The following is a 115,343-nucleotide window of genomic DNA, read 5'->3' as shown; positions in this document are numbered from 1 at the left end:
GGAACGCGGGGTGTGCTTGGTCAGGTCGCCGACTGTACTGTCAAGTTTCTGCAGGGTGTCGGCGAGGGAGGTCAGGGCCGACTCGATGTCGGCTGTTGCGGCTGTGTAGTTGTCCATGCAGGCTGCGTGGTCCAGCCGTGCCCACACGGCAGCTTCGGCTACCAGAGCGTCGCGCTGGGGACTGGCGACCGGGTGCTGGGATGCCTGAGAAAGCAGATTGCGGGCCTTCTGGCCAGGGGCGCTGTCATTCATGGGCAGTATCTTTTCAGCGCCCCCGCAGTTGCCGGCGCCCCGCGCCACAGACGGTCGCCCCCGAATCTCTGATCGACGGCATCGAGGTCGTGGGCGGCGGAGCGCAGGAGGTCCACGTGGTCGCCTGTGACGCGGAGTCCGCTGTCTCCGGGGGCGGCGGCAGTGGCGGTCATTGGGGAGGCGCTCGCCGATGGCCTGCACATCCAGCGCCTCGCGGCGGACGCGGAATGTCTGGCCAGAATTGGTCACGGGGCTCAGTCGGACTGCTTGTAGCGGGCATGCCCGATGTGCCACAGGTAGGAGGCCGCGACCGCTTCCAGTGCGCGAGCGTGATCCGCGAGTGGGCTCGTGCTGTTGGTGGTGAGTTCGGTGATTCGATGGCGTGCGGTGGATGCCTGGTCCTCACACATGCGGGAGGCCAGGCGGAACGCCTCTTCGAGGTCGCACTCGTGGTGTCGCATCAGCAGTGTCGGCAGGCTCAGAGGTGCCGGGCCGCCGCGCGCTGTCTCCTTCGCGTACGAGGCGAGGTCGTTGATCCATCCGGCGAGGTCGGCAACGGCCTTCTCCAGTTCCCGCACGGCTGCCGAGGCTCGCTGCTCCTCGGTGAGTTCGTACGTGAGCGCGGCTTCCGCGGTCGTCATGACGGTCCGGACGAAGACGGTGTGTGGGCGCATCGCGCAATAGTCGCTCAGGGTGACCTGGTCGGGTCTGTCGAGGTGATGGGCCTCCCAAAGGATGCCGAAGAGATTGTCCCGCAGGTGCGCGGTGAGCCTCAGGTACTGCGTGGGTGTGGCCTGCTCCCGGAACCGGTGAAGGAGGTCCCGTAGTGCGGCGGTGTAGGCGTCGGTCTCGCCCGCCGGTTCGTCGTGGCCGGCGAGGAGGTGGACATATTGGCCGATGCGGCGGACGAGGCGGGTGGTGTCACGGGCTCCTTCGGCCTCGCCGTGTGTGTCGTCGAACGCGGTGAGCCACAGGAAGAGATCGGCGCAGAGGAAGACGCCGTCCTGGTCAGCCGTCGGGAGGACGCGAGCCACCCCTTGGGCCGTGATGTTGCAGAGGGTCTTCAGCTCGCTCGGTGAGCGGACCAGGGGGAAGGTGTGGAGCCAGTCGGTGGTGTGCTGCTCGATGGCTTCGAGATGCGGGCTGGTTGCGAAGGGACCGGGAAAGGAACCTTGGAGGTCCGGCATCGGGAGGGAGGCGCTGGGCGCGGATGCCGAAGTTCGGGGGGAGTCGTTCATACCGTGCTCTCCGTGACCGCGTGCTTTCTGGGCTCGGCAATCATGTCGAGGGAGGAGGGATGCACGGTGATCTCCGGCACCGGCCGGACGGTCGTGCCGGGTACCGGCCGCAACCGCCAGCGTGACGCGATGAGTGCCGTGATGACGACGGCTTCCATCAGGGAGAACTGGTCGCCGATGCACATCCGCTTGCCGACCCCGAACGGAATGAAAGCCCCCCTGGGTGGCTGGGGGCGCTCGGGCAGCCAGCGATCGGGGTCGAAACGCAGCGGGTCGGGGTACAGGTCCGGATCTCTGTGCATCGCGTACGGACTCCACATCACGTCTGTCCCCGCAGGCAGGTCGAACTCCCCGAGCTGCACGGGTGAGGTGGTCCGTCGGGTCAGGATCCAGGCGGGGTTGTGCAGGCGCAGGGTCTCGTCGATGAGCCTGCGGGTGAACGTGAGTTGGGGTATGTGTTCGGCGGTGAGCTCGTCTCCGGCGAGCACGGTGTCGACTTCTTCGTGGAGCCTGCGCTCCAGCTCCGGGTTGCGGGCGATCTCGTGGAACAGCCATGCGAGGGTGACCGCGGTGGTCTCGGAGCCGGCGGCGAGCAGGGCGGTGATCTCCGCCGTGATCTCTTCGTCGCTCAGGTTTCCGCCTGCCCCGTCCTGGACGGTCATGAGGAGCGAGACGAGGTCGTCGTAGGCGTCCGGGTTCCCCCGGTGGTCGGCGATGATGTCCGCGATGGTCCGGTGCAGGACGGTGTTGGCGGCGCGGGCTCTGCGGTTGCCGCGGGTGGGCAGTCGCTCCAGTGCGGAGATGGGCACCATGGCGTGCATGAGAGCGGCCTTGAAGACCGTGTCGACGCTGTCGAGGATCGTCTGTGCCTGTCCGCGCTCCGGGTTCGAGGAGAAGAGCGCCGCCATGACGACCCCCTGGGCCATGAGCTGCATCTCGTTGGACACATGGAGGATTTCCTGATCGCGCCAGGCCGAGACGGAGGGTTCCGCTGTGGCCCGCATGGTCTCGATGTAATCCTTGACGTGTTCACGGTGCAGGGCCGGTTGCATCAGGCGGCGCCGCTGCAGGTGCGGTTTGCCTTCCGCGACCGGCAGGGGATCTCCGCCGAAAATCTTGAGTTTGTCGAAGAGCAGACCCTTGTTGAAGTGGTCGGACTTGCGGGTGAGCATCTCCTGGAGCAGCTCGAACGAGTTGATCACAGTGATCTTCTTCTTCGGGCCGATGACGAGTTGCACGATGGGCCCGTAGGTGCGAAGGCGTTGGACGTAGGCCAGGCGGTCCCTGAGGAGAGGCGCGGTGTGCCCGATGAGTGGTATCCGGCCGGGGGCGATCGGTGCAGTACGCAGGTCGGCAGTCATGTGCCCGTCTCTTTCACTCGCTTGTGGTTGGTGCGGTCCTTGGGCGTGATGGCGCTCCGCTCAGTTGCAACGGGTGCGCAGCATCTCCCGTGCGGCAAGCACCTCCGCCTCGATCACTGCGGTGGGCGCATACAGAGTCTTGTCGTGCCACAGGGCGGGGTGTCGGTGGCTGGGGTCCGAGGCGGCGCGCAGGTAGCTCTCGGCGAGGTCCAGGGCCCGGGTGTGCTGCGGTGTGGGGGTGGCGGCGTTCAGCAGGATTTTGACCGCGTATGCGGTCTCTTCGACGGTGCTGTCCCATACACCCCAGGAGCCGTCGGCGCGCTGAGTGTCAGCGGTCCACGCGGCAGCCGCCTGGACGGCCTTGGACGCGTCATGGCCGCCGTGCCGAGTAAGCCCGGTGACGCACCGCTCGGTGGCGTAGTAGGGGGAGGCATGCCATTTGTCGGTCCAGCGCCCATCGGGTTGCTGCCGGCCGATCAGCCAGTCGCTCAGCTTCGCCGCTCGGGGGCCGTATGTGGCCTCGGCCGTCGGGAAGCGCCGCAGGTAGCTCATGAGGGCCTGGAGGGCGTGGGCGTTCGCGGTGACCGATCCGGTGTCCTCGCCGATGTAGCAGTCGTAGTGGCTGCCGTTGTGGAACAGGTCCAGCGGTGCCGGGTCGTACGGCAGACCGACGAGCGAGGCAACCAGCACCGACATGGCGGTGTCATCGGCATCGGTCATGAGGCCGGGCGCGCCGCGCACACCTTCAGGATCGTAGATCTCCTCGGCCCACCCGCGGATGGCGGGAAGAGCGCCGGCGGGCAGGTGGGCGCGGGCGAGCGCGGCGGCGACCCAGAGCCGTTCGACCACGCGCAGGGGCGCGGCCTCGGGGAAGAGACCGTCGTAGCGCTGCGCCACTGCGGTGAGGTCGGCGACGGCCTGAGCGGTAGCGGCGGGTGACCGCGCTGCCCGTGCTGCGGTGGCGGCCGGCGAGCTGCCCAGCAGGCCTTCGATGTCGGGGACGAGGGTCGGCGGTATGTAGCTGTCCATGCCTTCGAACGTGTGGTGGAACTTGACGGGCAGGTTGTCCGCCGACTCGTACCGCTTGGCCACGGCAGCGGGTGCCGACCCGTGGAAACCGTCCGGAACCGGCAGCCGGAGGCCACCGAGACCTGGCATGCCCTCGTCGGCGGCGAGGGAGTCCAGCTTCTCGTTGATCTCGGCCACCAGGCTGGGTATGAGTATTTCCGCTGCGGCCGTGTCCGGCCACGCGCTCACCGGTGGCAGTGACCGCAGTACGTCGAGTCCCTTGTGCGCAGCGGTCGTGAGCCGGCCGGTGACCTCTGCGGATGTGGCGCCCCTTCGCAGGACCGCCAGTGCGGCCTCCACCGCGCTGAGTGTCGGCAGGAGCCGGTAGGGCAGCGGTCCCTCCCCCCAACTGCCGTCGGGTGCCTGCTGTTCCAGCAGGTACGTGATCCGCCGCGGTTCCCCGGGCAGCCATGGCGCTGCCGACAGGACGCGGGCCGTCTCGTACAGGGAGGGACCGACGCTTCCCCATCTGTCCTGGTCGATCTCGGCCACCAGGCTGGTGGCTCGTTCGGCGTAGGACGTGTCGATGGTCGTGCTGATGCTCATGGGGTGACTTCCTCCTCGGGGTGGTGATGACGGTGTCTGGCGATGCCTCATGTCTGCCTGGTTGTTGCGTCCAGGGCGAGCCGGCGCAGGGAGGCTGTGGCACTTCCCGGGAAGGGGGCGTTGTCCAGGGCGGCGAGGGCGGCCGCCCGTCGCGTGCTGATCATTTCCTCCACGGTCTGCCGGGCGCCGGTGGAGTTCAGGATCGTGCGGATCGCGGCGGCGTGTTCCTCGTCGAGGTCGCTTCGGCCGACGAGCTCGCGCAGCGTTCTCAGTTCGGTCGTGGAGGCGCGCTGGACCGCGAGCGCCATCAGGACGGTGGCCTTGCCCTCGCGCAGGTCATCCAGTATCGGTTTGCCCGTTTTGGCGGGATCACCGAAGACCCCGAGCAGGTCGTCCCGCAGCTGAAACGCTTCTCCAAGCGGTATGCCGAAGGCGGTGCAGGCATCGAGTACGGGCGGGGTGGCTCCGGCCACTGCCGCCCCTATATGCAGTGGCCGTTCTATGGTGTATTTAGCCGTTTTGTATCGAATGACGTGCAGGGCCGAATCCAGGTCGCCGGCAAGGCGGCCGGTGGACTGCAGGTCCAGGAGCTGGCCGTACATGACCTCGCTCCGCATTTCGGCCACCAGGGGCAGCACCTGTGCCAGCCGCTCCGGGCTGAGCTCCGCCGTGCGCAGGAGTTCGTCGGACCACACCAGGGCCAGGTCCCCGAGAAGGACGGCCGCGCCCAGACCGTGCGCCTGGGCCCTGCTTCCCGGGCCGCCGCTCTCGGTGTACGCGGTGGCCAGTGCGCGGTGGGCGGCCGGCCGGCCGCGGCGGATGTCGCTGTCATCCATCACGTCGTCGTGTACCAGGGCGAACACCTGGAAGAGTTCGAGGCTGGCAGCAGCGCGAACGGCAGCAGTCATGTCGCCTGTCGCTCCGGCGGCTTGCCATCCGTACAGACACAGCAGGGACCGCAGTCGTTTTCCGCCGGTCAGGAACCCGCGCAGGGCGGTGGTCAGGTAGAGGAGCTCGGCTCCTGGTGCAGCTCGTTCCTTGGTGTCCAGGAATCCGGTCAGAGCCGCACCCACCTCCTGTCGCAGGGAAGAGAGGTCGGGCAGCCCGGTGGGAAGAGTTTGCGTCACTGGCGGTTGATCCTCTTTCGTTCGAGAACCGTCGTTGCGGTTCCGTTCTTGCAGAGGACGGGGCCACGGACCCGCGTCTCGTTCCTGGGGCTGTCGCGGTGGTGCCGGCCGGCTCCCGGGCGGCACCACCGCGACACGACGTCCGACGGCAGGTGATACGGCTTCTACGCCTTGTCGCTGCCTGACGTCGGGGCCGGTGGTGTGTCCCGCTCACGGCGGGAGGGGCTCCGGCTCCAGGGAGTGGCCCCGTCGGCGTCGGGGGTCAGCGGGGTGAACCGGGCCGGGAGCGCGGTGAGTGTACGGTGCACAGCCCCGGGGCGGTACGTCAGCTGGTCGGCGGGAACGTTCAGTTCGATGTCCGGCAGGTAGGTCAGCAGCCTCTCGATGGCGGCGGTGGCGATCAACGTGGCGACGTCACGGGCGGGACACGCATGGGGCCCTGCAGCAAAGGCCAGGTGCGCCTTGTTCCCCGAGCGGTAGCCGTCCGCCGGTATGCCCGAGTGCGGGCAGGTGTTGGCGGCGGCGTAGGACACCATGACGGGCGAGCCCGCTGGAATGCGGGTGCCGTGGAAGGTCACGTCCTTCTTGGGGAAGTGGACGCTGTAGTTGGCCAGCGGCGCGTCGTGCCACAGCGCGTCATCGATGGCGTGCTGGATGGGCAGGCTCCCGGTGGTCAGGGTGCCGAAGTACCGGTCGTCACTGAGCATGCGGACGAGCGTGTTGGCGATCAGATTGCCCAGCGGCTCGTTCCCGGCACCGAGGGTGATGAGGATCTGATGGACGGCCTCCTCCTGGCTCAGCCCGTTGGGATGATCGATGAACCAGGAGGTCAGGTCGTGGCCGCGCTGCGCCGCCTTGGCCCGGTAGAGCGTTTCGAGGTAGGCGCCGAACGACTGCCCGCCCGCTGCCTGCGTCTCCGGATCGCCGTCCATCATCGCCTCCAGCGCCCACACGAGCCGCGGCCCCTCCTCGTCCGGCATACCGAACAGGGCGTTGAAGACCATCAGGGGCAGCTGCTGCGCGTACTGGCGGACGAGGTCGGCGGTCCCGGTATCAGCGAATTCCTGGAGCAGCGTGTCGGCGTAGCGGAACGTCAGGACACGCACATCGTTGGGGTCCAGGAGACTGAAGCTGTCCGTGATCACACGTCGCAGGTGTGCGTGTGCCTCGCCGTCGGCGAAGAACAGGCTCGGCCGCCACTCCACCAGGGGCCGGATCGGGCTGTCCTCCGGCACCTGCGGCAACCAGCTCCGGGTGTCCTTGGTCCACGTATCGGCGTCCTGGAGGAGATCGAGGGCGGCCCGGTAGTCGGTGACCAGGTGGACCACGAGACCGGGCGCCACCTCGGCTACGCCGACCGGCCCCTGCAACCGCAGCCGTTCATAGCTGCGCTGCGGGTTCGCGGCGTGCTCGGTCCCATGCAGGGACACAGGTGCTTCGGATGGTGTGAGTGTCACGAGGCTTCGACTCCGGCAACGGCTATGGAATGGGCAGTCAGCTGGACGAGGGCGTTGAGGCCGCCCTTCTTCTCTCGTGCGTCACAGGTGACCAGTGGGGTCTCCGGGGCAAGGTCGAGCTTCGAACGGATGAGCTCCAGGTCGTACTTGGGTGAGTCGGGGAAAACATTGACAGCGACGGCGTACGGCAAACCGCGCTCCTCGATGAGTTCCATCACCTCCCAGGAATCTTTGAGCCGCCGGGTGTCGACCAGGATGAGAGCACCGAGTGCTCCGTACGCGATGCCTTCCCACAGAGGCAGGAAGCGGCGCTGCCCGGGAGTTCCGTACAGGTACAGAACGATCTTGTCGCCCGGCAGGGTCAGCCGGCCGAAGTCGATGGCGACCGTAGTGGTGGTCTTGTCGCGCAGGACATCGTGGCTGAGGTCGTCAGTGGCGACCGCGGCGTTCGTCATGACCTCGTCGGTGTGCAGTGTCGGAATCTGCGACAGCGACCTGACCACCGTCGTCTTGCCGATACCGAGCGGGCCTGCGACGAGGATCTTGATCCTTCGGTGTTCCCCCTCAGGCAGGTAGACGGGAGGCGAGCTAGGCGGCAAGGAGAGCGTGGAGTCCACTCAGAACCTCTTCCAAGACTTGCTTCGACGGTCGGCCATCGTGTGACGCGCGCAGAGCGTCCGGAATGGGAACCGTGGCTTTTAACTGACCGTCAGTGACGAGTTGTTCGGCGAGCACCAGAGTCACGCTGACCGGGAGGCCGAGATAGCCGGCCAGTTCGACGACACTGAGAGAGCCGTCGGTGAGCAGCTCGACCACACGCCGGTGCACCGTCGTGTGGTAACTGGCGAGGGGCAGACCACTGGCACGCAGGGCCGCCAGCGAATCGAGGGTGCCCGAGAGGCCGGTGGTGGGACTGGTCCCGGTGGCCAGGTAGGCCGGAAGCAGACGTCGCTGTTCCTGGCCGCGGCTCATGACGCCCCGTCGCTGGTGCGGGCCGGAACGGACATGATCTGTTCCCCGAGTTTCATCGCCTGGCGGGCCATGGTGGCCGCGACCACCCCCATGGGCATGTCCTGATCGCCCGCTGCCGCGATCAGGGTGTTGGTTCCTTCGCCGACCGGCATGACCATGTAGATACCCTCATCGTTGTGTGAGGTGACGGTCTTGAGCGGAGTGCTTGGAGCTACTCCCAGAACACAGTTGGTGGCGGCACGGGAGGAGGAGTGCAAAGCGGCAGTCATCGCACCTATACCGTCTGCCTCGTCCTTGGTGAGGTTCTCGGATATGGCCTGGACCATCCCGTCGAGAGTCATGGTCAGGGCGTGCCGGACACCAGGAATTTCGGTGATGGGCTTCAGAACCCAGGCGGACGGGCCGGTCGCTTCGTGGGCTTCAGACAGGGTCACAGTGTTTACTCCGAATCGCTGACGGTCCGGCCGCTGGTGAGGCCACTTTGAAAATCTCCCCAGATGGCGCCGGCCTTCTCCGGGTCCAAGGGGCGAGGCGCCACGGCGGCGCCGTCATTGGTGGCTGTCGCCGAGAAACGACGGCGGCGCTGCGGCAGCTCCGCTGTGCCGCTCGGCGCGGGCGCGGGCGCGGGCGAGTCGGCAGCCGCGGGCCGCTTGTGGGCCTGGGGCGCCAGGGCGGGTTGGGGCGCCAGGACCGACGGAGGTGTGGCGTCTCCGTCCATCGAAGTCAGCAAGTTCTCGGGCACCGACACCACAGCACGCACCCCGCCATAGGGAGAGGAATTCTCAATGGAGACCCGGAGGCCGTAGTCGGCGACGAGGCGGCCGATGGCGGCGAAGCCCATAGACGGCGGATCGCCGAGCTCAAGGAGCATCACTTCACGCTGTTCACCAGAAATCAGACCTCGGCCGCGAGCGAGCGCCTCTGAAGTCATCCCCTTGCCGGCATCGTCGATCGTGATGCACACACTGCCGTTGCCGGTCTGGACCAAGCTGACGTCCACCATGAAGTCGTCACGCGAATGCTCCAGCGCGTTGGCCATCAGCTCGGCGCAGACCACAGCCACCGGCTCGGCTGCGCCCCCGACCACGCCGACGTCGGCAAGACCGGGCCGAGAAACGATGTTGATGCGTTCGAAGCCGCTCAGCCGGGATGACGCGCCACTGACGACCTCACCCACGTAGGTGTCCTTGCGGACGTGTCCCGGCCAGCCTCCGCACACAATGGCGGATCTCTGTGTGATGCGCAGGTTCTGCTCATTGAGGTGGTCGGAGTCAAGCAGGCTCTGCGTCAGACGGGGCGGCGCACTGAACTCGTGCTGAAGACCCACAATATTCGTCTGCAACCGGTAGGAAAGTGCCTGGGACTCCTGAGTCGCGCCGCGCAGGGCGGCCCGGGCAGCGGCGTCGATGCGGCGCCGTTCCTTGAGGGCGATGCCAGAAACGACTTCGAGCAGGTCATCAAGGAGCTGCGCGGCCTCGGACCCGGCGAGGTTCTTGTGCAGCAGTCCGGGGACGGGGTGATGAGAGCTGATCAGGTGCAACGCGAGCGCGGGGAGCCGCCGGGAGGCCAGGTGACGCAATTCGCCCAGAAGCTCCGCCTCGCGCGTGGTGACTTCTTGCGTGCGGGACTCTGCGGTCCGCCTGTTCTGCGCCTCGGATCGAGCGCTGACCTCGGCAGCCTGTGCACGGTAACCAGCGGCTTGCGCCTCCGCGGACAAGTCCTTGGCCCGTCGTATGTGGATGCGGCGCGAGCGCGCCAGGAGCAGCGCCCAGACTGCTAGAAGAAGGGACAAGACGCCGAGGGCAAGGGCGATTTTTGAGGCTGAGGTCACGGAGAGTGGTCCTAGGGGATCGGGGTCGAGCCTTCGAAGAACAGCGCAGCGGTTCGCTCCCCCGCAGGGGGCGAGTGCGGTCTCCGGAGGACTGGCGGACAGTAACGTGTGGCAGCTCGTGAACAGTGCGTGGACTGTTCACGCAGCGCAAAGAAGTGACACCGCAGACAGATGGCCACGTGGCCCGGACGGGCCTGGCGAATCGGCCGAGCCGGCTGAGTCTCCAACGGTGTGACCCCCCAGAGGGAACATCGGCCGTCCGGGCAGCTCACGCGCGACTCCTGGCCTTGGAAGCACTGATGTCCCATGAGGACGCCGAGCGCAGGCTACATCTACTGTTTCCCGCCATCGCACGCAGTCGACACGCGGCCTTGCCACTTCCTAACGCGTGATCAGCTTACTGGAGTTGATCTGTGCACGCAGCGTTCGTGCGCCCGTGCAATCACGAACAAGATGATCTTTACATCTCGGACTCGCCGCTCACAACAGCATGGGCAATGGAACTCTCCGGCAGCTCACCGGCGCACCATGACGCCGACCAGTGGCCCGACCCCATCCCCCTGCCCCAGGATTTACCCGTGACCGTGAAGGTTCCTCTGAAAGCGACCGCCCTCAACGCCGAGCGCATCGCCCGAATCGGACGCGAAGTCCATTCAGTCTGCTTCGAGTTCGACGCCGATGGCTTCGTGACGTCGGTGATGGCCGACCTTCCCCGGCCAGCGAGGGCCTGCACGCCCACCTTCCGGTCACCGGCCCCGACGCGCTCGACGTCCTGCTGCGCTCCCTCCCGCCGACGCCCGAGGCGGCCGGGGTGACCAACGACTTCGGCCTGCACCCCTACTCGCCCCACTCCGACTACGTCTCGCGCCACATCCGTACCGCCGAGCACCTGGACCAGGCACTCGCCACGCTTGCCGTCATGACGGGGTATTTCTCTGCCGAGCTTCCGGTGCGGCACTTTCTCGCCACATTCCCCGACGAGACGACGAAGGCCGTCGACGCGTGGGCCCGGGACGAGGACTTCCGGGTACGCCGGCTCGCGAGCGAGGCCACCCGGCCCCTGCTGCCCTGGGCCCCGCGCATCGCGTTCCCCTTCGACGCAGGCCTGCCCGTCCTCGAACAGCTCCACGACGACGCGCACCCCTACGTCCCTACCTCCGTGACCGCCTGGGCGACATCGCCGCCAGCGAGCCCGACGTTGTTCTGGACACCCTTCAGAGAAGGCCGCAGGCATCGCCCGCTGCGGCCGGTCCGTGTTGTCCGAAACCCCCTGAAGGAGTGATCCGCCCTGATCGAACGAGTTTGAGCCGCGACCGCCCAGAGCTCGCACGCCCCACCCCCGGCATGAGAACTCGCGTTCACCACATGCCCTCCGATCGGGCCGTGACGGGACCAGATCCACCGCGTTTTTAGAGCATCAGTGCCACATCGACGCCCAGACGGAGGACACGCCACCATGCACCCGACCCCCGCCCCCTTGCAGCAGCCTCCCGGGATCGAACGGCTGCCCGGCGTGATCACGCACACCGTTGACGACAATCGCACCTCAGCACGTCCGGATAAGGGGTGGGCGGCATGAGTGAGCCCACCGATGCATCAGCCAAGGTTCCGGGACCACGCACCACCTTCGCAGCGTCCCCCACCGCGCCGTCCGCCGGAGCGCCCGCACCCGCTCCCGAGCCGCAGATGCGATACGTCGACCTGACCGGCAGCCGCGAGGCAGCCGGCCGCTCGATCCGGATGCGCGACATGGCCCGACGCCTGCCGCAACTGGTGCGTCGCTCACTGGGCCTCGCCTGGCGCGTCGACCGCCGAGCAACCGTCGGCCTCCTGCTGTGCCAGACCATCACCGGCGTGATGCAGGCCCTGGGCCTGATCGCCATCGCCGGCACCCTGACCGCTCTCCTGCGCGACGGAGACGTGTACCACCGTCTCCTTCAGGCATGGCCTTCCGTCGCCCTGCTCGCCGGGGCGGCCGGCGTGCGTGCGCTCCTCGGAATCACCGTCAACTGGTTGTCCTCCCGGCTGGGCCCGCTGATGTCGCGCGAGGCCGAGCAGATGCTGCTGACCGGCTGCGCCGAGGTCGAGCTGTGCGCCTACGACGACCCCGACTTCAACCGGGACCGGGAGGCCGCCGACCGCGGCGCCCAGGTCACGGGCGACCTGATCAACGAGGGTCAGGACCTGATCGCGTCGGGCGCCGGTTTCCTCGCCGGGGCGATCGTGCTGACCGGCGTGCACTGGGTCCTTCTCCCACTCCTTGTCGCAGCCAGCCTGCCGCAGGCCCTGGCCCAGGTCAGCGCCGCGCGCGTGCGGTACCTGGCGAATCTGCGCAGCAATGGCGACAACCGAATGTTGTCGGTGCTGCGTTGGCACATCTTCACCCGCGAGGCAGCCGACCAGATCCGTGCCGGCACCATGGCCGGTTTCCTGTCCGGCCGGTACCGGCAGACCGTCGCCCGGATCAACCGCGAGGACCGGGCAGCGGCCGACAAGGGCGCCCGGATGTCCCTGATCGGCGCGGTGTGCGGAGGGCTGGGGTCGGCGGTCGTGTGGGGGGCGGTCGTGTGGCTGCTCGCAACCGGTCGGATCACCGTCGGGCATGCCGGCACGGCCGTCTTCGCCCTGCAGACGGTCGGCGTGTCGGTCCGCGGCCTGGTGGCCGTCGGCGCGCGCGCCGTACGCACGGGGCTGTACATGGACGACTGGACCGGCTTCCTGGACAAGGCAGGCGGCTTCCGTATGCGCCGGGGCCCACGCCGCCCCGAGCCGCCGAAGACGATCGAAGTCAAGACGGTCACCCACCGGTACGCCGGCAAGGACCGCGATGCGCTGTCCGACGTCTCCCTCACCCTGCGCCGTGGCGAGGTCACCGCGCTGGTGGGCTTCAACGGCTCCGGCAAGTCGACGCTGTCGAAGCTGGTCAGCGGTCTTTACCTGCCCACGGACGGACAGGTGCTGTGGGACGGCGTGCCCACCGGCGACGCCGACCCGCAGGCGCTGTGGCAGCAGGTCGCCCTCGTGCCGCAGGACTACGCGCACTGGCCGCTGACCGTGCGCGAGAACGTGACCCAGGGACAGCCCACGGCACGCGGCGACGCGGCGGTCCGCGAGGCATGCAAGGCGGCCGACGCCGACGAAGTCGTCGACAAGCTCGGCGCCGGCCTGGACACCCTCCTGGCCCGCGAGTGGCTCAACGGGGAGGAACTCAGCGGCGGCCAGTGGCAGCGCATCGCCCTGGCGAGAGCATTCTTCCGCCAGGCCGGTCTGCTGGTCCTCGACGAGCCGACAGCGAACCTGGATCCCCGCGCCGAGTACCGCATCTTCCAGCGGCTGAGGAGCCTCGCCCGGGACCGGGCGGTGCTGCTGGTGACCCACCGCATCACGAACGTCGCCATCGCCGACCGCATCGTGGTCCTCGACGAAGGCAGGATCGTCCAGGAGGGCACCTACACCCAGCTCTCCCAACAGCCAGGACTGTTTCAGCAGTTGCTGTCCTACCAGATCACGTCCGAGCCGGGCAGCGAGAAGCTGTAGGTTCCGCATTCTGATGGACACTGGCCATGTGAGATGGACAGCGATTGGGCATTTTCGCCGTTCGGTGGGCACTAGCTGCGGTGAGTAACTAACTACGGTCGCCCATATGGTCGTCCAGAGTCCAGTGCGATTCGGTAAGAAGAGTGCGCCGCCCACGGCATCGATCCGGTACGACGACACGTCGGTGCGCGAGGTCCCTTTCAGGGATCTGCGGTTGGCAGACTTCACCTGGTCGGTGCCGTGGCGGAGTTTTCGCTCCGTACACGGCCAGACGCACCACTCAGGGCGATACGTATCGGCGACGATGGCTGGGCCCGTCGTCTACGAGAGCCGGCTGGAGTTGGCCCGGCTGCTCCTGGCCGACATGGATCCTGCGGTACGTGGGATCTACGCTCAGCCGTGTCATCTGACGGCCCGGGTCGGAGATCGCCTTCGTCGCCATGTTCCGGATCTTCTGCTGGCCATGGCGTCGGGGACGGTGCGGGTGGTCAACGTCAAGCCGGCGGATCGGCTCGCCGATCCGAAGATCGTGGAGGCTCTGGCCTGGCCGGGGGAATTGATCGAGCGGCATGGCTGGGAGTACGAGATCTGGTCCGGGGCGGATCGTGTGCTCTTGGAGAACGTGCGTTTCCTGGCGGCATACCGCCGCCCCGGGGTGGTCCCCGAGGCCGAGATCGAGCGGGCTTGGCAGACGGTCCGTGACGGGGACCAACTCGCGGATGCTGAGCGCCGTCTGGCCGCCGGGCACCCCGACTACGAGGCACGACCACCACTGCTCGCTCTGGTGTGGTCAGGACGGCTGACCACCGATCTGTCCCGTCCGCTCAGCGGCGACTGGGTCCTGCGGAGGTCCGCGTGAACACTTGGACCACACCGCTTCGGACAGGCCTGCCGCTGACCTATGACGGCGAGCAGTTCACTATCGCGGAGATCGAAGGCCGCCGTATTCTCCTTCAGCGGATCTCGGCGGACGGCCGTCCCACGTGGCGGCAGATTGATCTGTCGGTGCTGATGGCCCATCCGTCCACCGAGTTCCTCGTGGAAACTCCTCCTGCACAGCCGGCGGCCGCAGCGATGCTGGGCGAGCTCAGCACCGCGGAGGACGACGCGCTCACCACCCGGTTACGGGGACAAGACCAAACCTGCGGCCCTGGTGGACGCCTATCCGGGGCTCGGCAAGAGCACGGCGGTGCGGGACTACGGCCGCAAGTTGTTCCGCAAGCAGGTCGCCCTGCGCGGAGAGACGACACCGAGCGGAGACCGCAGGATCCCGGTCATCTACATCGCGCTGAGCGGGAACACGCAGATCCGCGGTCTGAACGCGGCGATTTGCCGCTTCTACGGGCTGCCGACGTCCGGGAACGCCGACACCCTGGCCGAGCGGGCCGTGGACGCTGTGCTGTCCTTGAAGACAGCCGCGATCATCATCGACGACATCCACTTCCTCGCCGGGGCAAACTCCAACTCGGTCCGCATGGCGAACCAATTGAAGTACCTGGCGAACGTCTTCCCGGTCACCCTGATCTACGTCGGCGTCGGTGTCCAGCAGCGCGGCGTCCTGCGCGAGGGCTTCTCCGGCAAGCAGACCGAGCTCGCCCAGTTCGGACGCCGCACCACCCCGCTGACGCTGCCGCCGTTCCAGATCGAGGACGACGAGGGCCGCCGGCACTGGCAGACCCTGCTCAAGACGATCGAGCAGAAACTCGTCTTGGCGGAGAAGTACCCCGGGATGCTCGCCCGGGACCTTTCGGACTACCTCTACGCCCGCTCCACCGGGCACTTCGTCTCCCTCATGACGCTGATCAACCGCGGCTGCCTGCGCGCGATCCGCTCCGGCCGCGAACGCCTCGACCAGGAGCTGATGGACCAGGTGAAGAACGACGCCGCCGCAGAGGAAGCCCGCAAGGAACTCGAAGCCGCGGTCGAAGCTGGCCTGCTCACCACTCGCCCGACGTCCCTGGCTGAGCGCCGCAGGAAGTCGGCATGACGCGGTGGACCGACGAGCGGATCCCGCTGTGGGTTCCGCCTGTCGAGGGCGAAGCCCTCGACAGGCGGATCGAGGCATACGCCCGCCGGCTGGCCGTCAGCGGTGGAGAGTTCACCCGGTTTCTCGGGCTGCCCGGGGCGGACCCGAGGTTCATGGTCCGCAGGCTGACCGACGCAGAATGCGACACACTCGCCCGACGCACCGGGCTCACGCCCGAAGCGTTGGCCGCGATGACGCTCGACCGGTTCGACGGTGTCACCGTGGCCATCGACCCGGACAAACGCACCATGGGCAGACCTCCGGCCTGGCGGCACTACGGCTCACGCAGCCGGTTCTGTCCCGCCTGCCTGGCCGACAACCACGGGCGGTGGCCGCTGGCCTGGCGGCTGCCGTGGTCGTTCGCCTGTGTCCGCCATGAGCTGCTGCTTTGTGACTACTGCCCGGCCTGCGGGCATCATCCGCCGGTCAGCACCCGGGGACGGGGCAGACCGTCGTCTTCCGGCGTCTGCCTGCACGCGACCGAAACCGGACGTGCCATCCGCTGCGGATACCCGCTTACCGAGTCTCCCGCCCCGGCTCTGCGGCCTGACGGGGCGGTCCTGGCCGCTCAACTCGCCGTCAGCCGCGAAGTCCTGGACGCATCGGTGGCAGAGGAAGCTCGCACCCGCGGACAGGAACTCTACGTCCTCGCCCGAAGGGCGCTGCGCGGCATCCGCGAACTTCCCTCCGCTCCATCAGTGGTCACCTCGATCCTGGACGACTGCGGCGGCGCTCTGTCCGCCCTGGCCGTCCTGGCCGTCCGCGACGAGGCCAGCGACGCCCACAACACCGCCGTCGGCACCGCAGTGGCCGTGATCGCAACCGGCCCTGGTCATCCAGCCTGCGACGAGGTCTTCGCCTGGCTGATGTCCACCGACCGCCCACGGATCCCCCGAAGCAACTACGCCACCAGCAAGATTTCCGAGTGGCTGCCCGCCGGGCCCCGCGTGGTCAACCGCATGCTCTCGGCCGCTGACTCCGAGCTCACCTTCATCGCCCGCCTGCGCTACGGCACCGCCACCCCCGCCCCGTGCTGGCCCGACCGCAGTGACGAAGACGTACGCCACCGGGCATCAAAGCTGCCCGCCATGATCTGGCCGTCCTGGGCCTTCCGCCTCCTGCCCGTCAATACCGACGCCCCCGTCGCCGGGTTCCGGCGGGCATGCTCCTCTCTGATGCTGCTGCCCGGCACGGACTGGGACTACCTGCAAACGGCATCGCTCTTGAGCAATACCAGTCCCAAGAGCAACCGCCGGGCACTGGACGCGGCCGTGGCGCTCGCGGGGGCCGAAACCCTGGTTATGGTCCTGCCTGCGTTGGCCAAGGCTCTGGATAGTCATCCCGTCCCGATCGACTATGACCGCCGTCGCAGACTCTTCAGCCCCGACAGCGTCGCCTTCGATCACAACGCCTACCAGGCGCTCTGCCAGCGCCACGGCTGGCGGTCCCATGCCCCTATCCGGATCCAACGCCTGCGCTGGCAGCTGGCACGCCTGCTATTGGGGGCCGAGCCCGGCGCCGCCTCGCGCACTCCCATCGGGCACCTGACTTTCCACTACCGGCTCCATCCCGACCTCCATGAACTCCTGCATGAGCAGGCAGCCGCGAATCTGGAATCCCACGGCATCAACGAGCCTGTGTCCTGGGAGCCCCCACCAACTTGGGTCACGGATCTCAGCCTTCCGCCCGGCCCCGAGACGATCAACCGCAACCAGCTCGCGCAGCATGCCGCGAACGGACCAGAGCCTGCCGAGCTCGCCCGCCTGCTCGACCTGAACGACGCCCATCTCCTCCTTGCCGTCGAGACCCTGGGCACCACCGCACCGCAGCCCGTCCAGCAGCGGCCACCCATCCCAGGTCGACGCCTCCCGCGTCGGGGAGTCCTGGCCCCACGGAGCCTCAAACGGCTCTATCAGGAACAGCAGTTACTCCAGCAGCAGATCGCCGAGCTGGCAGGTTGCAGCGCCAGCACCGTCGGGCACGCACTCGACGAAGCAGGCGTCCCGACCCGCGGACGCCGCCCAGCCGGCTACCTCAAGAAGATCATCTCTCGCGCCTGGCTGGAGAAGGAGTACCACCACAAGGGGCGCTCTTCACCAGACATCGCGCGCGAACTCGGCGTTCGCAAAGGCGACGTGATGCGACTCGTGAGCAAATGGGGCATCCCTCGGCATCCCACCGGACACTTCACCAACCCCTTTGCATCGTTCGACACCGAGCTGTCCCCCGCGATGCACGCCGTCAGCCGGACGAAGAACTGCATCCAGCGCCTGCAGCACCTCACGGTGGCCTCCAGACACCGCACGCTTCAGAACGCCGCTGCCGAACCAGGAGTGACCTGGGGAACTCTCAACTACCAACTGAAGCGGATCGAGGAGACCGTGGGCTTCACCATCATCGCCACCGGACGGTCCCGGCCTCTCACCATCACGGAAGACGGACATCGCTCTTTTGACGAAGCCGTTCGCCTCCTCTCCCTGCTCGATGACCGCGCACCCTGACCGCTGCACAAGGCCAGAAGCAGGAGGATGCTCAATCCCGGATGACGCGATCAGTGCGCGCTGCCCTCGGACTGCGAAGGTCTGGACTGGCTCTCCCCATCTGATGCGGACAGCGGGTCAGTCCATCGCAGGCGATGAGGACACGCGAGGCACTGCGGAATTAGGGTCGAAGCCTGCGAACACCAGTCCAATGACGAAACCCGCCACCTCCTCCAGCTGGCGGACGCGATCCAGCGCCCCAAGAATCGCCGGCGTCCCGCCGACGTCACGCACCAACTCGCCGACGACACGCAGTGCCGCAGAATCGTCGCCGCACATCGCCACAGTCACGCTTGAGGGGCCACCGGCGGGAGAGTTCGTCCACTGACCAGCGGGAAAGAGGTGGAATGCCTTGACGACATGAGCTCCTGGAGCAAGTCCTGCGATCCGCCTCGCCATCGACTCGCCGTGCTCAGTGAGCAGAACGCCGACACCATGCGCGACAGCGTTCGTGGGATCGATCAACGGCACCCCCTCAAGCAAACCGTCGGACGCGCCCGCCAGTCCCAGCATGTCCTCGACGCCGTCCCAGGACACGGCGAGCAGCACCGCGTCGCGCCCGATGGCCGCCTCGCGCGGCGCGACGGCGAGGACTCCGTGGCCCAGCCGCTCAGCGAGCTTCTCCGCCTTGACCTGCGACCGCCCGCCGATCACCACCTCGTGCCCTGCGCGTGACCAGCCCTCGCCCAGGGCCGCCGCCAGTGTCCCTGTTCCCAGGATCCCGATGCGCATCGTTGCTTCCTCTCAAGTGGCAGTCAGTTGGGCAGTCACATTAAGGAAGGCGTCACGCACCGATCGGTGCGTGACGACCGGGCGATGATGGGCGACGAGATGACTGATCACGAAGGCCCCTGCTACGAGTTGGTCGCTGACTGCCGTCTGCGCGCGGCCACCGATCTCTTCGCCCACACCTGGGATCCCGTTGTGCTGGCGGCTCTTCGCACGGGCTCGCGCCGACGGCGCGAGCTGCGCGCCGTGATCGGCGGCATCAGCGACAAGGTCCTGACCGACACCTTGCATCGGTTGGTCTCCAACGGCCTGGTCGACCGCCATGCACATGCCGAAGCGCCACCTCGCGTCGAGTACAGCCTGACAAGTTTGGGGCAGAGCCTCGTCGAGGGGCCCATGATGGCGCTCGGACGCTGGGCAATCGAGCACAGTGACGAGCTTCTCGAAGCCCAGGAGAACGCGGCACGGAGAACACCGGACCCGGCGGTGGCCCCATCACAAACGCAACGAGCCTGATGAATGCCCTCTGGCAGATCTTACTGGCGTTCCCGCAGGTCAAACCAGCACGAGGCACTGCTCGACCTACTCGACAACGAGCACGTCCTGGAAACCCAGTTGCCCGATCCAAACGCCGCTGACAATGTCCCAGCCATGCCTGCGTTCTCCGCGCACGACGGGACCAAGCTCGCCTACCACGTGTTCGGGGACGGCCCTCCGGTGGTCTGCCTGCCCGGAGGACCGACGGATTCCGCATACCTCAGCGACCTCGGCGACGCCGACCGGTTCGTGGCGACCACCACAGCGTTCCTGGGACACGCCACCGCCCCGTCGTCATAGCCCCAGGCGTTGAAGTTCCCTGGGCGAAACCAGGTGACACAACGGAAAGTAACCGCCCTCGCCGACCACCAGGGACCGGATTGCTCACCATGAACCGACACGGTCAGTGTCAACAACACCCGGATTCCGGCGTTTCCGCGGGATCCAGTGCCAACGATCAAGGGGAACCTACAGAAGCGCGACACCCCCGCATGAGCGGCCCCGACGCCACCTCATCATGTCCTGCCGAAGCGGCCGTGGACCTCCCCGCCCCTCCCACGCCTTCCCGAGGTGATCACGTGCCGCTCACGCGTTCCCACATATGCGCGACCGCCGAGTGAGGTGACACTATCGGGTGGCGTCCGTGGTGTTGAAGCATGCCATGTGAGGAGGTCGCGTCTCTTTGGGCAGTCAGCTGCGCCTGAATCGCATCCCGGGTGCCATCAGCAACCAGGGCTTGATCAAGTTCCGTGGGTGTCCAGGTTGTACGTGATGCCCAGGACGGGGAGAGCTCGTTCTGGGTCGTCACGGATCGCCCGAATGGTTTTGGCGAGGTTGTCGGCCCCGAGGATGTTCGGCACGCCGATGACGAGTTTCGGAGGGCGGCCATGCGCGGGGTGCGGCCCCGGTGTGCACGGTGGCGGCGTCCTCATTGAAGGTGGCCATGCCGGGATGAGCCGAACCCTTCAGAGTCTTGCCGTCTACTTCGTCGATGCTCCCGGCGCCGGAGACGACCGCGCAGGTGCACGCCAGCAGGATCGCTGTCAGTGAATACCACCGGCCCCGCCGCGAGCGCGGGTCGGGACCGAGTCGAAGTAGGAACGCAGGTCAGCGACCTGGCCGGGACAGCGGGGTCCGGGAAGAGGTGAGGCCCCTGGTAAATGGGTCGTCGGCCAGGATCAACCTGTCCATCCGGAGCTTCACGTGCTTGTCTACCCATCAGGGACTGACCTGTCCAGCTCGGCCATCGCTCTCCGCCAGTTGGGCGGACGATTTACCGGCACGCGTAACCCGGCTGACACAGTGAGTGGTGCAACGCTCGTTCAGAGTGCTTGACGGATTGCATTTGCCAAGTCGGCTGCCGTTGTGGGAGCGATACGGGGCTTGTCAATGAGAGCGGTGTCGACGACTGCGGCGAGTCGGCGCGGCAGCGTGGACAGTCGGTCGCGTACGGGTATCGGCGACTCGTGCAGGACAACGTCGACCGGATCGGCGTCGGCGGGGAAGTCGCGCGGCGGCGAACCGGTGAGCATCCAGTACAGGCTGGCCGCCGTGGCCCACAGATCGACTTCGGGCCGTGCGTACTTGAAGTCGACGACCTGGCCGCGCGGCATGAAAGCCAGGGTGCCGCCCATAGCGCCGGTGAGGGTGTGGCCGGACAGGCCAGCGCTGTCGAACGCCTTGGACAGGCCGAAGTCGGCGATTTTGACGGTCGCGTGGTTCCTGGAGCCGGTGAGCAGGAGGTTCTGCGGTTTGATGTCACGGTGCACCAGTCCCCGGTGCACCGCTGAGGTCCCGTCAGCAAGCCGTACGGGCACCTCCGCGGTATGCGCGTAGTGCAGTCCGCGGAGCGCCTGGAGGGTCACGCCCACCGCTTGGTCGACGCTCAGCCTGCCGCCGGCTTGGGCTGCGAGGTCGGCGACGCTGCCCAGACGGCAGTACTCGCAGGTGAAGTAGAAGGTGTTGCCGTGCGCGCCGCCGCCGTGGAAGGCGACGACGTTGGGGTGGCGCAGGGCGCGCGTACAGGCGAACTCCCGCAGGAAGCCGTCACGGGCGGCGGGGTCGACGGCGCCGTAAGCCAGCAGGGTCTTGAGGGCGAGGAGTTCCCCGGTCTGCTCGTCCCGGGCGAGGTGGACGACGCCCTGTCCGCCGCGGCCGAGTTCCTGGAGGAGGCGGTAGCCGCGGATGCCGGCGACGCCGGGTTCTCCGGCCTCGGCCGCGGCCATGAGTGCATGCACGGCGTCGACGGGGTCTCGTGCCTCGGCGAACGCGGTCTCAGGTTCCGCCGCCTGGACGGAGACCCGCAGCACCGCGCCGCCGACGCCGATCTCGTCACCGTCGGCCAGGTCCCGCCCGGCCGGACCGGGCGCCACTCGCTCGCCGTTGACGTACGTGCCGTTGCGGCTGCCGAGGTCCCGTACCCGCACCTGCGGGGGGTTGACGTCGAGCATGCAGTGGTGCCGGGAGGCCCCCTTCTCCGTTCCGGCCAGCCGGATACCGCATTCGCGAGCCCGGCCGACCAGGCACGTCGTGCGGTCGCCGAAGACGTACGCAGTGGCCGCCGGCGCACCGTGCAGGGTCAGGGTGACGGAGGACGGCATGTCACCACTCGTAGTCCCAGTCGAGTTCCAGGCAGCGCACGTAGTCGAGTTCGGCCACCAGCAGCCGACGGGCGTCGGCGCTGAGGGCGAGGCCGAAGACCTGGCCCCGGTGTCCTTCAAGGACGCGCAGCCGCAGCCCCTGGTCCAGGTCCCACAGGTGCACGTCCTCGTCCGCGAGGCCGCAAACGGCGAACCGACCGTCCAAGGTGAGGACGACGGTGTTGATCAGGCCCGGGTCGGGGATCTCGCGGAGCACGCGGCCCGTCGCCGGGTCGAGGACGACCAGCGTCCCGTACCCGGCGATCACCGCACGCCGGCCGTCCGCGGAGACCTGAAGCGTCGCGATGTTGTACGGGCCCTCCACCGAGTAGATCCTGCGACCGCTCGCGGCGTCGTAGGCGTGCACGCCGAACTGGCCGTACTCCAGAAGGCTTCGGCCGTCCGGAGCGAAGCGCAGGTTCGCCCCGCCCGGGCGCCCGATGTGCCGCCACAGACGCCGGCCCGACGCCAGGTCCCAGCCGCAGAGCTCGTCCAGGTCCGAGCGCCGCCGTCGGTCCTCCTCGGCGCCGGTGAAGGCGTTCGACGCCCCGTACCGACGGTCGGGGCTGATCGCGACGGCGCCCACCGGCCCCTGGTGGCCTCGGAAGCCGGAGGACGGCTCCGCGTACCGTTGCTGCCGCTGCACGTCGTCGACGTCCCAGAGGCACAGCGTTCCGCTGTCCTCGCCGGTCAGCAGCCAGGCGCGGTCATGGGTCAGGGCCACGGCCCGGATGTCGTCACGCTCCAACAGGACGGTCCGGTCGTCCCTCAGATCGAGCAGGGCCGCCTCTGACCGGCCCGGGACGACCGCTGCGGCGCCGTCGCCCGTCATCAACGGAGCCGCGGCAGCTGTGACCATCGAGGCGATCATGCGGTTGCGCCGGGCGTCGGCGGCGTCGCACAGCAGGAACCGGTCCGGGAACAGCCCGGCGAGGAACACGCTCGTGTCCCCGACGAAGGCCATCGCCGAGGGACTGCCGAGACGCCCGGTGAAGTCGAACGTCTGCCAGGCACCGAGCAATCCTGTGCGCCGCCCGTGCCGCCCGAGCGCGCTCCAGACGTGGAGCAGTTCGGGATTGCGTGCGTGGCCCGGCACGGCCCGCGCGGTGCGCAGGCAGGCGGCCGACTGCGCGTAGCGGCCTTCCTCGAAGAGCCGCTCGCCCTCACGCATCGCCGCCCGGAACCGCCCGGCGTGATCGGTCAGTTCACCGGCGGCCCGGGGCCGGGCGTACGCCCACGGCGCGCGGTAGCGCGGGACCGGCAGGGGCTGCACCCTGATCCGCCCGTCGAACACGGCCAGCACGGCACGGCTGCCGTCGCCGCTCACCGCGAGGTGGAACGTGTGCCGGGACATGCCGTCGTCGAACGTACGCAGGCAGCGGCCGGTCGCCGTCTGCACCGCCCGGAGCGGCTGACCGCCTCCGACGACGGCCAGCGAGCCGTCGGGCGTCAGCGCGAGCGCCGAGACGTCCGTCACGTCGTGGGGCACCTGCGCGGCGATCCGACCCGTCGTCACGTTCCACAGCACCATCGGCCCGTGCCACACCTGCAGGGCGTACCGTGCGCCCGGGGCCACTGCGGCCCTTCGCACGAAGCCGCCCCACGCCGAGGGCTGCTGACCGGACTGCCGCGGCTCGGTGAGAACGGCCCGGCACACACCCGCACCCGCATCCCACAGGCGGATCGTCGTCTCTCCCAGGCCGCCTGCGGTCACGGCGATGCCGCCGCCGTCACCGAGCTCCAGCGCGGTCATGCGTTCCGTCCCGCTCGGGACCGGGCCCAGAAGCCCTCCCGTGTCCAGGTGCCAGAACCACAGGTTGCCGTCCGCGTGCGCGGTGGCGCCGACCGACCCGTCAGCGCTGAGCGCGACCGAGGTGACGCCCTCGGCGACCGGGCCCGTCGGCAGGGGCAGCCGCTCGCCGCGAGCGAGGTCCCACGCCTCCGGCAGACCCTGCTCGCGGCCGACCAGGCCGATCCGCCCCTCGCTGTCCACCGCGACTGCCACGACGTGCGAGCCCCCGGACGTCAGCTCCCGCAGGCAGCGTCCGCTTCCCGCCTCCCACAGCCGTAGAACCCCCTGGTAGTCGCCGGATAGCACCAGGCCCCCGTCGGCCGTCACCGCCACGGCGCTCACGACCCCCTCGTGGCCGGCCAGGACCACCGGGCGAGCCCCCGGATCACGTGCCAACTCCGCCAGCGCTTCCGCGGTTTCGGCCGGTTCCGGTTCCCCCGGGGCCACTGGGCGGAGGAGTTCCGCGGCGCGTTCGCGGTCGTCGCGCTCCAAGTGGACCAGACCGATCAGCCGCGCGCCCAGGGCGTCGTCGCCGCCGATCTCACGGGCGGACGTCAGTTCGGCGACGAGTTCCGCATCGGTCTTCCGAGCGTCGCGCCACCGGTGCAGACCGAAGTTGAAGGTGGTGATCAGGCTGTGCGGGTCCGCCGTCATTGCCTCCCGCCACCGCTCCTCGGCCTCCTCGGTGCGCCCGAGGTCGAGCAGGGACAGCGCCTGGTTGGAGAGCCCGTCCGCCAGCAGCGCGGCCGCCTCCGGGACCGGCCGCGGGTACGGTGTGCCGAGCACGTCGCCGTACACCTCGCTCAGGACGCCGGCGACCTCGTCCAGTCGGGACGGCCGCGCCGTGACGGCGGTCATGAAGCACTGGCGCAGCAGCCCCGCGACGGCCGGAGGCAGGGGCGGCACCCGCGGATCCTCCGGGCCGCCGGCCATCAACCCGTCGAGTGCCTCGGCGGCGGCCTGGCCGTAGTCGGTCGGCCGGCGGCCGGTGAACATCTCCAGCACCGTCAGCGCCCACGACCACACGTCCGTCGCGGGCGTCAGCCGGATCTCCCGGCGCCCGGCAGCGGCGAGTGCCTGCTCCGGTGAGCAGTACGGCCGCGTCATGCCGCCGAAGGTGACACCGGACGCGGTCGTCCCGTCGGCGTCCGGCGCGCGCGCCCCGGCCAGCCCGAAGTCGGTGACCTTGGCGATTCCGTCGGGTTCGAGCATGACGTTGGCGGGCTTGACGTCCTGGTGGACCAGGCCGGTGTCGTGGGCGTGCTGGAGGCCCCACGCCGTCTGGACGGCGACGTCGAGGACGCGCGCGAGGGCAGCCCGGGATCCGCCCTCGTAGAGGCGGCCGCCGGCAACCGCCTCGGCGAGGTCGCCGCCGTCCACCCACTCGGCGAAAACCCGGGGCACACCGCCGACGGTGCGGACGTAGGCGCAGTTGACGGTGTGCGGGTGCAGGCCCAGGCCCACCCAAGTGCCCGCCTCGGCCTCGAACCGGCGCCTGCCCTCCGGCGAGGCGACCCGCTCCGGCCGGGGCGTCTTGACCGCGAGGTCCACGTTCCAGCCCAGGTGCCGGACCCGCTGGACCGTCCCCATGCCGCCGCTTCGCACATCGTCGAGCACCTCGTACAGGTCGAGAACCACCTCGCCGGGCTGCCAGACCGTGGACGCCATCGCCGCGCCGTCAGTCGGCCAGGGCCACGTACAGGGGGCTGCCGAGCAGTACCCGCATGCCGGGGCGGGCGTCGAGTTCGGGGTACGGGCTGGGGCCGGTCAGCAGGCGCCGGGCGACGAACTCCACGGTCTGCCGGGGGCCGCGCAGCAGCCGCCCCGCGGTGTGCACCCAGGCCAGGGAGGGCTGGTCGGCGGGCATCTCGACACCGTCGGCCGACAACGCCGAGGCCAGACCGGCCAGGAGCGTCGGCACCGAGGACGGCGCGAAGTCCTGGGCCTGCGGCGCGCTCGAACCGAGGACGTGGCTGCCGGCTCCGCCGAGACCGAGGATCGTCTGCTCGGTCCGGCCGCCGAAGTACACCAGCGCCCCGCCGCTCGCGCCGGGCAGTAGCCCCCACTGCATGGGCAGCCTGCCGCGGAAGTACGGTCCCGGCTCGTCCACCGATCCCGTCTGCCCGCTCTCGTCCAGGTGCCGCAGGACGCGCTCCAACTTGGCCGTCCGGTCGGGCGCAGGTGCTTCGACGCTGCGCCTGACGTTGAACAGCTTGAGACTCAGGCCGGCTTCGGTGGTGCTCCGTCGTTCGAAAGCGGGGTCGACCTGCGCGAGCAGCATGTCGACCTTGGCGTCACTGATATACAGGTAGTAGCGCACCGTCACCTTCATAGGCTATCGCGCCGCGGCCTCACGGATCCCGGTCTCGTCCATCAAGTTCCAGAAATACCCCGTCCATCAGCTCCAGCCCAAAGCTTGACTCCAAAGGGCTCGGCTCATCCCGGCACGGCCCGTCGTCACCTGCTGTCGGCCGTCAGCCACGGCACCGTCGTGACGCTCGCCCAGGCTGAGGTCCGGGACGACTCAGAACGAGCACTCCCCGTCCTGGGCATTACCTACAGCCTGGACACCCACGGCACTTGATCAAGCCCTGGTCAGCGACGGCCGTCCTTCCTTCCGCATTGCGGGACAGAAGGACGGCCGTCGGTCAGCGGGCACGTGCCCGGCTGGTGGTCACGTCGATGGTGACCATCGCGGGCACCCGGCCGCGCAGCTCGGCCAGGCGCCGCCCGGTCGGACGCACCACGATCAGCCGGCCGGTCGGGCGGAGCACTCGGTGGAACTCGGCTGGGTTGCGGGGTGCGAACACGTCCACTGCGGACGTGTTTGCAGTTCTCGTGCCGTGTCCGGAACGAGATGTCGGGGCGGTACTCCGAAGACGCTCCGGGAGCGCACTTTCCACGAGCTGACTCCCGCCTCCCGGACAGCTGCGTGAACCGAGGAGCTGCGCCGGGCCGGCGCATGGTCTGTGGCTCGTGCGAGCTACGCGCAGGTGTCCACCCTGCGGTGACGATTCCGGGCCGCCGGATCCGTAGCGTTCGAGCCCAGTCGCGGTGCTCCGTCCGCGTGTCCGGCTTCCTCGGCTTCCTGACATCGGTTCTTGCGGTGCTTGTCTATGGGTGGGTGGTGCGACGGACCGAGCGCCGCCCGGCCACGGAGGTGTCCCGGGAAGGCGCAGGGGCCGCCGTCGGCCGTGGGGTGTTGATGGGCGTCGCATTGTTCGGGGCCGTCATCGCGAACATCGCCTTCCTCGGGGACTACGAGGTCAACGGTCTGGGCTCGGTTACGGGGGCGGTGGGGCTGTTCGGCTTCATGGCCGCCGCCGCCGTGAGGGAGGAACTACTGTTCCGCGGCATCCTGTTCCGGATCATGGAGGAACGCGTCGGCACGTGGATCGCGCCGGCACTGACCGGCACACTGTTCGGCCTGTCGCACCTGCTCAACCCGCACGCCGGCTTGTGGGGCGCCATCGCCATCGCGATCGAGGCCGGCGGCATGCTCGGCACCGCGTATGCGGCCACCCGCAAGCTGTGGGTGCCGATCGGTCTGCACTTCGGCTGGAACTTCGCCGCATCCGGCATCTTCAGCACCGTGGTTTCGGGCACCAACGCCCAGCAGGGAATACTGGACTCCGCGACATCGGGCCCGCAGCTGATAACCGGTGGTGACTTCGGCCCGGAGGGAAGTCTGTTCTCGGTAGTGTTCGGCGTGGTGTTGACGGTCGTGTTCATGTGGCTGGCCCGTCGGCGTGGCCATCTGGTGCCCCGCCGTCGGCACGCCGACCGGGTCGAGGCCACCACTACACTTTCCCGGTGACCAATCTTCGGCGGGTTCCGGAGCTGTGGCGCCGGTTCGACGTCACAGTCCGCGATCTCTTCCTCGGGCTGCTGCTCCTCGCCGCGTCGCTCTTGCCGGTGTTCCACCGGCACGGGACGCAGCTCGGCGGCATGCCGGCCCACCCCTTCGACGCGCTGGCCGCCGTGACAGTCGCCCTTGAGTGTCTCCCGCTCGCCATGCGCCGGCGGTGGCCGGTCGTCTGTCTCGCCCTGGTGTCGCTCGGCTTCGCCGTCGATCAGCTCCGCGGCTATCACCTGCCCGCGGGCGCCGCGCTGCTCATCGCGTTGCTGAGCGGGGGGTCGCATCTGGAGCGGCACCGGCGCGCCACCGTGCTCCTCCTCTCCGCGGCGTACGTGCCGCTGGCGGTCACGCTCTTCCGGCTCGGTTCGGGCGAGCCGCCGGGCGAGTTCGTGACGTTCTACCTGGCGCTGGCCCTCGCCTGGGGCGCCGGGGCGTGGCTGCGCTCCACTCGTGCCGCGGAGGCGGAACGTCGCCGCCGCGTCGCCGAGGACATGCGCGTCGCCGAACGCGCCCGCATCGCCCGCGAGCTCCACGACATCGTGACCCATCACGTGACGGCGATGGTCGTGCAGGTCGAGGCGGCACGCTATCTGACCGCCTCGCCCGATCGCCTCGACCAGACCCTGACCACCGTCGCCGAGACCGGCCGACGGGCCATCACCGACCTGCGGCACCTGCTCGACCTGCTCAACCCCGACCACGGCACCGAGGCCAGGACGCCGACCGTCGGCAGACTTCTCACGCTCGTTGAGCAGTCCCGCCGGGCCGGGCAGCCGGTGGAGTTCACCGAGGAGGGCACGCCGGCGGAGCCGACCGGCAGCGCCGGCCTCGTGGCCTACCGGGTCGTACAGGAAGCCCTGACGAACGCCCTCAAGTACGCCCACGGCAGCCGCACCTCGGTCCAGGTGCAGCACGGCGAAAGGGAGATCACCGTGGAGGTCGACACGGACGGTTCCGGCTCGCAGGCCCGGATCCCCAGCGGGAGCGGGCGGGGCCTCGCCGGTCTCCGCGAGCGGGTCGACGTCCTGGGCGGCGAATTCAGCGCGGACCGGCGGCCGGGCGGCGGCTTCGTCGTGCGCGCACGCATACCCGCGGGGAGCCCGTCGTGACCGCGCCGATCCGGGTCCTGGTCTGCGACGACCAGATTCTGGTCCGCACCGGGCTGGCGACGATCATCGACGCCCAGCCCGACCTTGAAGTGGCGGGCGAGTGCGGGGACGGGCAGTCCGGGGTCGACCTCGCCGGCCGGCTGCGCCCCGATGTCGTGGTGATGGACATACGCATGCCGGTGCTCGACGGCATCGAGGCCACCCGCCTGCTGGCCGGTGCCGGGGTGCCTCATCCCGTCAAGGTGCTCGTGGTGACAACGTTCAACCTGGACGAGTACGTCTACGAGGCACTGCGTGCAGGGGCGAGCGGGTTCCTGCTCAAGGACGCACCTCCGGCCCAACTGCTCCACGGAATCAGGACCGTGGCCATGGGCGCGGCCCTGCTGGACCCCGAGGTGACACGCCAGCTCGTGGGCAGGTACGCCGCCCGGATCCGGCCCACCAAGGGCACTCCGCACGACATCCCGCTGACCCCCCGCGAACTGGAGGTCCTCCGCCTCATCGCAGCCGGCCTCTCCAACAGCGAAATCGCCGGAACCCTTGTGATAAGCCAGGAGACCGTCAAAACCTTCGTGTCACGCATCCTCACCAAACTCGGACTCCGCGACCGCGTCCAAGCAGTCGTCTACGCCTACCGCCAGGGCCTGGTGACCTGAGGCAGGAACGAAGGTTTCGACCGGGACGACTTCCACATCGACTTCGATCGGCAGCACGTCACCTGTCCCCGGGGCCAGGTCGGCAAGGGTTGGCACGGCCCCCTGCGCGACCTCCTCAACTCGGTTTAAATCAATGCCCTGTTGCGGGAGTGCGTCGACCGGCTTCAGTGAGACCGGTGCTCGCCGTCATCGGCTTGCGCCATCGTCCCGTCGGCGCGCGCTCCACCGGCGGCGGTACCGAACCGGGGCAGTAGCGCCCTGATCGCGGCTCATGCCAAGGGAGGGGTCCGCGGCGGAGTCCTGCCATCCCGCGGAGAACCCTTCGCTCCAGGGGGCCTCGCCCAGGAACGCCGCTACGGCCGGCCCGAGGGCGACCGGATACAGTGCGCGAGACGGCAGTCCGGTCAGAGAGGGAAAGCGTGACCGACACCAGCAACACCCGACCCGCTGACAGCGAAGCGCAAGCTCCGATACAGAGCCGACTGCACCGCCTGATGCGCTGCATCCCCCTGATCGCCCCCGTCCTGCTGTGGGCCGTGCCCTGCTGGGTGCTCCTGCACAGCGGGCAGCACTGGCCGCTGCCGGTCACGCTCGCCGGCACCGCTCTGTTCGCCCTCGGCCTCGTCGGCATGCCGCTCGCGATGGTGCGCGGCCACGGTCGGCGCCAGCAGGACCGGGCGGCGATCGTTGGTGACACCCTGCTGGGCACCAGTTGGGTTCTGTTCACCTGGTCCATTCTGCTCGGCGTCCCATTGCGGCTCGTCCTGACCGTGGCCGGCGTCGACGAGAGTCAGGGCCGGGCTCGAATTGTCACCTGGGCCGTCCTCGGCATGACCGCCGCACTACTCGCCTGGGGGTACGCCGAAGCCCGCCGCGTGCCCCGCGTGCGTCGACTCGACGTGCAACTCCCCCGGCTGGGTGCCGGGTTGGACGGCATTCGCGTCGTCCTCATCACCGACACCCACTACGGTCCCCTCGATCGCACGCGCTGGTCGGCACAGGTATGCGAGACGGTGAACACCCTGGAAGCCGACCTGGTCTGCCATACCGGCGACATTGCGGACGGCACGGCCGAACGCCGCCGCGCCCAGGCAGCCCCACTCGGAACCGTGCGGGCCACCCGGGCCCGTGTATACGTCACCGGCAACCACGAGTACTACAGCGAGGCCCAGGGCTGGGTCGACCTGATGGACGAACTGGGCTGGGAGCCGCTGCGCAACCGCCATCTGCTGCTCGAACGCGGAGGCGACACCCTCGTGGTCGCCGGCGTGGATGACGTCACCGCCGAGTCCTCCGGCCTGGCAGGCCACCGCGCCCACCTCGCCGGAGCGTTGAACGGCGCCGACCCCGACCTGCCCGTCCTGCTCTTGGCACACCAGCCCAAGTTCATCGACCGGGCGGCAGCCGACGGCATCGACCTCCAGCTCTCCGGCCACACCCACGGCGGCCAGATCTGGCCCTTCCACCACCTGGTCCGTATCGACCAGCCCGCCCTCGCCGGCCTCAGCCACCACGGCACCCGCACCCTCCTCTACACCAGCCGCGGCACCGGCTTCTGGGGCCCGCCGTTCCGCGTCTTCGCCCCCAGCGAGATCACCCTGCTCGTGCTCCGCTCCCCGCACCTGCCCACCTCGCCGTAGCACTGGCGGACCGACACATCCGCTTGGAGGGTTCGTCTGCACCGCCGCCGACCCGAGCAGATTCCTCACAGCGCCGCAGTCAGCAGGCAGCATCCCGTCCCGCCGAGGTAGTGGACCCCGACAATGCCCAGGGGCAGGTCCGGGCCACTGACCGTTCCCGCCAGCCGGAGGACATCGTCGCCGACACCGCGCACGTCGCCGCGGCTGGAGATCGGGGCGCCTGGCCAGACGTGGCCGGCCAGTTGCTCGGCGCACTGCAGGTCAAGGGAGGTCAGTCCGCTGAGCACGACATGCGACGGCTTCCTGCCGTTCGGCAGGCCGGTGGGGACGCCGGTGAGGTCCATCGCGACGGTGGGCTGGGAGGGGACGGCTGGGCTGACCAGCGAGCATGCCTGCAAGAGGGGGTGGCCGCCGTCCGGCGTCCCTGGCTGTAGCTTCAGGGCGCTTGCTCCCCCGCGCATGTGCGGCAGGTCGTCGCAGCGGAGCAGCCCCAGGGCCTGCGCCAGGACGCCGTGGACCAGATCGACGCCGCAGACCACGACAGAGTCGGCCCGGTCCAGCGCGATGAGGTCCTGGGCCAGCCCGAGGGCGGTCATGCTGGCCCCGGAGGAACCTATGAGGAGGAACAGCTCGCTGAAGCCAAGCCGGTCCGCCAGTGAGCGGATGGCGCTCTCCAAGGGCGGACCGGGGTCACGGGGAGACACCTCGGCGAGCAACGACTCGCCCGCGTCGGCGAGCATGGAACCCACGATCAGTGCGGTACGCCGACCGCCGACCGGGGCCAGCGTTTCGATGACCTGGCCGGCCAGCTCCGCGCACGACACGCCCTCGCTTCGGTGCGTCCGCTGGGTACAGGCGGTCATGGCAAGGGCCGGTGCGGTGTCGGCTCGTCGGCCTCCGAGCCAGAGTTCCGCTGTCGCGTGCGCCGTGGCGCCATCGGCCGTCGCGTCGGCAGCCACCAGCACCACCTGCTCGGCACGCCCGGCCGTCAGCCACACCTCAGCCAGAGTCCGAGCTCGTTCGAGGTCGGCGGGGACGCTGACGACCGGCCCCCAAGCGTGCAGCTTCTCCGCGATGCTCTTCGCCACCCGGCCCACCGGAAAGTAGGCGATCGCCCGGAAGAGATCGGTCGGCGCCCGCTCCCCGAGGCTCATCCGATGGGCGACATCGGCTGTGCGCCGGGCCACCATATGCTGGTCGCCACGCTCGGTGGCGAGGATCAGCCCGAGGCGGCCGCCCTCGGCGAGTTCCGGTGCGCCGGCACGAAGCTTGGCTGCGGCACCCCTGGCCGCGCGGGTCACGTGCAAGCCGTGACCGAACTGCCGGGCCCGCAGCACCGCTGTGGCAGCGTCGGAGGAAATCCCGTCCGGAAGCGGTCCCGGATCATCCGCACCTTCCTCGGTGAATCCATACGATGCCCGCTCGACGGCCAACAATCTCATAGCCGGGTCACACCCTTCCCCAGCCGGTAATGACACCTGCTGCGCATGCCAGTCCGCGAAGGCTGAGGGCGGGTAGATACCCCAATACACCTCACGCACCTGCGTGCCGTCCGGTGTCGGCACGCCGTACACCACGACGACGACCACCTGGTCCTTCTGCTGCAAACTCATGTTCATGCTCATCGTGGCGCGCCCAGTCGGCAGCAACGTTCCCAAGCTCTGGCGTCCGACCATGTTCCCGGACGGCGTCAGCTTGTTGTCGACTACCGACGGCGCGCCCCGATAGAACTCGCAGGCGACATTCTGGATCTCCTTGAAGCTGTTGTTGAAGACCTCGACCTTGACGTCAGCCGTGCCGTCACTGTTTCCCTGGAAAGAAATCGATCGACTGAACCTCTGCAACACCGGATCCATGGAATTTGGATACAGCGACTGCAGCATGACACTGGGTCCGTAATACCTTTCCCACAGTTTTCCGGGCATGGCAACTTGGTAACTTACCATCAGGCACCCCATCGCCTGATGGTAATAAATATAGGGTGTGATCTGGTATTCGTAGCCGATGTCTTTGACACTGCCCGATGTGACGGTGATGTTCATGGTGGTGGTGTGCGACAGCATCGTCGTCCGCACGTCCGACTCCGAGTATGTCTGTCCTTCGCTCAGGTCCAGCCCGAAATCGATCGGGATGTAGTCGAGCAGGGTGGCGCTGACGGAGAAGTGCGCGCTGTCCGTCGTGGAATTATGGACCATGAATGTCGTGCTGATGTTTTTACTGACCATCTGGGTCTGGTCGTAGTTCAGGGTGCTTCCGCTGGGCTCGTTGGTTATCGACATGCTGGTCAGGTTGAACAGCAGTTGGGACTCGTCGTAACCGTCCGGTTGCACATTGACATAGCTCAACAGGACGCCGTTCTGCGAGCGAGGTATGTAGCCCAGGCTGGGGTCGCTTGCGGGGATGATGCTTTGGACCGGCTCCGGCGTCATCGGGAATATCACCGCCATAGTGCCGTCCGGGGCGTCCTGGCTGGCCTTGCGGTAGACCGGGTAGGTCCAGACGTCGTAACTCATGGCGTACAACACGATCAGGTCGTCCACGGAAATCGTCGTGGTCGACTGCACGAGCCTGCTGGTGGAGTGGTCATCGAGCTGATCAAAGCCCTGGCCATAGGAGTTACTGACATGCTGTCCCAAGGTTTGCCCGGAAATTCCGATGGAAAGGCCGGTGTCCTGACTGAGCGTCCATACCTTGTTCGACGAGACATTGCATCCTGTGACCTTGGAGACGCTCTGGCCGAAGGTGAGGGTCGGATTACTGCTCGACACGTCACCGGCCTCGAACGGCGGCGCCTGAATGACAGCCAGCAATTGCCCCTTGCCCACCGACTGGCTGAGCGTCGGCGGACCGAGGATCACGCTCTGCCCAGTGACATCGCTCGGCAATGCGAAGAAACCGGACTGGTAGTCGGTGGTCATCACGTTCGTCAAGTGCTGTGGGAGACCGGGCGAATTGTTCAACCGTGGGAATGTCTTCCCGACCACGTCAACGGGCACCAGGCCGGCCAGAATGGAAGCCTCCCCCTTCATGAGCTGGTCGAAGGTGGCGCCACCGCCGACGACCAGCACCCCCAGCACTCCTGCGGGCGCATCGGCCGATGCCGCCGCCTGGTCCGGAGGCAGTGCCTCCCCGAACAGACCCACCGCCAAGCGCAGGTCGATTGAGGCGAGAGGTTGTGAACCGGTGTTCGCCGCCGCGTACTTGCTGAGTTGCTTCAGGCTCTGAGTGCCGTTGGCCCCCTCCTCCAGCTCGAACAGCAGCAGCGCGGCGCAGCCCTTCACGGACTGATAGGTCGCGCTGTATCCGACCACCAGTTGGTCGACGCCATTTCCGAGCAGGTCGCCGGCGGCCACCCGGAACACCGCGCCCTCGGGCGGGGCGAAGCTGAGATCAGGGGTGGCCGTCGCGACCGGAACCAGAGTCTGGTTGGTCCAGCCGAGCACAGTGACGTTCAGGGCGCCCTGCGGATCGGGACAGGTCACTACAACCTGCTGGTCCGAAGTGCCTGCCGCCAGTGAGGCCGTGGTGATGTCGACGACAGCCGAATTCTGTACCGCGCCCAGCGAAATGGTGTTGACCGATGACATCTCTGGATTCGCACCCAGCACACTCGAACCGAGATCGTTGACCGTCAACTGCCCGTTGTGCACGGTGCAGACGATCGCGTGCGCGTCAAGTTGATTGCGTGCCAGCAGCGCCCCCACCACCCGGCCCGTGACGGTGGTGGGCAGGCGCAGCGGACTGGACAGGTGCCCGGTCGAGCAATCGAGCGATTGCAGGAAGATGCTCTTTGTGTCCTGGCCGAACAGCAGGAGGTGCGGATCCTGAATCTGCTGCGGATCGAGATCCACGATGTTGCTCAGGTTGGAGACGGGCCAGGTTCGCGAGGTGGCTTTGTCGTGGTCGCTTCCGATGATCTGCACGTTGTCGTCTGTCAGCACATAGACGTTCTGTACTGCGGCGTGCATATCAGTGGCCGCTTTGACGTCCCGGATCTGATCCTGTGCCTGCAGGTCGAGCGGCTCGACCGGGCTGCCACCGTTCGCGTTGTACATCACCCGGTTATAGCGGGCGGCGGGCGCGCTCCGGGGAGTTCCGATGACCGTGACATCCAGTACCTCATACAGCGTTTGGCCGAGTTGTAGCGGGTTCTGCGGCTGCGGTTGTTGGCTCCCGGTCATAACGTCTCTCCACACAGTGGATCAGTCGAACGTGAGCGAGTACCGGCGTGTCGGTGCAGTGTGGCATCAGGTTGCGGTGGGTTCCCTCAGGCGCTGACACGACAAAGCTCTGTCAGCGCACCTCGAATCGCACATCGGCGGAGCCGAAGCCGGACAGCAGGATCGGCTTGGTCTGCCGGCCCGCCAGCTGTTCCTGGTTGAGGTGGAAGACGAGTTTCCGCTCGGCGTCCGTCTCGGTGACCTTGCTCGCCCCGATTCTGGTACCCGCCGGCACACTAGCCATCAGCTCGACGTTCAGGCCGCCGTCCGGCATGGGCGTGCAGGTACCTCGGTAGGTGATGCCGCGGCGATCCGTTCCCGTGACCTGACCATCGTTCAGGCTGAACTGACCGACTGACACATCCCCAGAGGGAGTCCGCAGATGCACCTCGACAGTCGAGCTCTCCAGATTCACAGTCATGTTCGGACACCTATCCGCTGGTTGAGCAACGCGATCAACGTTTTGCTGAAGTCAGCAGTCAGGAAAACGTTCTGTAGCGTCGAGCGCAGCGCATCCTCCTCCTTGAAAGTGGAAAAGAAGTTGCCGATCGCTACCAGCCAGGAAGGCATCCCACCCGTATCCGGGGTGACGGTGACCGTCGGAGTGCCATTGACCACGACGCTACTCAGGGTCACGGCGTCTCCCAACTCGGCGACGTAGTAGAGCGAGTTGTTGCTGATGGTCTGGACGATGGCGCCGTGGCCGCTGGCGGTTGCGGAATCCGCTTTCTTTCCCAAGTCGTAGAGCGCGCAGGGCTGGCCGTAGCTGTAGTTGCCGGAGATTCCCAGCTGGGAGAACGACAACGGCAGGTGCACCGTGGTGCCGTCCACTGCGGCTGCGGTCTGGATCTTCACACCGGACATGCTGCCGATCTTGAGAGAGGCCAGCGTAATGGTGGCGTCACCGTCACTGCCCCAGCCCACCGAGCCCTCCCCCGGACTGTTGAAAGCGCTGCAGGCGCCGAGGTCGCCGGCATCGTACGTCTCCACCGGCAAACTCTGCTGCTGCGCCAGTTCAGGCAGCGTGTCCTGCACCCATGTCGCGATATCCGCCCAGGCGTCAACCACATCCTGCGGGGTGGCCATGAATGCCATCTCCTTTCTGCGACGGAGTTCGGCTACTGCACGGTGAGAGTGAAGGGGCAGTTCACCTGGCGATCCTGTGTCTGTCCGGTGACCCGCTGCTGACCGAGCTGCACGGCCGCAGGAACCGTCACGCGGACCATTTCAGAGTCCAAGTGCTGCAGGTTCAGCACATTCACGCTGCCGATGCGCAGGTACTTGATCTGGTTGAGGTTCTGACCAGACAGGGTCAATGGCGTCTGACCCCGAACGGCTGTGCGCGGTTGCATGCCCGTGATCTGCGTCACCCCAGGCGCTGCATCTACGGTGAAAATGGTCGAGCTCTGCGCACTGACGGGAGCCGGCTGCCTTTGAACCGTCACTTCGAAGTCGCCGCTCTGCGAATTGGCCAGAATGGTGACGTCGATCGTGCCGCCGCGTGCGTCGACAGCAGTCACATTGACCGTAGGCGATCCGCTCAGCAGCACCGTAGTGTTGCTGACACTCGCGTCTGATGGCATATCCGTCAGCGACAAGGTGACCCTCGTGTCGATGGGGCCATTCGTCGGATTGAAGCCCGTGATTTGCACTGTTCTCATTCCCCTCAATCGTTCCCCTCGATCGCATGGGCCGTACTTACGTCAGCCGACCCCTGAATCCGATCGAAGCAGGTGGCAGAAGGATTGATTCGCGCCGCACCCCGCGTCGGCAGGGACCTCGGGAGCCGTATGAGGCAATCTGCATGACTGCTGCGATCAGTCGTGATCGATGCCGATCGCAGGTCGAATCACCGAGCGCGGGTCGAGTGATCTGCTGGTGCGGTACGTTGGATGACCTTTTCGGAACCAGCACCCTGGTGAAATCAATCCCGCATCTCACCCCGTAGACATCACGCCAGGTCAACTGCGCCTTTAATGCCGATGCCGTGTCATAACCCTACCTCGCCCTAATCCATCGGATGAGGCGGAACTACTCCATACGGGTGACAGGCCGGCGGAACCTGTCAAAGTGGAGGCGGCGCGCGCGGTTCATTCCGCTCAGCACTCAGGCGGATCCGAGTGACACCGCTTGCAGCCGCTTGCCGAGCCAACTCGGCCACCAGGGCTCACCCCCTCCCCTGCCCCCGCCACAACGGGACGCAGTCCACCGCCGAGGCCGTCCGCACCCAGCTCGACGCCGTCGCAATCGCAATCGCCGTCGCCGTCGCCGTCGCCGTCGCCGACATGCTCGGACGACAGTTCCCCAAGACCGCCGAACACCTCGACGCCGCCCCGTACGACCTGCTGGCCTTCGCCGCCACCGCTACCGCTACCGCTACCAGTGGACCAATCGCAACCCGGCCCCTCGCAAGGCCCCGCCCTCGGAACGGCAAAGCGACTGAGACCGCCGATCGGGGCCCCCTCCCAAGATCCGGACCATACCCGGGCCAACGTCACCCGCGTCTGCTACGAGACCGGGGGCAGTCGGATAATGCCGGGCAGCACGCGTCATGCCACGCTATGACACCTCCCGGTGATCGTCCCGGGAGAACTCATGTGCGTCATCACGGAGCTGTCCACCACGGGGACGCCTGGCCTCCGTTCACCGATCGTGGAACCGATCGGCATCCCGTGTTCCCCGTGACAGCCATGGGGTGCCCGTGTTCAGAAAGACGCTTCATGCATCACCGCAATTGGGTGGGCGAGGAAACACGGCGGGGCGCGGGTCGGCTCCCGCTATGGCCGAGTCGAGGGGAGGATCGCGCCCAGTAGCCCCGGAAACGAGGCTTCCATCTCTGCGGTGCGCAGCACGTTGAGGGCTTGCCCGCCCTCACGATGGGTGGCGATGATGCCCGCATTGCGGAGGATCTTGAAGTGGTGGCTGAGGGTGCTCTTGGCCACCGTGGTATCGAATCGGCCGCACGCGATCGCTGTGTCCGACCCACTCAACTGCCGGACGAGATCCAGGCGCACCGGGTCCGCCAGAGCATGCAGGACAGCGGTGACCTCCAGGGAAGCAGGGTCCTGCGGGTTCGACGTCATAGTTCCTCCTTGTCTTTCAGACTACCCCCCTTGTTCTATGAACGTCGAACTTGCCCTAGAGTAGTTCTATGTCTATCGAACACCGTCGCGGTGTAGTGGTGCTCGCGCTGGTCGCGGCCTTCATGGTCTTTGTCGACGGCACGATCGTGAACCTCACCCTCGCCCAACTTGCCTCGCACTTACACGCCTCCCGCTCCGAGCTGGAATGGGCTGCGAACGCCTACACCCTTTCCTTCGCTGCGGTAATGCTGGGTGCCGGCGCGATCACGGACACCCTCGGCGCAAAGCGGGCCTTCGTGGCAGGCATGCTGGTCTTCACCGCATCCTCTGCGCTCTGCGCGGCCGCCCCGTCGATGCTGGTGCTCAACATCGCCCGGCTGGTCCAAGGGGCAGGCTCCGCACTTCTTCTGCCCAGTGCGCTCGTCCTGGCCACGGCATCCGCGGCCGATGAGCAGGCGCGGCACCGGCTCGTGGGCTGGTGGGCCGCCGCAGGTGGCATCGGAATGGCCGCTGGACCGCTCCTGGGCGGGGCGCTCGTCGCACTCGCCGACTGGCGGGCCGTGTTCGCCGTCAACGTGGTCATCGGAATCCCCGCCGCGGTCTGGAGCATCCGCTCGATGCCCTCCATCGCGCGTGGCAGTCGGCGCCTCGACATCGCCGGCATGGGCGCCGCGACCGCACTGATCGGCGGGCTGGTCTTCACTCTCATCGAAGCCCCCACGCAGGGCTGGCTGAGCCCCGTGGCCATCACCGCCGCCGCACTGAGCGGCGCCGGACTCGCCGGCCTCGTCTGGGCCGAACGATCCACCCGGACACCTCTTTTGCCGCCGGGCGTCTACTCCGACCGCGGATTCGTCGCAACAGCCGCACAAGGCGCATTGTTCAACTTTGCGTTCTACGGGCTGCTGTTCGCAATGAGCCTGATGCTCCAGCAAGGCCGCGGGCTCAGCGCCCTGGTGAGCGGGCTGTTGTTTCTGCCTCTGACCGGCCTCATCTCGATCGGCAGCGTCTGCGCCGCCCCGCTCGCCCAACGCATCGGACGTCGCGCCGTCCTGGGCATCGGCCAGGCCGTCCTGACCGCCACGTTCCTCGCGGTGGCGTGGGCCAGTACCGCATCCGCGCTCTGGCCACTGGTGCTTGCGCTTCTTCCCGCCGGGTTCAGCTCGGGACTGCTCGTGCCCACCATGACCTCGCAGTCCATCGCCGCCGTCGAACCCGCCCTGCACGGGGCCGCGTCCGCAGCGTTCAACACCTCCCGCCAGATCGGTGCAGCCATCGGCATTGCCACCTTCGGCCCACTCCTCGGGGCCACGCACAACCTCAGGGAGGGGTTCATCACCTGCGTGGTCGTCGGCGCCGCCGCCACCGCGGCCTCCCTCCTGCTGACCGCGCTTACACGGCCGGCCACCCTTGCTGCGCCCACAGACAGCCTGAATGCCCAAGCGCCATGTGCAACATCGGCCCATGACACTCCCGACAACCTGCCCGAACACGCCTGACAGTCCAAGGGGAACCGTGCACAAGAACGCGCGGTTGTCGCCGGAGGGGAGAAGGCGCCTCGTGGAACGCTGCCGCACTCGTCCGATCGTGCAAGTCGCCTACGAGACGGGCCTCTCCCGCGCGCATCGAAGCAGGTCAACCGATACCGCCGCCCGGCCTGAGCCGCACCCAGCGCGTCCGGCTCGCCCAGCAGCGTGTCATTCCCCGCCCCCTGGCCGCCCACGCTGTGGGGCTGAGCGGCAACGACGACATCATTCCTGCGAACCGTTGACGACTGGTTGAACGGGCAGAACATGGGGATTCCCACTCCTGGCATGAGTCGGCCGACGCCCCGGAGGGGCATCTGGCCGCCCTTGTTGACGTCGGGAATCTGCCAGAAGGTTGCTCCTGCCCCTGCTGCAATAGCGCTCACACTTCTTTGTGACGCCCCACAACAGGACGGGATTCGTGTCCACAGCAACGACTACTTCCATCGGCCCTGCTGAACTGCCGACCAGATCCCCACTCGTCTCGTGGCTAGCCGTGATTTCGGTGATGCTGGGCATTTTCTCCATCGTCACCACCGAGATCCTGCCCATCGGATTACTGACCTCCATCGGGTCGAGTTTCACCGTCTCCGATGGAATGGCTGGTCTGATGATGACCATGCCAGGCTTCCTGGCAGCCATCTCCGCCCCTTTGGTCACGGTAGCCACAGGGCGCATCGACCGGCGTCTCATGCTGGGGGCCTTCATCCTCCTGCTGGCACTGGCGAATTTCCTGGCGGCGGCCGCCTCCAGCTACTGGCTCGTTCTGGTCTCCCGTGTGATGGTCGGCATCACCATCGGGGGGTTCTGGTCGATCGGGGCCGGACTGGCCGGCCGGCTGGTACCTCCGGAGTCGGTCGGCCGGGCCACCGCAGTAATTTTCTCCGCTGTCCCGCTCGGATCCGTACTCGGAGTACCGATGGGCACGTTCATCGGCGACATCGCAGGATGGCGAACCGCCTTCTTCGTCATGGGAGTCCTGACTCTCGCCGTCTTCGTCCTGCTCGTCGTGGTACTCCCCCCTCTGCCTGCAGCGGAGCCAACCCGGCTGCGCGTGCTCACCGGCATGCTGAAAAGCATCAACACCCGGTTCGCGCTGCTGATCACCTTTCTCGTCGTGCTCGCCCACTTCGGCGCCTACACCTACGTCACCCCGTTCCTGGAGCAGGTGACTCACGTGGGTGCCGGGGCCATCACCGTCTTCCTCCTCATCTACGGGGCAGCGGGGATCGCCGGTAACTTCCTGGGCGGATCCCTCGTGACGCGTCATCCGAGGGCCACGTTCGCGGCAGCTGCCGCGATGATCGCCGGGGCAACGCTTCTGCTCCCCGTGCTCGGCGGCAGCCGGCCGGGCGCAGTGCTCCTGCTGATTCTCTGGGGTATCGCGTACGGGGCCGTCCCGGTCTGTTCCCAGACCTGGTTCGCCAAGGCCTGTCCCGATTCTCCCGAGGCTTCCTCGGTACTCTTCACCGCTTCGTTCCAGGCCACCATCTCGATGGGGGCCCTGGCCGGAGGTGTTGTGGTCGACCAGTCCTCCCCGTCCATGGTCATGGCCCTCGCCGGTACAGCCGCCGTCCTCACGGTGGTGGCGATCGGCGTCCACTACGCACGAAGGCTCACATGGCCCGACCCGGCTCACCAGTCGTAGGGCCATAGCTCCTCACCGGGCTCCCCGCCCGGTGTCCGGCCGCGGTGCGTCGGTGCCGTGGGGTTGGGCCCCCATGAGGACGTCTGCCGGCGATGCACGCGCCGTTCAGCGTGTCGACCCCGAAAACCGCCCTCCCGGGCCACCCGCGCGGCACACAGGTGACGCACTGCCCGGGGTTCATGCCGTGCGCGGGATCCGCTGTGCACGGCCGTGGAGCCGGAGCGCCGTTACGCACTCCACGATGCCGACCACTACCAGCCACCAGCCGGCGACCAGGGTGAGCACGGCGATCGAGGTGAACGGCGAGGTGATCAGCACGATCCCCGCGATGAAGGTGACGACGCCCAGGATGGCCTGCCAGCCGCGCGCGGGCATGGTGGGGTCGTGAACGGCGGCCAGAGTATGGGTGATCCCGCGGATCAGCCAGCCGATGCCGATCCACAACGCGAGCAACAGGATCGACTCCAACCTGCCCCGGAAGCAGAACAGGCCCAGAAGGATCGACAGGGCGCCGCTGATGAAGGCCAGGACACGCAGCGACGTCGCCCTGTGCGTGCCGAAGGCGGCCGCCAGTTGGAGCGCGCCGCTGAGAATGAGGTAGATACCGAAGAGGATCCCGGCGACGAGCAGGGACGGGCCCGGCCAGGCCAGGATCACGATCCCAAGGACCATGGAGGTGATGCCGGTGATCAGGACGACCTGCCAGGCGGTGCGGGAGAGACGGTGCAGGAACCCCTCGAAGGGTGGCTCCATGTAGTCCGGGTGCGGTTTCGGCGCGTGCACGTCACCCGCGGCACGGGCGTGGCGGTCGTCGTATTCCGGTCCCCGGGGGGAGCTGCTCGATGCGTCGGTCATGATCCATGCTTGTACCGGGCACGGGCGCCCCGCGACCTTTGCCGGTCCACCCGGCTGACGATGGAGGCACAGACCGCGCCGCACGAGGCCCGGTGAACCGCGGGCCGTGCCCAACCCGGTTCCGGTCAGCCGGGAGCCCGCAGGCGGGTCGCGTCCGCTCCGCCGACCGGGCCTCGGCGGACGGCGGCCTCCAGGCCGTCGCCGCGCAGCAGCTCCATGACCAGGAATGGCGCGCCTCCCTCGGCGGTGGCGGCCCTGCCGAGGTCGTGGACGGTGACGATGTGCGGATGTTGCAGCGTGGCGGTGATCCGCGCCTCGCGCGGAAAGCGGGCGCGTGCCTCGTCGGTGGCGTTCCCGCCGCCCGCGACACCGAGATCACCTTGACGGCGACCGCACGCCCCAGGACCTCGTCGCGAGCCTCCCACACCTCCCCCATCCCGCCCTGCCCCAGCGGCCTGACGAGGCGGTACCGATCGGCCGGTATGCGATCCGTCACAGCCCCAAGTCCCCCAGATTGCACCATGGTCGGAGCAAGCTGGACGCTGCGCAGCTCCGGCGCCGGGCGGGCGTACGGTCGGGTGGGCGGCGAACCGGCGGCCGGCGGACGACCGCGTCGTGCACGGTGCGGAAAGCAGGGCGGCGCGGTGGCGGGATCCAGCGGCGGAGGGCCGGTTTCGACGGCCTCCCTGAGCTGGAGCGTCCTGCCCTGCCAGTCGTAGGCCGCCCACGCCGGAGGTTCCGGCGCGGACGCGTGGGTCAGAGGGTGGCCGTGTACGGATCCCGGTCCAGCGGGACCAGCGGGATGGTGCCGGCCCGGCTGTCGACGTGTTCCGTCTCCCCGGAGACGACGGACCGGTCGATGGCGGTGAGGACGTCCAGGACGTGGTAGCCGAGGTCTCCGGTGGCGATGTGCGGCTCACCGGTACGGATGGCCCGGGCCATGTCCCATACCCCGAGTCCGCGGCCCGCCTCCGTGCCGACGGACTCGACCGGCTCCCACGCCGCCTCGCCGCTCGCCGAGTGCCCCCGGGTGATCCGCACGTCCCCGGCGAACGTGTTGGGGTCGGGGACGACGAGGGTGCCCTCCGTACCGGTGATCTCCACGACCCCATTGCGGACCAGATGGGAGTCGAAGCTGTAGACGCTCTGGCTGGTGGCCCCGCTCTCGAATGTGGCGAGTGCCGAGACATGGGTGGGGACGGCGACGGCGAATTCCGTACCGGCGCGGTCTCCCGCCCTGATGGTGCGGACCTTGCGCCCGGTGGAGCCCACGGCGGACACCCGCGTCACGGACCCGAACAGAGTGACCAGCGTCGTCAGGTAGTAGGGGCCCATGTCGAACAGGGGGCCTGCTCCCTCGGCGAAGAGGAATTCCGGGTTCGGGTGCCAGGCGTCGGGGCCGGGGGTCTGCATGAAGGTCTGGGCCGACAGCACGGCGCCGATGTCCCCGCGGGCGATCGCCCGCCGTGCCGTCTGCACACCCGGGCCGAGGACGGTGTCGGGGGCGACGCCCACCCGCAGTCCGGCCGCCGCCGCCCGGTCGAGGAGAGTGCGTGCTTCGAGCGGGTCGACGGCAAGGGGCTTCTCCGACCACACGTGCTTGCCCGCCGCGACGGCCGCCGTGCTGACGTCGGCGTGAGCTGCGGGGATGGTCAGGTTGACGACTATCTCGACGCCGTCGTGGGCGAGGACGTCCTCCGCCGTCCCCCACGCGCCGACACCGTGCCTTCGGGCCTGGGCCTCGGCGCGGTCGAGGGCGACGTCGCCGATGATCAGTACGTCCGTGTCGGGGAACCTGCCGAGTGTGGAGAGGTACTGCTCGCTGATGTTGCCGGCGCCGATGATGCCGACACCGACCGGACCGGAGCCAAGGCTCATCAGACGATTCCCTTCTCGTTGAGGTAGGCCACGGATCCCGCCACGCCCTCGAATATGTCGCCGGCGTAGTGGTCGAACTCCACGACCGCCCACGCGGTGTCGGGGGCTACGGCCAGGGCGGCGTCCACCGGGATCTCGCCCTGCCCCGCCGGCACCTGACGGGTCAGCGCGACGTCGAACGGGGCGCCGGACGTGTGCGGGTCGTCGATGACGGCGCCGTCCTTGATGTGCAACGCCCGCACGCGGGAGCCGAGCCTGCGCAGCAGCCCGACCGCGTCCTTGCCGCCGGCCGAGGCCCAGTACACGTCCACCTCCAGCCCCACCTCGGCGTCCAGCCGCTCCACGAAGCGGTCGTAGGCGTTCACGCCGTCGATGGTGGGGGTGAACTCCTGTGAGTGGTTGTGGTAGCCGACCTGCAGGCCGTGGTCGGCGGCGACGGAGGCCGCCTCGTTCAGGAGCGACGCGGTCCTGTCGATCTCCCGTGCCTCGGCCCACCGGGCGGCGGGCACCATCGGCTCGAAGACCGTCTCCAGGCCCAGCAGCTGGGCCGCTTCGAACGTCCGCCGCAGCGTGTCCGGTGTCTGGTCGGGGGAGGCGATGGCGGCGTGCCCGGTGCGTGCGGCCAGCCCGTGCCGGGCGAGGGTGTCCGCGAGTTCCTGCGGACGGTGGACGAAGTCGAACACCTCGACGTTGCGCAGCCCGATCTCCGCGAGGCGGGCCAGGGTGCCTTCTTCGTCGGCGTGAAGCGCGTCGCGCAGGGAGTAGAGCTGGAGTGACAACCGGGATGCGGGCATGCGGTGTCCCTTTCGTATTCGACGGTGGGTCGCGGGCCGAACGGTGACCGGCCGGGCCGGCGGAACAAGGGCGGGTCCGCACAGGACGGGACGGCCGGCCGGAGCGGTGAGGTCTGGCAGGGCATGCGGTGTTCCGGGCCGGGGGCGTTTCCGCCTCCGGCCCGGGGGCGTCACGCTGTCGTGTCCGTCGCGGCGTCCAGGGCCGTGACGTCGAACAGGTGAACCCGTTCGGGGGATGACGGCGGGCACTGGAGTCCGGCGTGGGCAAGTGCCGCGCCGGTGAGGACGACGCCTTGGCAGTCGGTGCCGAACCACTCCGGCCCGGATTCCGGCGGCACGCCCTCCCCCGCTCCCACCGGCCTGATCCGGTACCGGCGGGCCGGGTCGAGGCCGCGGAAGGTGAAACGGCCCGGCCGGACCACCTCCGAGCGTCCGGTCACCGCGAGGGAGAGCAGGGCACGGCTCCGGTCGGGTGCGATCACGCCGGTCAGATGCAGGCTGTCGTCCCACGGATCCTCCCGTACGAGCCGCCCGGTGTGGAGCAGGCCGCGGTAGGCGCGGTACAGGGCGAACCAGTCCCGCAACTCGGCCTGTTCCCGCTCGTCCGCCTCCCGCAGGTCCCACTCGACGCCCATGTGCCCGAAGAGGGCGGTCGCCGCCCGGAACGACAGGTCGTGGGTGCGGGCGGTGGTGTGGGAGCGGGGCGAGGCGATGTGGGTGCCGAGGAGTTCGAGCGGGACGAGCTGCGTGGTCCAGCGGTTGATCAGCTGGCGGTCCAGGGGGTCGCTGCAGTCCGACGGCCAGACCCGCTGGGTGCGTTCGAGTACGCCCAGGTCGATGCGCGATCCGCCGGACGAGCACGACTCGATCTCCAGAGCCGGGAAGCGGCGGCGCAGTTCGTCCATGAGCCGATACGCGGCGAGGGTCTGGGCGTGGACAGCGGGTCGCCGGGAGGCCCCGTGCCCGGCGTCCACGAGGTCGCGGTTGTGATCCCACTTGACGGCCGCGATGTCGTACTCCGTGAGGATCGCGGTCATGCTGTCCAGGACATGGGCGAAGGCGCCGGGGTGGGTGAGGTCGAGCACCTGCTGGTGACGGGAGGGCGGTGGCAGCCGGCCCCCGGTGCTGAGGATCCACTCCGGGTGGGCGCGGGCCAGCTCGGAGTCGGTGCTGACCATCTCGGGTTCGAACCACAGGCCGAACTCCATGCCGAGGGAACGGACATGACCGATCAGCGGGTGCAGGCCGTCCGGCCACACCTCCGGGTCGACGGTCCAGTCCCCGAGTCCTGCGTGGTCGGAGCGGCGCCCGCGGAACCAGCCGTCGTCCAGGACGTACCGTTCGACGCCCAAGGACGCTGCCGTGTCGGCCAGTTCGGTGAGTACGCCGAGGTCGTGCGCGAAGTAGACGGCTTCCCACACGTTCAGCGTGACGGGCCGTGGGGAGGCGGGATGCGCGGGAAGGGCCCGCAGGTGCCGGTGGAACAGGGCGGCCTGCGCGTCGAGCCCGTCCCCGTAAGCCCCGTACAGCCAGGGGCTGGTGTAGCTCCCGCCGGGCGGCAGGACGATCTCACCCGGCAGGAGGACTTCGCCCCCGCCCACGACCTGGTCGCCGGTGGCGAGGCGTTCCGCGTAGTGCCGCTGGTTGCCGCTGTGGCCGACGTGTACGCCCCAGACCTCGCCGGCGGCGAAGCCGAACCCGGGCGTGCCGACGGAGAGCACCAGAGGCGCGTCGGCGCCGGTGCGTCCGCGCCGGTTCTCCCTGACCCAGGCGCCGACCCGCAGGGGCGCCCGCTGGGGGGTGCGTTCCAGGCTCCAGCGGCCCGCGAGGTCGAGGATCTCCCGTGCCTGTGCGGGCAGGGGCAACGCGAGGCTCAGGTCGTCCAGTTGGAAATCGGCGGAGCCGGTGTTGCCGAGGGTCGCGCGGGTGCGCAGCAGTCCCTCCTCGTCCAGTTCGAGTTCCAGGAGGACCGAGAGGCCGGCGGCGGCATCCGTGCCCCGGACGCGCAGGGAGCGCTCGGTCGTCTCGGGGGGTTCCGTGGTGAACAGAGGTGACCAGTCCGCGCCGGAACGGCTGCCGCTGATGCCGGGTCTGCCCAGCCACGCCTCGCTCGCCTCGGGCAGGACCGCGAGCCGCACCGGCCGGTCGGGGCCGTTCGGGGCGACGTCCCGGACGGCCCCGCGTACCAGGGCGGTAAGGGCGATGTCGTCGAGCTCGCCGAGGGGGGCGCCCCAGTGGACGATCTCCGGGAGGCGGCCGTCGCCGAGGTCGACGACGACGCTGACCGTCCGGGCGCGTAGATGAACGATCGAGGCAGCGGGTTCGGAGCGCATGGTGCCTTCCGTGCGGTCTGTCCTGGCCGGGTCGGCCGGGGTGCGGGGTCGCGGTGGGGTCATACCCCGGGAAGCCGTCCGTCCCAGGGGACGAATGTTGCGAGATCGATGGTGTTGCGGACGCCACTGGGCCAGGTCACCGTCACGACGGTTCCGGCGACGCGCACGGCGGGCGGTTCGGGCGGCGCGGCCGGGGCGGAACGGGTGAGGGTGTGCAGGCTCACCAGTAGGGTGTCCCCGGCGCGGGCGGGGGCGTGGAGGGCCGGGACGGCGGAGCAGGGGCCCAGGGCGTCGGCGTCCCGGTAGGCGAACACGCGGGCGTCGTCGTAGCCGTGGAGCCCGGTGATGCGTGCGGTGAGACCGCCGGTGTTCGTCACGGTCGCCGACGGGGCGCCCGGGTCGCGTCGTCCGGTCGGCGGCACGTCGTCGGCGACGGCCCAGCTGCCCTCCCGGACCGTCCGTCCGCCGGGCGAGCGCACGAGGTGGGCGCGTACCTCGTGTTCGCCGTCCGGCAGCGACACGGAAACGACCGCGCAGCCGGGCAGTTGCCGTCCGTCGATCTGGGGCAGGTGCACCGACCCCGCGATCGTGCCGTCGACCCGCATCGCCCTGATCACACCGCGGCGGCTGGCCCGGCCGTCCGCGTCGACGAGGGCGAGGTGGGAGTCGACGTTCTCCTCCCAGGCGGCGCCGGTGCCGGGGGCCGTGTGGGAGGAGAAGGCGAGCTTGGCGTAGTGCGGGTCGTCGGGGTCCGGGCGGGTCGGTTCGACGGGGATCTCGCAGTGGTCGCTGCCGTGGTTGGCGAGCCGGACGATGCCGTCCCGCTGCGTGGTCAGCAGCCAGCCGAGCGCGGGCATCGGGTGGGTGCCGTGCTCGGTCTCGGTGGGCTGCGGCTCCTCCACGGCCGTCCACACGGGTGCGTCCGGGGCGAGGGCGAGACCGAGGAAGCCGATCCCGGCGAGGTAGGCCGACCCGAAGCCGCTGTAGCTCTGTGCGATCGGCTCGTAGGGCCGGTACCAGCCCAGGTCGAGGGGGCGGTCGATGCCGACGCCGTGGGCGGCGAACCGGGCGAGGACCCCGGAGGCGAGGCGTCGGGTGGTACCCGGCCGGAGCGGGTTGACGCCGGAGATCTCCGCGCACCACAGGGCGGCGAGCGCGGCGGTGCGGTAGCTGAGCGACCGTCCCACGTGCAGCATCGACCCGTCGGGGGCGACGGTCCGCGCCCAGGAGCTGACGAACGCGCCGAGGCGTTCGAGGTGGCGGCTGCCCTCGGGAGTGGTGACCCGGTCCGTCATCCGGTACCAGGCCCACAGGTAGGGGTGGATGGCCCAGGCGTTGTAGTAGTCGATGGCGTGCTCGGGGCCGTCGGTGTACCAGCCCTGCTCCAGGTACCAGGACTCGACGCGGCGCACGTTGCGTTCGCCGATGCACCCGGAGGTGTCCTCCCCCACCGACCGCAGGAACGCCTCGGCCATCGCGGGGAAGAGCTGCCAGTTGTTGTGCCACACCTCCAGGCGGGCGTGGTGCCGGAGCCAGTCGGCGATGCGGTGGCGCTCGGGAGCGGTGAGCCGGTCCCAGAGGCGGTCACGGCTGATGTACAGGCCGAACGCGATGTTCGCGGCCTCGACGATGGAGTTGGTGACGCCGGTGACGGGTGCGCGACAGGTGACGCCGCGCGGCCATGCTTCGGGGCCGTCCGGCTGGGTGCCGGCGAGCAGGGCGCGGGCGTAGCGCTCGGCGAGCGGTTCGGCGGTCTTCGCGTCGGCGCCGGCGACGAGCGGGGCGGCGAGGAGGAAGGAGCGGCCGACGGTCTCCATGCTCTCGCGGCGTTCCCCGTCCGGCGTGACCCGGCCGGGCAGACGTGGGAGGGCGCCGCCGGGGCTGTCGTGGTGCCGGACGTGGTCGAGCCAGCGCAGGCCGGTGGCTTCCCAGTGGGCGCGGGTCCAGCCGGTGAGGGGCGAGCGGTCGCGGTCGTCGGGGGGCAGGACGAACGGAGGCAGTTCCTCGGTCATGTGCCGGTGCTCCGGTGCGGGCCGGCCGGCGCGTCCTGTGCGGAGATGTTGCCGGTCGTGGTGTCGATGTTCCAATGGTCGCTCCATTCCAGGCGTGCCCGGCCGCCGCCGATGTGCAGCGGCAGCCAGACGGGTGGCGAGTCGGCCAACCGGTCCGGCAGCCACCGGTCGCCCAGGTAGACGTGGCTGGTGCGCTCGGTGCCGCACACCGTCGCGATCGCGCTGATCTGCGAGTCGTGGGTCGCCGAGCCCTCGGGGGCGAACAGCCGCCAGGGTGCCCAGGGGCCGGTGAGCGCGGGGGCGGTCGTGTACCGGTTGTCGTTGGTCGCCCAGCCGGTGAGGTCGGAGCCGAACAGGTAGTAGGTGCCGTCGACGCGTACCAGGGCGGGCGATTCGTAGCCGTGCCGGCCGTGGTCCGCGAGGGTCGTCGACACGAGGGAGTCCACGCCGAGGTAGTCGTCGGTGAGCCGGTAGATGTGCAGCCCGTGGTCCCGGTCCTCGGACAGCAGGTAGCCGACGCCGTCCTCGGTGTGGACGCCGATGTCGCGGCTGAGCCGGCCGAGCGGCCGCACGCTGCCCCGGTATGCGTAGGGTCCGGCGGGACTGTCGCCGACGGCGAAGCCGACCCGGGCGTCGGCGTAGTCCGCGGAGTCGATGTGCAGGAGCATCACGTACCGGCCGGTGGCCGCGTGGTGCAGCACCTTCGGCCGCTCCACCACCCGTCCCGGGGCGAGGTCGCCCGTACCGGCGGTCAGGGAGTCGCCCTCGTAGCGCCAGGTGGCCAGGTCGGGCGACGAGTAGCAGGCGATCGCGGAGAAGGTGCCGCCGTGGCGCTTGTCCTCGCCCCAGGCCCAGAAGCGGTCGCCGACGCGCAGCATCCCGATGCCGTGCAGTTGTGCGGCCCGGCCGTGCTGGTCGTGGAAGAGCCGTCCGGGTTCGATCGCACCGGATGTCGTGTGCTTCATGCCGCCTCTGCTCGCTCGATGCGCAGTACGTGCCCGGCGCGGGTGGCCGGTTCCCGCTGGACGAGGAGGGTGCGGTGCACCCGTTCGCCCCACACCCGCCGGAGCCTGTCGTCGTCCAGGTCGATCGCCTCGGTGCGGACCTCGAAGTTCTGGGTGTGGGCCCGCAGCAGGGCGGCTCCGACCCGGAGTCCCTCCGGGTGCGGGGCGGGCGGGAGGGCCGTCATGAGGACGAGGCCCATGGTGCGCGGCGCCTCGAAGGCCCAGTCGTCGCGGAGCAGTACGCCGCCCCGCTCGCGGTCGAGTTCGACGGTCCGCTCGCAGCGCACCAGTCCGCTCTCCGGCGGATAGGCGGAGGCGAGGTCCATCCGCAGCCGGGCCACGGTGCCGTCGTCCCCGAAGGTGACACCGGTCGCCCCGAACTCCTTGCCGTGCCTCTGCTCGACGCCGTCGGGCAGAGGCACGTTGTGCCACGGGCTGCGCATCGTCCAGATCGTGTAGCGGGTCTCGGGCTGGAAGGTCTCGCGGTGGTAGACACCCACACCGACGTCGATGAGGACCGGCTCGCCGTCGAGGGAGACGATGACACCTCCGGCATCGTTGTGGTTGTGGCTCACATCGTTGTGGCCGCCCTTCGCGGCGACGAACAGGCCGGCGGCGGACGCCCGTCGCTCCCGTGCGACCGCGATCCCGGTGCCGGGCAGATACCGCGAGGCCGGCATGCCCGGTGCCGCCTCACCCGTCGACGCCCAGTCCGGGGAACGGAGTTCGGCGAGCGTCCTTCGGAACAGGGGCGCGAGCTGGCCGTCGAACCGCAGGGGGTGGAGCCGTCCCATCCACCGCGCGTGGCGCACGGCGTCCTCGTCACCGACACGGGCCGCGAACCGGGCCAGCAGATGCCAGTTGGCGTTCTCCGGCAGCGCGGGCGAGCCGTCGGAGTAGTTGACCTGCGTGTCGGGGCCGATCTGCATGTCCACCGGGAACGATGCCATCGCCGCGACCGGGGGCACCGTGAAGCCGTCGAAGGCGCCACCGGTGATCTCCTCCAGCAGGTCCAGGGCCTCGAAGAGGGTCGCGCCGGCCCACCACCAGTACGTGGCGCCCTCGTCGCAGCTCCCGTCGGCGTCGTAGCCGGCGCGGAACCGGTCGAGGATCACCAGCGCACGCTCGACGGTCCGCTCCAGCTTGTCCCGGTCCGGCTCGGTCACCGCCGCGCACACCAGCACGTTCGACACGATCCAGGGGGCCCAGTTGTTCGGTGTCGCGTCGACGCCGTGCCAGAAGTACGTCTCGGTCTCCCAGGGACCGAGGACGCGCCGCCGGATCTCGTGGTGGACACGCCCGCGGATCCCGGGGAAGAGCTCCTCCAGGCGGGCTCCCGCGAAGGCGTCCACCGAGGCGAGCAGGGCGCCGGTGTAGGCGTCGGCGAGGTCGAGCACGTCACGGCCCGGCTCCGGGAGGAAGGGGCGGTGCCCGGACTCGGGGAGCGCGTAGTGGGAGGGCAGGCACCAGGCGGACAGTTCGCACAGGCGCCAGACGGCGTCGCCGAGCGCGACGGCGTCCTCGTCCTTGTCGTCCGCCGCCAGCAGCAGCGCCGTGGAGGCGAGGTGTCCGAGGAGAGCGTGCTCGGTCCGTTCGTGGGGGCGGCGGTCGCCGTCCCGGCTGTAGGCCGCCCAGGCGCTGAGACTCGGCATGTCCTGTGCCGCCCTGTCGCGCCAGTCGGCCGCGGCGCGGGCCAGCGCCGCGCGGTCGCTCTCGCCGAGGTGCGCCCAGCCGTCGCGGTCACCCACCGGCGGTGCCGGGGACCACGCCCGGACGCGCAGCGCGGCTCGCGCGTCCGGGGTGAGCCGAGAAAGGAAGGAAGGTGCGGAGGTCACGTTCGGCTTCCCTGCTTGTCGAGCTGTTCCATGTATTCCTTCCGGGTGGTGTTCCCGACGGAGGACTTCCAGGAGGAGATCGCGGACCGTACCGCGTTCAGGTCCGCGCGCCCGAGGATGTAGCTGTTGACGGTGTCGTTGAGGGTGCTCGTCGCCGAGCCCGAACGCACCGAGGTCGGCGAGTACAGCCCCTGGACGGGGTTCTCGACCAGCATGTCCTGGGTGGCGACCTGCCAGGCGTGGGAGCGCCGGAGCTGTTCGTCGATCCGGATGGGGTTGGTCAGCACCTGGGGGCCCTCGGTGACGCGGAAGAGGCCGCTGGGCTCGACCATCGTCCGGCCCGCCTTGGTGAGTTCCACGTTGTCGCCGTCGCGGGTGAAGTGGACGCCCTCCTTGCCGTTGCGGATCTTGAAGTACTCCTGGGAACCGTAGGGAGCGGCGAGGTAGTTGAGGATGCTGAGCTGTTCCTCGATCTTCTTCCGGCTCGCCTTCTTGAAGGCGGTGTAGCCGAAGCTCGACGTGCCCTGGTAGTTGGCGCCCTTGCCGCCGTCCGCGCCGAACGGGACGACGGCGCCCAGTACCACACCCTTCGGCAGGGTCGTGTCGAGCAGCGAGGAGATGCCGTCCATGTGCATCAGGACGGTCCCGCTGGCGAGGTAGGTCTTGGCCTGTGAGTTCTCCAGGCTGGGAGTGTCCGGGTGGTAGTAGCCGGCCGCGTAGAGCTTCTTGATGTAACTGATGGTCCGGATCCACTCGTCCGTCTCGTACTTGTTGACGAGCTTGCCGCCATCGAGCTTCCAGCCGTTCGGTACGCCGAAGACGGCGCCGATGATGTCGAAACCCCACTCGACGCCGTTGGCGCCGCCCTGTCCGCAGATCGCGTACCGGTTGGCCTTGGCGTTGGTGACCTCCTTGCACAACGCGGTGAAGTCGGCCTCGTTCTTCGGCGCGGGCTCCTGCCCGGTCAGTTCCTTGATGACGTCCGGGCGGCAGACAAGGATGCTGCCGAACGGCGGGCGTGGCTCGGGAACGCCGTAGATACGGCCGTTGATGCGGGCGCTCGCCCACGAAGCCTCGGGGAGGTTGGCCAGGTTGGGGTACTTCTTGACCTCGTCCCCCGACAGGTGCTCGGACAGATCCTGGAACTTCGCCTGCAGCAGCTGCGGATATCCCTGCGGCGGCGCGAAGGTGAGGAACTGCACCAGGTCGGGCAGGTCACCGCCGGCCGTCATCGTCGCGAACTTGGACGCGTAGGAGTCCCCCGGCACGAGCTGGATGTCGAAGGTCGTGTCGACCTGCTCGCCCATGTACGACAGGTAGCTGTTGCCCGCCGGCGGCGGGGAGTAGTACGTGACGACGAACGCCGATGTCTTCCCGCCGGAACCGGCCTTCCCCGTCACCGACCGGAACAGCTCGCTCTCGGCGGGCGACCGGTAGTACACCGGTTGCACGATGCCGTTGCCCTTCAGGGCGGGGGCGGGCCCCTTGGTGATGGGGACGTAGGCGGGCAGCTTCGCGATGTCGTTGGATACCGCGGTGCCTCCGCCGGAGCCCGAACAGCCGACGAGCGCCTGGCCTGTGCCGAGGGCGGCGATTCCGAAGGCCGCGCCTCTGAGCAGGTTGCGCCGGCTCATTCCCGGCGAGGTGTAACGGTTCATCGTGCGTCTCCTTTGACGTGTACTGATGATGTGCGCGACCGGGGCGGTGCTGCCTCAGCCCTTCACGGCGCCGGTGAGGACGCCCTTGGTGAGATGGCGTTGCACAAGGGGGTAGGCCAGCAGAATCGGGACGATCGCGATCAGCACCACGGCCATCTGCACGGACTGCGCGGGCGGGGCCGCCTGGTCACCGCCGGAATCGACCAGGGCCGAGCCCTGGAGAACGTAGGTCCGCAGCACCAGTTGCAGGGGCCACTTCGTGCTGTCGTTCAGATAGATCAGGGCATTGAAGAAGGCGTTCCAGTAGCTCACCGCGTAGAACATGCCGACCACGGCGATCACCGCGCGGGACAGGGGCAGGCTGATGTTCCACAGGATGCGGAACTCCCCGGCACCGTCGATCTTTGCGCTGTCGATGAGTTCCTGTGGGATCCCCATCATGAAACCGCGGACGACGATCATGTTGAACACGCTGAAGGCGGTGGGCAGGACGAGCGCCCAGTAGCTGTCCAGCAGGCCGAGTTCCTTCACCGCCAGGTACAGCGGGATCATCCCGGGTGTGAAGAGGAACGTGACAAGGACGAACGTCAGCAGCGGTCGCTGGAAGAGGGCGCCGCGGCGGCTCAGTGCGTACGCCGCGAGTACGGTCGTCGTCAGGCTGATCGCCGTACCGACGAGAGTGACCAGCGTCGACACCACGACGGCCCGGGTGACGACGCCGCCCTCGAAGACCTGGGTGTAGGCGTCGAGCGTGAAGGAGTCGGGCCAGACGACGAATCCGCCCGCTTTCGTGATGGACTCGCTGTCGGACACGCTGGTCGAGAAGACGATCAGGAAGGGGAAGAGGACCAGGGCGAGCGCCAGCACGACCGCGACTGCTTTCAGCGCGAGTGCGACGGGCTTCGGCTTGCCCTGCCAGGCGGGGCGGACGATGGTGCTCATGACCGTGAATACACTCCTTGCTCGCCGAGGCGGTGCGCGGCCTTGTTCGCCGCGAGAATGAGGAGGAATCCGACGATCCCCTTGATCAGGCCGACCGCGATTCCCACGCTCCAGTTGCCGTCGATCACACCGTGGAAGTAGACGTAGGTGTCGAGGACTTCCGCCGCGTCGGCGCCCACGGCGTTGCGCTGGAGCAGGATCTGCTCGAATCCGACGTTGAGGGCCTCGCCGAGCCGCAGGATCAGCAGCAGCACGATGATCGGCCGGATCCCGGGCAGCGTGACGTGCCAGAAGCGCCGCCACGTTCCCGCGCCGTCGATGGCCGCCGCCTCGTACAGGGAGTCGTCGATCGCGGCGAGCGCGGCGAGGAAGATGATCGCTCCCCAGCCCGCGTCCTTCCAGACGACCTGCGTGGTGAGCAGGAGCTTGAAGGTGGAGGGGTCGGACATCACGTTGACCGTCGACAGGTCGAGCTGCCGAAGCGTCTGGTTGAGCACGCCGCCCGAGCCGAGGGACTGCTGGAAGAAGCCGACGACGATGACCCACGACAGGAAGTGCGGCAGGTACAGCACCGACTGCACCGCCGCCCTCAGCCACGGCCAGGTGAGCGAGTGGATCAGCAGGGCGAGGGCGATGGGTACCGGGAAGTACAGCACGATCTGCAGGAAGGTGATCTGCAGGGTGTTCACCGTCGCCCGCCAGAACGCCGGGTCCTCGAAGAGCACCTGGAAGTTGTGGAGGCCGACCCAGGTGCTGTCGCCGATGGATATGTACGGCTGGTAGTCCATGAACGCGATGACGTTGCCCAGCAGCGGCACGTACATGAACAGCAACAGCAACAGGACCGCGGGTGTCACCATGAGCAGCAGCGGACTGTCACGACGCAACCGCGCGACGAAGGACGCCTTCCGCGGCGTCGGCGCTTTCCCGGACGGCGCGCTCCCCATGACAGAAGCAGGTTTTTCGAGCGTCGTGCCCATGTGGCTCCTTTGCCTCTGACCGACGTGGCTCCACGCACTCTTGCTGTGGGCGGAGTTCGGAGGAGGCCGGGCTGTCCCGTACAGCGGCCGGCCAGTGCTCGTCCCGAGCGGTCTGGTCATCCTGAGTTGGCCCTACGATGACGGTCAAGTGTGAGCAATCATCCGAACATCAATCAAACATTTGGGGCGACGATGCACCTGCACCCACGGCACGAGCGCATCCTGGCGGAGCTGCGGATACACGGCAGCCTGTCGGTGACCGACTTCGCGGCACACGAGAACATCTCCGCCATGACGGTCCGTCGTGACCTGGGCGAACTCGCCGATCGTGGGCTGTTGAGGCGCGTGCACGGCGGCGCGGTCACGGTGGAGACCGACCCCACCGGGGGTATGGTCAGCCGGCCGGTCCCGCGCAGGACCGCCAACGACGGGCGTGCCCTGTTCACTCTCGGTTTGATCGTTCCCGACCCCGGCTACTACTACCCGAACATCGTCGGCGGTGTGGTGGAGCGGACGACCGCACTGGGCGGACGCGTGGTGTTGCGGGTGTCCGGGTACGACGCGGACCACGAGCGGCAGCAGATCGAGAGCCTGATCACCGGCGGTGTCGACGGTCTGCTCGTCACCACGACCGTCGCGGACGCCTACCCGACGTTCGAACGGCTGGAGGCGGCCCCGATGCCGGTCGTCGCGGTGGAGCGGGCCGTGGCCGACGCCCCCGTCGGGTACACCCTGGAGTCCGTGCGCAGCGACCACGACGCCGGTGCCGCAACGGCCGTCCGCCACCTCGCGGAACTCGGCCACCGGCGCATCGGTGTCGCCTCCTTCGACACCCCGACGTCCCGTCAGATCCTCAGCGGGCACCGGCGGGCCGTTCAGCATCTGGGGCTGGCCGACGACGCGCCGGTGGAGACCATCGACGAAACCTCCGGCGTCGCACGGCAGACCACTGCCTTCCTGGAACGCTGCCGTGCCACCGGCACCACCGCGGTGCTCGTGCACTCGGACCACTACGCGCTCGACTTCGTCGCCACGGCCATGGACCTGGGTGTCTCGATCCCCGGCGACCTCTCCGTCGTGGCCTACGACGACGAGGTCGCCCAACTCGCGGCCGTGCCGTTGACGGCGGTGGCCCCGCCGAAACACGATGTCGGCCGGTTCGCCGCGACCGCCTGTTTCGAACGCATCTCGGCGGTGGGACAGACACCCTTCGCCCAACGGCACATCACCCTCACCCCGACGCTGACCGTGCGGGATTCGTCCGCGCCGCCGCGCTGAACCCTTCCTGCCCGCATGTTCGTTTGATGAGCGATCACTCTGCAAATCTTGACATCGAACATCACGAGGGGCTGGCATGGACAACGTTGCTCACCGCCCGCCGGAGGTCTCCCGCCGACGGGCCCCGCGACTGAGGTGACGATGGCCGTGCCGACCGTTTCGGCTGCCGATCGAGCCGCTGTCGAGGCCCCGGCGTGTTCATGAGCGGCCGGAACAGACCACTCCCGAAAGGTAGGACCCCCATGACATCGGCATCGAGGCCCGCGCACGCATCCAGTCCGCGCCGCGCCGTCCCCGTGGCGTTCGCCATGCCCGAGGCGACCTTCCGGCGGGTCTTCAGTCCGGCCGACCTCGCGGCCCTGCACGAATCCGGCACGGCACGGCTCCTGGCAGACCGTCCGCTGGACCCGGACGTCCCCGCGGATCGCGAACTGCTGCACGGCGTTGAGGTGTTGCTCACCGGCTGGGGCACCACCCCGCTCGACGCCCGGCGGCTCGACGTGCTGCCCGCTCTGCGAGCCGTGGTGCACTCGGCGGGCACGGTGCGCCCGGTCGTCGACGACGAGGTGTGGGCGCGGGGCGTCGCGGTCACGTCGAGCACCGCGGCCAACGCCGTCCCGGTCGCCGAGTACACGGTAGCGATGATCGTACTCGCCGCGAAGCGGACGTTCACCGCGGCGGAGTCGCTGCGCCGCGACAACGGGCCGGTGGACCTGGAGAGGGACTGGCCCGACGTCGGCCTGCACGGCATCACGGTCGGGCTGATCGGCGCCTCCCGGGTCGGCCGCGCGGTCATCGAGCGGCTGCGGGGCTACGACGTGCGGATCGTGGTGGCGGACCCGTATCTGGACGACGCCGACGCCGCGGGACTCGGTGTGCGCCGAGTGGAGTTGGCGGAACTGGTCGCGTGCAGCGACATCGTCTCGCTGCACGCGCCGCTGCTGCCCACCACCCGCGGCCTGATCGACCGTACGCTGATCGAACGCCTGCGGCCGGGGGCCACCTTCATCAACACCGCGCGCGGCGCGATCGTCGACCAGGAGGCGCTCGCGGACCGTCTCGACAAGGGGGACATCGCCGCGGTCCTGGACGTCACCGAGCCCGAGCACCTTCCCGCCGACGCGCGTCTGCGCACGACTCCCAACACCTTCATCACGCCCCATATCGCGGGTTCCATGGGCAATGAGCTACGGCGGCTGGCCGTGAACGCGATCCGCGAGACGCTCGCGTTCACGGCCACCGGCACGTTTCTCGACCCGATCCGGCCGGAAGAGTTCGCCGTCCAGGCCTGAGCCGCCCCACGCCTGATGGGGCGGCCATGGGAACAGCCTCCGGCGCATCATCGTCCGGAGGCTGTCCATCGTTCCCGGGTCAGTGGACCGTGACGTCCCCGACGACCAGCCAGCCGCCGGCGGTGGCCTCCTGCGCGGCGAGTTCGATGCCCGGAACGTTGCCGCGCGTGGTGTCGACGATCGCCACCCCCCACCGGTAGTCGCCCTTCGCCACCCCGGCCAGGCGCGCTCGGAACGTGTGGGTCGCCACGGCGTCCTTGCGCCATGCGGACGGTTCGGAGCCGCTGTCGACGAAGACGTGCGCGGCGGTGCCGTCCGCCCTCAGCAGGGCCACGGCGGGCCGGTACTTGTGGTTCCACTGGGGCAGGTCGTTGGGCAGGTAGGCCCAGCCGAGGTTGGCCCACTCGTGGTGCAGCTTGGTGGTGGAACCGGCGGTGACGTGCGCCGGCGCCTTCACCGTCGTCGGGTAAAGGCGGTATCCGGCTTCGGCAACGACCTGTTGCACCAGGTCGAAGCGGCCCGTGAACCAGGACAGGGTCTCGCCGATCCGGAAGTCCATCGCGCTGACGTGGGCCTCCACGGAGTCGTCGAACTCACCCTGCCGGACGTCGGCGACGGTCTTGTAGCCCCGCGGGTCGTCGGTGTAGCTGTGCTGTGTCGTCACCCAGCCGCCCTCCATCAGGATCGGCCGCCGGTCACGCCACTTCTCGGCGTAGGCGCGTTCCCAGTCCCCGTAGTAGGTGGTCATGCCGAACGCGTCGTGGCGCAGCATGAATCCCCGGTCCACGGCGATGTCCAGGAGCCGCTCGCTGTCCGCGTCCGGGGCACCCCAGTCCTTCTCGGCGCCGATGAGCCGGTGGTAGTTGATGGCGAGCGGGACGCGGGAGAATCCGTCCGCGTACAGGTCCACGACCCAGCGCAGCACCGACTCGCGGTTCGCGGAGTCGATGTACTTCATGGAGTGCCCCTCACCCCACTTGCCCAGGCCGTAGCCGTCGATGAAGTCGACGGTGTCGGGGTCGTCGTACTTCTCCGCGAACGCCCGGACGAAGGCGGCGTACTTCTCCTGGAAAATCGGGTCGTCCGGGTAGGGGGACCACACGGTCTTGCTGCCCGTCTGCGTCTCGTAGCCCGCGGCACCGGCGTCCCGCACGAAGTCCGGTGTGAAGCCGTACGACTTGTCACGGCTGTCCACGACCACCCGGAACGCCAGTCGCAGCCCCCGCTCCCGGGCCGTCGCGATCGCGGCCTTCAGGTCCTCGTTCGTGTCCCAGCCGTAGACGCCCTCCGACGGCTCCAGCAGCGACCATGCGATCCGCAGGTAGAACGTCGAGGCGTAGTCCGACGCGCGGACGGTGCCGTCCACGCCGGGGACGCTGATGCCGTCGCGTGCCGTCCAGAAGTTGTCGGGGAACGAGGTGTCCCCGTAGAGCACCCATCCGTTGAGCGGATTGCGCAGAACCGTCGAGTGGTCGGCGGTGAACGTCTTCGTCAGCGCCGCCGACCTGCGCCTGGCACCGGCCGGCGTACGGGGGCTGGCGGCCGAGGCCCCGGGGAGCGCGACGGCCGAGGTTCCCACCGCCAGTCCCAACCCGAGCGCGGTCCGGCGGCTGATTTTTCCCATTGGGGCCATGTGTCGTCTCCCTTGGAGAATCGCGCGTTCGCGTCGTCGCTGGGAAGTCTCGGTGGGAAGCGATGTACGCGGCAAGGCCATATCGTCGACCGCACATCGATCGCACATGAGGACCCGGTGAAGGGGCTCGCATCGGGTGTGCCGGCGCACCGATGCCAGCGCCGAAGCTCGTGCCCTCGAAGTCCAGCCGTGGGTGGACGGGACCAGGTCGTGCAGCGCTGTCACCGCGCACCACACGTCTGCGACGACGGGTGTGTCCCTCTGGTTCTCCTGTGCGCCGGCCGGTCAGGGTGGGCCCATGACATGGACAGCGCCGCAGATCGAACGGACCACGCGGATCGGTGACCTGGCCACCGTACCTGAGCGTCAGATGCTGGAAGGCTGGCTGAATTGGCATCGGGAGACTTTGCTGGCCACGTGCGCGGGGCTGGAGCCGGCCCAACTGGTGCGGACCACCGTGGAGCCGTCGAACCTCACCTTGCTGGGCCTGGTCCGTCACATGGCGGAGGTGGAGCGGTCGTGGTTCCGGCGACGCCTCGCGGGTGAGTGCATCGGCAATCTCTTCACTGACCCGGGAGACGGTGATGAGGGCATCGAGGGAGTCCATGAGGTGTACGCGGAAAGGGACTTCGAGAGGTACCGGGCCGAGGTCGCCGCGTGCGAGGCAGTGGCAGCCGGCCATGACCTCGACGAGACGTTCACGTCCGCGCGCGGCACTGCGCTCAGCCTGCGCTGGCTCTACACGCAGATGATCCAGGAATACGCCCGCCACAACGGACACGCCGACTTCCTCCGAGAGCGCACAGACGGGAAGACGGGCGACTGAGACGGGGCACGAGCCTCCGGCGCCTGATTCGAATCAAGAACTCGTAGCAGCACTCCTGTGACACCGATTCTCATGCCGTTTGCCATCGATGGTTGCGGACGTGATCAGTCGTGGGCCGTTGCGACGAGGCGTCGCAACGTGGCGTGAGCGGGTGGGCCCCAGGTGCGCTTGCCGCCGGGACGGCCGTGAACGCCGGCATGTCCGATGAGGATGCAGGCGAGGGCACGCAGCACCGCCCAGCCGCGGGCACGACGCAAGGTCGCGGCGTCCGGGGTCGGCTGGTAGGCACCATAGAAGCGGTCGGCTGCGCCGTCCGGCAGCAGGACCCATGGGGCGGCGAGGTCGCAGGCCGGATCGCCTGCGCAGAGGTCACCGAAGTCGATCACGCCGCAGAAGGTGCCGTCCGCGGTGAGAACGTTGGCCGGATGCAGGTCGCCATGGAGCCACAGGGCCGGGCCCGCCCAGTCGGGCGCGGCGGCGGCATCTTCCCAGACCGCGCGGACGGCGTCCGGGTCGGGGATCAGCCCCAGCTCGGTGGCCTCGGCGATCATCTTGGCGAAACCCTCGGCATGGTCGACCAGCGGTCCCCCACGGTCACGACCGGCGGGCGCCGTGGTGGGAGCGGGTCGGTGAAGGGCCGTCAGGAAGGCGGCCAAGGTATCGGCCGCCTCTGCAGCGCGCGTGGCGGGGGCGCGGTCGGCGGGCTCGCCCGGCACCCAGGTGGTGACGATCCAGGGACGCGGAAACCGCTCGGAGGGCTCACCGAGGCGCTGCGGGACAGGGACCGGCAGCGGAAGGTGCGGGGCGAGAGCCGGCAGCCAGGCATGCTCCTTGCGCAGCAACGCGTCCGCGGACTGCGTCGCCCAGGGCAATCGGACGGCGAGGTCGTCGCCGAGCCGCCACAACTGGTTGTCCCAACCGCGCGCGCCGAGCGTCACCGGGCGATCGGCCAGGTCAGGGTGCTGGTCACGCAGCAGGTGCCGAACCAACTCTGCTGTGATCTCGATCTCGGTAGGGGTCATGCGGAGCAACAGTAGTCGGACGGAGATCCGCTGTTCGTGACGCCCAGCAGTCTGTGCCGCTCAACTGAGGCACCAGAAGTTCGCCACGTTGATCACCCCTTCAGCTGATCCCTGGTAGTGATCACGGTCGCGAACGATCCGTAACTTCCATCGCGGACCCGAGAGCCTTCTCAGACAAACACCCCGCGCCTGGGCCTACGCCGAACGGTGGGTGCCCAAGCGCATCCTCGTGGAGAACCACCCCTTGCCGCAGACGGTCGTGGCCTGCCGAGGTCTACGGCACCGCGCCTTGAGCGGCGCCGGTCGAGTGGGGCGAGTTTCTCCTCAGCACCGGCGAGGCCGACCCGGAAGCCCTCGCCTTCTCCGAACCATCCTTCGCGTTCGGCCTCGGCGATGCGGACGACGAGGTTGTCGCGGATGTCGGCACGTCGTGCCGGCTGGGCCGGGTCCGGTCGAAGGAATGAGCACCTGACACAAGCTTCTCCGAACCAGACCGTCGCTCCGGCTTGCAGGGGTCGCCCCGGACCGCTGCTTCGCGCCCGGCTCTTGCTGGTGTGAGTGAGGGTCTTGACCCTCACGTGGCGTCAGGCTGCATAGTCGGTGCCGTGGAGGATCACTGGACCGTGGGACGCGTGGCCGAGCTGGCCGGTGTGAGCGTCCGCACGTTGCATCACTATGACGAGATCAGGCTTGTTCAGCCGTCGGCGCGGACGGCGGCCGGGTACCGGTCCTATTCGGCAGGCGACGTGGAGCGGCTGCGGGAGGTGCTGGCCTATCGGCGGCTGGGCTTCGGGCTGCGGGAGGTCGCGGAACTGGTCGGCGACCCGTCCACCGACGCGGTCGCGCACCTGCGCCGACTGCGCGGCCTGCTGCTGGAGCGGCGTGATCGCGCCGACACCATGGTGGCGGCCATCGACAGGGAACTCGACGCACGGGCGAAGGGACTGAAGGTGACACCGGAGGAGCAACTGGAGATGCTCGGTGCACGTCTGTACGACGCGATCGGCGGCGCCTACACGGCGACACGGCGTACCGAGCCGCAGATCGCCGCGCAGATCTGGGACGCGCTCGGTGACGCGCAGACGGTGCTGAACGTCGGGGCCGGCACCGGCTCCTACGAGCCTGCTGATCGCGACGTGACCGCGGTGGAGCCATCGGCGGTCATGCGGGGGCAGCGGCCTGCCGGCTCGGCACCGTGTGTGGCCGCCGCCGCGGAGAGCCTGCCGTTCGAGGACCGCTCCTTCGACGTCGCGATGGCCGTCTCCACCGTTCATCACTGGGGAGATCCGATAGCGGGGCTGCGCGAGATGCGGCGCGTGGCCCGCCGCGTGGTGGTGCTCACGTTCGACACGGACGAGCCCGGATGGCAGGACCGGTTCTGGCTCACCCGCGACTACCTGCCCGAGTTCGCCGCCGTCCTCGCGGAATTTCCCTCGCTTGCTGGGATGGCCGACGCCATCGGCGCCCGCGCTGAGCCGGTGCCCGTCCCGTGGGACTGCGCTGACGGCCTGTTCGAGGCGTACTGGCGCCGGCCTGGAGCGTATCTGGAGGATCATGTGCGTCGTGCGATGTCGGTGTGGACGAGGGTAGGGCCGGAGGCCGAACAGCGTGCGGTACGAAGCCTCAGCGACGACCTCGGCTCCGGTCGGTGGGCCGAGCGCAACAGCGGCCTCGCCGACCTCGACGCGGCAGATCTCGGCCTCCGCCTGCTCATTGCGTGAACCGCGTCGCGGCGCCAGTGTCATGACGGCTCCTGGACGGTGGAGGCGGGGCTCGGCCGGCTCCTTGCCCTGCCCCGTTGACGGGGTGATGGGTGTTGGGTAATGGGTGAAGGGTGACGGGTGATGAGGCCGGGTGCCGCGGGTCGCTTCATCTGCTTCCGGGCCCCCGGCTCCCGGTTCGCAGGGCGGCACGCAGCAGCGCGTGCCGAAAGTGGTACGTGATCCCTTCCTCGCGAAGCACACCTGCGGCCTGAGCAGTGGTCATGAAGTCGCTGAACCGGAGTGGTAGCTGGTCGCGGACCAGGTACCAGGCGTGGGCGGCCCGGAAGACCGGCCAGGCGGTGAACAGCCCGGGGCCGGCCACGGCGGCCGCTGTGGCGACTGTGACCAGGAACGCGCTCGGAGGTGTCCGGTCCAGATTCAGTGACCACGCGGTCCATGTCACCAGCACCGCTGCGAAGGCGAGGCAGAGCGCGAACACGGCGGTGGCCCTGCTGTCCCGGCGCAGCAGCTCAAGGGGCCGGATGGCGTTCGCCGGGGCGACGTTCACATCGAGCGTGTGTACGCGGTCCAGCACGGTCCCCGCGGCGAATCCGCCGCAGAGCCCTGCGACGACCGACAGCGCCGTACCCTGGCCGAGCAGCACCCACAGGTCGGGCCAGCGCAGCGGAGCGAACAGCAGGCCCGTGAAGAGCTGAGTGGCCACCCCCGCTGCGGTCAGGACAGGCAGCAGCCGAACGACCCTGGACAGAACGATCCTGGCGTTCACGTCCGAGCGGAATCCGCCCGGTACGGCGGAGCGGTCCCGGTATTCCTCGGCCCGGGTGACCACGTAAGCCACCGTGAAGGCGGCGCCGCACGCCGTCCCCCACAGCGCGCCCGCCAGCACTGCGGTCCCCGCAGCCCGAGAGAGCGTGGAGAGGCCCGTCGCCAGCGTGGTCAGCACCAGGCCGTAGATCAGGGCGAGTTGCCACTGCGCGCGGCGGTAGAGCGTCCACCACCGGATACCACCGCCACCTTGGTGCTCCGCCAGGAAGCGCAGCAGGCGCACGGCGCGGCGGGCTGTCCAACGCCGCCCCGCCTGCGAGTCGTTGTTCAGCGGGTCGAAAACAGAGGGGATCAGCGAGGCCAGAAGGTGCCGCTCGACATCCTGGGCGGCGGGAAACCTCGCCGGGTCCGCCAGCTCCGCCGGGGTGGCGGAGCCGCTGCCGTAGATCTGAAGGCCGAGCCACTGCATGAGGGGGGTGGCGAAGACCTCCCTCGCTGAGGACGCCCTCCCGGCGCGCATCGCCTCCAGCAGGGGGAGCCAGGCCGGCCGGTTCGGTGCGCGCGAATCGTCCAGGAAATCGGCGAGGTGCCGCGGCCCCAGCGGTCCCAGGCGAACCGCCACGGATCCCCGTACGGCTCCGACCGCGGCCACCGCCTCACGGAACTGTTCCTCCCTGGAGGCCAGTGCGATCGACAGGCCCGAGCCCAGAGCCTGATTCAGTGCCCGCAGCAACGCGGCTCGCTCAGGACCGGCCACCTCGTCGAAGCCGTCCAGGAACGGCACGACGGCGCCGTCCCGCAGCAAGGCGCGCGTGAGGTCCTGCGCCTCGACTCCGCTCCCCGGGCCGACGACGTCCGGGTAGCGGTCGGCGATCCGTCCGATCAGCCACGGATACAACGGCTGGCGTACGTTCCATCCGGCCAGGGACAGCACCACCGGCACAGGGCCGTCGACGCTCTGCCCGCCGGTGGCCGAGGCCAGGAGCTGCTCGGCCAGCAGATGAAGGGCGATGCTCTTGCCGGAGCCCGCCGGACCGCAGACCACTACGCGGGCGGGTCGGCGTCCCGGCCAGAGTTGCTGCCGAAGACGGTCGACGCGGCCGGTGCCCGGCGGGCCGTAGGCGGCCGGCACACCGTTGTCGGCGAGCTCGGGCGCCGGCTCCCACGGAACGGCGATACAGGCCACTTCGACGCCGCGGTCCCGCAGGTCCTCCTGGAGGCGATCACGCTCGGCCCCCGCGAGGGCGGCGAGCCACTGCTCCCGGGAAGGAGGGGTCTGCGGCGGCTGCGGCCTGGACCGCCGCCACAACGCAAAGATCCCCGGGCACAGCAGTCCGAATGCACCGACGAAGGTGTCGACAGGGTCGGCCAAAGGCACCGTGGCCCGCAAGGTGTGGATCAGGTAACTGCCCGCCAGGAGAGCCAAGATGATCGACGCGATCAGAACAGTGGCGGATGTCCCGCGTAATCGTGCACCGTTGGCCATGGTCGGCAGTGTGCCGCATGGAGTCAGGCTCTGTCCTGGGTCGTCATCAAGGTGTGCGGCGGAGACCGCTCATCCAGATCACCGCCCCGCGCGGGTGATGCCACGGTCCTTCACATGCGTCCCTGCGCAGTGCACGGTGGGCTGACCCAGACCTGTCCGGCGAGAGTGCCGGAAGGGACACGGGACCACCTCGCCGGGCCGGGACCATGCGGTCCCGGCCCGGCGAGGTGGTCGGTGCCGCGTGCTGCCGTACTGCCGGCGGTCAGTCCCGGTTCGCAGGCTTGTGCCCGGACGCCTTGACCTTCCACGTCAGGCTCTCGGTGGCCTCGGCGAGGGCCTGGGGGTCGCGGATCGACGTGGTCCGGTCAACGGACGTCACCATGACGGTGTGTGTCCTGCCGTCCGCGGCAACGCCCAGTGCCGCGGGGACGACTGCGGAGAGGCCCTGCGCCCGCTTCACCCGGACGCCGTCGACGTACCACTGCAGCTCCGGGGCGGCCAGTCCGGTGAGCTCGGCCTGAGAGACCTTGATACGGCTGGTCCGGAGGATCGCGCTGCTCGTGCCGACCTCGCTGCTCAGCGCGTTGGCCTCGCGGTAGAAGCCGGCGATCATGGCCTCGCGTCCGGGGAGGTTGAAGTCGGTGATGTTCAGGGCCCGCATGAGGGAGTTGGAGGTCGGGCGGTAGATCCCGAAGGGGTAGTAGCTGCTGCCCTCGTACGTGCCGACGGTGCCTCCCGTGGGGTCGGTCTCGCCGAGCCAGCGGTACCACTTGCTCCGGTTGGCGGCCATCTGCTCCGCGGTGAAGGTGCTGGAGTTGATGTCGGTGGGCTCGCCGCCCGGCCAGGTGCCGTAGCTGTCGTACGTGTATTCGTCCGCCAGCAGGCCCACCGAGTGGGCGATCTCGTGGGCGGCGATCAGACTCGACTGCGCGTTGTCCGAGGAGAGGGTCGAGACGCCGTCGAACGGATAGCCTTCCGCCTCCAGGCCCGAGTAGCCGGCGCCGCCGTACTTGGTGGAGTTGGAGATGACGATGACCAGGTCCGCCTCGGGGGCCTTGGCGGCGTAGGAGGCGACCTTGTCGATGTCGGCGCAGACCAGGCGCTCGGTGTCCGCGCACCAGAAGTAGCTGCCGAGGGCGGTGTCCTTGGTGACGTCGGCGGTGGGGTCACCGGTGATGCCGGATTCGGCGGACACCGCGTCGACGGTCCACACGTTCATCAGGCCCTGGTAGCTGGAGTAGGGCTCGATGCCGGTGATGTCCGCCCACTTCGTGGCCGCCGCGGTGTGGAAGGCGTCCTGCTGGTCGGCGGTGTAGCCGTCACCGATGATCACCACGTCGAGCCGGTCCGCCGAGGAGCCGGTCACGGACAGTTCCCCGACCTCCCCGTCGGTGGTCTGCGCGGTGGGTGCCACGCTCCGGACGGCGGAACGACCGCTCACCGTATCCGTGTTGACCGGGACCTCGGTCCTTCGGCCCTCGCCGCCGGGCTCGGGGAAGTACTCGACGGAGAGGCGCGGTTCCTGAGCGGGTTCCGGATCCACGGCGACCGCGGGTGTGGCGAGGGCCGCCCCCAGCATCGCCGTGAGCACGACGCTCACCGATATGGCGGACATTCTGTGTGTGCGCATGACAATCTCCACTCTGGTGTTCAGCTCGGCAGCGAAGTAAAGCGATGATGTAAGCGTCTTTACATTTCGGGTCAACTTAGGCGGGGGGACGCCCCGTTGGCAAGATGTGACTCACAGCGATAACTGTCACTTCGCAGGGGTTTCTGTCACCAGTCGCCCGTAGTCGCCGAACGGTAATCCCCCAGGCCCTGGCTGTGTGAGCCACTAGGTTGGTGTGCGTGGAGACACGGGGGCAGAGGTATCGGTATGTGGGTCCAGCTGAGCTGAAGGAGCTCGTCCGGGCGGGTGGTGAGGGTCGGAGCATCCACTCGGCGGCAGACTTCGGCGAGTGGGTCTCGGCGCTGACCCTGGACGAGTTGGCCGAGTCGTTCACGTTCGTCGTCGATGGCGACGGGGTGCTGCGACTGGCTCCGCGCCGCAGTGAGCACGTGGTGTGTGCCGGCGGCGGAGAGGTCCTGAGCGCCGGTGAGATGAGCTTCCGCGAGGAGTCCGGGTGGTGGGTGGTCGAGGAGGCCAGCAACCAGTCGACCGGCTACTGCCCGGACATCAGCTCATGGCCCGCCGTGGCCAAGGCTCTGGATCGGATCGGGATCCATCGACCGCCCGGATTCACGCACGAGGTCGTCTTTCGCCGATGCCACTCCTGCCGGGAGCTCAACATCGTGCGGGAGGAGGACTTCGTATGCGTCTTCTGCGGCGAGGATCTGCCTCAGGAGTGGAACGTCGGTGAGCCCGGGTGACTGGTCAGACCGCGAAGATCACATCGCCTTGCGAGTGCGGCAGCATGGCGGTGCGGCAGGTGAACCAGTTCATCCTTCGCGATGAGTTGTGGTGGGATTCGGAGTTCTCTTGCGGGTCCTGTGGCACCTACCTGTGCGAACACGCTGGTCCGGGACCAGCACCTGATGATGTTCGGGTGGCTCTCCTCGCAGCGCATGGGTCCGTCAGACTGCGGCTGGTCGGTTCGGTTCCCAGTCTCGTCCCAGCTTTGAAGGTCTTTCGGGAGGTCGCAGCAGCCTCGTTGTCGCGGGCTCGTGAACTGGTTGGGGAACTGAGCCACGATGGTCTGGTGGGGACGTTGTCGGAGATGGAGTTCCTGAAGGCCCGGATGCAAATGCGTGGAGTTCCCGTCGACGTCGATCGGTAGCTGTCCCTGGGGGGACTGAACCGGAGCGCTCCAGCGCTGGAATCGATCTCGAGCTTGGGCTGGGGCCCACAATGATCAGACGTCTGCCGTCGGGACCTGGTAAAACCGGGTTCCGGTGGCGCTTGGGTCACGAGGCTCTGGGGGCGGTATGTCGGGACCGGCAATTGGACTGTGGCTCTTCGAACCACGCGGGTTCGCAGACATCCTGACCGATGTGGTCCCGTGGTTGGAGACCTTCTGCGAGCCGGTGGAGGCCAAGGCCAGCGGTGACGTGGATTTCTGGGTGCGAGACGGTTCGGCCCTGGGCCTGCGGGCCTTCGACCCGGCCGACGTCGGCGCGTTCTTCCTGTCGGAGGACGAGGAGATCCCTGCCGAGGATGAGGACTATTCGCCTTTCTCGCGGCCACCAGTGCAGGGGCTGATAGTCGGCGCCGGCTGCTCGGGGTCGGTGAACCACGTGCTGCTCGGCCACCTGACGCTCGCTCTCGCCCGCCGTCTCGATGCGCTGGTCGATTTCGACGGCCTCCTGAGTGGTCACCCCACCGCGGGAGACGACACGAGCAACGAGGCAGTCCTGGCCCGGGCGAGAGCACTGGCCTCGGACCTCCCGGGAAGGCTCGTGGAGGTCTCCTATGACACCGGCGGTGGGGACCGGTGGCTTCGACATGTCGGAGACGTGGAGTCTCTGGAAGCCTGGCTGCAACATGCCGACTTCCACTTGATCAAATAGGGCTTCAGCGTCGATCTTCGTGTCCCGGCTCACGGTGCAGGTCGCCACTCGCGGTCGCGTGCTGTCGCGTACTGGCGGATTCCCTCGATCGTGATGGGAGTCCTGTGGGTGAGGAGAAATCTCAGCGGCGGTGAGTTCCTCGGAGAGTTGCGCATCCTGTCACCCTCAGCCTTCACAGGGCCCTGAACCTTCTGCAGATGTGCATGGATCGGAGCGAGCATATCCAAGGCTCGTAGGTCAGTGCCCTTCAAGATCTGGTGGGCGATTCCGGTCGCTGCCACGTACGCCCGGGAGTCGGGGGCGGGACCGGTCAGCACGTGGAGGTAGTGGAACTTGCCTCTGACCGCGTGAAGGCGGCCCCTAAGGTCTTCCCTCAGCTGAGCGTCGCGCTCAAGGATTCGGGCGTGTTCGTCACTGAGGGCGAGGTCTTGGGCTGCTGGCCAGGTCAGGGAGATGAGGCCGGCGACGGTGTGCAAGTCGATGAAGTACTGGCTGGTGTCGATCATCCAGCCAACGCTTCCCACCTCTCGTGGGCCGTCGGGCCCCAGAGCGATTAGCAGTTCTCCCTGAAGCGCGAGGGCTGTTTTGAGGAAGGCTTCGCTGCAGGTGGGTGGGGGGGGGCTTTGGTGATGGCGGGCGCCGCAGACCGGGGCATTGAGGCGGCCCGGTCGGCCTTCGACGACAGTGCGGCACTGGTTGGGGTGGAGGTCTTCGTCCTTGATTCGGGGGATGAGGGAGATGCCCTGGGCCTCCAGGCCGGGATGTCCACATTCAAAGCAATTATGGCGGAGCAGGCATCGGTGGGTGGTGCAGGCGAAGACCGGAGGGAGCCGCCAGAGGCGTTTCCAACTGCCTCCGTGGGCGCGTTCGACGTCGGAGTCACCGGCCAGGCAACGGGGGCAGAACCGTGACCAGCGCCGGAACACGCCGCGGTTGCTGTGGAGAATCCGTTTCGACGACCGGCGCATCAGAGTTGTGTCGAGCGGGCCGTAGCGGGAGCCGAACGGGGCGAGGAAGAAGTTGGGGACTTCGTCAGGGTGCAGTCGGGTGGTGCGGGCGAACTCGGCTGCTTGTTCTGGTGTTTGCAGATACTGCTGACTGAGGGGGATGTGCTCGATCAGCGCCGTCCGGTGGGCGCTCATCCCGGTGCGATTGACGATCGTGCCGGGGCTGACGTTGTTGTGGTGGGCCAGGCGTAGAAGGAAGCCGACGAGGCCTTCGTCCGGGAGTGGGGCCAAACTGCGGGGGAGCGGGCGGAGCTGAGGCACGCGTACCGTCACTTTCCCGCGGCCTTGTTGTCGAAGACGGTGTTGCGGGGTTTCTGGCGGCGCTTCGGAGCGGGCTTGGCAGGGACGGCGGGGATTTCGCCGGCCTGCGGGTCGCGGTCGAGGAGGTTGCCGAGGTTGATGGTGATCTCGTCGAGGAGCGGGATATGTAGCGCCTCTTGGCCGGTTTCCATGGCGCGGGTGCAGCCGTCCTGGACGAGTCGCCGCAGCAGACCGACGATGCCTCCGGTGCGGCGGAAGAGGTATTCGGGCATGTCGCCATCAGTGAGCATGCCGTCCCGGGCACCGAGGAGTCGGAGCTGTTCCTCGGTGCCGGCCAGGTGCTCGATCCAGGCGTTGATCTGCTGAGGCGTGTCGTAGGTGAACGGGTCGAGATCGACCAGGTCGAAGCGGCGTTCGGTCTGGGTCGCGGCCTGGTCGCTGCGGCCTCGCCGCGCGCTGGGCAGGGTCCACTGGCCAGTGCGGGGGTCGGGCCGCCCTTCGCGCAGGAGGCCCGAGCCGGGGATGTCAACGCCGATGAGGATGACGGTGGCGTTGAAGGACATCAGGTCGCGGATGAGGTCGAGCGTGTCCTGGTCGTCCTCGCGGTGCATCTTCAACCGGGTGATGTCGTCCAGGATCAGCACGGTGGTGTTGTGGTCGTGCAGGGAGGCTCGGACGCTGCGGATCAGGCCGCGGAGGGTCTTGGCGTAGGGGGCGCCGTAGAAGTCGAGGATCGCCTCGCAGAGCCCTTTCGGGGTGGCCTTGACCGGTGTCTGGCAGTAGGCGACGGGGACGAACAGGTCTCGGGTTCCCTCGATCGCGTTGGGGTTGAGCTGCTGGTGGAGGTCGCGCCAGAAGTTTACGAAGGCCGCTGCGGCCTCGCATGCCGTCTCGGTCTTGCCCTGGTAGCCGCCCCCGCTGATCATCAGGCCGTCACGAGTGCCGGGAGTGAAGTTCAGTGCGTTGTTCTGGATGCGGGATCTCATCAGCGTGGTGACCCGGCGGCTCATCGGGGTCTCCTGCAGCCCGAGGTTGACGTGCGAGGCGGTGCGGTGCAGATCGTGCAAGGCCCGGCGGCGAGCGGGCAGGGCCCTGTATTGGTCAGGGCTCAGCCGGGGAGCCGGGATGAACGCGCTGCGGGTCGTGCGCCAGCGCTGCCATCCCTCGAAGCTGAGCCGGTCCGGTGGCGGTCCGGCCCTCAGGAACGAGACGATGCTCGCCTCACCGTCACCGCCCGTGGCACGGTCGTCCATGGCTCACGCTCCCTCGTCTGGCGGGTCGGGCTGAGGGTGGCCGGCATCGTCCTCTGGCAGCAAGAACAAGTTGCCGGAACGGTAACTCGCCCCCAACCGAGCAGGTTTGGTGGGACGTGTATTCACCGCCTCCTCACGGCGGTGCCGACGCTCGGCGTCCAGGCCGGAGACGGCTTGCTCGACACGCTGCAGCATGGGGGGCACGGGTGAGACGGGGATTGGGGCAGCTGCCCGGTCCTCAGCGGCGGCCCGAGCCTGGGTCTCGTCCCGGGCGTGGTTAATGCGTTCAGAGCGACTGGTGGCTGTCTTCCAACCTCCCATGTGCCTCCGCTGCCAGATCCCCACGATCCAGGTGGCGACGAGGTGTTCCATCTCCTCCAGCGTCAGCACCTCCTCGTCCTCGGGGGCGGCCCCGCGGTCGGCGGCGTCGACGCCGGTGTATCCGGGCAGGTGCTCGAACAACAGCGTCCTGATCGCACCGAAGGCCCGCTCGACGGCGTGCTTGTCTGGAGGCCGCAGGGCCCGGGCCGGAAGGATGTTGCAGCCCAGCTTCCGCTCGACCTCCACCAGGTGGTGGTTGCGGTAGACCGACCCGTGGTCGGTGGTGACTGTCTCCGGGCTGAAGAACGGCAGCCCGGCCACCGGATAGCCGGCGAACTCGGCCACCAGCGCGGACGGCAGTCCCGGATACGGCCACTCCATCTCCGGTCCCCACTCCGGCCGCATCGGCAGTGGCAGCATCACGTCCCGCAGCATCATCGCCGCGTCCACCGCGGTGTCCGACACCAGAATGAGCCGGAAAGCGCAGAGCGAATGGGTGAACACATCCAGCGCGAGGGTCAGGTGGTCCCTGACCGGCTCGCCGAAAACACCTTCGCGGACCATCGCCGGCAGCACCGTGGTGTCCAGCGCGACCACCTGCCCGGGACGGTCGACCAGCACATGCCCAGACCGTACCGGCAGATCAGCCGCCCCCAGGTTGCGCGGCCGTGAACCGCTGGGGCCAAACCACTCGTGCCAGACCTGCCGCAGCGTGTTGTATGACGGGACGTACAGGTCGGGCCCGTAGGTCTCGCGTACGTACTGATGGATCAGGCGGGTGCGGGTGGCCATCCCGACCCGGGACCGGCCCTGCAGTTCGGCGTGGACCGCAAAGATCGCCTCCCGGATCTCCGGGCCGATGCTCGGGCGGCGCCCGCCCGGCCGCAGCCACCGGTCATCGGCACATCCGATCAGCCCGGACCGCTCACGGCCACGCTCCCAGCGGATCAGCGTGCGGTAACCGACCCGGTCCAGCCCCAGCAACCGGGCCTCCTGCCGGTCCATCGCTGCCAGCTCGGCGACCTTGGCCCACCGTCGCTCGGTCAGCGTGGTGATGGCCGGGTCGTAACACGGCCTCGGTTCTCCCGGCCTGGGATCCTCAGGATTCCCGCTACGGAACCCGGTGCCCACCTCCAGCAGGTGGGCCATCCGTAGCCGGACCAACTCCAGCTTCCCCGGAGGAAGATCAGCCACGGACGCGGGCTGCCGCCCGCGGTCCGGACCGTCGGCCGCTGTGCGCGAGAACGGCCGACAAGTCGGATGGTTGACGAGGAACCGGAAGGTCAGCTGCTGGCGGGCTCCCGCCGGATCGCGTACCACGACCCGCCCCAGATGGGGCTCATGCCGTTCGACAGTCCACTCCACCCCGTCCAGGACAAGCCCGGCCCCCGGAGCGAGATCAAGCGCCAGCGGAGGATTCACAGGGCCTCACCTGCCGGATCGACCAGCGAGCGGTCACTCAGCGGAACAGAAAGATCGATACCGAGCGAACGGTGCCAGAGCTGGTGCAGCAGCTCCGCCCGAGCCAGCGCCGGAACCGTGGAAGCAGCCACGAGTTCCCCGAACGTCACCCGGGACCGAGCCCGTTCCAGGAGATCCGCCCGCAGCCCGAGTGGATCGGGCAGCGGGCGGCGCTGACAGGACAAAGCGTCCAGCCCGGTGAAGACGTGTCGCCTCCAGCCTGCGGCCACTACGTATTCCCAGCCGCAGGCCAGCGCCATCTCAAAGGCGGCGGCGAACGACTCGACGTCCTTCGCGCGCAGCCGGTCGAGCGGTCGGACATCGATCAGACACACCCCAGCCCGGGACAGCACCAGGAAGTCCGGAACATGGACACGCGGCCCACCGCCGGTCCGGAACTGCAGCTTCAAGGGCTGCGGGACCACCTCCCGCACCTGGCCAGCGAAGTCCAGCGCGAGCAGAACCTTCGCTTCCTCCAGACTCTCGAAGCCGTGATGCCGCCCTGTACTGACCATGTACTGAAGCCCAGGCCGATGACGCTGCCGCCGATGCCACGAGAACCAGCGAACCGGCCCGACCCCAGGAGGCTGAACCTGGGCAAGGTCCCGGACCGGCACGACCAGTTCGCCGCCTCCGAGGTTCAAGGTGACCGCCCAGCGACGAGTCCAGCCATCCGCGAGGTCCAGATCCTGACGTCCAGAGACAGCCGACGCCCGTAGGAGCAAGTCGTCCCAGCGGCAGCGGTGCGACCACACCGCCCCCGCCTCAGGGTCTGCCGCAGGCAGCAGTCCGTACTCATCGGCCATGCCTCCAAGCAAACGCACGCCCACGGCGCCCGCACCAGCGCGCTTCGAAGTTGGTGACAACCCGACTGCGAACACGAACCTTGTGACAACTAGCCCGAGCTTTTGGTGACAACCATCGCTGCGAACGTGACCGAGAAGGCCAGGTCAGATCTCTCACTTGGTGACAGTTATCGCTGCGAGTCACACAAGAGTCCGCAGCCCCGGGAGGCGCGTTGCGGCGTGCGGCCCGGCAGTCTCCGCTCCGGTCACCGCCTCCCCCACCGGACCAAGAACGTCAGGCCTCGTCACGGGCCAGCCGGAGCAGCCGGTCCAGGACAGTGCGACCGCCGGTCGCGAGCCCGTCGCGTTCCACCGAGCCCGTAACAAACGGACGAATGGGGCGTCGCGACGGGGCTCGGGGCGGCGCCCGGACATGTGGGAACATGCGAGTCGGCGATGGCGATGCGTCAGGGCACCTCACCGAGGCCAGGCCGGAAGACCGGCAGACACAGGACGAGGGGGCTGCCATGGCGGGAACCAGCAGGGCGAAGACGACCGGCGACGAAGCTCCCGGCCGGCCGGACCCGGAACAGCCGGAGGAGCACGACGCACCGGCCGCGATCGGCCGCCGGGTGAAGCGGCTCCGCAAGGAACGCCGGCTCACGCAGCGACAGCTCGCCGAGCCCGTGTACACCGCCGCCTATGTCTCGACTCTGGAAGCCGGCAAGGTGCGGCCCTCCGAAGCTGCCCTCCGGCACATCGCCGAACGGCTCGGTGTCGCCGACGAGGAGCTCGCCACCGGCAAGCCCACCCACATCGTCGCGGCCCTGCGGATGCGTCTGGCCGACGCCCAGCGGATCCTGGCCGTCGAGGACGCCGCCGACGCACAGGCGGCCTACGAGCAGATCCTCGGCCAGGCCGACGAGTACGGGCTCGCACAGGAACGGGCGGCCGCTCTCGTCGGCCTCGGGGAATGTGCGCTGGAAACGGGCGAACTGACCGTTGCCCTCACCCGGTTCGAGGCGGCTGAACACGCGCTGGCCGACGAACCGCTCCCCGCCCGCGCGCGGGCGATCCGGGGCAGATCGGTCGCGCACTACCTCGCCGGCGAACTGCGCTACTCGTGCTACCTGCTGGAAAGCGCGATCGACGAGCTGAACACGTCCGGGCTGCACGATCCGGGAGCCCTGCTCAACCTCTACACGGCCTCGATCGCCCCGTACATGGACATGGGCGCCCATGCCCGCGCCGCACAGGCCGCCGAACTCGCACTCGCCCTGGTGTCCCAGGTGTCGGACCCCGCCCTGGTCGCCACCATGCACCGTACGGTGGCCCGCACACTGATCGCCGAAGGCAGGGTGGAGGCCGCCCAGACATCGTTGGCGCGGGCCACCGAGCTCTACCAGCAGCTGCAGATCCGTACCGAACTCGCCCACTGCCACTGGATGCGGGGCTACGTCTGTGCCCAGCACGGCGATCTCGTGCAGGCGGAAACGGACCTGCGCACCGCCCACTCCATGCTGGTCTCCAAGCGGGCAGCCCTGTACGTCTCACAGGTGGAGGTCGAACTCGCCGATGTCCTGCGCAGGCGAGAAAAGCCCGCGGAGGCGGCGGAGCTTCTGGAGAACCTGCTGGTAGGGCTCCAGCACGGTCGTGGTGCGGTGCACGCCGGCGGCGCCCACCGGCTGCTCGGACTGATCGCCGAGGAGGCCGGGGACGTCGAATCCGCGGAGCGGCACTACACCACCGCGCTCTCCCTGCTCGAACAGACAGGAGCCGCCGGAGACCTCGCCGACATCTGTCGGCTTCTCGGAGACCTGATGCGCAGCGAGGGCCGGACGGAAGCAGCGCTGAACGCCTACCGGACCGGGCTCGGGCACCGCGCCGAGCCCGGCACCACCACGCTCGGCCCCGCTCCCGCCCGGCCGCCCTTCGCCCCCTGGGCCTGACGCCGCGCGCCCAACCTCCGTACAGGGCCCGTCGGCTCATCCGGTCAGTCCGAACCGGCGAGACGCAACGGCCGCCCCCTCGCGCACGGATGGATGTCGCCCTCCTTGAGGGCGCCGTCGGCGATCTGCCGGCCGCCGCCTCGCGCACGGATGGATGTCCACGCCGGTTGCGATCCGAGGCAGCCAGGGGCGAGCAAACGGCGCGTCACCCGCGCGCGGGGGCGCGACCGCACGGTCGCGCGCGCCTCTGCCGCCCGACCGTTCCGTCTCCTTTTTATCTGCACCTCACATCTTTTGATGAACCATTAGAAAGTTCCGGAGATTCGTACCGAACCTCTGGACAGTCCCGCACGCGGCGCTCTAATCTCGCTGCCCACCGGGACATATGTTTCATCGCGGTTACACCACAGCCGATCAACGTTCGCGCGAACGCCCTTCACCTCACGAGCCTTCCACGTCTCTCCCCCCATGGCCGGGCCACCGCCCTTCACGAGGCACCGCGCGACCGCCGTCAGGGCGGTCGTCGCTCACGCACCGCTTCAGCACCACGTCCAAACACGGGGAAACCGGCCGGGTCACCGACTCTGCCGTGACCACAGCGGAAGGGAAGCGACATGAAGATTCGTACGTTCATCGCCACGGCCTCACTGATGGCATCCGGGAGCCTGATGGCTTTCTCCGGCTCCGCCCAGGCCGCTCTTTACACCACCTGTGTCGGCGACGGCGGGGCCGTGACCGTCAGCAACGACCTGGTCGTACCGGCCGGGAAGTCCTGCAACCTCACCGGAACGAAGGTCAAGGGCACCGTGACGGTCGAGGCCGGAGCCGACCTCGTGGCGGCGGGCGCCACCTTCAACGGCACGGTCACCGTCCAGGAGAACGCCTATCTCGACCTCACCGACACCACCGTCAAGGGCGCGCTGACCACCACGTCCGCTTTCGGCGCGCACCTGGAGAAGAGCAACCTCAAGGCGGTCCACGCCACCGAGGGATTCGTCTACGCGGTGGACTCGACGCTCGGCGGGAACGTCGTCACCGAGGCCGGCGAGCTGTATGTCTCCGGCAGCACCCTCAGCGGCTCGCTGACAGGTGACGGCAACCAGTACAGCGACGTGTACGACACCACCGTCAAGGGCGCGCTCACCGTCGACGGCAACGCCCTCGGCGGCGTGTTCTGCGCCAGCGAGGTGTACGGCGCCGCGAAGTACACGGGCAACGCCGACAACCTCCAGCTCGGCGGCGAGGGGCTGCTCGGATCCTGCGCGGGCGCCTCGTACTTCGGCGGCGACCTGACGGTCAACGACAACACCGCGAAGGCCGTGCTCGACAACGCGATCGTGCGCGGCGGGCTCACCGCGACCGGCAACAACCCCGTCCTGGTCGTGGGCGAACTGGCTCGTGTCCGTGGCACCGTCACCGGCGAGACCACGGCCGTCGGCGCGTCGTCCTCCCGCTCGGCCGCGAAGGCGGTGCCGCAGGACCGTGGCGCGGACCTCGCCGAGAAGGCCGCCGCCCGCGCCGCCGCGGCGCGGGCCGACGCCCAGGAGGCGGGCACGTCCCGCCTCTGACACCGAGCGGCACAGACAGCGACACACGGCGACACCGGCAGGTGACGGCGACGGACCCCCGTCGCCGTGCCTCCGCACCGCGCGGCGGTTCCCCCGCACGCCCGGCACCCACCCGCGCCCGCTCCGCCGTACTCCGGAGCCCGTGGGGCAGCCGTTGCGGCACACACCGCAGCAGACCTGCCGCGCGCCCCGGTCCGTACCCTCTTCGCCTCATTCCCCAGGAGTGACCGTGAGCCATATTCACAAGTCCTTCGACCGCAGGGACTTCCTGCGCGCCACCACCGGCACCACCGTGGCCCTCGCCGCCGCCTCCGTCACCGGGGCCGCCGCGACCTCCGCCGCCGCTGCCGCGCCGAGCGCTCTGTCCATCCCCAAGGACCGCATCGGCATCCAGCTCTACAGCATCCGCGACAAGGTCAGTGCGCTCGGCTTCGCCGTCGTCCTCGCCGAACTGGCCCGAATCGGCTACACGGAGATCGAGTTCGCCGGATACACCCAGTCCACCTCCATCCTGGGCCGGCAGATCACCCTCCCGGAGATCCGACAACTGCTCGACGACCACGGACTGCGCGCCGTCGGCAGCCACGTCGGCATCGGCAATCTGCGCACCAACCTCCGGGCCGAGCTGGACGCGGCGCAGATCCTCGGGATGCCGCACGTGGGCACCGCCAACGCGCCCTCCAACCTCAACACCGTCGCGGGCTACCGCGCCGCCGCCGACGAGTTCAACGTCTGGGGTGCCGAGGCGACCGCTCGCGGCCTGAAGCTCTACCAACACAACCACGCGGGCGAGTTCGCGTTCGCCACCGACCAGCCGTCCGTCCGGCTGTACGACGTGTTCCTCAAGAACACCGACCCGCGCCACGTCTATCTGGAGCTGGACATCTACTGGGCGTACGTGGGCCAGTACCGCTGGCCCGGATTCGACCCCGCCGCGTACGTGCGCAACCAGCCCTACCGCTACCCGCTGTTCCACATGAAGGACGGCGACGCCAACGCGGCGAACGTCAACGGCTTCGACATAGTCGAGTTCGGTGCCGGTGACCTGCCGTACGAGAGGTTCGTCCGCGACATCGGGCCGCGCGCCTCGCACCTCGGCATCTGGGAGCAGGACACCGCGCCCAACACCCTTCCCAATCCGCCGGGTTCATTCGGCGCGGCGGAGCGCAGCTTCACGGCGCTCAAGGGACTCCTCGGCTGAGAGGCCCGAAGAGGCGAGGTGCCTTCGCGCGAAGGCACCTTTGTGTCCGCTCCCTTCCCACCAGCGATCGAGGAGATGCATCACCGTGCACCGCACCCTGAGACGCCTGATCACGGGGGTCCTGCTCGTGGCACTGCCCGCACTGGGCGGTGTGGCCGTCGCGCCCGCCGCCCAGGCGCACCCGGACCACGAACACGCCCTGGACTGGTCGAACTACGAGAAGGTCACCCTGACGAAGGACACCGGCGAGCCGATCGACCTCGCCGTGCTGCCCGACAACCGCGTCCTGCACACCGCACGCAACGGCGACCTGCGGCTCACCGACCCCGGTACCGGTGTGACGAAGGTCGTCAACCATGTGGACGTGTACCAGAACTCCGAGATGGGGTTGCAGACGGTCACGCTCGACCCGGACTTCGCCACCAACAAGTGGGTCTACCTGTACTATTCGCCGCCGTTGAACACCCCGGCCGGCTCCGCCCCGCTGCAACTGTCCGCCGGGCAGGACGACTCGTACTGGAAGCAGTGGGAAGGGTACGACACCCTGACCCGTTTCAAGTGGACCGGCGACAAGCTCGACCTGTCCACCGCGCAGGAGATCATCCGTGTCGACACCAACCGCGGCCAGTGCTGCCACGTCGCGGGTGACGTGGACTTCGACGGAGAGGGGAACCTCTACCTCGCGACCGGCGGCAACACCCCGGCGTCGGGCCCGAACGTCAACGGCTACACGCCGATCAACGACGCGGCCGGCTACAACCCGGGGCTCGACGAGCGCCGTGGTGCGGGCAACACCAACGACCTGCGGGGCAAGATCCTGCGTATCAAGGTCCAGGAGGACGGCAGTTACACCGTCCCGGACGGGAACCTGTTCGAGCCCGGCACAGCCAGGACCCGCCCCGAGATCTTCGTGATGGGTCTGCGCAATCCCTTCCGGTTGGCGGTGGACCGCGAGACCGACGCCGTGATGTGGGGCGACTACGGCCCCGACGCCGGTACCGCGGACCCGAACCGCGGACCGATGGGATACGTCGAGTGGCAGACCACGACCAAGGCCATGAACAGTGGTTGGCCGTTCTGCACGGGTGACAACAGCACGCCCTACCGGGACTTCGACTTCGCCACTCTCACGCCCGGCCCCGCCTTCGACTGTGCGGCGCCGGTCAACGACTCCCGCTGGAACACCGGCCTGACCGAGCTGCCCGCCGCCACGCCGGCCACGCTCTGGTACGGCGACCGGGACACCGACCAGCCGTGGCCCGAGCTGACCGCCTTCCGCGGTCCCGGCGGTCCGGGCGGCCAGGCCCCGATGGCCGGGCCGGTCTACCACTACGACGCGAACAACCCCTCACCGGGCAAGTTCCCCGAGTACTGGGACGGCAAGGCGTTCTTTGGCGAGTTCTCCCAGGACTACGTCGCCGCGCTCACGCTCGACGGGCCGGACGGTCCCGTGAGCAAGCTGGAGAACGTCCTGCCCAACAGCGAGCGTGCGCAGAACGGCATCCCGCCGTGGGACAACCCGATGGACCTGGAGTTCGGCCCGGACGGCGCGCTCTACGTCCTCGACTACGGTGACGGCTTCTTCCGGCAGAATCCCGACGCGGGTCTCTACCGGATCGACTACGCCGAGGGCAACAAGGCGCCCACCGCCGTGATCAAGGTCGACAAGACGTCCGGTCAGGCGCCGCTGGAGGTCTCGTTCAGCGCCACCGGCTCCAGCGACCCGGAGAACGGCGACCTCACGTATCAGTGGGACCTCGACGGCGACGGCACCTTCGACGCCACCGGGCCCACGGCCGTCCGTACGTACCCGGAGAACGGACAGTTCCAGGCCCGGCTCAAGGTGTCCGACCCGCAGGGCAAGTTCGGTCTGTCGAGCCGTCAGATCACGGTGGGCAACACCGCGCCGACGGTACGGATCACCTCGCCGCCCGACGGCGGGTTCTTCAACTGGGGCGATGCCGTGCCGTACGGCATAGCCGTCGAGGACCCGGAGGACGGCACCACGCCGGACTGCGACAAGGCCGCCTGGACCTTCGGTCTCGGGCACAACCAGCACGGACACCCGGTCAACAGCGGCACCGGCTGCAAGGGCGGCGTCGTGACCCCGACCGACGCGGGGCACGGTGACACCGAGAACGTCTTCGGCGTCCTCGGGATCACCTACACCGACAAGGGCGCGGGAGGTGTTCCGCCGGCGACGAGTGACGCCCAGGTGGTGCTCAACCCGTCCCTCATGCAGGCCGAGCACTACGACTCGGCGGAGGGAGTCACGATCACCGACGACACCACGGCGTCCGGGCAGCGCAAGCTGACCTCCTTCGACGCGGGTGACTGGATCGCGTACGACCCGGTGTCGTTCGCCGGCATCACCGGGGTGAAGACCCGTGCCAGCGGCGCCGGCACCCTGGCGTTGCGCTGGGGCTCGGCCGACGCGGAACCGTTCGCCACGGTGTCGGTTCCGTCCGGGGACGGCTGGCAGACCGTCACCACAGCTCTGCCGAACGCCCCTTCGGGCAGCGGCGAGGTCTTCGTCACCAGCTCCGGCGGTGTCGAGCTGGACTCGCTGACCTTCCAGGGAGCGGGCGTCGCGGACAAGACCGCGCCCGAGGTCACCGCCACACTCGACCCGCCCCGGCCCAACGGTGACGACGGCTGGTACACCAGCAACGTGTCGCTCGCGGTCTCGGCGACCGACAACGGAACGGTCGCCAGCCGTCAGTACTCGATCGACGGCGGGACGACGTGGCAGTCGGCCAACGCGGCCGTCACCCTGTCCGGCGAGGGTGCCACGACCGTCCGGTACCGGGCGACGGACAACGGTGGCAACGTCTCCCCGGTGGGATCACTCACCGTACGGATCGACCGCACCGGTCCCACGGTGGCGGTGACCGGCCTCGACGGCGGCTACGGGGACTCCAAGCGTCCGACGCCGGTCTTCTCGGCACAGGACGCGGTGTCCGGCGGAGCCACCGCGACAGCCACGCTGGACGGCAGCACCGTCGCCTCCGGCCAGGCGCTGGAGTTGTGGCGGCTGCCGCTGGGCAACCATGACCTCACGGTCAAGGCCCGGGACAGGGCCGGCAACACCACCACGAAGACCGTGGCCTTCACGACCCGTACCTCCTACGCCGACATCCGCGCACTGATCGCCCGGCTGCGGTCCGACGGACTGATCACGGCGCAGGGACAGCAGCGGCTGACCGTGCGGCTCGCCCAGGCCGAGGCACACGCGGACGCGGGTCGCACCAGTCAGGCAGCGGCCGTGCTGGAATCGTTCGCCCTCTACACGTCCGACACCGCTCTCGTGCCGGACGGCGCAGCAGCCGCGGCCCTGGCACGGGACGCGCGGGCGCTGAAGGGAGGCGCCACCGGCTGACGCCCGGACGGACGGAACTGCCCCGCTGTCACCGGCGGGGCGGTTCTGTGCCCGGACTCCGTGACAGGGGCCTGTTTCCGGGCGGTGGGATCCCCCAGGGGGTGCGGTGGGTTCCCCGCAGGGAAGTTCCGACAACGAGGCGGCAGCTTTCGGTGTTGTGTGAAAAAGTTGCCGGAAGCCGCCCGCGCCCGGCGCCCCTGTGGCCCCGCGAGTACGGGCTCTTCCGAGCGGTACGGCGCCCGGCCCCGTACCGCCCCCGATCCGCTTTCGGACAACTCCCGAACGTTGTCCGAAGGCGTCCAGAGGAAGTGACTCCGTGAACATCCAGTACCGCGTGTTGAGTCTGCTGCGTGACAACGGCCCGATGTCCCGCGCGCAACTCGCGGACCGGCTGGAGGTTCCGCGTCCGCGGCTGCTCGGTGAACTCGACCGCATGGTCGCCGCCGGGCGGGTCCGAGAGGCGGGCCCCGCCGCGTCGCGCGGCGGGCGGCGCTCCACCCTGGTCGAGCTGGACCCCGCCGTGCGGTTCGCCGCGGTCGATCTGGGCGCCAGCTCCGTCGACATCGAGATCACCGATGGCGCGCTTGCGCCGGTGGCCTCCTGCTCCGAGCCGGCGGACATCCGCTCCGGACCGGTCGCGGTGCTCGGGCGCGTCAGCGAACTCCTGCACGCGATGGCCACCCAGGGGCACTACACGCGACTCGATGCCATCGGCATCGGTCTGCCGGGGCCGGTCAGCTTCCGGGAGGGCGTGCCCGTCTCGCCGCCGATCATGGTGGGCTGGAACCGCTTTCCGGTACGTGACACCCTCGCCCAGGCACACGGCTGCCCCGTCGTCGTCGACAACGACGTCAACGTGATGTGCCTCGGGGAGCAGCACAGCGGGGTCGCGAGGACGGTCGACCATCTCCTGTTCGTCAAGATCGGCAGCGGGATCGGCTCCGGCATCCAGCACCACGGTCGTATCCATCGGGGCGCGGAGGGGTGCGCCGGCGACATCGGGCACGTCCAGGTCGAGGCCGAGGCGGACGGGCCCGTCTGCTCCTGCGGGAACACCGGGTGCCTGGAGGCGTATTTCGGCGGGGTGGCGCTGTCCAGGGACGCCACCAAGGCCGCGAGGTCCGGGCAGTCGCCCGCTCTCGCCGAACGGCTGGCCGAGCGGGGGGTGTTGACCGCCCAGGATGTCGCCGCGTGCGCGGACGGCGGCGACAACACGAGTGTCAACCTGGTCCGGGCGGGCGGTCACCGGGTCGGGCAGGTCCTCGCCACGCTGGTCAGCTTCATGAACCCGTCGATGATCGTGATCGGCGGTGGTCTGACCGGGCTCGGCTACCCCTTGCTCGCCGAGATCCGCAGCGTCGTGTACAAACGCTCGCTTCCTCTCGCCACCGGCAATCTGCCGATCGTCATGTCCGAACTCGGCTCCCGTGCCGGGGTCGTGGGCGCCGCGCTCCTGGCGAGCGAACTCTCGTACGGCAAGGAGTTCTGAGCGCGGCGCAAAGGCCGGTACTCCAGCGGCAGTTCTTCCCTGTGTGCCGATCGGAGCGGTCCTGTGCGGGGAATCCAGCGCTTCCGACACGCAGCCGCCCGCGCGGGGACGGGCGTCAACCGTCCGACGGCGGGGCGACGAAGGTCAGACCAGCAGCCACACCGCCGTGTCCTGCGGGAGGCGGCCCCGGTCGTCCAGGGGGCCGCTGGTGAGCAGGACGTCTGTGTGGGCCGGGAGCTCCGCGGGCTCCACGGCGAGGTTGACGACGCAGGTCAGGCCGGGCCCCCTGCCGAAGGCGAGGACTCCCGTGGTGGACGGCAGCCAGGTCAGCGACTCGTCCCCGAAGCCGGGCACGGTACGTCGCAGCCTCAGCGCCTCGCGGTACAGGGTCAGCATCGAGGCGGGGTCGGTGCTCTGCCGGTCGGCGGCGTAGGCCGGCCAGTCCTCCGGCTGTGGCAGCCAGGGCTCGCCCCGTGAGCCGAAACCGCTGTTCGGCGCGTCGGCGATCCACGGGAGCGGCACTCTGCAGCCGTCGCGTCCCGGGTCGGTACCGCCGGAGCGGAAGTGCATCGGGTCCTGGATTCGGTCGAGGGCCACGTCGGCCTCCGGCAGGCCCAGTTCCTCGCCCTGGTACACGTAGACGGAGCCGGGGAGCGCCAGCGTCAGCAGGGCGCCCGCACGGGCACGCCGCGTGCCGAGCTCCAGGTCCGTGGGTGTCCCGAAGGTCTTCTTGGCGAAATCGAATCCGGTGTCCTCGCGGCCGTACCGTGTCACGGTCCGGGTCACGTCGTGGTTGCACAGCACCCAGGTCGCCGGGGCGCCGACCGGGGCATGCTCGGCCAGGGTGTCGTCGATGGTCCGGCGCAGTCGGTCGGCCTGCCACGGGCACGCGAGGAAGTTGAAGTTGAAGGCGGTGTGCAGTTCGTCCGGGCGGAGATAGCGGGCGAAGCGCTCGGAGTCGGGCAGCCAGACCTCGCCGACGAAGACGCCCTGGTACACGTCGGCCACGGCGCGCCAGGACCGGTAGATGTCGTGGAGATCGTCCCTGTCGATGTAGGGGTGGGGGTCGGCGCCTTCGACGAAGTCGGCGAGTGCCGGGTCCTTGGCGAGCAGGGCCGCGGAGTCGATCCGTACGCCCGCGACGCCCCGCTCGAACCAGAACCGCAGTATTTCCTCGTGTTCCTGACGGACCCTCGGGTGTGCCCAGTTCAGGTCGGGCTGCTCCGGGGTGAAGAGATGGAGATACCACTCGCCGTCGGGCACACGGGTCCAGGTGCTTCCGGAGAACTGGGAGGGCCAGTCGTTGGGCGGGAGTTCACCGTTCTCGCCCCGGCCCGGCCGGAAATGGAACAGCTCGCGCTCGGGGCTGCCGGGCCCCGCGTCCAGGGCTGCCCGGAACCAGACGTGCTGATCGGACACGTGGTTGGGGACGATGTCGACGATCACCCTGAGGCCGGACTCGCGCGCTTCCGCGATGAGTTTCTCGGCCTCGGCGAGCGTTCCGAAGGCGGGGTCGATGGTGCGGTAGTCGGCGACGTCGTAGCCGCCGTCGACGAGCGGCGAGACGTACCAGGGAGTGAACCAGAGGGCGTCGACGCCGAGTTCGACGAGGTAGGGCAGTTTCGCCCGGACGCCCGCGAGGTCCCCGGTGCCGTCGCCGTCGCCGTCGGCGAAGCTGCGTGGATACACCTGGTAGATGACGGCGTCGCGCCACCAGTCGTCGGCGCGTTCCGAGTGAGGGGCTGCCACGTGACGGTCCTTTCGGGCAGGGTGGACCTCCGCCGCGGGCCCGGAGCGCAGGGAGCGGGCCGGCGGCGGAGGCTTCATGGAGGATCGAGGGGGTGGGACGTAGGTGGGTCGCGAGAAGGCGGTGCGGATGCGGGCGGGCTGTCAGCCCTTGAGGCCCCCCGCGGTGAGGCCGCCCATGATGTTGCGCTGGAAGATCAGGAAGATGAGCAGCGTCGGCAGGGACGCGATCGTGAGCGCGGCGATCAGCACGTTCTCGGGGACGCCGTTGGAGAGCGAGTAGATGCCCACGTTGAGTGTCTGCATGGCCGGGTCGGGCAGGGTGAGCAGCGGCCAGAGGAAGTCCTTCCAGACCCCGACCACGGCGAAGATGGAGACGACGCCGAGGATCGGCCGTGAGATGGGCAGCACGATCGACCACAGGGTGCGCATCGGCGAGGCTCCGTCCATCGAGGCGGCGTCGAGCAGTTCCTTCGGGATGGAGTCGAAGAACCTCTTCAGCAGGAAGATGTTGAAGGCGTTGGTCACCGAGGGCAGCCAGATCACCCACGGTGAGTTGAGCAGATTGCGCTCGATGAGCGGGACGTCCAGGACCGTGAGGTACTGCGGGACGACAAGCACGGTCGCCGGAATCATCAGAGTGGCGAGCATCATGCCGAGGATCGCCTTGCCGAAGAGCGGTCGCAGCTTGGAGAGCGAATAGGCCGCTGCCACGTCGAAGACCAGTTGGAAGGCCAGGGCTCCGAAGGCGTAGTACAGCGTGTTGAAGAGGAGCCGCGAGAGGTCCATCACGTCCCAGGCACGGGAGTAGTTCCCGGTGTTCACGGACTCGGGGACGAGGGTCGGGGGTATCTGGACGGCCTCCTGAGTGGACTTGAGGCCGCTCGACGCCATCCAGTAGAGCGGCCCGAGGAACACCAGGGTGAACAGACCGACGACGAGGACGAAGGTCACCCAGTACACGGCCTTGCCGCGGGGCCTGGCCAGTTGGGCGGGCGAGATGAGTGTGCGTGTGGACATCTGTCGTATCCCCCGGTCCTACTCGTCCTCGGCGCGGCTGAGCTTCACGTATGCCGCCGAGACGCCGGCGAGCAGCACGAGGAGGACCAGACCGAGCGCCGCCGCGGCGCCGTAGTTGTTGAAATTGAAGGCGTATTGGTAGATGAGGTAGACGACCGTGGTGGTCGATCCCTCGGGCCCCGCGCCGCCGGTGAGCAGGAACGGTTCGACGAACACCTGCATGGTCGCGATGACCTGCATGAGCAGCAGGAGCGAGAGGATGAGCCGGGTCTGCGGGATGGTGACGTGCCAGATCTTGCGGAGGAGACCGGCCCCGTCCAGCTCGGCCGCCTCGTACAGTTCTCCGGGGATGCCCTGCAGTGCGGCAAGGTAGATCAGGGTGGCACCGCCCATGTTCATCCAGGTCGCCGCGACGACCACGGAGAGCATGGCGGTGTCCGGGTCCTGGAGCCACTGCTGCGCGGGCAGGCCGAAGAAGCCGAGGATCTCGTTGAGCAGGCCGTACCCCGGGTCGTAGAGGTACTTGAAGAGCAGTACGGAGGCGACCGGCGGCAGCATGACCGGCAGGTAGACCAGCAGACGCAGATACCCCTGCGCGTGCCGGAACTCATTGAGGACCACCGCGACGACGAACGGGACGGCGAAGCCGAGGACCAGCGCGAGCACGGTGAACAGCAGCGTGTTGCGCCAGGCCTGCCAGAAGGCCGGGTCGTTGTAGACCGTGCTCAGGTTGGACAGGCCGGCCCACGTCGTTCGTCCGCCCTCGGTCTTCTGGAAGGCGAGGAGGAACTCCCTCACCATCGGGTACCAGGAGAACAGCGAGAAGCAGATCACGGCACCGATCAGGAAGCCGTGGGCCGTGAGGTTGCGGCGCAGGTGAAGGGCGAAGGTTCCGCCGGACGGCCCCGGCCCGCGGCCGTGGTGCCCGTTGCGGCGGGGTTCGTTCGCCGTGGTCGTGGTGGAGAGGGTGGGGGCCGACATCTGTCGCCTCCTCGGTGCGGAAGTGCCGGAGTACGGTCGGGGCGCGGTCAGAGCGCGGTCAGGGCGCGGGGGCCGGCCGACCGGCCCCCGGTGCCGGTCACTGGTTGGCCAGGACCTGGTTGACCTGCGCCTCGGCGGTGGCGAGCAGCTTGTCGATGTCGGCGTTCTTGTTGGTGAGGATGCCCGACATCACGTTGTCGAGGACCTTGTAGACCTCCTGGGCCTTCGGCGGTTCCGCCTTCCCCGCGACGGGGTTGTCCATGAAGGTCTTGAAGTTGGCGACCGGCATGGTGGCGTGCTCGACGCGTGCGGCGTCGTCCTCGGTCTTGGACTCGTTCAGCCAGAAGTTGGGCTGGGGAACGCCCACGGGCAGCTTGTCGACCTTGGTACGGGCCCAGTCGAACTGCCCCTTGCCGACGCTGAGGTTCTTGAAGTTCAGCCAGGCGACGGCGGCCTTGATCTTGTCGCCGGAGATCCCCTTCTTGACCATGTAGTTGTTGCCGCCGGCCAGAGTGTTCTTCTCGCCGGGAATCGGTCCCATCCCGAAGTTCTCGTAGGTGGCGCCGAGTTGCTGGACCATGTACGCGATGTCGTCGGGCGCGGCCAGGAACATGCCCAGTTTGTCGGTGGCTATCTGCTTCTGCAGGTCGCCCCACTTGAGCAGTTGGGTCTTGCCCATGCTGTCGTCCTGCCAGCGCATGGCGTGCAGGCTCTCGGCGACCTGCTTGCCGAGTTCGTTGTTGAAGGCGGCCTTCCTGCCGCTCGCGTCGACGACTTCACCGCCGATGCTGTACATCTGCGCGGTGAAGTGCCAGCCGCCCGTGTTGCCGGCGCTGTACTCGCCGAAGCCCGCGATGCCCTTGCCGAGGCCCGCGATCTTCTTCGCGGCCGCGCGGACCTCCGCCCAGGTGCGCGGCGGGGCGTCGGGGTCCAGGCCGGCCTGCTGGAAGAGCTTGCGGTTGATGAGCAGACCCATGGTGTAATTGCTGGTGGGCAGGCCGTAGAGCTTGCCGTCCTGCTTGAGCGAGCCGAGGACGTTCGGGTCGATGTCCTTCAACAGGGGGACGCTCTTGTCGTTGACGTAGGCGGTGATGTCCGCCGCTCCGTCGTTGTCGAGTACCTGCGGCAGGTCGGTGAAGTAGGTGTAGAACACGTCCGGCTGGGACTTGGCCTTGAGCATCGCCGTGAAGCGCGGCGGCTCCAGACACTGGCCGGCGGTGGAACGTCCTTCGATGGTGACGTTGGGGTACGTCTTGTTGAACTCGGCGACGTCCTCCTTCCACTCCTTGAGCTCGGCCGCCTTCGCCGCCGGGGGCATGCAGTCGATGGTGAGCGTCACCTTGGTCTTCGGGTCCAGCGGGGCGGCGGGGTCCGAGGACCCGCCGCCGTCGGATCCACCGCTGCCGTTGCTGCTGCTCGTGCCGCAGGCGGCGAGAGCGCTCAGCGTGAGCGCGGAGACGAGGGTGACCGCGCTGGCGCGGCGGGTACGGCGGAACCGGGCACTTCTCATGGGTGGTCCCCTTCGGGCACGAAACGTGGAGGTCGCCCCATCACTGATGCGCTGTGGGGCGTGGCACACTCAACCACCGCCGATAGATGAACGCAATATCTCGCGTTGATTTCGTAAATGTTTGACAGATAGCCGCACGGGGCGCGCCCGGGGAGCGGGATCCATGGACAGGCGCCCGGCGGACCCGGACACGGCGATGCCGCAGGGGCCTGTCCGGGGAGAGCGGACAGGCCCCTGCGGCATCGTGGAACGCGGAGGAGGACCGAAAGCCGGTATCTATCGCGGCACCTGGGCCGTGGAGCCGCGCACCACCAGTTCGGGCTCGAAGAGCAGCTCACCGGGGTGCACTTCACCACCTTGGATCTGGGCGCACAGCAGCTCGACGACCGCGCGTCCCATCGCCTCGATGGGCTGGCGCACGGTGGTGAGCGGGGGCTCCGTGCAGTTCATGAAGGCCGAGTCGTCGTAACCGACCACGGAGATGTCACCCGGTACGGCGAGCCCACGCCGGCGCGCCGCCCGCACGGCGCCCAGGGCCAGCGGGTCGCTCGCGCAGATGATGCCGGTGACGCCCCGGCCGAGAAGGCGCGACGCGGCCGCCTGGCCGCCCTCCAGGGAGAACATCGTCCGCTCCACGCACGCGTCGGGCAGCTCCCCGCCGTTGGCCCGTGCGACGTCCCGCGCGGCCGCGAGCTTGCGCCGCGAGGGAATGTGGTCGGCGGGCCCCAGCACCAGGCCGATGGACTCGTGGCCGAGCGAGACCAGATGACGCCAGGCCTGCTCGACGGCGACGGCGTCGTCGCAGGAGATGCAGGGGAAGTCGAGGTTCTCGATCGGGGCGTTGATGAGCACGACCGGGATCCTGCGCTCGGCGAGCTGCCGGTAGTGCTCGTGCCGCGCGTCCGCCTGCGCGAACAGCCCACCGGCGAAGACGACCCCGGAGACCTGCTGCTGGAGCAGCAGCTCCACGTAGTCGGCCTCGGAGACGCCGCCCTTGGTCTGGGTGCACAGGACCGGGGTGAGGCCCTGCTGCGCCAGCGCACCACCGATCACCTCGGCGAAAGCCGGGAAGATGGGGTTCTGCAGCTCGGGCAGGACCAGGCCCACGAGGCGCGCGCGCTCGCCCCGCAGCTGGGTCGGCCGCTCGTACCCGAGCACGTCCAGCGCGGTGAGCACGGACTGCCGGGTCGCCTGGGAGACCCCGGGCTTGCCATTGAGGACCCGGCTGACCGTGGCCTCACTGACACCCACCTTCTTCGCTACTTGAGCAAGTCGTCGCGTCATACACGCAAGACTAACGCAAGCCTCGCAAGCTGCTTGCGTTAGTCCTGCGTTCCCGCCGGAGGGGCTCCCCCGTCGACCCGCTACGGGTTTCCCCTCTCCCGCCTACGGCTTTCCCGTCCCCCTCCTACGCCTTTCCCTTCTCCCTCCTACGGGTTGACGTTGATCTTGAACGTGGACGTGGTGTTCCGGGTGTCCACCGCGTTGCCGGAGAACCGCAGACCGTTGAAGGTCACTTCACCGACCGCGGGCCCCTGACCCGATTCCGGCAACTCGTTCGCCCACAGGCCGAACCCGGACTTGGCGTCGAACTCGTCCCCGCTCCTGCGGGCACCCGAGATCGAGATGTCGGTGAAGACCGTGTCCTTGATCGGGAACTGGGGCTGCCCACCGACGTAGTTCGTCTGGAACATGACTCCGCTGTAGGTCGGATCGACGATGTCGACGTGGTTGACCCTGATGCCCTGGAAGATCTTGGAGGCCGAGAACACCCAGATGCCCGGGAAGGTCTGCGACCCCCAGAAGTGGCCACCCGCCCGTTCGATGGAGACGTTCTCGAAGGTCGTCGGATCGGTCCCGAAGCCGTTCATCGGGTAGCCGAAGTCCAGCGACGAGATGGTGATCCCGGAGTAGACGAGCGTGTCCGCGATGCGGATGTTGCGGAAGGTGTTGTCGTAGCCGCCGTAGACGGCGACGCCCGCGGCCCGCCACGTCAGGATCGAGGTCAGATTCTCGTAGACGTTGTCCTTCATGTCCGAGCCACCGGCGTCGATCGCGGAGAACAGCGCGAAGCTGTCGTCGCCCGTGGCACGCGCCTCGTTGTTGGACACGAGGTTGTCCGTCGACCCGTTGGTCATGTTGATGCCGTCGGCGAACATGTTCCGGATCCGGGAGTTCTTGATGGTGATCCGGTCGGTGTTGGCGCCCCAGTAGAGGCACACCATGTGCTCGTTCCAGATGTTGTCGATCACGATGTCGCTGACGTTGGCGAAGTCGAACACCTTCCCCGGCCCGTCGATCCGCGAGGTGTAGTTGCCGAAGTACGCGAAGTTCGAGAACGACGATCCCTTCGCGGAGGCGTCGGCCCGGAACCCGATGTCGGTGTTCTCCTGTGCGGAAGGCGCCTGGAACCTCGTGTACCAAGGACCGGCACCGACCACCTTCACCGCCTTCCCGTAGACCTGGAACTTGCTCGACGTCTGGTAGTCACCGGCCGGCAGATAGACACCGACCAGCTTGCCGGTGGTGTCCATGCGTACCGTGTCCAGCGCGTTCTGGACGTCCTGGTGCGTGAAGCCGGCGGGCACGGTGTACGTCGCCGGATCCGGGTTGGAGACCGGGGCGACCTGCTCCAGGCTGATGAAGTCGATCGCGTAGGTGGTGGTGTTCGCGGCGTCCTTCTGCAGTCGGATCCTGCTGCCGGCGGGCACGGTCTCGCCGAGCATGAGGTGTGCCTCGTCGTAGATGTGCCGCGGTGCGCCCGAACCCGGGGAGTTGCCGGGCGAGGTCTCGGCGCCGTACAGCCAGGCGTACCTGGACGTCAGCGGGAGCGCCTTCTTCATGACTCCGTCGACATAGACGTCGATCGTGGAGTCGATGCCTCCGCCGCCCGGGGCGTCCGGGATGGAGAAGCGGGTCACCAGGGTGTTGGACGGGGCGCGGGTGGTGAACTCGACGTACTCACCGGTCGCGTCGAGATTCACGGCCTTGCGACCGGAAGCCTCGCCCGCGATGTCACCGACCGTGCGGTTGGGGCCCACGACCTGGGCGCCGCCACCGGCCGTGCCGTCCTCCGCCTCGTACATGTCGTACGGCATGTCGGCGCCGCGCCCGACGAAGAGCGGCTGGGTGGAGGTGTTGTTCTCCCGCTTGACCGGCAGTTCCTTGGCGTCGTCGGCAAGGACGACCTTGACCGTGTACGAACCATCGGCCGCGGTCCAGGTGCCCAGCTCCACGGGAGCGGTGGTCGCACCGGCCGCGATCGTTCCGTTGTGCGCGCCTGTCAGAGTCTTGACGGTGGCGCCCTTGGAGTCGATCACGGCGAGTGTCACGCCGTGGTCCCCGCCGTCGGAGGCCACGGTGCCCTGGTTCCTGATCGCGACGGAGAAGGTCACGTCGTCTCCCGCGGCGGGGCTGGACGGCGAGGTGGTCACCGCGGCCGCGATCAGGTCGGAGCTGGCGACGGGCTTCACCACGAGAAGGTCCGGACTCGTGAAGGTGTTGTTGGACTCGTCCTGCTCGATGATCTCGTTCGCCTCGTCGGCGACCGCGCTCAGCTCATAGCTACCCGCGTCCCTGGCCCCGATGGAGGCACTGACGGTGGTCTGCGCCCCGGCGGCCAGCGGTCCGAGCGGCGCCGTGGCGACCTTCGTACCGCCGAGCCGCAGCGCCACGCTGCCGGCGGGTGCCGCGACCGGGCCGTTGTTGCGCACCGCGGCCTTGAGCGTGATCACGTCCGACTCGACCGGCGCGGCGGGCGTCGCCGTCAGACCCGTGACCTCCAGATCCGGGTTGGGTGCCGGAACCCCGATGACCTGGAACTCGGCGAGCTGCCCGGCCGACGAGCCGGAGTTGGCCGTGAACTTCAGTTGCACGTCGGCGACGCGTGCGGTGACGGGCACGGTGACACTGTTCCCGCTCGCCGGGTCGAACGCGTAACTCTTCGCGGCGACGAGCCCGGTGAAGGACGTGGCGTCCTGTTCCCGGCCGAGTACCTCGATGGTCTGGGTGCGGGCCGACCACACGCTGTCCGGGTTGAGCTTGAGAACGAGGCTGCTGATGTCGGCGTTCGCGCCCAGCTTGACGGAGAGGGTGTTCGGGTAGCTGCCCGGCGCCCCCTCCCAGTAGGTGGTCACGCTGTTGTCGTTGGCGTTCGCCGCGACGAAGGTGTGGACCACGGAGGACGCGCTGATCTGCTTGCCCACCGCGAGGTTGGAGCCCGTGCTCCCGGAACCGTTGCGTGTGACGGAGTTGCTGTTGCCGGACCGGTTCCCGGCGGCGTCCTTCGCCCGGACGACGTAGGTGACGGTGGCGGAGGCGGGCTGCGTGTCGGTGTAGGTGGTCACGTTGCCGGCGACGCTGCCCCTGAGCGTGTTGTTGGCGTAGATGTCGTAGCCGGTGACGCCCGTGTCGTCCGAGGACGCACTCCAGGTCAGCTTGATCTGACCGCTCGCCGGTTCGGTGAGTGCCAGGTCGGCGGGCGCGGTCGGCGCCTGTGTGTCGCCCGTGCCGGCGCGCCGGGTGACGGTGTTGCTGTTGCCCGACTGGTTTCCGGCCGCGTCCCTGGCCCGCACGTAGTACGAGACGGCCTGGTCAGCGGGCCGGTTGTCGGTGTACGTCGTCACGTCACCGCCCACACTCGTCAGGAGCGTGTTGTCGGCGTAGATGTCGTAGCCGGTGACGCCCGTGTCGTCCGAGGACGCGCTCCAGGTCAGCTTGATCTGACCGCTCGCGGGCTCGGTGAAGGCCAGGTTCGCCGGTGCGGAGGGGGCCTGTGTGTCACCCGACGCCGGACCGTAGATCTCCAGCTCGGAGAGCTGGGCCCCCGGCTGGACGCTGTTCGCGGTGATCAGGACGCGGACGTACCGCGTGGTGGCCGCGTCGAAGGTGATCGTCGCCGACTGCCCGCCCGCGCTGTCGAAGGTGTACGCCTGTGACGCGGTCAGGTCGGTGAAGTCCGAGCCGTTCGTGCTGCCCTGGAGCTTCAGCGTCTGGCTGCGCGCGCCCCATCCGTCGGGGAGTCGCAGGACGACCCGGTCGACGCGCACGGCGGAGCCGAGGTCGGCCTGGATCCATTGCGGGAAGGCGTTGTTGCGGCTCTCCCAGTAGGTGGCCTTGTTGCCGTCGTTGGCGTTCGCCTCGGTGTAGACCTCGGTGTGGCTGCTCGCGGTCAGGGTGCGTCCGCTCGCCAGGTTGGCGGAGGACTCGCCGGCGATGTGCACCTCCAGTTCGGAGAGCTGGGCAGCCCGCCCCACCGTGTTGGCGGTGATGTTGATCCGTACGAACCGCGCCTTGGTTGCCGGGAAGGCCACGTCGACGGTGTTGGCCGATCCCCGGCTGAAGGTGTACGTGGCGGAGTTCTTCAGTGTCGTGAAACTCGTCCCGTCGGCGCTTCCCTGCACGGAGAGCGTCTGGCTACGGCTCTCCCAGCCGGCCGGGAGCTTCAGGACGACCCCGTCCGTCCTGACGGTGGTACCGAGGTCGGTCTGGACCCACTGGGGCAGTCCGGCTCCCGAGCTCTGCCAGTACGTGCTCTGGTTCCCGTCGGTGATGCCGGTGGCGGCCTTCCCGCTCTGCGCGCTGCTCGCCGCGACCGACCGGCCGGCGGCGACGTTCGGTCCGCCGGCTGCCGATGCCGTCAGCGCCGGCCAGCCGAACGTCAGAAGACTGGTCACGATCAGGGCGGACAACCCCCGCGACCTCCAGCGTTCTACTTTCATGATTCCTCGATCCTCGGCCTCGCGCCCTGACGGCGACGAAGCGCGGCTCCATCGTGTCGTGATGAGGATTGGTTTTATGCGTCATGTACGAGCTCTCTTGCATCGAACGATCGGAGGGTTGCAGAGAAGTGACGACTCGTCTACCGATCGCGCAGCCGGAGCCAGCCGCCCATCCGACCCCGTGTACGCCAACACCCGCTTGCACCAGGGGCTTTCATGTCAACTGTCGGGAAACGTAAGTTCACCGCAAACAACGCAAGTTTCTTGCGTCCACCGGGCGAGTGAGCCACGAGGACCGGGCGCATCGGCCGGACCCGCACACGTCTCGTACTCTTTTCCCGTGCCGACCCCCCGCCTGCATCGCGTCGCCGTCCTTGTGCTCAAGGGTGCGAAGCCGCTCGATGTCGGCATTCCCGCGCAGGTGTTCACGACCCGCGCGAGCATGCCGTACGAGGTGCGGGTGTGCGGCGCCGCACCTGGTCTCGTGACCGGCGGCGACGGCCTGTCGTACTACGTCGCCGACGGCCTCGACGCGCTTGTGTGGGCCGACATCGTCTTCATCCCCGGCTACCGGTTCCCGGACCGCGACGACCCGCCGCAGGCCGTCGTCGAGGCGCTGATCGCGGCCCACGACCGGGGCGCGCGGCTCGCCGCCATCTCGACGGGCGCCTTCGCCCTCGCCGCCACGGGCCTGCTCGACGGAAAGCGCGCGACTACGCACTGGCACTACACGCGCGCGCTTGCGGCGAGGCACCCGCTCGTCCGGGTCGACGAGAACGTGCTGTTCGTCGACGAGGGCAGCGTGCTGACATCGGCCGGCGCCGCCTCGGGCATCGACCTGTGCCTGCACATTCTGCGCGGCGACCTCGGAGTGGCCGCGTCGAACCACGCGGCCCGGCGCCTGGTCGCGGCCCCCTACCGCAGCGGCGGTCAGGCGCAGTACGTGCCCCGCAGTGTGCCCGAGCCGCTCGGTGAGCGGTTTGCCGCCACCCGCGAGTGGGCGTTGCACCGGCTGGGCGAGCCCCTCACCCTGGGGATGCTCGCCCGGCACGCGGCGGTGTCCCCGCGCACGTTCTCGCGGCGCTTCGTCGAGGACACGGGGTACACGCCGATGCAGTGGGTCATGCGTGCCCGTATCGACGTGGCCCGTGAGCTGCTGGAGCGTTCGGAGCGGAGCGTCGAGCGGATCGCCGCCGATGTCGGTCTCGGCACCGGTGCGAATCTGCGGCTGCACTTCCAGCGCGTCCTCGGAGCCACGCCGAGCGAGTATCGGCGCACCTTCGCCCGGGGCGAGTAGCCCGCGGTGCACAGCCCGCAGCCGTGGCGCGATCCTTTCGAGCCATGGCACTCACGCCGCTGTCACGGGTGGATGCCGCAAGCGAACCTGATGGCGAACCGAAGGGACACCATTCATGACTCGCATCGCCATCAACGGATTCGGCCGCATCGGACGCAATGTGCTGCGCGCACTGCTGGAACGCGACAGCGGCATCGAGGTCGTCGCCGTCAACGACCTCACGGAGCCCGCCGCCCTCGCGCGGCTGCTCGCCTACGACACGACGGCCGGCCGACTCGGCCGCCCGGTGGCCGTCGACGGGAACGCCCTGGTCGTCGACGGCCGTCGCATCACGGTGCTCGCCGAGCGCGAACCGACGCAGCTGCCGTGGGGCGAGCTCGGCGTCGACATCGTGCTTGAGGCGACCGGCCGCTTCACGTCGGCCACGGCCGCCCGCGCCCACCTCGACGCCGGGGCGAAGAAGGTGCTTGTCAGTGCGCCGTCGGACGGCGCCGATGTCACGCTCGCGTTCGGGGTCAACACCGACGCGTACGACCCGGCCGTGCACACGATCATCTCGAACGCCTCGTGCACGACCAACGCCCTTGCGCCGCTGGCCGCGGTCCTCGACGAGCTCGCCGGCATCGAGCACGGCTTCATGACGACGGTGCACGCCTACACGCAGGAGCAGAACCTGCAGGACGGCCCGCACCGCGACGCCCGCCGCGCCCGCGCCGCCGCTGTCAACATCGTGCCGACCACGACAGGTGCTGCCAAGGCGATCGGCCTCGTGCTGCCGAACCTCGACGGCAAGCTGGCGGGCGACTCGATCCGCGTGCCGGTTCCGGTGGGCTCGCTCGTCGAACTCAACACGACCGTCGCCCGCGACGTGACGCGCGACGACGTGCTGGCGGCGTACCGCACCGCGGCGAAGGGGCCGCTCGCCGGCGTCCTCGAATACTCGGACGACCCGCTTGTGTCCTCCGACATCACGGGCAACCCCGCCTCGGCGATCTTCGACTCGGCCCTCACCCGCGTCGACGGCCGCCACATCAAGGTGGTCGCCTGGTACGACAACGAGTGGGGCTTCTCGAACCGCGTGATCGACACGCTCGAACTCCTCGCCACCCGCTGACCGGACGCCGGGGCCGCCCCGCAGTTGTCGTATGCCGCCCGGCTCGTGCGCATGCGGCACCGCACCCACAACGACCGCGATGCATGTCCTGCGAGAGAGCTCCCTCGCAGGACGCGCACGTCAGGCTTCGTCCGAACCGGACAGGGCTTCGCTGATCAGGCGGGTGGCGAAGTCGCGGTCGTCGGTGAGGCGGTTGATGTGCTCAGCGAGCAGGAAGACGGTGGCTTCCAAGGCGGTCATCTCGTCCTCGGTCCAGTCTCCGTACTGTCCGCGCCACAGGCTGGGGCTCAGGCCATTGCCCGCAGCGATGACCAGGCCGGCCATCGTAGGGATGACCTCGGGACGAACACTCTTGGGCATCATGCGCATCGTGGCCACGAAGTTGGGCACCACGTACTCGATGACGTCCTTGTCGTGATTCTCGTAGGCCAGCCGCAGCCACTTCATGAACATGAAGATGAGCGTGCACGCACCGTCCAGCAGGTCATCGACTCCCCTGGGGCCCAAGGACGCGGCGAACTGCTCGATCAGCGCCTGTTGTTCAGGGTCGGTCTCGGTCTTGCCGTCGTAGATGGCCTTGAGCCGGGAGTCGATCATCATGAGCGCCGCGCCCACATCGCCGGCGGGAGCGTGCTGGGGGTCACAGGGCGATGACACAGTATTCCTCCTCGTGCGACCACGACAGGTAGCGCGGCATATCCGTACAGTAGGGCGCCGACGGGACGGGGGCGGCGAATCCCGCCACCTGCGGCCCGAACGGGGCCGGGCCCTCCGTCGGCTTGCCGCACCGGGAAGCCCCTGGATCCACAACTGCTCGACGGTCTCCTCGAACTCCCGGCACTCGACGGTCTCCTCGAACTCCCGGCAGCAGAAGCGGGCCGGTGAGTCCGACCGGTGAGGACGAGCTGCGCCGCCGATATGCTGCGCGCCATGATCAACGCTTACGCGGGACTTGACGACGCCGGGGTTGCGACAGCGGCGGCGCAGGCCGGCGCGGACGTGGTGCACAGCATGTACGGCCGACGGCTCGCCCGCATCGACAAAGGCGCCGGGGACTTCGCCACCGCCGCCGATGTGGAGGCCGAGAGGACGATCCTCGGCGTCATCCGTGCCGCCCGGCCCGGCGATGCGGTGCTCGGCGAGGAGAGCGGGCAGCAGGGCGCGGCCGACGCTGCACGCCAGTGGCTGGTGGATCCCCTGTGCGGCACGCTGAACTATGCCGTCGGCAACATGCTGGTGGCGGTGAACGTGGCGCTGCGCGGGGGGCCGGCGGCGGTGGCCGACCCGTTCGGCGGCGAGGTCTTCTTCACCGACGGCGAGACCGCCTGGGTGCGGCGCGACGGCGCCGATGCGCGGCTGGCGCCCACGCCCGACACCCGGCTCGTGGACGTCAATCTGGATCCGCCGTTTCCGAGCGCGCCCGGTTTCCGGTCCGTGGACCTGCTGGCCCACCCCGGGTTCGTCGAGGGGTTCCGGCCGCGGGTCGTGTCCACGACGCTGGCGTTGGCCTGGGTCGCGGCAGGCAAGCGCGCCGCGTACGTCACCGACGGCGGTGACCTGTCCGGGAGTGTGCACTTCGCCGCCGGCATCGCCGTGTGCCGGGCCGCCGGCTGCGTGGTCACCGGGATCGACGGCGCCCCGATCGGGCACTCGGGCCGCGGGCTCGTGGTGGCCGCCGATGCCGAGACCCACGGGTCGCTGATGTCGATGATCCGCAGCCGAAGCCTGAACCGCCACTGAAGCTGGTTCCCGCGTCGGCCTCAACGGATCGGTAGGCCGGCAGGACGTCGGCGGCGTGGTTGCCACGCCGGTCCCGACAACCACCCGCCCAGAGGCCACCGAGGCAGGGGCGACCCACCGCCCGCCGACGACGCGACCGAGGGCGGAACGGCCGTACGCCTCACCGTGGGCAAGGACCCGGCCGACATCATGCCGGGTGGCCGGTCCCGGCGGACCGCTTGCCGGTCACACGACGATGCAGGTCATGGCCGCCCACAACAGGGGCGAGTGCTCGATCCGGCCGCCGGCGCGCCAGTGGCCGAGCTGCTCGCGCTGCCAGCGACCGAGCCGTTGTACGGGGTCGCCGTGCTCGTGGGCGGTGTCGACGGCGATGATCGCTTCCGACAGCGGGCGTACGGACTCGGCCAGGCCGGCCAGCCGGTGAAAGGCGAAGCTGGTGGGCAGCACCCAGCGGGTGGCCGTGACCAGCTCGGCACCGTTGTGGAGCATCGCTGTCGCCAGGCCGAACGACTCGGCGAAGCGCAGATCGCCGCCGCTCTCGCAGCCGATGAGGGCGACACGGGACGGCGCGGGCCAGATCCGCGCCCCCGGCTCCCCGTCCGCGCGCAGGGGAAGCGTGCCGAGCAGGAGGTCCTTGGCGGACAGGGGCCGATGAGTACGCATCGGCTCGGCCAGGCCGTCGGTTCCCGGACCGCAGCACAGATGGAGCGTGCCGTCCTCACTCTGCCCGCCGTCGACCGGAGCGGCGCTCACGTGCCCGACGTACATCAGTCTGCGTGCCCCCTTGCGGAGCATGCCACTCAGCCAGTCCCGGTCCAGGTCGGTGCGGCGGAATGCCTCGGCCGGGGTGGTGACGGACGGTACGACGGTTCCCGCGTCGAGGCGGCTCCGGACGAACGACAGGAGCTCCGGGTCCGAGCCCGGCGGTCCCAGAACCGAGCCGAGCGAGGAATCGGCCCGGAATCCGGGCACCCGGGGGTCGAGGACGAGCACGACCGTGTCGGCGTCGGCGTCCGGTGCCGGACCTGCGGCGGGATCCTGCCGTCGCAGCGACACCGGGGCGGTGGTCACGACGTCCGCCAGATCGATGAGCCGGACATCGTCGTCGACGGCGAGCAGTTCCCAGGGAATCTGGGCGACCCGGGGCGACGGCTGAATCCGTACCAGCGGACGGCCCGCCCGCGCCGACACCTGGCGTATCTGCGCCGTCAGCTCCTCCGGCCACAACGCCTCGGCCAGCACCCGCGCGAGCCGGTGTTCGGTCCGGGCATCGGACATCGCTCCCGAGTCGAACGCTCGCCGTATCCCTTCCACTCCGTCGCCTGGCCCCGGCAGCGCGGCGGCCAACGCACCGACCGCCCGGTCGACTTCGTCACCGGGTCCGCGGCCGGTGCCGAACCCCCGGGCCCCGCCGGCCCACGTCCAGGTCATGAACAGGTCGCCGGCGTCGGCCAGCCGGACCTGGACCACCGGGCGGCTCGTCAGGTCGTCGGTGATCCAGAACGGCACCTCCCGCTCGTTCACGATCGGCCGGTGATAGCGGAACTCGGCCGTCGCGATGTACTCCTGGAGCGCGACACGGCCGGACTCCGCCGACATCCGCACCTTCGGCGGCGGCGCGACGCGCAGGCCGGCGGAGGCAGCGGCCTCCGCCGCCACACCTCCGAGCGTCATCGGGCCGTCGACATGCGGGTACGTCTTCATGGCCGCACTCGGGAAGACCGACGCCGGGGACTCGGCCGGCCCGGAGGGCGAGGTGGGCGTCGCCGACCGCGGCGCACGGTCCAGTGCCAGGGAGGCGCCCGCGCAGCGGTGTTCCACCAGCTCGAAGAGCAGCCCCTGATCCTGTCGGCGTTCGGCGAGGCGGAAGGCCAACCGCATGGCGTCGTCCGCCAGTTCCAGCCACTGACTGCGTGCGTGGGCGGTGACGAAGTCGTAGCGCGCCGCTTCCAGGGCGAGTGCGGCGGGAAGGGCGAGGAAGAGCGCGGTGCCGATGGACTCCGTCTCGTGGTCGCCGTGGTCCGTGTGGTTCAGGTTGTGCTCAAGGGCTTTCGCGAGCATGAGGTCGACCTGTGCGCACCGCTCGTACACCTCACGCGCCTGGTACACCTCGCGCGCCTCATGGGCCAGCCGCTTCATCTCCTCGATGTCGCCCCGGTCATAGGCGTGCTGGGCGCCCAGCAGCATGGTGTCGGCTGCGGCGATCGAGGCGCCGAGTCGTTCGAACCGGGCCAGGCTCGCCCCCAGCAGGTCGTCCGCGCCGACGGTGTCGCCACGCCGGCCGGCGAGAAAGCCACGGGCCTGTTCACAGACCGCCAGGTCACCGAACTGCCCCTGCCGCTCGAAGACCGCGGACGCCTCGGCGAACAACCGCTCCGCGAGGTCGAGGTCGCCCCGGTGCATCGCCGCGTACGCCCGGTGGACGACCAGCGACCGCAGCTCAGCCGTGTCCCCGACCGCCCGGAAGCCGTCCTCCGCGCGCGCGAAGTAGTCCTCGGACAGGTCGAGCCGCCCGGTCGAGGCGCAGATCACGCCGAGGGCGGTGAGCAGCCTCGGCGCGGTCTCCGGCAGGGTGGACAGCAGCGCCGAGGCCTGTTCCTCGGCCGCTCCCCACTCGCCCCGCTCCATCAGCAGATGCACCCGGTTCAGGCCGAGTTCGGAAGTCCGCAGTCCCTCGGGATCGTCGAACTCGGACAGCCTGACCGCCGCCTCGTCCAGGCACCCCAGTGCCTCGTCCAGACGCCCGGTCCTGCGCAGCAGGTCGGCCCCGGCGAGCAGCGTCTTCAGCACGACTTCCAGCCACAGTTGACGGCCGCGCGGCCCCATCGGTACCGACGCGACGCCGTCGAGCAGAGCGCGGGACCGCTCGACGGCGTCCTCCGCCCCGACCAGGTCCGTGACGGTCAGCCGGACGCTCGCCATGTCGGACAGCAGGTGCGCGCGCAGGAACCGCACATCGGGCGAGTCCTCGATGGACTCGGCCACGGTGAGCAACTCCTCGTAGACGGCGCACGCGGCCCCCGGATCATCGGCGCGCTGATGCGACTCGGCCAGAGTGAATCCACTGTCGAACGGTTCCCCGTACAACCGCATCGCTGCCGCGTTCTCCTCGTCCGGCATCCGTCAGTAGTCCTCACCTGTGGCAGCAGCGGCGATCTCGGCGAGGAACGGCCCCGAAGACGTGTCGTGCGGCGCCGCATCGTCGGCCGGGTGCTGTGCCGCGGTCGCAAGCCGCCGCCGGATCAGCGCGCGAATCGCCTCGCGGTCGGCGCGGCCTTCGGAACCCGGGCCCGGGTCGAATCCGGGCAGCAGTACGTCCACCTCGAAACGCGGCGGCATCGCCCCGGCCGGAAGGCGCAGGTCCAGATCCGCCCGGCCGGTCCACATGTCGTCCCGTCTGGCGAGGAACACCCGGTCCGGGAGGCCACCGTTCACACGGACCTCCGCAACGAGGGGCGCACCGCCGACGGGTGCCGCAACGTGCGCGACGACCTCGACCTCGATCCGCCGGCGCGCGCCGAGTGCGCGAGCGGTCCAGGACACCGCGTGTTCGGAGGCGTCGACGAAGCCGGGCGGGTAGCGGCGCCAGTCGTTGGTTCCCGAGCCCCGGGCGATCACCCGGCCGTTCGCGGGAAGTGGTTCGCCCGCCGCGAGTGCGTAGCCTTCGTCCCGTGCGAAGAGGGCGCCGGGGCGGACCGGCGTATCGGCCGGACGGCGCCGGTCCAGGGATGCGCGGAGGCGGCGCAGCGCCGGTCCGTCCAGCCCGGCACTGTCCGCCGCGTCGTCGATCAGCCGCAGGACGCTCTCCAGGTGGCGTGCCGTGTCCGCCGGCTGCGGCATCGCGCGCCACCACTCGGTCAGCGGGTCGAGGGCGGCCTGATGCTCCTCGATCAGTTCGGCCACGCAGTCGTCGGGCTGATCACCGAAGTCGTCGAACAACTGCTGGCACCGGTGGGTGAGCGCGGCCAGCTCCAGGCCGAGCACGTCCGGTTCGAGCGCCGGGATCCCGTCCGCGTACGACGCCGGCCACCACCGGGAAGCCCAGTGCCCGAAGCCGAGCCGGGCGGCGCCGCCGGCCAGGGCGGTCGCGTCCGCCGCCACCCGCACACCGGCCGGCTCCCCTGCCGCGCAGGCGTCCACGGCGGCGGCGGTGCGCTCACCGTAGACCGCCCACAGCCACTGCTGCGCCCGCCCCACGTCATGTACCTCCGCCACCGGCAGTCCCGGTTCGCCGAGGACGGGCCAGACCAGAGCCGCGCCCGCGACATCAAGAACGGCCCCGGTGAAGCCGGGATCCACGGCGTCCGCGCCGCCGTCCTCGGCCCGGTCGACGACCGGGGCGGCGGTGACCCGGATCATGCCGCCCTCGCCCCGCGCGACATTCACGTCGCCGCCGGCCCCCGCCCTCATGCGCTGCTCCGCTCGGCCGATTCCGCGGTGGGCGCCGACAGCGTGCGCAGCGCCGACCGGACCCGGGCGCGGTGGTCCATCATCACCGAGCGGGCGACCCCGTCGAGCACCGCCCAGGCCGACGCGACGTCGCCCAGCGGTGCTTCGCGGACATCCCGCCCGTGCAGCCGCACCCACAACCGCCGCATGTAGGCGGCCCAGGGGGTGCGGAGGTCCTGGGCGAGAGCGTCCAGGACGCCGCCGTCCGGGTCGGGGCGTGGAGAAACGGTCATCCGGCGTGCACGAAGAACCGAAGCCTCCCGTCGCCAGCGGCTGTTGACGGCCCGGTGCGCCGCTGTCCGCGCCACTGCGGAATCCCCGCTGCCCAGCGGGTCGAGACCGACCGCGAGCCGGCCGCCGAGGACCACGGCGACGCGCAGGCTCTCGTCGTACAGACCGAGCGGAGCGCAACTGCGTCCGGCCTCCCGCCCCACGAGCTCGGGCACCGTCGGCAGTTCCTCGCGCCGCGCCGACGACTGCAGAACGACGAAGAGCCGCTCGAAGAGCGTGCGGTCCAACGGTGCGGGAAGCGTGGCCGTCGAGGCACCCCGCCCCGCCTCCGGACACGGCGGCACCTGCCACGCGGTCAGCCCCAGATGCGCCGGGACGTCGTCGCGGCCCCAGACACCGCTCGCGTCCGCCCACAGGGTCCGGCCGAGCAGTCCTCCGTGTCCCGCCTCGACCATGGCCGTGTACTCCGGCGACTTCCGCGACCGTTCCGGTGCGCCGCATGCCTCCAGCACCGCGGCGGCCAGGGCGACCCCCGCGACCGCGTCGGCGGCCGGGGCCGGCTGACGCCTCTCCCACGCGGTGGCCAGCTCCCTGTCGATCCGGGTGCGCCGGGCAGCGTCCGCCAGATGGTCTTTCAGGACCTCCACCGTGCGTCCGCCGGCCACGCCGACCAGGTCCTCCACCACGGCCCTGGCCACGGCGTCCGCACCGGCCGAGGGCGCTCCGTGCTCGGTGGCCAGCTCGAAGCACCGCTGGAAGTACAGATCCTGGGGGTTGCCCGCCACGACGCCCAGAGCCCGGCGGACTCTCTTGAGCAGCGTGAACCACCGCGCCGTCGCCTCAAGGCGCGTACCCGACTCCCGGATCAGCGCGTCCAGGCGCGCGGCCTGCGCCGGTCCGAGGAAGTCCACCGCGAGTTCGGGATGCAGCGCCGGCCTGACGATGAGCGGCAGCACGATCAGTTTGACCGTCCGGGTCAAGGGTGCGCCCCCGGGACCGCTGAGCGATTCCAGCCCCGGTCCGAGGTCCCGCCAGGCCCGGTCGATGACCATGGCGCGCGGTCGGCGCTCGCCGGACTGCTGGCTGGGAGGCGGCATGTGAGGAGAGTACGTCGTCCGCAACGGGCGGGCGAACCTGGGATCGGTAGGTGTTCCCGGCCGCTAGCGTCCACACCGTCAGGCCGGGCCGACGGCGAGGACGGAACCCGTGACCAGGACGGTCAACCGCGCGGCTCCGGTCGTGGGACGGCCACCGCGGTCGCCGGGCAACCCGTCGGCCGACCCCGCGTCCGAACCGCACCGGACATCATCAGAAGGAGAGCCGTCATGGGAATCTTCAGGAAGCGTCGTCAGAGCCGCGAGGAGCGGGCCGCCGAGATCGCCGGCAAGGTGGCCAGCGGCAAGGGCTTCTACGGCCGCACCACTCGTGCGTTCCTCGGGGCCGAGGACTTCACCAAGGTCCAGCAGTCGATCGGGGCGTACAACTCCAGCCTGGACGTCCGGCAGTTGCTCGCCATGGGAGCGCCGACCGTACCCGCCGTCGTCGTATCGATCAGCGACACCGGCAAGCTGGTCAACTTCGAGCCGGTCGTCGACCTGGTCCTGCAACCGTCCGGGACCACCGACCGGATCACGCTCCAGACCATCGTCTCCAAACTGCGGATCCCCCGAACCGGCGACCAGGTGCTGCTGGTGTCCGACCCCGCCCGGCCCGGCAGTTACCTCTACGCCGGGGACGGCATCGCACCGTGACGCCGACACCGTTGCACGAGGCGCCGACGACCGATCCCGTCCTGCTTTCCTTCGCCGACGGGATGCTGGAGGTGTTCGGCTGCGCCGACGCCGCCCGCCACCACATCGGGGAGGAGCCCCGTCCGGAGTTCCGTCCCGGCCGAGGCCGCAGACGTGTCCGCCCGCGTGGAAGGATGAGCGGTCATGTGGTCGCGACTGCCGTTCGGGGACGGGTTACGGGCCGAGCTGGGCGCCCCCAGGCGCGCTCGGCGTCTGGGCAGCAGCCCGCGCTCACGTGTGTGGCGCGTGGAGCTGGCCGGGGTGCCGGCGGTGGTGAAGCAGATCGTCGACGGTCCCGACGCCGAGGAGCGGTACGCCCGCGAGGTGGCCGCTCTGCGGCTCGCCGCCCGGGCCGACACACCCGTGGTGCCCGCACTGCTGAGCACCGATCCCGGCGAGCGGGTGCTGGTCCTGGAGCATCTGGACCACCGAAGCCCGTCCAGCGACTGGATCGTCGGCTACGCGGCGGCCCTGGCCCGGCTGCACTCCGCCGCCGGCCCTCAGGACGTCGGAGTACTTCCCCCTTGGCTGGGCCCGGACGCGGCCGACGTCGCATCCTTCCTCGGGCTGGCCGAGGCTCTTGAGGTTCCCGTCGCGCCCGGCGTGTCCGGCGAGCTCGATGACCTCGTTCACCGGCTCGGCCAGGCATCGGGGCATGCCCTTCTCCACGGGGATCCGTGTCCCGGCAATGACCTGCACACCACCAGCGGGATCAGGTTCATCGACTTCGAGCAGGCGTCATTGGGCAGCGGACTGGTGGAGCTCGCCTACCTGCGCATCGGCTTCCCGACCTGCTGGTGTGTCACCACAGCGTCCGCTCCGCTGCTGGACCGGGCGGAGACCGCCTACCGCACGGCATGGCGCACCGCGACCGGCACCGAACTCCACGGCGATCCGACCGACGCGTGCGCCGGCTGGCTGCTACGGGGCGACGCGCTGGTCGAGAGGGCCCGCCGCGGAACCATGGACCATCTGGCCCGGATCCCGGACCGGGACTGGAAGTGGGGCACGGCGACCGCCCGGCAACGGCTCGTCCACCGGCTCGGTGTCGTCGGCCGGATGACTGCCGACCACCCCGGCCTGATCGGCCTGAGCAGGCTCAGTACGGATATGCGCCGAAGCATGCTCGCCCGCTGGCCGACGCTCCCACCGGTCCCCTCACAACGCCCGTAGACACAGGCTGACGTCCCGGATCCGCTCGGAAGCCCGCACCGCACCTGTGGACTGTTCCTCCGAGAGCACGCGGCTTCGGCCGGTGCCTGGCCGCCGGGGGCACGGCCGTCCCCCGGCCGGCGTCGTGGTGGCCGCGTCAGGAGCCGTTGCGCCGGTCTCCTTCGAGGTCGTGCGCGGAGGACGACGGCGTCGCGTGCGTCGCGGCGGTCGTCGTGAACGGCAGCACGAGCCGGGAGGGGTGTGCGGCATCGCGGTAGATCTTGTGCGTGACGGGGCGGCCCACCGGCAGGTGGAAGGCGTCCGGCGGCAGCAGCGCGTTGTGCGCGTCGGCCAGCGGCTCGTCGTTCGACAGCTCCACCACCAGACGGTGCCCCGGCCTGAAGGTGGCTGCGAACGGGTAGAGCCGCAGCACGTACTCCTCGATCTTCCCCGGCTCCACCGGCACCGCGCGGGTGTGCGGGTGATAGGGGTTGCCCTCGGTCGTGCGCTCCGCGTCGAGTTCGCGGTGGGACGCCTTGAGGTAGCCGGTGGTGATCAGTTGCTTGCCGCCGCCGGGAGCCTCGTCCCACAGGCGCAGGATGAAGTTGGTGTCGTCCTGGTCGATCTCCGCGAACAGGTGCGCCGCGCCGGCGCCGATCAGCTCGGTGGGATCCTCGAACGGCTCGGTGCTCCACTTCAGCACCTGCACCGTGTCGGTGACGGTGAGTGGCGCCTGGTAGAAGCCGTCGGGGGCGGCGTACTCGGCGCCCATGGGCTCGGGCTCGAAGGAGAGCTTCTGCCGCGGGCGCAGGTGGAGCGACCGGTACGCGATCTCCTTCGGCGGCCACTGCGCCGCGGTGACCGCCTCGCGCGAGCCTTCCACGAAGACGCTCACGGCCGGCTCGTCCATGATGCCGTTGTCGATGCCCTTGAGCCAGTACTCGTACCAGCGGAACATCTTGTCGTGCTCTTCGATCCAGGGGCGCGACTGCATCGGCGGGTAGGAGCCGATGTCCAGCTTCTTGGGCCCCTTCAGGACGTCGAACAGCTCGATGTGGCCGTCCACGGTCCAGCCGCGTCCCTGGTCGATCTGCAGGTAGACCGGGATGTCGATGTTCTCGGCCAGATTGATCGGGTTGCGCTCCTCGTACCAGTCGCCGTCGAGGTGGTTCATCACGATGTCGAACCAGAACTCGCGGTTCTTCGGGTACTTGAGCACGTGGACGAGGTTCGGCCAGGCTGCCACGTCCGGGTCCTTCAGCCGCTCCTCGACGAGCTTGTTCAGCTCCTCGGGGGCGTGCACCTCCTGCATCCGGGACTTGACGTTGGTGTGCGCGATGCCGGAGTCACCGCCACGGCCCTCGCGGGCGGCCCGCGGCATGAACCACATGACGCCGCCGTGGTAGGTGGTCTCGTAGAAGTCGTAGTGACCGCCGCTGACGAAGATCGCCTTGAGGTGCGGCGGCCGTTCGGCGGCGGCGAGCACCTGCATGGACCCGAAGTAGGAGATGCCGATCATGCCGACGTTGCCGTCACACCACGGCTGCGCGGCGGCCCACTCGACGACGTCGTAGAGGTCCTGTCCCTGAGACACCCCGCCGAAGTTGTAGTTGCCGATCATGGCACCGCCGGAATCACCGGTTCCACGCATGTCGCCGATGACGTGGACGTAGCCCTCCCGGACGACGCGCGCGATGTCACCGGCCTCGATGCAGCCGTCCCACATCGGGCTGGGCCGGCGCTGCGGCGGCGTGGTGAGGGCGAGCGCCTGCAGTTCCTTGCCGTAGGCGCTCATGGCGATCAGGGCCGGCCGCGGCGTGTCGTCCACGGCGTGATAAGCGTCCACGGCGAGCTCGACGCCGTCCCGCATCGGCACGCGGAGGTCCTTGCGGACGGCGATGGTCTGCTCGCCCGCCTGGACTGTCTGGAGGTCAGTCATGAGTGCGAAGCTCCTGTGTCACGAGTTCTGGTCGAGGTGCTCGCGGTAGCCGTGCATCGATGTGAAGAACGGCGACGGTTCGAGCGTGGGGTCGCCTGCGTAGCCGAGTTCCTCGGCGACGCGGGCGAAGGGGGAATACGGCGAGTCCGTCTCCTGCAGGCCGGCCCGCACGCAGCCGCAGGCGGCCTCGGTGACCCGACCCTCGGCGGCGAGGCTCTGGGCGAGGGCCTCCTGGGCCTGTGCGGCGTCGAGTTCCACGCCGTACGGCGTGCCGTCGGCGCGACGGTACGGGTGGCCGAGGTACAGGTGCTGTGGACGGATCTCGTCACGCACGTACTCCAGGCTGGTGCGGTAGGCGACCGGGTCCGTGTAGCCCGGGAAGCCGTTGGCGGCCCCGTGGACCTGCACGGCGTCGCCGACGAACACCGAGCGCTGGCCGTCGATCACATAGGCGACGGATCCGGGAGTGTGGCCCGGGATCGAGTGCACCGAGACGGTGACGTCGCCGCCGAGGGAGAGGCTCTCGCCGCCCCTGACAGGCACGGAGGGTTCCATCTCACCGGAGATGACGCCCTTCACGGCGGCCCTCACCTTCGTCTCGCCCTCGGGGTCGCGCAGGTACCGGCCCCGGCCCGCGAGGTACTCCCCCACATGGGCCTCCCGCGAGCGGAGCATCGGTGCGTCGGCCTGGTGGATCACCACCTGTGCGCGCCGGCCGGTGAGTTCCCACAGGGCGTGGGCCCCGCCGACGTGGTCGATGTGACCGTGGGTCAGCAGGATCCAGCGCACGTCCTCGATGCGCCGCCCGATCGCCTCAAGCGCGGGAACCATCCCTTCGGCGGGCGAGGAGGCGATTCCGGTGTCGACGACGGCCGGCTCGGGTGCGTCGATGAAGAAGCTGTAGAGACCGAAGCGGCCCCACGGCGAGACCAGGGGATGGACGTTGACTGCGTGCGTCATGGCTCTCTTTCCGAACTCGTGCGCGGGCCGGCCGGGTCAGCCTCGGCCGAGGAAGTCGCGCGTCTGCGCGAAGACCCTGTGGTAGTCCGGGATCCAGGAGAAGTGCTGGACGAATCCATGGCCCGCGCCCTCGTACCGGCTCACCGTCGCCTCCACGCCGGCCTCCCGCAGCCGTCGGCCGTAGAGCTCGCCCTCGTCGCGCAGCGGATCGAGTTCCCCGGTGACGATGAGGGCCGGCGGCAGCCCCGTGAGGTCCGCCCGCTTGATCGGCGAGACGCGCGGGTTCCCGGGATCGGCGCCGCTGTCGACGTAGAAGGCGTTGAAGGGCTTCAGCCCGGCCGTCTCCAGGCCGTAGCCCTCGGCGTTCTCCCGCAACGAGGCATAGCGGTCGACGTCGAAGTCCAGGTCGAGCGAGGGATAGTAGAGGACCTGGTGCGTGATCCGGTGGAAGCCGTCGTCGTGCGCCGTGGCCGCGACCGCGGCGACGAAGGTGCCGCCGGAGCTGTCGCCGGCGAGGGCGAGGGTCCTGCCGTCCCAGGCAAGGCTCTCGCTCTGCTCGGCGGCCCAGCGCACGACCGCGTAGCAGTCGTCGAGACCGGCCGGGAAGGCGGCCTCGGGTGCCAGGCGGTAGCCGACGGAGACGACCTTGAGTCCCGTCTCCTCGGCCAGCGAGCGCGCCACGTGGTCGTGCGTCTCCAGGCTCCCGAGGAAGAACGCGCCGCCGTGGAAGTAGACCAGCAGGCCGTAGCTTTCGGCCTCGACCGGCGTGTAGATCCGTACCGGTACCTCGCCCGAGGCCGTCCGCGCGGTCACGTCCTCGACGGAGTGGAGCGGCAGACGCTCCGTGGGAGGAGCGACGAGCGCCTCGTCCGCGGCACGCATGGCGACCGGGTCGAGCGGGCCCTCGGGCGGGGTCGGCAGGCCGGCGAGGACCTTGGCGATGTCAGGATGCAGCGGCATGACGTCACTCCTTCGGGGCGGCGGCCACGGGCTTCTGACCGGGGAAGACGTCATTGATCTCTTCCTCGGTCCACCCCTGGCGCGAGATGCGTTGCAGTTCGTCGGTGACCGGTTTGCGGGTGGCCTGGTACAGGGCCAGTGCCTCCTTCAGGGAGTCCGCCTGCTGCAGGGCGTCGGCGAGCGCTCCGGCGTCCTCGATGGCCGAGTTCGCGCCCTGGCCCTGGTGGTGCAGCATCGAGTGGGCCGCGTCGCCCACGAGGACGACGGAGTCCGAGTGCCACGTGTCGACCGGGTCGATGTCGTAGACCGCGCGGATGTTCACGGCGTCCATGCCGAGGTCGCGCGTGATGTTCACGAGGCGCTCGTCGAAGCCTTCCACCGTCGCCATGAGGTCGTCCTTGGTGACCTGCGGTGCCCAGGTGCTGTCCGGGCACAGCGAGGTGATGTCGAACGACACCTGGTTGCGGTGGCGCAGCGGCAGCAGATAGACCTTCGTGCCCCGGCCGATGTACATCCGGAGGTTGTCGTCGGTGACCATCCCGTAGGCGTCGTCGACGGAGATCACGGCGCGGTAGGCGTGCTCGCCCGAGAACACCGGGCCCTTGTCGCTGAACAGCAGTTGGCGCACCACCGACTTGATGCCGTCGGCACCGACGACGAGGTCCGCCTCGACGGTCCTGCCGTTGGCGAAGGTGAGGACGGAACGCTCGCCCTCGTCCTGGATGGTCTCCAGTTTGTGGCCGAGGTGCACCATGCCCGCGGGGAGCGCGTCCAGGAGAGCGTCGATGAAGTCCCCGCGGTGGATCAGGTGGGTCCTGGTCTCCTCGGTGAAGTCCTGTATCCCCGGCCACTCTTCTTTCATGATCGGCTCGGCGGTGGCCGTGAGGATCTCGAAGTAGTTGCTCGGCGAGCTCACCTTCGCGATCGCGTCGAAGGTCCCCCACTGCCGGAACCGGTTCATGGTGGAAGGGCGCAGGCCGATGCCGGCGCCGACCTCGCGGATCCGGCTCGCCTGCTCGTAGACGTCGACGTCGGCGCCGAGCAGGCTCAGGGCCTTGGCCGCCGCCGCACCGCCGTACCCCGCGCCGACAATGGCGATCTTGAGATTCTTCAGGTCTGAGAGCTGCATGGTGGTTCTCTCTACTTCTGGATGGTCAGGAAGTCGGCGGGGTTGTCGACGAAGATCGTCTTGATCGCGGCCTCGTCGAGACCGGCGGCACGGAGGTCCGGGATGAGGTCCTCGAAGAGGTAGTTGACGGTGTGGCCCTTCACGCCCGGCCAGCCCAGCGGGCTGCAGTTGGCGTCGGCGGAGGCGAGGACCTGCTTCAGCCGGCCTTCGCCGATGAACCGCAGGAAGTGGTCCAGCCGCTCCTTGCGGGGGCGGGCCCAGAACGGCGGGTCCGGCAGTTCCGTCTCGTAACCGAAGGTGTCGAAGCCGATGCGACCGCCCTGTTCCGCGATCCAGACATCGCGCGTCCTGTCGGCGTTCACACCGTCGTCGACATGCCCGAACAGGACGCGGTCCAGGGGAAGGCCCTCTTCGTGGAAGATCGCGATGGCGTTCTCGGCGTCGATCGCGAGGTGGGTCAGGATCGGGACGCCGGTGGTGAGCGAGGCTCGGGCAGCGGCGCGGTAGATGCGCTTGTCCAGGTCCGTCATACGGCCGCCGCGGCTCACGCCGACCTTGATGACGCCGGCGAGGCTGCCGGTGTTGCCGATGCCGACGGTGATCTCGTGGACGAACTGCCGGGTCAGGTAGTCCACGTCGGCATGGGCGAAGTGCCACAGGGCGGTGTCGCCGCCGACGAAGCCGGTGCAGGCGACGATGTGGACGCCGGTCTTCGCGGACAGCGACCTGTAGTAGTCGACGTCACGGCCGTTGCAGATCCCGGTCGCGTCGACGAAGGTGCCGCCGCCGTACTCGTGGAACGTACGCAGCTTCGGGACGGTCTCCTCGTACCGCTGCTCGGGGGTCTTCCACCATTGCGTGTCCAACTCGGAGCCGGGCATGCCGTAGCCGATGTGCTCGTGGACGGCTACGAGCCCCAGCTCCTCGCTCGGGACCGGCCCCAGGACGGAATTCACTCGCGACACAGAACTCACCTTTGAGTAAAGGGACTTGATGGGCGTTCACGCAGGCGCGCTCAGCGCACCGACAGCAGGCGGCGCGGGTTCTCCACGAGAATCCGCCGCACGTCCTCGTCGCTGAGGCCCTGTGCCTTCAGGAGCGGGACGAAGGCGGTCACGACATAGCTGTACGGCAGGTCGTTGGCGGGGTGACCCTTCGCCACCCCGGTCGTGTTGCTCGACAGCAGGATCCGGTCGCCGAAGCCGGCCCGCACGAGGTCGGCGACCAGGGTGACCCGCTCGGCATCCGTGATGTGGGCCCCGTCCTCCACACCGACATGGTCGAGTGCGACGTAGGCGCCGCGGCGGGCGACCGCGAGCGGGAACCCGGCGGCGACGGCGTCCTCGCGGTCGAGACCGGCGACGACGACGCGGTCGGACGGCAGCTTCTCGTCCAGGACGACGTCGAGGTCGTGGACGGCGTCGCTCCCGTAGCGGAGGGAAACGGCGACGCCGGTGCTCAACGCGGCCCGGGCCGCACCGCGGAACAGGCTCTCGTCGGTCGCGGTCATGCCTTCCGGGGTCGCGGTGGTGGCCACCAGGCCGGCGGCGCCGCGTCGCTCCACGCGGGGAACCACCATGCCCTCGGTGACCTCCTTGGTGAAGAGATCGGCGAACCTCTCGGCCGGCCACGGCGTCGGCGGGTTGGTCTGCGGCGTGAGGAAGTAACCGCCGAGCATCTCCTCCGGGCCCTGCCCCGTCGACGCGACGATGTGCACGCCGGTCGCGCGGGAGAGGTTCTCGTACAGCCGGACGTCCCGGCCGTGGAACATGCCGGTGCTGTCGACGATCGTGCCACCACCATGGGCGCGGAAGTCCCTCAGCTTCACGGCGAGGGTCTCGAAGACCTCGGCGCGGTCGATGGTGATGTCGAAGGCGTACTCCGCACCCGGAACCACCGACAGCAGCGCCTCGTGGACCGAGACGACACCCAGTTCCTCAGTCGGCACCGGGCCCAGGACGGTGTTCACCGTATTGCTCTTGACGCTCATGCCTGCCCTCACATGTTCGGGGTGGAGTGCGCTGCCTGCACCCTGTGGCTGCAGTCACGGTAGCCATTCGGTTTACATGACGTCAATGAAATACACACCAAGAAAAAACAACACGCGCAGAGTAGGCGGACAAACCCCCCTCCCCGCACACATGAATGTCATGCATGTAACAGCATGTGAAACATTCACTTGCTGAATGTGATGGCGCCCCACTTCACTGGCGGGCATGACCAACCCACCCACCTCCGACATCGACCTCTTCGCCGACGAGGTCGTGCTCGACCCGTACCCCGTCTACGCCGAACTGCGGGAAGAGGGCCCCGTCGTCCACCTCCGGCGGAACGACGTGTACGCGCTGACGCGCTACGACGTCATACGCGGCGCACTCGCGGACTGGGAGTCGTACTCCTCGACCTCGATCGCGTTCAATCCGATGGCCAACGACGCCCTCACCGGCACCTCGCTCGCGTCCGACCCGCCGGTGCACACCCGGCTGCGCGCCACGCTCACCGAGAACCTCTCGCCGCGCGCGCTGCGCGGTCTGAAGGGGCGGATCGAGGCCAAGGCGGACGCGCTCGTCGCCGAGCTCGTCGACCAGGGCTCCTTCGAGGCGATCGACGCCCTCGCCCGCGCCTTTCCCCTGGAGGTCGTCGCCGACCTGATCGGCTTCAGGGGCCACGTGCGGGAGAACATGCTGCGCTGGGGTCAGGCCGCCATGCAGGTCCTCGGCCCGATGAACCAGCGCACGGCCGAGAGCTTCCCGATCGCCGGCGAGCTCTACGGATGGTGCTCCGAGGTCACGGCGGACGACCTGGAGGAAGGGTCCGTGGGCCGTGGCATCTTCGACGCCGAGACACGTGGCGCCATCCCTCCGAACACGGCCGGCCACATCATCCACCAGTACCTGGGCGCAGGCGTCGACACCACCGTGGCGGCGATCGGCAACGTCGTTGCCCTCTTCGGCTCGCACCCCGACCAGCTCGACCTGGTCCGCAGCGATCCGTCGCTGGTGCCGGGAGCGTTCAACGAGGTGCTGCGCTTCTGGGCTCCCGTCCACGCCTGGGGCCGGCGCGCCGTCAGGGACGTCGAGATCGACGGGGCCGTCATCCCCGCGGGTGCGCAGATCGCGATCCTGTTCGGCGCAGGCAACCGCGACCCCCGGCACTACGAGAACGCGGACGCCTTCCTCGTCGAGCGCGGTCCGGCCGACCATCTCTCCTTCGGCTACGGCCCGCACGGCTGCGCGGGCCAAGGACTCGCACGCCTGGAGGCCCACGCCGTGATCGAAGCGCTCTCCCGGCGCGTCAAGCGCCTCGTCGTCGGACCCGAGGTCCGTGTCCCCAGCAACATCACCCGGAGCATCGAAGAGCTCCGCGTCCTGGAGGTGATCCCCGCATGAAGATCGTTCTCGACCGCCCCCGATGTGAGGGCCACGGCCTGTGCGAGGAGGCCGCCCCGCAACTCATGCATCTCGACGACGAGGGCGAGCTGGTGCTCGACCGCGAGGAGGTCGACGGAGCGGACGCCGCCCTGGCGAAGGCCGCAGCCCGCGTGTGTCCGGTCGCGGCGCTGAGGGTCGCATGAGCGACGGCACACCGAACCGCGTGGTCGTCGTCGGCAACGGAATCGCCGGACTCACCGCGGCCGACACCCTCCGTGAGGCCGGCTTCGACGGCGAGCTGACCATCGTCGGTGACGAACCGCACCCGGCGTACAGCCGCCCC

86 protein-coding genes and 1 pseudogene (2 of these 87 cut by a window edge) are annotated in these 115,343 nt (G+C 69.1%); 32 read left to right on the top strand and 55 right to left on the bottom strand.

What is annotated here, in order from left to right; all coding sequences use genetic code 11:
- The 10 genes from ACFVUT_RS02655 to ACFVUT_RS02610 all read right to left on the bottom strand — a co-directional run.
- Positions 1 to 252 carry the 5' portion of a hypothetical protein gene (locus tag ACFVUT_RS02655; protein WP_389643078.1) on the bottom strand. It extends 9 nt beyond the left edge of the window, so the window shows 252 of its 261 coding nt (coding positions 1-252); its start codon is at positions 250 to 252; its stop codon lies beyond the left edge, outside the window.
- Between the two features lie 254 nt (positions 253 to 506).
- On the bottom strand, positions 507 to 1,490 hold the full coding sequence (locus ACFVUT_RS02650; RefSeq protein ID WP_389643075.1) for a terpene synthase family protein: 984 nt from the start codon (positions 1,488 to 1,490) through the stop codon (positions 507 to 509).
- Positions 1,487 to 2,851, bottom strand: a complete 1,365-nt coding sequence (locus ACFVUT_RS02645; protein WP_389643073.1) for a cytochrome P450 — start codon at positions 2,849 to 2,851, stop codon at positions 1,487 to 1,489. The genes ACFVUT_RS02650 and ACFVUT_RS02645 overlap by 4 nt, the downstream gene beginning before the upstream one ends.
- 60 nt (positions 2,852 to 2,911) lie before the next feature.
- Positions 2,912 to 4,465, bottom strand: a complete 1,554-nt coding sequence (locus tag ACFVUT_RS02640; protein ID WP_389643071.1) for a prenyltransferase/squalene oxidase repeat-containing protein — start codon at positions 4,463 to 4,465, stop codon at positions 2,912 to 2,914.
- 47 nt (positions 4,466 to 4,512) lie between these two features.
- Positions 4,513 to 5,592 carry a polyprenyl synthetase family protein gene (locus tag ACFVUT_RS02635; RefSeq protein WP_389643067.1) on the bottom strand — a complete coding sequence of 360 codons (1,080 nt, stop codon included), beginning with the start codon at positions 5,590 to 5,592 and terminating at the stop codon, positions 4,513 to 4,515.
- Positions 5,593 to 5,756: 164 nt separating this feature from the next.
- Positions 5,757 to 7,022 carry a cytochrome P450 gene (locus ACFVUT_RS02630; RefSeq protein WP_389643064.1) on the bottom strand — a complete coding sequence of 422 codons (1,266 nt, stop codon included), beginning with the start codon at positions 7,020 to 7,022 and terminating at the stop codon, positions 5,757 to 5,759.
- A gap of 23 nt (positions 7,023 to 7,045) precedes the next feature.
- Positions 7,046 to 7,666: an ATP/GTP-binding protein gene (locus tag ACFVUT_RS02625; RefSeq protein WP_389643061.1), complete on the bottom strand. Its 621-nt coding sequence runs from the start codon at positions 7,664 to 7,666 to the stop codon at positions 7,046 to 7,048.
- Positions 7,638 to 8,021, bottom strand: coding sequence for a DUF742 domain-containing protein (locus ACFVUT_RS02620; protein ID WP_389643058.1), 384 nt, complete (start codon positions 8,019 to 8,021; stop codon positions 7,638 to 7,640). Before ACFVUT_RS02620 ends, ACFVUT_RS02625 begins: the two co-directional genes overlap by 29 nt.
- Positions 8,018 to 8,455: a roadblock/LC7 domain-containing protein gene (locus ACFVUT_RS02615; protein WP_389643055.1), complete on the bottom strand. Its 438-nt coding sequence runs from the start codon at positions 8,453 to 8,455 to the stop codon at positions 8,018 to 8,020. Before ACFVUT_RS02615 ends, ACFVUT_RS02620 begins: the two co-directional genes overlap by 4 nt.
- Before the next feature lie 5 nt (positions 8,456 to 8,460).
- A complete protein-coding gene (locus tag ACFVUT_RS02610; protein ID WP_389643052.1) occupies positions 8,461 to 9,852 on the bottom strand; it encodes an ATP-binding protein in 1,392 nt (463 codons plus the stop codon).
- Between the two features lie 811 nt (positions 9,853 to 10,663).
- On the opposite strand from ACFVUT_RS02610, the gene ACFVUT_RS02605 reads away from it, so the two are divergent.
- From ACFVUT_RS02605 to ACFVUT_RS02585, 5 genes are all read left to right on the top strand, one after another.
- Entirely contained in the window at positions 10,664 to 11,134 is a 471-nt protein-coding gene (locus ACFVUT_RS02605) for a hypothetical protein (RefSeq protein WP_389643049.1), read from the top strand.
- A gap of 404 nt (positions 11,135 to 11,538) precedes the next feature.
- Positions 11,539 to 13,389, top strand: coding sequence for an ABC transporter ATP-binding protein (locus ACFVUT_RS02600; protein ID WP_389643616.1), 1,851 nt, complete (start codon positions 11,539 to 11,541; stop codon positions 13,387 to 13,389).
- Positions 13,390 to 13,573: 184 nt separating this feature from the next.
- Positions 13,574 to 14,248, top strand: a complete 675-nt coding sequence (locus ACFVUT_RS02595; RefSeq protein WP_389643613.1) for a TnsA-like heteromeric transposase endonuclease subunit — start codon at positions 13,574 to 13,576, stop codon at positions 14,246 to 14,248.
- Between the two features lie 159 nt (positions 14,249 to 14,407).
- Positions 14,408 to 15,376 carry an AAA family ATPase gene (locus ACFVUT_RS02590; RefSeq protein ID WP_389643610.1) on the top strand — a complete coding sequence of 323 codons (969 nt, stop codon included), beginning with the start codon at positions 14,408 to 14,410 and terminating at the stop codon, positions 15,374 to 15,376.
- Positions 15,373 to 17,916, top strand: coding sequence for a TniQ family protein (locus ACFVUT_RS02585; RefSeq protein WP_389643046.1), 2,544 nt, complete (start codon positions 15,373 to 15,375; stop codon positions 17,914 to 17,916). Before ACFVUT_RS02590 ends, ACFVUT_RS02585 begins: the two co-directional genes overlap by 4 nt.
- Positions 17,917 to 18,033: 117 nt before the next feature.
- Here the strand turns inward: ACFVUT_RS02585 and ACFVUT_RS02580 are convergent, their stop codons facing one another.
- Entirely contained in the window at positions 18,034 to 18,687 is a 654-nt protein-coding gene (locus ACFVUT_RS02580) for an NADPH-dependent F420 reductase (RefSeq protein ID WP_389643043.1), read from the bottom strand.
- A gap of 66 nt (positions 18,688 to 18,753) precedes the next feature.
- Between ACFVUT_RS02580 and ACFVUT_RS02575 the strand changes: the two genes are divergently transcribed.
- Together ACFVUT_RS02575 and ACFVUT_RS02570 are read left to right on the top strand one after the other, a co-directional pair.
- On the top strand, positions 18,754 to 19,200 hold the full coding sequence (locus ACFVUT_RS02575; RefSeq protein WP_389643041.1) for a winged helix-turn-helix transcriptional regulator: 447 nt from the start codon (positions 18,754 to 18,756) through the stop codon (positions 19,198 to 19,200).
- A 135-nt stretch (positions 19,201 to 19,335) separates the two neighbouring features.
- Positions 19,336 to 19,521 carry an alpha/beta fold hydrolase gene (locus ACFVUT_RS02570; RefSeq protein WP_389643038.1) on the top strand — a complete coding sequence of 62 codons (186 nt, stop codon included), beginning with the start codon at positions 19,336 to 19,338 and terminating at the stop codon, positions 19,519 to 19,521.
- 1,022 nt (positions 19,522 to 20,543) lie between these two features.
- Here ACFVUT_RS02570 and ACFVUT_RS02565 read toward each other — a convergent pair.
- The 4 genes and pseudogenes from ACFVUT_RS02565 to ACFVUT_RS02550 all read right to left on the bottom strand — a co-directional run.
- Positions 20,544 to 21,821 carry a protein kinase gene (locus ACFVUT_RS02565; protein WP_389643035.1) on the bottom strand — a complete coding sequence of 426 codons (1,278 nt, stop codon included), beginning with the start codon at positions 21,819 to 21,821 and terminating at the stop codon, positions 20,544 to 20,546.
- A gap of 1 nt (position 21,822) precedes the next feature.
- Positions 21,823 to 25,320 carry a WD40 repeat domain-containing serine/threonine protein kinase gene (locus tag ACFVUT_RS02560; protein WP_389643032.1) on the bottom strand — a complete coding sequence of 1,166 codons (3,498 nt, stop codon included), beginning with the start codon at positions 25,318 to 25,320 and terminating at the stop codon, positions 21,823 to 21,825.
- Between the two features lie 10 nt (positions 25,321 to 25,330).
- A complete protein-coding gene (locus ACFVUT_RS02555) occupies positions 25,331 to 25,984 on the bottom strand; it encodes a DUF7019 family protein (protein ID WP_389643028.1) in 654 nt (217 codons plus the stop codon).
- Positions 25,985 to 26,330: 346 nt separating this feature from the next.
- Positions 26,331 to 26,468: pseudogene (locus tag ACFVUT_RS02550) on the bottom strand (methyltransferase type 11); the annotation flags it as partial.
- A 251-nt stretch (positions 26,469 to 26,719) separates the two neighbouring features.
- Here ACFVUT_RS02550 and ACFVUT_RS02545 point away from each other — a divergent pair.
- The 4 genes from ACFVUT_RS02545 to ACFVUT_RS02530 all read left to right on the top strand — a co-directional run bounded on the left by ACFVUT_RS02545 (position 26,720) and on the right by ACFVUT_RS02530 (position 30,916).
- Complete coding sequence (locus ACFVUT_RS02545) at positions 26,720 to 27,469, top strand: CPBP family intramembrane glutamic endopeptidase (protein WP_389643025.1); 750 nt, start codon at positions 26,720 to 26,722, stop codon at positions 27,467 to 27,469.
- The gene (locus tag ACFVUT_RS02540; RefSeq protein ID WP_389643022.1) at positions 27,466 to 28,620 is read left to right on the top strand and encodes a sensor histidine kinase; all 1,155 of its coding nucleotides are present in this window, start codon (positions 27,466 to 27,468) and stop codon (positions 28,618 to 28,620) included. The genes ACFVUT_RS02545 and ACFVUT_RS02540 overlap by 4 nt, the downstream gene beginning before the upstream one ends.
- Positions 28,617 to 29,276, top strand: coding sequence for a response regulator (locus ACFVUT_RS02535; protein WP_389643019.1), 660 nt, complete (start codon positions 28,617 to 28,619; stop codon positions 29,274 to 29,276). Before ACFVUT_RS02540 ends, ACFVUT_RS02535 begins: the two co-directional genes overlap by 4 nt.
- Before the next feature lie 419 nt (positions 29,277 to 29,695).
- Entirely contained in the window at positions 29,696 to 30,916 is a 1,221-nt protein-coding gene (locus tag ACFVUT_RS02530; RefSeq protein ID WP_389643016.1) for a metallophosphoesterase, read from the top strand.
- Between the two features lie 65 nt (positions 30,917 to 30,981).
- Here the strand turns inward: ACFVUT_RS02530 and ACFVUT_RS02525 are convergent, their stop codons facing one another.
- From ACFVUT_RS02525 to ACFVUT_RS02505, 5 genes are all read right to left on the bottom strand, one after another.
- The gene (locus ACFVUT_RS02525) at positions 30,982 to 35,097 is read right to left on the bottom strand and encodes a hypothetical protein (protein WP_389643013.1); all 4,116 of its coding nucleotides are present in this window, start codon (positions 35,095 to 35,097) and stop codon (positions 30,982 to 30,984) included.
- A 112-nt stretch (positions 35,098 to 35,209) separates the two neighbouring features.
- Complete coding sequence (locus tag ACFVUT_RS02520; RefSeq protein ID WP_389643010.1) at positions 35,210 to 35,410, bottom strand: hypothetical protein; 201 nt, start codon at positions 35,408 to 35,410, stop codon at positions 35,210 to 35,212.
- 143 nt (positions 35,411 to 35,553) lie between these two features.
- Positions 35,554 to 36,222 carry a hypothetical protein gene (locus ACFVUT_RS02515; RefSeq protein ID WP_389643007.1) on the bottom strand — a complete coding sequence of 223 codons (669 nt, stop codon included), beginning with the start codon at positions 36,220 to 36,222 and terminating at the stop codon, positions 35,554 to 35,556.
- A gap of 32 nt (positions 36,223 to 36,254) precedes the next feature.
- Positions 36,255 to 36,797 (bottom strand): IPT/TIG domain-containing protein, encoded by a 543-nt coding sequence (locus ACFVUT_RS02510; RefSeq protein WP_389643005.1) that lies wholly within the window; start codon positions 36,795 to 36,797, stop codon positions 36,255 to 36,257.
- A 1,116-nt stretch (positions 36,798 to 37,913) separates the two neighbouring features.
- Complete coding sequence (locus ACFVUT_RS02505; RefSeq protein ID WP_389643002.1) at positions 37,914 to 38,219, bottom strand: ArsR/SmtB family transcription factor; 306 nt, start codon at positions 38,217 to 38,219, stop codon at positions 37,914 to 37,916.
- A gap of 68 nt (positions 38,220 to 38,287) precedes the next feature.
- On the opposite strand from ACFVUT_RS02505, the gene ACFVUT_RS02500 reads away from it, so the two are divergent.
- Both ACFVUT_RS02500 and ACFVUT_RS02495 read left to right on the top strand, forming a co-directional pair.
- Positions 38,288 to 39,718 (top strand): MFS transporter, encoded by a 1,431-nt coding sequence (locus ACFVUT_RS02500; protein WP_389642999.1) that lies wholly within the window; start codon positions 38,288 to 38,290, stop codon positions 39,716 to 39,718.
- Between the two features lie 448 nt (positions 39,719 to 40,166).
- Positions 40,167 to 41,393 (top strand): MFS transporter, encoded by a 1,227-nt coding sequence (locus ACFVUT_RS02495; RefSeq protein WP_389642996.1) that lies wholly within the window; start codon positions 40,167 to 40,169, stop codon positions 41,391 to 41,393.
- 177 nt (positions 41,394 to 41,570) lie between these two features.
- Here ACFVUT_RS02495 and ACFVUT_RS02490 read toward each other — a convergent pair whose 3' ends face one another.
- The 11 genes from ACFVUT_RS02490 to ACFVUT_RS02440 all read right to left on the bottom strand — a co-directional run bounded on the left by ACFVUT_RS02490 (position 41,571) and on the right by ACFVUT_RS02440 (position 55,684).
- On the bottom strand, positions 41,571 to 42,248 hold the full coding sequence (locus ACFVUT_RS02490) for an HdeD family acid-resistance protein (RefSeq protein ID WP_389642993.1): 678 nt from the start codon (positions 42,246 to 42,248) through the stop codon (positions 41,571 to 41,573).
- A 125-nt stretch (positions 42,249 to 42,373) separates the two neighbouring features.
- Positions 42,374 to 42,673 carry a hypothetical protein gene (locus tag ACFVUT_RS02485; RefSeq protein ID WP_389642990.1) on the bottom strand — a complete coding sequence of 100 codons (300 nt, stop codon included), beginning with the start codon at positions 42,671 to 42,673 and terminating at the stop codon, positions 42,374 to 42,376.
- A gap of 331 nt (positions 42,674 to 43,004) precedes the next feature.
- Entirely contained in the window at positions 43,005 to 44,126 is a 1,122-nt protein-coding gene (locus tag ACFVUT_RS02480) for a Gfo/Idh/MocA family protein (protein WP_389642988.1), read from the bottom strand.
- Positions 44,126 to 44,920, bottom strand: a complete 795-nt coding sequence (locus tag ACFVUT_RS02475) for a sugar phosphate isomerase/epimerase family protein (RefSeq protein ID WP_389642985.1) — start codon at positions 44,918 to 44,920, stop codon at positions 44,126 to 44,128. The genes ACFVUT_RS02480 and ACFVUT_RS02475 overlap by 1 nt, the downstream gene beginning before the upstream one ends.
- 170 nt (positions 44,921 to 45,090) lie before the next feature.
- Complete coding sequence (locus ACFVUT_RS02470; protein ID WP_389642982.1) at positions 45,091 to 47,253, bottom strand: alpha-galactosidase; 2,163 nt, start codon at positions 47,251 to 47,253, stop codon at positions 45,091 to 45,093.
- A 59-nt stretch (positions 47,254 to 47,312) separates the two neighbouring features.
- Positions 47,313 to 49,265 (bottom strand): DUF2264 domain-containing protein, encoded by a 1,953-nt coding sequence (locus tag ACFVUT_RS02465; protein WP_389642979.1) that lies wholly within the window; start codon positions 49,263 to 49,265, stop codon positions 47,313 to 47,315.
- The gene (locus ACFVUT_RS02460; RefSeq protein ID WP_389642976.1) at positions 49,262 to 50,230 is read right to left on the bottom strand and encodes a family 43 glycosylhydrolase; all 969 of its coding nucleotides are present in this window, start codon (positions 50,228 to 50,230) and stop codon (positions 49,262 to 49,264) included. Before ACFVUT_RS02460 ends, ACFVUT_RS02465 begins: the two co-directional genes overlap by 4 nt.
- Complete coding sequence (locus tag ACFVUT_RS02455) at positions 50,227 to 52,104, bottom strand: heparinase II/III family protein (protein ID WP_389642974.1); 1,878 nt, start codon at positions 52,102 to 52,104, stop codon at positions 50,227 to 50,229. Before ACFVUT_RS02455 ends, ACFVUT_RS02460 begins: the two co-directional genes overlap by 4 nt.
- Complete coding sequence (locus ACFVUT_RS02450; protein ID WP_389642971.1) at positions 52,101 to 53,762, bottom strand: extracellular solute-binding protein; 1,662 nt, start codon at positions 53,760 to 53,762, stop codon at positions 52,101 to 52,103. Before ACFVUT_RS02450 ends, ACFVUT_RS02455 begins: the two co-directional genes overlap by 4 nt.
- Positions 53,763 to 53,816: 54 nt before the next feature.
- Entirely contained in the window at positions 53,817 to 54,704 is an 888-nt protein-coding gene (locus ACFVUT_RS02445) for a carbohydrate ABC transporter permease (RefSeq protein ID WP_389642968.1), read from the bottom strand.
- Positions 54,701 to 55,684: an ABC transporter permease gene (locus ACFVUT_RS02440; RefSeq protein WP_389642965.1), complete on the bottom strand. Its 984-nt coding sequence runs from the start codon at positions 55,682 to 55,684 to the stop codon at positions 54,701 to 54,703. The genes ACFVUT_RS02445 and ACFVUT_RS02440 overlap by 4 nt, the downstream gene beginning before the upstream one ends.
- 192 nt (positions 55,685 to 55,876) lie before the next feature.
- On the opposite strand from ACFVUT_RS02440, the gene ACFVUT_RS02435 reads away from it, so the two are divergent.
- Together ACFVUT_RS02435 and ACFVUT_RS02430 are read left to right on the top strand one after the other, a co-directional pair.
- Positions 55,877 to 56,962 carry a substrate-binding domain-containing protein gene (locus ACFVUT_RS02435; protein ID WP_389670900.1) on the top strand — a complete coding sequence of 362 codons (1,086 nt, stop codon included), beginning with the start codon at positions 55,877 to 55,879 and terminating at the stop codon, positions 56,960 to 56,962.
- 242 nt (positions 56,963 to 57,204) lie between these two features.
- The gene (locus tag ACFVUT_RS02430) at positions 57,205 to 58,254 is read left to right on the top strand and encodes a hydroxyacid dehydrogenase (protein ID WP_389642959.1); all 1,050 of its coding nucleotides are present in this window, start codon (positions 57,205 to 57,207) and stop codon (positions 58,252 to 58,254) included.
- Positions 58,255 to 58,333: 79 nt separating this feature from the next.
- Here ACFVUT_RS02430 and ACFVUT_RS02425 read toward each other — a convergent pair whose 3' ends face one another.
- Positions 58,334 to 59,887, bottom strand: a complete 1,554-nt coding sequence (locus ACFVUT_RS02425; protein ID WP_389670898.1) for a DUF4832 domain-containing protein — start codon at positions 59,885 to 59,887, stop codon at positions 58,334 to 58,336.
- Positions 59,888 to 60,185: 298 nt separating this feature from the next.
- On the opposite strand from ACFVUT_RS02425, the gene ACFVUT_RS02420 reads away from it, so the two are divergent.
- Entirely contained in the window at positions 60,186 to 60,713 is a 528-nt protein-coding gene (locus tag ACFVUT_RS02420) for a DinB family protein (protein WP_389642953.1), read from the top strand.
- A 104-nt stretch (positions 60,714 to 60,817) separates the two neighbouring features.
- On the opposite strand, the gene ACFVUT_RS02415 is transcribed toward ACFVUT_RS02420, so the two are convergent.
- Positions 60,818 to 61,735: an aminoglycoside phosphotransferase family protein gene (locus tag ACFVUT_RS02415; RefSeq protein ID WP_389642950.1), complete on the bottom strand. Its 918-nt coding sequence runs from the start codon at positions 61,733 to 61,735 to the stop codon at positions 60,818 to 60,820.
- A 623-nt stretch (positions 61,736 to 62,358) separates the two neighbouring features.
- On the opposite strand from ACFVUT_RS02415, the gene ACFVUT_RS02410 reads away from it, so the two are divergent.
- Positions 62,359 to 63,456, top strand: a complete 1,098-nt coding sequence (locus ACFVUT_RS02410; RefSeq protein WP_389643607.1) for a MerR family DNA-binding transcriptional regulator — start codon at positions 62,359 to 62,361, stop codon at positions 63,454 to 63,456.
- A 148-nt stretch (positions 63,457 to 63,604) separates the two neighbouring features.
- Here the strand turns inward: ACFVUT_RS02410 and ACFVUT_RS02405 are convergent, their stop codons facing one another.
- Entirely contained in the window at positions 63,605 to 65,710 is a 2,106-nt protein-coding gene (locus ACFVUT_RS02405; RefSeq protein WP_389642948.1) for a hypothetical protein, read from the bottom strand.
- 262 nt (positions 65,711 to 65,972) lie between these two features.
- Positions 65,973 to 67,340 carry a M64 family metallopeptidase gene (locus ACFVUT_RS02400; RefSeq protein ID WP_389642945.1) on the bottom strand — a complete coding sequence of 456 codons (1,368 nt, stop codon included), beginning with the start codon at positions 67,338 to 67,340 and terminating at the stop codon, positions 65,973 to 65,975.
- 248 nt (positions 67,341 to 67,588) lie between these two features.
- Between ACFVUT_RS02400 and ACFVUT_RS02395 the strand changes: the two genes are divergently transcribed.
- On the top strand, positions 67,589 to 68,080 hold the full coding sequence (locus tag ACFVUT_RS02395) for a hypothetical protein (protein WP_389642942.1): 492 nt from the start codon (positions 67,589 to 67,591) through the stop codon (positions 68,078 to 68,080).
- 555 nt (positions 68,081 to 68,635) lie between these two features.
- Positions 68,636 to 69,217, top strand: coding sequence for a DUF6368 family protein (locus tag ACFVUT_RS02390; protein WP_389642940.1), 582 nt, complete (start codon positions 68,636 to 68,638; stop codon positions 69,215 to 69,217).
- Positions 69,218 to 69,246: 29 nt separating this feature from the next.
- Here the strand turns inward: ACFVUT_RS02390 and ACFVUT_RS02385 are convergent, their stop codons facing one another.
- The 4 genes from ACFVUT_RS02385 to ACFVUT_RS02370 form a co-directional block, all read right to left on the bottom strand.
- The gene (locus ACFVUT_RS02385; protein ID WP_389642937.1) at positions 69,247 to 70,485 is read right to left on the bottom strand and encodes a TniQ family protein; all 1,239 of its coding nucleotides are present in this window, start codon (positions 70,483 to 70,485) and stop codon (positions 69,247 to 69,249) included.
- A gap of 8 nt (positions 70,486 to 70,493) precedes the next feature.
- Positions 70,494 to 71,738, bottom strand: coding sequence for an AAA family ATPase (locus tag ACFVUT_RS02380; protein WP_389642934.1), 1,245 nt, complete (start codon positions 71,736 to 71,738; stop codon positions 70,494 to 70,496).
- 3 nt (positions 71,739 to 71,741) lie between these two features.
- A complete protein-coding gene (locus tag ACFVUT_RS02375; RefSeq protein ID WP_389642931.1) occupies positions 71,742 to 73,253 on the bottom strand; it encodes a hypothetical protein in 1,512 nt (503 codons plus the stop codon).
- Between the two features lie 224 nt (positions 73,254 to 73,477).
- Entirely contained in the window at positions 73,478 to 74,326 is an 849-nt protein-coding gene (locus ACFVUT_RS02370; RefSeq protein ID WP_389642928.1) for a TnsA-like heteromeric transposase endonuclease subunit, read from the bottom strand.
- Between the two features lie 506 nt (positions 74,327 to 74,832).
- Between ACFVUT_RS02370 and ACFVUT_RS02365 the strand changes: the two genes are divergently transcribed.
- From ACFVUT_RS02365 to ACFVUT_RS02345, 5 genes are all read left to right on the top strand, one after another.
- A complete protein-coding gene (locus ACFVUT_RS02365) occupies positions 74,833 to 76,254 on the top strand; it encodes a helix-turn-helix domain-containing protein (RefSeq protein WP_389642925.1) in 1,422 nt (473 codons plus the stop codon).
- Between the two features lie 614 nt (positions 76,255 to 76,868).
- Positions 76,869 to 77,822, top strand: a complete 954-nt coding sequence (locus ACFVUT_RS02360) for a hypothetical protein (RefSeq protein WP_389642922.1) — start codon at positions 76,869 to 76,871, stop codon at positions 77,820 to 77,822.
- A gap of 229 nt (positions 77,823 to 78,051) precedes the next feature.
- Entirely contained in the window at positions 78,052 to 79,023 is a 972-nt protein-coding gene (locus tag ACFVUT_RS02355) for a sugar phosphate isomerase/epimerase family protein (protein WP_389642919.1), read from the top strand.
- A gap of 85 nt (positions 79,024 to 79,108) precedes the next feature.
- Complete coding sequence (locus ACFVUT_RS02350; protein ID WP_389642916.1) at positions 79,109 to 82,402, top strand: PQQ-dependent sugar dehydrogenase; 3,294 nt, start codon at positions 79,109 to 79,111, stop codon at positions 82,400 to 82,402.
- Positions 82,403 to 82,766: 364 nt separating this feature from the next.
- Positions 82,767 to 83,891: an ROK family protein gene (locus ACFVUT_RS02345; protein ID WP_389643604.1), complete on the top strand. Its 1,125-nt coding sequence runs from the start codon at positions 82,767 to 82,769 to the stop codon at positions 83,889 to 83,891.
- Positions 83,892 to 84,035: 144 nt separating this feature from the next.
- On the opposite strand, the gene ACFVUT_RS02340 is transcribed toward ACFVUT_RS02345, so the two are convergent.
- From ACFVUT_RS02340 to ACFVUT_RS02315, 6 genes are all read right to left on the bottom strand, one after another.
- On the bottom strand, positions 84,036 to 85,640 hold the full coding sequence (locus ACFVUT_RS02340; RefSeq protein WP_389642913.1) for a glycoside hydrolase family 13 protein: 1,605 nt from the start codon (positions 85,638 to 85,640) through the stop codon (positions 84,036 to 84,038).
- 141 nt (positions 85,641 to 85,781) lie between these two features.
- The gene (locus ACFVUT_RS02335) at positions 85,782 to 86,657 is read right to left on the bottom strand and encodes a carbohydrate ABC transporter permease (protein WP_389642910.1); all 876 of its coding nucleotides are present in this window, start codon (positions 86,655 to 86,657) and stop codon (positions 85,782 to 85,784) included.
- An 18-nt stretch (positions 86,658 to 86,675) separates the two neighbouring features.
- Positions 86,676 to 87,638 carry a carbohydrate ABC transporter permease gene (locus ACFVUT_RS02330; RefSeq protein WP_389642907.1) on the bottom strand — a complete coding sequence of 321 codons (963 nt, stop codon included), beginning with the start codon at positions 87,636 to 87,638 and terminating at the stop codon, positions 86,676 to 86,678.
- A gap of 97 nt (positions 87,639 to 87,735) precedes the next feature.
- Positions 87,736 to 89,148, bottom strand: coding sequence for an extracellular solute-binding protein (locus ACFVUT_RS02325; RefSeq protein WP_389642904.1), 1,413 nt, complete (start codon positions 89,146 to 89,148; stop codon positions 87,736 to 87,738).
- A 276-nt stretch (positions 89,149 to 89,424) separates the two neighbouring features.
- On the bottom strand, positions 89,425 to 90,432 hold the full coding sequence (locus ACFVUT_RS02320; protein WP_389642901.1) for a LacI family DNA-binding transcriptional regulator: 1,008 nt from the start codon (positions 90,430 to 90,432) through the stop codon (positions 89,425 to 89,427).
- Between the two features lie 146 nt (positions 90,433 to 90,578).
- Entirely contained in the window at positions 90,579 to 94,868 is a 4,290-nt protein-coding gene (locus tag ACFVUT_RS02315) for a discoidin domain-containing protein (RefSeq protein ID WP_389642898.1), read from the bottom strand.
- A 340-nt stretch (positions 94,869 to 95,208) separates the two neighbouring features.
- Here ACFVUT_RS02315 and ACFVUT_RS02310 point away from each other — a divergent pair, with 340 nt between their 5' ends.
- Entirely contained in the window at positions 95,209 to 96,165 is a 957-nt protein-coding gene (locus ACFVUT_RS02310) for a GlxA family transcriptional regulator (RefSeq protein WP_389642895.1), read from the top strand.
- A gap of 115 nt (positions 96,166 to 96,280) precedes the next feature.
- On the top strand, positions 96,281 to 97,279 hold the full coding sequence (gene gap / locus ACFVUT_RS02305) for a type I glyceraldehyde-3-phosphate dehydrogenase (protein ID WP_389642892.1): 999 nt from the start codon (positions 96,281 to 96,283) through the stop codon (positions 97,277 to 97,279).
- Between the two features lie 120 nt (positions 97,280 to 97,399).
- Here gap and ACFVUT_RS02300 read toward each other — a convergent pair whose 3' ends face one another.
- Positions 97,400 to 97,936: a hypothetical protein gene (locus tag ACFVUT_RS02300; protein WP_389642888.1), complete on the bottom strand. Its 537-nt coding sequence runs from the start codon at positions 97,934 to 97,936 to the stop codon at positions 97,400 to 97,402.
- A 273-nt stretch (positions 97,937 to 98,209) separates the two neighbouring features.
- Here ACFVUT_RS02300 and ACFVUT_RS02295 point away from each other — a divergent pair, with 273 nt between their 5' ends.
- On the top strand, positions 98,210 to 99,019 hold the full coding sequence (locus ACFVUT_RS02295) for an inositol monophosphatase family protein (RefSeq protein ID WP_389642885.1): 810 nt from the start codon (positions 98,210 to 98,212) through the stop codon (positions 99,017 to 99,019).
- A 225-nt stretch (positions 99,020 to 99,244) separates the two neighbouring features.
- On the opposite strand, the gene ACFVUT_RS02290 is transcribed toward ACFVUT_RS02295, so the two are convergent.
- Genes ACFVUT_RS02290 through ACFVUT_RS02280 form a run of 3 tightly spaced genes read right to left on the bottom strand, consistent with a single transcriptional unit; the run spans position 99,245 to position 104,796 of the window.
- Complete coding sequence (locus ACFVUT_RS02290) at positions 99,245 to 102,139, bottom strand: CHAT domain-containing protein (protein WP_389642882.1); 2,895 nt, start codon at positions 102,137 to 102,139, stop codon at positions 99,245 to 99,247.
- 3 nt (positions 102,140 to 102,142) lie between these two features.
- The gene (locus tag ACFVUT_RS02285; RefSeq protein ID WP_389642879.1) at positions 102,143 to 103,429 is read right to left on the bottom strand and encodes a hypothetical protein; all 1,287 of its coding nucleotides are present in this window, start codon (positions 103,427 to 103,429) and stop codon (positions 102,143 to 102,145) included.
- The gene (locus tag ACFVUT_RS02280; RefSeq protein ID WP_389642876.1) at positions 103,426 to 104,796 is read right to left on the bottom strand and encodes a hypothetical protein; all 1,371 of its coding nucleotides are present in this window, start codon (positions 104,794 to 104,796) and stop codon (positions 103,426 to 103,428) included. Before ACFVUT_RS02280 ends, ACFVUT_RS02285 begins: the two co-directional genes overlap by 4 nt.
- A gap of 228 nt (positions 104,797 to 105,024) precedes the next feature.
- On the opposite strand from ACFVUT_RS02280, the gene ACFVUT_RS02275 reads away from it, so the two are divergent.
- Positions 105,025 to 105,450 carry a hypothetical protein gene (locus ACFVUT_RS02275; RefSeq protein WP_389642873.1) on the top strand — a complete coding sequence of 142 codons (426 nt, stop codon included), beginning with the start codon at positions 105,025 to 105,027 and terminating at the stop codon, positions 105,448 to 105,450.
- A gap of 183 nt (positions 105,451 to 105,633) precedes the next feature.
- On the top strand, positions 105,634 to 106,662 hold the full coding sequence (locus ACFVUT_RS02270; RefSeq protein ID WP_389642870.1) for an aminoglycoside phosphotransferase family protein: 1,029 nt from the start codon (positions 105,634 to 105,636) through the stop codon (positions 106,660 to 106,662).
- 136 nt (positions 106,663 to 106,798) lie between these two features.
- On the opposite strand, the gene ACFVUT_RS02265 is transcribed toward ACFVUT_RS02270, so the two are convergent.
- The 6 genes from ACFVUT_RS02265 to ACFVUT_RS02240 are packed head-to-tail and all read right to left on the bottom strand — an operon-like array spanning position 106,799 to position 113,619.
- Complete coding sequence (locus ACFVUT_RS02265; protein ID WP_389642867.1) at positions 106,799 to 108,580, bottom strand: CocE/NonD family hydrolase; 1,782 nt, start codon at positions 108,578 to 108,580, stop codon at positions 106,799 to 106,801.
- Positions 108,581 to 108,598: 18 nt separating this feature from the next.
- Positions 108,599 to 109,540: an MBL fold metallo-hydrolase gene (locus ACFVUT_RS02260; protein ID WP_389642864.1), complete on the bottom strand. Its 942-nt coding sequence runs from the start codon at positions 109,538 to 109,540 to the stop codon at positions 108,599 to 108,601.
- 36 nt (positions 109,541 to 109,576) lie between these two features.
- Complete coding sequence (locus tag ACFVUT_RS02255) at positions 109,577 to 110,500, bottom strand: alpha/beta hydrolase (protein ID WP_389642861.1); 924 nt, start codon at positions 110,498 to 110,500, stop codon at positions 109,577 to 109,579.
- Between the two features lie 4 nt (positions 110,501 to 110,504).
- Complete coding sequence (locus ACFVUT_RS02250) at positions 110,505 to 111,629, bottom strand: FAD-dependent oxidoreductase (protein ID WP_389642858.1); 1,125 nt, start codon at positions 111,627 to 111,629, stop codon at positions 110,505 to 110,507.
- An 11-nt stretch (positions 111,630 to 111,640) separates the two neighbouring features.
- On the bottom strand, positions 111,641 to 112,594 hold the full coding sequence (locus tag ACFVUT_RS02245) for a phosphotriesterase (protein ID WP_389642855.1): 954 nt from the start codon (positions 112,592 to 112,594) through the stop codon (positions 111,641 to 111,643).
- Between the two features lie 50 nt (positions 112,595 to 112,644).
- On the bottom strand, positions 112,645 to 113,619 hold the full coding sequence (locus ACFVUT_RS02240) for a phosphotriesterase (protein WP_389642852.1): 975 nt from the start codon (positions 113,617 to 113,619) through the stop codon (positions 112,645 to 112,647).
- A 226-nt stretch (positions 113,620 to 113,845) separates the two neighbouring features.
- Between ACFVUT_RS02240 and ACFVUT_RS02235 the strand changes: the two genes are divergently transcribed.
- The 3 genes in view from ACFVUT_RS02235 to ACFVUT_RS02225 are tightly spaced (each overlapping or abutting the next) and all read left to right on the top strand, a layout consistent with a single transcriptional unit that may run on beyond the window.
- Complete coding sequence (locus tag ACFVUT_RS02235) at positions 113,846 to 115,018, top strand: cytochrome P450 (RefSeq protein WP_389642849.1); 1,173 nt, start codon at positions 113,846 to 113,848, stop codon at positions 115,016 to 115,018.
- On the top strand, positions 115,015 to 115,203 hold the full coding sequence (locus tag ACFVUT_RS02230) for a ferredoxin (protein ID WP_327243910.1): 189 nt from the start codon (positions 115,015 to 115,017) through the stop codon (positions 115,201 to 115,203). Before ACFVUT_RS02235 ends, ACFVUT_RS02230 begins: the two co-directional genes overlap by 4 nt.
- Positions 115,200 to 115,343, top strand: partial view of an NAD(P)/FAD-dependent oxidoreductase gene (locus ACFVUT_RS02225; protein ID WP_389642844.1) — the 5' portion only. Its footprint extends 999 nt past the window's final position; 144 of the gene's 1,143 nt are visible here — the first part of the coding sequence; the start codon lies at positions 115,200 to 115,202; its stop codon lies off the right edge, out of view. Before ACFVUT_RS02230 ends, ACFVUT_RS02225 begins: the two co-directional genes overlap by 4 nt.

The organism is Streptomyces sp. NPDC058051 (genome assembly GCF_042885475.1).
Classification (GTDB): domain Bacteria; phylum Actinomycetota; class Actinomycetes; order Streptomycetales; family Streptomycetaceae; genus Streptomyces.
This window is presented reverse-complemented; position numbering and strand designations above follow the sequence as displayed.

Coding starts and splice junctions, on each gene's coding strand:
- ACFVUT_RS02290 (WP_389642882.1), bottom strand. CDS start 102,139: ATGCCGGACGAGGAGAACGCGGCAGCGATGCGGTTGTACGGGGAACCG.
- ACFVUT_RS02640 (WP_389643071.1), bottom strand. CDS start 4,465: ATGAGCATCAGCACGACCATCGACACGTCCTACGCCGAACGAGCCACC.
- ACFVUT_RS02580 (WP_389643043.1), bottom strand. CDS start 18,687: ATGCGCATCGGGATCCTGGGAACAGGGACACTGGCGGCGGCCCTGGGC.
- ACFVUT_RS02415 (WP_389642950.1), bottom strand. CDS start 61,735: ATGACCCCTACCGAGATCGAGATCACAGCAGAGTTGGTTCGGCACCTG.
- ACFVUT_RS02285 (WP_389642879.1), bottom strand. CDS start 103,429: ATGAGGGCGGGGGCCGGCGGCGACGTGAATGTCGCGCGGGGCGAGGGC.
- ACFVUT_RS02470 (WP_389642982.1), bottom strand. CDS start 47,253: ATGCGCTCCGAACCCGCTGCCTCGATCGTTCATCTACGCGCCCGGACG.
- ACFVUT_RS02325 (WP_389642904.1), bottom strand. CDS start 89,148: ATGAGAAGTGCCCGGTTCCGCCGTACCCGCCGCGCCAGCGCGGTCACC.
- ACFVUT_RS02490 (WP_389642993.1), bottom strand. CDS start 42,248: ATGACCGACGCATCGAGCAGCTCCCCCCGGGGACCGGAATACGACGAC.
- ACFVUT_RS02240 (WP_389642852.1), bottom strand. CDS start 113,619: ATGAGCGTCAAGAGCAATACGGTGAACACCGTCCTGGGCCCGGTGCCG.
- ACFVUT_RS02230 (WP_327243910.1), top strand. CDS start 115,015: ATGAAGATCGTTCTCGACCGCCCCCGATGTGAGGGCCACGGCCTGTGC.
- ACFVUT_RS02570 (WP_389643038.1), top strand. CDS start 19,336: ATGCCTGCGTTCTCCGCGCACGACGGGACCAAGCTCGCCTACCACGTG.
- ACFVUT_RS02315 (WP_389642898.1), bottom strand. CDS start 94,868: ATGAAAGTAGAACGCTGGAGGTCGCGGGGGTTGTCCGCCCTGATCGTG.
- ACFVUT_RS02425 (WP_389670898.1), bottom strand. CDS start 59,887: ATGGCCCCAATGGGAAAAATCAGCCGCCGGACCGCGCTCGGGTTGGGA.
- ACFVUT_RS02460 (WP_389642976.1), bottom strand. CDS start 50,230: ATGAAGCACACGACATCCGGTGCGATCGAACCCGGACGGCTCTTCCAC.
- ACFVUT_RS02515 (WP_389643007.1), bottom strand. CDS start 36,222: ATGGCCACCCCGCAGGATGTGGTTGACGCCTGGGCGGATATCGCGACA.
- ACFVUT_RS02420 (WP_389642953.1), top strand. CDS start 60,186: ATGACATGGACAGCGCCGCAGATCGAACGGACCACGCGGATCGGTGAC.
- ACFVUT_RS02360 (WP_389642922.1), top strand. CDS start 76,869: ATGAAGATTCGTACGTTCATCGCCACGGCCTCACTGATGGCATCCGGG.
- ACFVUT_RS02330 (WP_389642907.1), bottom strand. CDS start 87,638: ATGTCGGCCCCCACCCTCTCCACCACGACCACGGCGAACGAACCCCGC.
- ACFVUT_RS02275 (WP_389642873.1), top strand. CDS start 105,025: ATGGGAATCTTCAGGAAGCGTCGTCAGAGCCGCGAGGAGCGGGCCGCC.
- ACFVUT_RS02555 (WP_389643028.1), bottom strand. CDS start 25,984: ATGAAGGTGACGGTGCGCTACTACCTGTATATCAGTGACGCCAAGGTC.
- ACFVUT_RS02295 (WP_389642885.1), top strand. CDS start 98,210: ATGATCAACGCTTACGCGGGACTTGACGACGCCGGGGTTGCGACAGCG.
- ACFVUT_RS02445 (WP_389642968.1), bottom strand. CDS start 54,704: ATGAGCACCATCGTCCGCCCCGCCTGGCAGGGCAAGCCGAAGCCCGTC.
- gap (WP_389642892.1), top strand. CDS start 96,281: ATGACTCGCATCGCCATCAACGGATTCGGCCGCATCGGACGCAATGTG.
- ACFVUT_RS02645 (WP_389643073.1), bottom strand. CDS start 2,851: ATGACTGCCGACCTGCGTACTGCACCGATCGCCCCCGGCCGGATACCA.
- ACFVUT_RS02335 (WP_389642910.1), bottom strand. CDS start 86,657: ATGTCCACACGCACACTCATCTCGCCCGCCCAACTGGCCAGGCCCCGC.
- ACFVUT_RS02560 (WP_389643032.1), bottom strand. CDS start 25,320: ATGGCGTCCACGGTCTGGCAGCCCGGCGAGGTGGTTCTCGACCTGTAC.
- ACFVUT_RS02465 (WP_389642979.1), bottom strand. CDS start 49,265: ATGACCGAGGAACTGCCTCCGTTCGTCCTGCCCCCCGACGACCGCGAC.
- ACFVUT_RS02600 (WP_389643616.1), top strand. CDS start 11,539: ATGCGATACGTCGACCTGACCGGCAGCCGCGAGGCAGCCGGCCGCTCG.
- ACFVUT_RS02365 (WP_389642925.1), top strand. CDS start 74,833: ATGGCGGGAACCAGCAGGGCGAAGACGACCGGCGACGAAGCTCCCGGC.
- ACFVUT_RS02565 (WP_389643035.1), bottom strand. CDS start 21,821: ATGCCGTCCTCCGTCACCCTGACCCTGCACGGTGCGCCGGCGGCCACT.
- ACFVUT_RS02440 (WP_389642965.1), bottom strand. CDS start 55,684: ATGGGCACGACGCTCGAAAAACCTGCTTCTGTCATGGGGAGCGCGCCG.
- ACFVUT_RS02650 (WP_389643075.1), bottom strand. CDS start 1,490: ATGAACGACTCCCCCCGAACTTCGGCATCCGCGCCCAGCGCCTCCCTC.
- ACFVUT_RS02345 (WP_389643604.1), top strand. CDS start 82,767: ATGTCCCGCGCGCAACTCGCGGACCGGCTGGAGGTTCCGCGTCCGCGG.
- ACFVUT_RS02255 (WP_389642861.1), bottom strand. CDS start 110,500: ATGCCGCTGCATCCTGACATCGCCAAGGTCCTCGCCGGCCTGCCGACC.
- ACFVUT_RS02500 (WP_389642999.1), top strand. CDS start 38,288: ATGTCTATCGAACACCGTCGCGGTGTAGTGGTGCTCGCGCTGGTCGCG.
- ACFVUT_RS02265 (WP_389642867.1), bottom strand. CDS start 108,580: ATGACTGACCTCCAGACAGTCCAGGCGGGCGAGCAGACCATCGCCGTC.
- ACFVUT_RS02480 (WP_389642988.1), bottom strand. CDS start 44,126: ATGAGCCTTGGCTCCGGTCCGGTCGGTGTCGGCATCATCGGCGCCGGC.
- ACFVUT_RS02450 (WP_389642971.1), bottom strand. CDS start 53,762: ATGAACCGTTACACCTCGCCGGGAATGAGCCGGCGCAACCTGCTCAGA.
- ACFVUT_RS02520 (WP_389643010.1), bottom strand. CDS start 35,410: ATGCCGGACGGCGGCCTGAACGTCGAGCTGATGGCTAGTGTGCCGGCG.
- ACFVUT_RS02405 (WP_389642948.1), bottom strand. CDS start 65,710: ATGGCCAACGGTGCACGATTACGCGGGACATCCGCCACTGTTCTGATC.
- ACFVUT_RS02380 (WP_389642934.1), bottom strand. CDS start 71,738: ATGGACGACCGTGCCACGGGCGGTGACGGTGAGGCGAGCATCGTCTCG.
- ACFVUT_RS02475 (WP_389642985.1), bottom strand. CDS start 44,920: ATGCCCGCATCCCGGTTGTCACTCCAGCTCTACTCCCTGCGCGACGCG.
- ACFVUT_RS02430 (WP_389642959.1), top strand. CDS start 57,205: ATGACATCGGCATCGAGGCCCGCGCACGCATCCAGTCCGCGCCGCGCC.
- ACFVUT_RS02370 (WP_389642928.1), bottom strand. CDS start 74,326: ATGGCCGATGAGTACGGACTGCTGCCTGCGGCAGACCCTGAGGCGGGG.
- ACFVUT_RS02320 (WP_389642901.1), bottom strand. CDS start 90,432: ATGACGCGACGACTTGCTCAAGTAGCGAAGAAGGTGGGTGTCAGTGAG.
- ACFVUT_RS02400 (WP_389642945.1), bottom strand. CDS start 67,340: ATGCGCACACACAGAATGTCCGCCATATCGGTGAGCGTCGTGCTCACG.
- ACFVUT_RS02505 (WP_389643002.1), bottom strand. CDS start 38,219: ATGACGTCGAACCCGCAGGACCCTGCTTCCCTGGAGGTCACCGCTGTC.
- ACFVUT_RS02585 (WP_389643046.1), top strand. CDS start 15,373: ATGACGCGGTGGACCGACGAGCGGATCCCGCTGTGGGTTCCGCCTGTC.
- ACFVUT_RS02510 (WP_389643005.1), bottom strand. CDS start 36,797: ATGAGAACAGTGCAAATCACGGGCTTCAATCCGACGAATGGCCCCATC.
- ACFVUT_RS02235 (WP_389642849.1), top strand. CDS start 113,846: ATGACCAACCCACCCACCTCCGACATCGACCTCTTCGCCGACGAGGTC.
- ACFVUT_RS02280 (WP_389642876.1), bottom strand. CDS start 104,796: ATGCCGCCTCCCAGCCAGCAGTCCGGCGAGCGCCGACCGCGCGCCATG.
- ACFVUT_RS02250 (WP_389642858.1), bottom strand. CDS start 111,629: ATGCAGCTCTCAGACCTGAAGAATCTCAAGATCGCCATTGTCGGCGCG.
- ACFVUT_RS02620 (WP_389643058.1), bottom strand. CDS start 8,021: ATGAGCCGCGGCCAGGAACAGCGACGTCTGCTTCCGGCCTACCTGGCC.
- ACFVUT_RS02260 (WP_389642864.1), bottom strand. CDS start 109,540: ATGACGCACGCAGTCAACGTCCATCCCCTGGTCTCGCCGTGGGGCCGC.
- ACFVUT_RS02435 (WP_389670900.1), top strand. CDS start 55,877: ATGCACCTGCACCCACGGCACGAGCGCATCCTGGCGGAGCTGCGGATA.
- ACFVUT_RS02525 (WP_389643013.1), bottom strand. CDS start 35,097: ATGACCGGGAGCCAACAACCGCAGCCGCAGAACCCGCTACAACTCGGC.
- ACFVUT_RS02270 (WP_389642870.1), top strand. CDS start 105,634: ATGTGGTCGCGACTGCCGTTCGGGGACGGGTTACGGGCCGAGCTGGGC.
- ACFVUT_RS02390 (WP_389642940.1), top strand. CDS start 68,636: ATGTCGGGACCGGCAATTGGACTGTGGCTCTTCGAACCACGCGGGTTC.